This is a genomic window from Streptomyces sp. YJ-C3, from assembly GCF_053891275.1.
In genome coordinates, this window is sequence record NZ_CM132685.1 from 8446550 (window position 1) to 8559390 (window position 112841).

Annotated in this window: 103 protein-coding genes and 1 riboswitch (2 of these 104 running past the window's edge); of the genes, 60 read left to right on the top strand and 43 right to left on the bottom strand. The window is 72.6% G+C overall.

All coding sequences use genetic code 11. The features are described 5' to 3' along the window. On the bottom strand, positions 1 to 982 hold the 5' portion of the coding sequence (locus ACVHNB_RS38250) for a YncE family protein (protein ID WP_428953999.1). The gene continues 23 nt to the left of window position 1, outside the view; the window shows 982 of its 1005 coding nt (coding positions 1-982); its start codon is at positions 980 to 982; its stop codon lies beyond the left edge, outside the window. Positions 983 to 1050: 68 nt separating this feature from the next. Between ACVHNB_RS38250 and ACVHNB_RS38255 the strand changes: the two genes are divergently transcribed. After that, positions 1051 to 1719 carry a GDSL-type esterase/lipase family protein gene (locus ACVHNB_RS38255; protein ID WP_428953998.1) on the top strand — a complete coding sequence of 223 codons (669 nt, stop codon included), beginning with the start codon at positions 1051 to 1053 and terminating at the stop codon, positions 1717 to 1719. On the opposite strand, the gene ACVHNB_RS38260 is transcribed toward ACVHNB_RS38255, so the two are convergent. Beyond that, entirely contained in the window at positions 1700 to 2593 is an 894-nt protein-coding gene (locus ACVHNB_RS38260) for an MBL fold metallo-hydrolase (RefSeq protein WP_456226937.1), read from the bottom strand. The genes ACVHNB_RS38255 and ACVHNB_RS38260 overlap by 20 nt on opposite strands. Positions 2594 to 2708: 115 nt before the next feature. On the opposite strand from ACVHNB_RS38260, the gene ACVHNB_RS38265 reads away from it, so the two are divergent. From ACVHNB_RS38265 to ACVHNB_RS38275, 3 genes are all read left to right on the top strand, one after another. Continuing rightward, the gene (locus ACVHNB_RS38265; RefSeq protein WP_428953996.1) at positions 2709 to 3641 is read left to right on the top strand and encodes an AraC family transcriptional regulator; all 933 of its coding nucleotides are present in this window, start codon (positions 2709 to 2711) and stop codon (positions 3639 to 3641) included. Positions 3642 to 3729: 88 nt separating this feature from the next. Next, a complete protein-coding gene (locus tag ACVHNB_RS38270) occupies positions 3730 to 4308 on the top strand; it encodes a Uma2 family endonuclease (RefSeq protein WP_456226938.1) in 579 nt (192 codons plus the stop codon). Between the two features lie 46 nt (positions 4309 to 4354). Next, a complete protein-coding gene (locus ACVHNB_RS38275; RefSeq protein WP_428953994.1) occupies positions 4355 to 5344 on the top strand; it encodes an aldo/keto reductase in 990 nt (329 codons plus the stop codon). A gap of 132 nt (positions 5345 to 5476) precedes the next feature. Here the strand turns inward: ACVHNB_RS38275 and thpR are convergent, their stop codons facing one another. The 3 genes from thpR to ACVHNB_RS38290 form a co-directional block, all read right to left on the bottom strand. After that, positions 5477 to 6034 (bottom strand): RNA 2',3'-cyclic phosphodiesterase, encoded by a 558-nt coding sequence (gene thpR, locus ACVHNB_RS38280; protein ID WP_428953993.1) that lies wholly within the window; start codon positions 6032 to 6034, stop codon positions 5477 to 5479. A gap of 70 nt (positions 6035 to 6104) precedes the next feature. Further along, positions 6105 to 7454, bottom strand: a complete 1350-nt coding sequence (locus ACVHNB_RS38285; RefSeq protein WP_428953992.1) for an MFS transporter — start codon at positions 7452 to 7454, stop codon at positions 6105 to 6107. Between the two features lie 43 nt (positions 7455 to 7497). Then, positions 7498 to 7935, bottom strand: a complete 438-nt coding sequence (locus ACVHNB_RS38290) for a MarR family winged helix-turn-helix transcriptional regulator (RefSeq protein ID WP_428953991.1) — start codon at positions 7933 to 7935, stop codon at positions 7498 to 7500. Positions 7936 to 8089: 154 nt separating this feature from the next. Between ACVHNB_RS38290 and ACVHNB_RS38295 the strand changes: the two genes are divergently transcribed. Continuing rightward, positions 8090 to 8272 (top strand): ribbon-helix-helix protein, CopG family, encoded by a 183-nt coding sequence (locus ACVHNB_RS38295; protein WP_428953990.1) that lies wholly within the window; start codon positions 8090 to 8092, stop codon positions 8270 to 8272. Between the two features lie 19 nt (positions 8273 to 8291). On the opposite strand, the gene ACVHNB_RS38300 is transcribed toward ACVHNB_RS38295, so the two are convergent. Continuing rightward, the gene (locus tag ACVHNB_RS38300; protein ID WP_428953989.1) at positions 8292 to 9740 is read right to left on the bottom strand and encodes an NCS2 family permease; all 1449 of its coding nucleotides are present in this window, start codon (positions 9738 to 9740) and stop codon (positions 8292 to 8294) included. A gap of 255 nt (positions 9741 to 9995) precedes the next feature. On the opposite strand from ACVHNB_RS38300, the gene ACVHNB_RS38305 reads away from it, so the two are divergent. Further along, positions 9996 to 10259 (top strand): DUF2530 domain-containing protein, encoded by a 264-nt coding sequence (locus ACVHNB_RS38305; protein WP_428953988.1) that lies wholly within the window; start codon positions 9996 to 9998, stop codon positions 10257 to 10259. Positions 10260 to 10360: 101 nt separating this feature from the next. Then, positions 10361 to 12760 (top strand): HAD-IC family P-type ATPase, encoded by a 2400-nt coding sequence (locus ACVHNB_RS38310; RefSeq protein ID WP_456226939.1) that lies wholly within the window; start codon positions 10361 to 10363, stop codon positions 12758 to 12760. A gap of 7 nt (positions 12761 to 12767) precedes the next feature. On the opposite strand, the gene ACVHNB_RS38315 is transcribed toward ACVHNB_RS38310, so the two are convergent. The 4 genes from ACVHNB_RS38315 to ACVHNB_RS38330 all read right to left on the bottom strand — a co-directional run bounded on the left by ACVHNB_RS38315 (position 12768) and on the right by ACVHNB_RS38330 (position 18817). Then, positions 12768 to 13130, bottom strand: a complete 363-nt coding sequence (locus tag ACVHNB_RS38315; protein ID WP_428953986.1) for a magnesium transporter CorA family protein — start codon at positions 13128 to 13130, stop codon at positions 12768 to 12770. A gap of 389 nt (positions 13131 to 13519) precedes the next feature. Further along, entirely contained in the window at positions 13520 to 14410 is an 891-nt protein-coding gene (locus tag ACVHNB_RS38320) for a DUF5707 domain-containing protein (RefSeq protein ID WP_428953985.1), read from the bottom strand. A gap of 161 nt (positions 14411 to 14571) precedes the next feature. Beyond that, positions 14572 to 17667 carry a sacsin N-terminal ATP-binding-like domain-containing protein gene (locus tag ACVHNB_RS38325; protein ID WP_456228996.1) on the bottom strand — a complete coding sequence of 1032 codons (3096 nt, stop codon included), beginning with the start codon at positions 17665 to 17667 and terminating at the stop codon, positions 14572 to 14574. 223 nt (positions 17668 to 17890) lie between these two features. Then, entirely contained in the window at positions 17891 to 18817 is a 927-nt protein-coding gene (locus tag ACVHNB_RS38330; protein WP_456226940.1) for a DUF3027 domain-containing protein, read from the bottom strand. 380 nt (positions 18818 to 19197) lie between these two features. Here ACVHNB_RS38330 and ACVHNB_RS38335 point away from each other — a divergent pair, with 380 nt between their 5' ends. The 4 genes from ACVHNB_RS38335 to ACVHNB_RS38350 all read left to right on the top strand — a co-directional run bounded on the left by ACVHNB_RS38335 (position 19198) and on the right by ACVHNB_RS38350 (position 22873). Further along, on the top strand, positions 19198 to 20538 hold the full coding sequence (locus tag ACVHNB_RS38335; protein ID WP_428957632.1) for an MFS transporter: 1341 nt from the start codon (positions 19198 to 19200) through the stop codon (positions 20536 to 20538). 345 nt (positions 20539 to 20883) lie between these two features. Continuing rightward, positions 20884 to 21360, top strand: a complete 477-nt coding sequence (locus tag ACVHNB_RS38340; RefSeq protein ID WP_428953983.1) for a DUF2771 domain-containing protein — start codon at positions 20884 to 20886, stop codon at positions 21358 to 21360. Beyond that, positions 21330 to 22022, top strand: coding sequence for a futalosine hydrolase (locus ACVHNB_RS38345; RefSeq protein ID WP_456226941.1), 693 nt, complete (start codon positions 21330 to 21332; stop codon positions 22020 to 22022). The genes ACVHNB_RS38340 and ACVHNB_RS38345 overlap by 31 nt, the downstream gene beginning before the upstream one ends. Beyond that, complete coding sequence (locus ACVHNB_RS38350; RefSeq protein WP_428953981.1) at positions 22019 to 22873, top strand: 1,4-dihydroxy-6-naphthoate synthase; 855 nt, start codon at positions 22019 to 22021, stop codon at positions 22871 to 22873. The genes ACVHNB_RS38345 and ACVHNB_RS38350 overlap by 4 nt, the downstream gene beginning before the upstream one ends. A gap of 12 nt (positions 22874 to 22885) precedes the next feature. On the opposite strand, the gene ACVHNB_RS38355 is transcribed toward ACVHNB_RS38350, so the two are convergent. Further along, complete coding sequence (locus ACVHNB_RS38355) at positions 22886 to 23269, bottom strand: cold-shock protein (RefSeq protein WP_338697769.1); 384 nt, start codon at positions 23267 to 23269, stop codon at positions 22886 to 22888. A gap of 153 nt (positions 23270 to 23422) precedes the next feature. Between ACVHNB_RS38355 and ACVHNB_RS38360 the strand changes: the two genes are divergently transcribed. Next, entirely contained in the window at positions 23423 to 23680 is a 258-nt protein-coding gene (locus tag ACVHNB_RS38360) for a hypothetical protein (protein WP_428953980.1), read from the top strand. On the opposite strand, the gene ACVHNB_RS38365 is transcribed toward ACVHNB_RS38360, so the two are convergent. Continuing rightward, on the bottom strand, positions 23653 to 24318 hold the full coding sequence (locus ACVHNB_RS38365; RefSeq protein ID WP_428953979.1) for an HAD family hydrolase: 666 nt from the start codon (positions 24316 to 24318) through the stop codon (positions 23653 to 23655). The two genes, ACVHNB_RS38360 and ACVHNB_RS38365, sit on opposite strands and share 28 nt — an antisense overlap. Before the next feature lie 74 nt (positions 24319 to 24392). Here ACVHNB_RS38365 and ACVHNB_RS38370 point away from each other — a divergent pair, with 74 nt between their 5' ends. From ACVHNB_RS38370 to ACVHNB_RS38385, 4 genes are all read left to right on the top strand, one after another. Continuing rightward, on the top strand, positions 24393 to 25397 hold the full coding sequence (locus ACVHNB_RS38370; protein ID WP_456226942.1) for a FecCD family ABC transporter permease: 1005 nt from the start codon (positions 24393 to 24395) through the stop codon (positions 25395 to 25397). Beyond that, positions 25394 to 26464, top strand: a complete 1071-nt coding sequence (locus tag ACVHNB_RS38375) for a FecCD family ABC transporter permease (protein ID WP_456226943.1) — start codon at positions 25394 to 25396, stop codon at positions 26462 to 26464. Before ACVHNB_RS38370 ends, ACVHNB_RS38375 begins: the two co-directional genes overlap by 4 nt. Continuing rightward, complete coding sequence (locus ACVHNB_RS38380; RefSeq protein WP_428953976.1) at positions 26461 to 27255, top strand: ABC transporter ATP-binding protein; 795 nt, start codon at positions 26461 to 26463, stop codon at positions 27253 to 27255. Before ACVHNB_RS38375 ends, ACVHNB_RS38380 begins: the two co-directional genes overlap by 4 nt. Positions 27256 to 27577: 322 nt before the next feature. Next, complete coding sequence (locus ACVHNB_RS38385; RefSeq protein WP_456226944.1) at positions 27578 to 28555, top strand: ABC transporter substrate-binding protein; 978 nt, start codon at positions 27578 to 27580, stop codon at positions 28553 to 28555. A gap of 81 nt (positions 28556 to 28636) precedes the next feature. On the opposite strand, the gene ACVHNB_RS38390 is transcribed toward ACVHNB_RS38385, so the two are convergent. Then, positions 28637 to 29710: a hypothetical protein gene (locus ACVHNB_RS38390; RefSeq protein ID WP_428953974.1), complete on the bottom strand. Its 1074-nt coding sequence runs from the start codon at positions 29708 to 29710 to the stop codon at positions 28637 to 28639. A gap of 156 nt (positions 29711 to 29866) precedes the next feature. Here ACVHNB_RS38390 and ACVHNB_RS38395 point away from each other — a divergent pair, with 156 nt between their 5' ends. Continuing rightward, entirely contained in the window at positions 29867 to 32305 is a 2439-nt protein-coding gene (locus ACVHNB_RS38395; RefSeq protein ID WP_456226945.1) for a helicase-associated domain-containing protein, read from the top strand. Positions 32306 to 32408: 103 nt separating this feature from the next. Then, positions 32409 to 34052 carry a DNA repair helicase XPB gene (locus tag ACVHNB_RS38400; protein WP_456226946.1) on the top strand — a complete coding sequence of 548 codons (1644 nt, stop codon included), beginning with the start codon at positions 32409 to 32411 and terminating at the stop codon, positions 34050 to 34052. Here the strand turns inward: ACVHNB_RS38400 and ACVHNB_RS38405 are convergent. Both ACVHNB_RS38405 and ACVHNB_RS38410 read right to left on the bottom strand, forming a co-directional pair. After that, positions 34004 to 35143 (bottom strand): glycosyltransferase 87 family protein, encoded by a 1140-nt coding sequence (locus tag ACVHNB_RS38405; protein ID WP_456226947.1) that lies wholly within the window; start codon positions 35141 to 35143, stop codon positions 34004 to 34006. The two genes, ACVHNB_RS38400 and ACVHNB_RS38405, sit on opposite strands and share 49 nt — an antisense overlap. 93 nt (positions 35144 to 35236) lie before the next feature. Continuing rightward, positions 35237 to 37498, bottom strand: a complete 2262-nt coding sequence (locus ACVHNB_RS38410) for a heavy metal translocating P-type ATPase (protein ID WP_456226948.1) — start codon at positions 37496 to 37498, stop codon at positions 35237 to 35239. A gap of 169 nt (positions 37499 to 37667) precedes the next feature. On the opposite strand from ACVHNB_RS38410, the gene ACVHNB_RS38415 reads away from it, so the two are divergent. Both ACVHNB_RS38415 and ACVHNB_RS38420 read left to right on the top strand, forming a co-directional pair. Further along, positions 37668 to 38531 carry a hypothetical protein gene (locus tag ACVHNB_RS38415; RefSeq protein ID WP_456226949.1) on the top strand — a complete coding sequence of 288 codons (864 nt, stop codon included), beginning with the start codon at positions 37668 to 37670 and terminating at the stop codon, positions 38529 to 38531. A gap of 66 nt (positions 38532 to 38597) precedes the next feature. After that, entirely contained in the window at positions 38598 to 39302 is a 705-nt protein-coding gene (locus ACVHNB_RS38420) for a copper homeostasis protein CutC (RefSeq protein WP_428953968.1), read from the top strand. A 68-nt stretch (positions 39303 to 39370) separates the two neighbouring features. On the opposite strand, the gene ACVHNB_RS38425 is transcribed toward ACVHNB_RS38420, so the two are convergent. Further along, on the bottom strand, positions 39371 to 40081 hold the full coding sequence (locus ACVHNB_RS38425; RefSeq protein WP_456226950.1) for a MerR family DNA-binding transcriptional regulator: 711 nt from the start codon (positions 40079 to 40081) through the stop codon (positions 39371 to 39373). Between the two features lie 7 nt (positions 40082 to 40088). Further along, positions 40089 to 42065, bottom strand: coding sequence for a HelD family protein (locus tag ACVHNB_RS38430; protein WP_456228997.1), 1977 nt, complete (start codon positions 42063 to 42065; stop codon positions 40089 to 40091). A gap of 365 nt (positions 42066 to 42430) precedes the next feature. On the opposite strand from ACVHNB_RS38430, the gene ACVHNB_RS38435 reads away from it, so the two are divergent. After that, a complete protein-coding gene (locus tag ACVHNB_RS38435; protein WP_428953966.1) occupies positions 42431 to 42619 on the top strand; it encodes a hypothetical protein in 189 nt (62 codons plus the stop codon). A gap of 54 nt (positions 42620 to 42673) precedes the next feature. On the opposite strand, the gene ACVHNB_RS38440 is transcribed toward ACVHNB_RS38435, so the two are convergent. After that, positions 42674 to 43348: a maleylpyruvate isomerase family mycothiol-dependent enzyme gene (locus ACVHNB_RS38440; protein WP_456226951.1), complete on the bottom strand. Its 675-nt coding sequence runs from the start codon at positions 43346 to 43348 to the stop codon at positions 42674 to 42676. A gap of 30 nt (positions 43349 to 43378) precedes the next feature. On the opposite strand from ACVHNB_RS38440, the gene ACVHNB_RS38445 reads away from it, so the two are divergent. Beyond that, entirely contained in the window at positions 43379 to 44032 is a 654-nt protein-coding gene (locus tag ACVHNB_RS38445; RefSeq protein ID WP_428953964.1) for an HD domain-containing protein, read from the top strand. An 86-nt stretch (positions 44033 to 44118) separates the two neighbouring features. Then, complete coding sequence (locus ACVHNB_RS38450) at positions 44119 to 45357, top strand: Cmx/CmrA family chloramphenicol efflux MFS transporter (RefSeq protein ID WP_456228998.1); 1239 nt, start codon at positions 44119 to 44121, stop codon at positions 45355 to 45357. On the opposite strand, the gene ACVHNB_RS38455 is transcribed toward ACVHNB_RS38450, so the two are convergent. After that, positions 45314 to 45580 (bottom strand): DUF4031 domain-containing protein, encoded by a 267-nt coding sequence (locus tag ACVHNB_RS38455; RefSeq protein WP_456226952.1) that lies wholly within the window; start codon positions 45578 to 45580, stop codon positions 45314 to 45316. The genes ACVHNB_RS38450 and ACVHNB_RS38455 overlap by 44 nt on opposite strands. Beyond that, positions 45577 to 45957, bottom strand: coding sequence for a hypothetical protein (locus tag ACVHNB_RS38460; RefSeq protein ID WP_456226953.1), 381 nt, complete (start codon positions 45955 to 45957; stop codon positions 45577 to 45579). The genes ACVHNB_RS38455 and ACVHNB_RS38460 overlap by 4 nt, the downstream gene beginning before the upstream one ends. 109 nt (positions 45958 to 46066) lie before the next feature. Between ACVHNB_RS38460 and ACVHNB_RS38465 the strand changes: the two genes are divergently transcribed. The 3 genes from ACVHNB_RS38465 to ACVHNB_RS38475 all read left to right on the top strand — a co-directional run bounded on the left by ACVHNB_RS38465 (position 46067) and on the right by ACVHNB_RS38475 (position 49828). After that, positions 46067 to 46996 (top strand): MurR/RpiR family transcriptional regulator, encoded by a 930-nt coding sequence (locus ACVHNB_RS38465; RefSeq protein WP_428953959.1) that lies wholly within the window; start codon positions 46067 to 46069, stop codon positions 46994 to 46996. Positions 46997 to 47288: 292 nt separating this feature from the next. Further along, positions 47289 to 48266, top strand: a complete 978-nt coding sequence (murQ, locus tag ACVHNB_RS38470) for an N-acetylmuramic acid 6-phosphate etherase (protein ID WP_428953958.1) — start codon at positions 47289 to 47291, stop codon at positions 48264 to 48266. A gap of 47 nt (positions 48267 to 48313) precedes the next feature. After that, positions 48314 to 49828 (top strand): PTS transporter subunit EIIC, encoded by a 1515-nt coding sequence (locus ACVHNB_RS38475; RefSeq protein WP_456226954.1) that lies wholly within the window; start codon positions 48314 to 48316, stop codon positions 49826 to 49828. Between the two features lie 89 nt (positions 49829 to 49917). Here the strand turns inward: ACVHNB_RS38475 and ACVHNB_RS38480 are convergent, their stop codons facing one another. Next, on the bottom strand, positions 49918 to 50967 hold the full coding sequence (locus ACVHNB_RS38480) for a hypothetical protein (RefSeq protein ID WP_428953956.1): 1050 nt from the start codon (positions 50965 to 50967) through the stop codon (positions 49918 to 49920). A 64-nt stretch (positions 50968 to 51031) separates the two neighbouring features. On the opposite strand from ACVHNB_RS38480, the gene ACVHNB_RS38485 reads away from it, so the two are divergent. Then, positions 51032 to 51208, top strand: a complete 177-nt coding sequence (locus ACVHNB_RS38485) for a hypothetical protein (RefSeq protein ID WP_456226955.1) — start codon at positions 51032 to 51034, stop codon at positions 51206 to 51208. Positions 51209 to 51344: 136 nt separating this feature from the next. After that, positions 51345 to 51632: a hypothetical protein gene (locus tag ACVHNB_RS38490; RefSeq protein WP_428953954.1), complete on the top strand. Its 288-nt coding sequence runs from the start codon at positions 51345 to 51347 to the stop codon at positions 51630 to 51632. Here ACVHNB_RS38490 and ACVHNB_RS38495 read toward each other — a convergent pair. The 5 genes from ACVHNB_RS38495 to thrC all read right to left on the bottom strand — a co-directional run bounded on the left by ACVHNB_RS38495 (position 51611) and on the right by thrC (position 56720). Continuing rightward, entirely contained in the window at positions 51611 to 52345 is a 735-nt protein-coding gene (locus ACVHNB_RS38495) for a DUF6215 domain-containing protein (protein ID WP_428953953.1), read from the bottom strand. The genes ACVHNB_RS38490 and ACVHNB_RS38495 overlap by 22 nt on opposite strands. Before the next feature lie 189 nt (positions 52346 to 52534). Further along, the gene (groL, locus tag ACVHNB_RS38500) at positions 52535 to 54160 is read right to left on the bottom strand and encodes a chaperonin GroEL (RefSeq protein WP_428953952.1); all 1626 of its coding nucleotides are present in this window, start codon (positions 54158 to 54160) and stop codon (positions 52535 to 52537) included. Positions 54161 to 54468: 308 nt separating this feature from the next. After that, positions 54469 to 54675 (bottom strand): cold-shock protein, encoded by a 207-nt coding sequence (locus tag ACVHNB_RS38505; protein ID WP_005486335.1) that lies wholly within the window; start codon positions 54673 to 54675, stop codon positions 54469 to 54471. Positions 54676 to 55107: 432 nt separating this feature from the next. Continuing rightward, the gene (locus ACVHNB_RS38510) at positions 55108 to 55383 is read right to left on the bottom strand and encodes a MoaD/ThiS family protein (protein WP_428953951.1); all 276 of its coding nucleotides are present in this window, start codon (positions 55381 to 55383) and stop codon (positions 55108 to 55110) included. Positions 55384 to 55421: 38 nt separating this feature from the next. Next, entirely contained in the window at positions 55422 to 56720 is a 1299-nt protein-coding gene (gene thrC, locus ACVHNB_RS38515) for a threonine synthase (RefSeq protein WP_456226956.1), read from the bottom strand. Positions 56721 to 56738: 18 nt separating this feature from the next. Then, a riboswitch (SAM riboswitch) is annotated at positions 56739 to 56894 on the bottom strand. Positions 56895 to 57073: 179 nt separating this feature from the next. Here thrC and ACVHNB_RS38520 point away from each other — a divergent pair. The 3 genes from ACVHNB_RS38520 to ACVHNB_RS38530 all read left to right on the top strand — a co-directional run bounded on the left by ACVHNB_RS38520 (position 57074) and on the right by ACVHNB_RS38530 (position 61658). Beyond that, a complete protein-coding gene (locus ACVHNB_RS38520; RefSeq protein WP_428953949.1) occupies positions 57074 to 58021 on the top strand; it encodes a glucosyl-3-phosphoglycerate synthase in 948 nt (315 codons plus the stop codon). Between the two features lie 38 nt (positions 58022 to 58059). Beyond that, positions 58060 to 60186, top strand: a complete 2127-nt coding sequence (locus ACVHNB_RS38525) for a DUF7927 domain-containing protein (protein ID WP_456226957.1) — start codon at positions 58060 to 58062, stop codon at positions 60184 to 60186. Between the two features lie 89 nt (positions 60187 to 60275). Continuing rightward, a complete protein-coding gene (locus ACVHNB_RS38530) occupies positions 60276 to 61658 on the top strand; it encodes an alpha,alpha-trehalose-phosphate synthase (UDP-forming) (RefSeq protein WP_428953947.1) in 1383 nt (460 codons plus the stop codon). A 58-nt stretch (positions 61659 to 61716) separates the two neighbouring features. Here ACVHNB_RS38530 and otsB read toward each other — a convergent pair whose 3' ends face one another. Genes otsB through ACVHNB_RS38545 form a run of 3 tightly spaced genes read right to left on the bottom strand, consistent with a single transcriptional unit; the run spans position 61717 to position 64138 of the window. Then, positions 61717 to 62571, bottom strand: a complete 855-nt coding sequence (otsB, locus tag ACVHNB_RS38535; RefSeq protein WP_428953946.1) for a trehalose-phosphatase — start codon at positions 62569 to 62571, stop codon at positions 61717 to 61719. A 54-nt stretch (positions 62572 to 62625) separates the two neighbouring features. Then, entirely contained in the window at positions 62626 to 62862 is a 237-nt protein-coding gene (locus tag ACVHNB_RS38540) for a DUF3263 domain-containing protein (RefSeq protein ID WP_428953945.1), read from the bottom strand. A 10-nt stretch (positions 62863 to 62872) separates the two neighbouring features. Continuing rightward, positions 62873 to 64138: an ABC transporter substrate-binding protein gene (locus tag ACVHNB_RS38545; protein ID WP_456228999.1), complete on the bottom strand. Its 1266-nt coding sequence runs from the start codon at positions 64136 to 64138 to the stop codon at positions 62873 to 62875. Positions 64139 to 64317: 179 nt separating this feature from the next. Here ACVHNB_RS38545 and ACVHNB_RS38550 point away from each other — a divergent pair, with 179 nt between their 5' ends. The 3 genes from ACVHNB_RS38550 to ACVHNB_RS38560 all read left to right on the top strand — a co-directional run bounded on the left by ACVHNB_RS38550 (position 64318) and on the right by ACVHNB_RS38560 (position 67508). Continuing rightward, entirely contained in the window at positions 64318 to 65286 is a 969-nt protein-coding gene (locus tag ACVHNB_RS38550) for an ROK family protein (protein ID WP_428953944.1), read from the top strand. After that, positions 65286 to 66431, top strand: coding sequence for an N-acetylglucosamine-6-phosphate deacetylase (gene nagA / locus ACVHNB_RS38555; protein WP_428953943.1), 1146 nt, complete (start codon positions 65286 to 65288; stop codon positions 66429 to 66431). The genes ACVHNB_RS38550 and nagA overlap by 1 nt, the downstream gene beginning before the upstream one ends. A 126-nt stretch (positions 66432 to 66557) precedes the next feature. Beyond that, positions 66558 to 67508 carry a 1-phosphofructokinase family hexose kinase gene (locus ACVHNB_RS38560; protein ID WP_456226958.1) on the top strand — a complete coding sequence of 317 codons (951 nt, stop codon included), beginning with the start codon at positions 66558 to 66560 and terminating at the stop codon, positions 67506 to 67508. Positions 67509 to 67533: 25 nt separating this feature from the next. Here ACVHNB_RS38560 and ACVHNB_RS38565 read toward each other — a convergent pair whose 3' ends face one another. Together ACVHNB_RS38565 and cdgB are read right to left on the bottom strand one after the other, a co-directional pair. Next, positions 67534 to 68493 carry a carbohydrate-binding protein gene (locus tag ACVHNB_RS38565; RefSeq protein ID WP_428953941.1) on the bottom strand — a complete coding sequence of 320 codons (960 nt, stop codon included), beginning with the start codon at positions 68491 to 68493 and terminating at the stop codon, positions 67534 to 67536. A 112-nt stretch (positions 68494 to 68605) separates the two neighbouring features. Then, positions 68606 to 70312, bottom strand: a complete 1707-nt coding sequence (gene cdgB / locus ACVHNB_RS38570; RefSeq protein ID WP_428953940.1) for a diguanylate cyclase CdgB — start codon at positions 70310 to 70312, stop codon at positions 68606 to 68608. A 347-nt stretch (positions 70313 to 70659) separates the two neighbouring features. Between cdgB and ACVHNB_RS38575 the strand changes: the two genes are divergently transcribed. Beyond that, complete coding sequence (locus ACVHNB_RS38575) at positions 70660 to 71253, top strand: flavin reductase family protein (RefSeq protein WP_428953939.1); 594 nt, start codon at positions 70660 to 70662, stop codon at positions 71251 to 71253. Positions 71254 to 71421: 168 nt separating this feature from the next. On the opposite strand, the gene arfB is transcribed toward ACVHNB_RS38575, so the two are convergent. Beyond that, the gene (gene arfB, locus ACVHNB_RS38580) at positions 71422 to 71847 is read right to left on the bottom strand and encodes an alternative ribosome rescue aminoacyl-tRNA hydrolase ArfB (RefSeq protein ID WP_428953938.1); all 426 of its coding nucleotides are present in this window, start codon (positions 71845 to 71847) and stop codon (positions 71422 to 71424) included. Positions 71848 to 72007: 160 nt separating this feature from the next. On the opposite strand from arfB, the gene ACVHNB_RS38585 reads away from it, so the two are divergent. The 3 genes from ACVHNB_RS38585 (at position 72008) to ACVHNB_RS38595 (ending at position 74638) form a co-directional block, all read left to right on the top strand. Next, positions 72008 to 72583 carry a TerD family protein gene (locus tag ACVHNB_RS38585; protein WP_428953937.1) on the top strand — a complete coding sequence of 192 codons (576 nt, stop codon included), beginning with the start codon at positions 72008 to 72010 and terminating at the stop codon, positions 72581 to 72583. 228 nt (positions 72584 to 72811) lie between these two features. Then, a complete protein-coding gene (locus ACVHNB_RS38590) occupies positions 72812 to 74083 on the top strand; it encodes a hypothetical protein (protein ID WP_456226959.1) in 1272 nt (423 codons plus the stop codon). Positions 74084 to 74119: 36 nt separating this feature from the next. Then, a complete protein-coding gene (locus ACVHNB_RS38595) occupies positions 74120 to 74638 on the top strand; it encodes a GNAT family N-acetyltransferase (protein WP_428953935.1) in 519 nt (172 codons plus the stop codon). A gap of 6 nt (positions 74639 to 74644) precedes the next feature. On the opposite strand, the gene ACVHNB_RS38600 is transcribed toward ACVHNB_RS38595, so the two are convergent. The 4 genes from ACVHNB_RS38600 to ACVHNB_RS38615 all read right to left on the bottom strand — a co-directional run bounded on the left by ACVHNB_RS38600 (position 74645) and on the right by ACVHNB_RS38615 (position 78520). Beyond that, positions 74645 to 76045: a M1 family metallopeptidase gene (locus tag ACVHNB_RS38600; RefSeq protein ID WP_456226960.1), complete on the bottom strand. Its 1401-nt coding sequence runs from the start codon at positions 76043 to 76045 to the stop codon at positions 74645 to 74647. 71 nt (positions 76046 to 76116) lie between these two features. After that, positions 76117 to 77244: a hypothetical protein gene (locus ACVHNB_RS38605; RefSeq protein WP_456226961.1), complete on the bottom strand. Its 1128-nt coding sequence runs from the start codon at positions 77242 to 77244 to the stop codon at positions 76117 to 76119. Further along, the gene (locus ACVHNB_RS38610) at positions 77241 to 77837 is read right to left on the bottom strand and encodes an ankyrin repeat domain-containing protein (RefSeq protein ID WP_456226962.1); all 597 of its coding nucleotides are present in this window, start codon (positions 77835 to 77837) and stop codon (positions 77241 to 77243) included. Before ACVHNB_RS38610 ends, ACVHNB_RS38605 begins: the two co-directional genes overlap by 4 nt. Positions 77838 to 77977: 140 nt before the next feature. Beyond that, positions 77978 to 78520 (bottom strand): GlcG/HbpS family heme-binding protein, encoded by a 543-nt coding sequence (locus ACVHNB_RS38615; RefSeq protein ID WP_428953931.1) that lies wholly within the window; start codon positions 78518 to 78520, stop codon positions 77978 to 77980. 227 nt (positions 78521 to 78747) lie between these two features. Here ACVHNB_RS38615 and ACVHNB_RS38620 point away from each other — a divergent pair, with 227 nt between their 5' ends. From ACVHNB_RS38620 to ACVHNB_RS38630, 3 genes are all read left to right on the top strand, one after another. Further along, the gene (locus tag ACVHNB_RS38620) at positions 78748 to 80073 is read left to right on the top strand and encodes a sensor histidine kinase (protein ID WP_428953930.1); all 1326 of its coding nucleotides are present in this window, start codon (positions 78748 to 78750) and stop codon (positions 80071 to 80073) included. Continuing rightward, positions 80070 to 80717, top strand: coding sequence for a response regulator (locus ACVHNB_RS38625; RefSeq protein WP_428953929.1), 648 nt, complete (start codon positions 80070 to 80072; stop codon positions 80715 to 80717). Before ACVHNB_RS38620 ends, ACVHNB_RS38625 begins: the two co-directional genes overlap by 4 nt. Before the next feature lie 68 nt (positions 80718 to 80785). Continuing rightward, positions 80786 to 81295 carry a hypothetical protein gene (locus ACVHNB_RS38630; RefSeq protein WP_428957628.1) on the top strand — a complete coding sequence of 170 codons (510 nt, stop codon included), beginning with the start codon at positions 80786 to 80788 and terminating at the stop codon, positions 81293 to 81295. A 26-nt stretch (positions 81296 to 81321) separates the two neighbouring features. On the opposite strand, the gene ACVHNB_RS38635 is transcribed toward ACVHNB_RS38630, so the two are convergent. Continuing rightward, positions 81322 to 82002: a pentapeptide repeat-containing protein gene (locus ACVHNB_RS38635; RefSeq protein WP_428953928.1), complete on the bottom strand. Its 681-nt coding sequence runs from the start codon at positions 82000 to 82002 to the stop codon at positions 81322 to 81324. A gap of 126 nt (positions 82003 to 82128) precedes the next feature. Here ACVHNB_RS38635 and ACVHNB_RS38640 point away from each other — a divergent pair, with 126 nt between their 5' ends. After that, complete coding sequence (locus ACVHNB_RS38640; RefSeq protein ID WP_456226963.1) at positions 82129 to 83139, top strand: zinc-binding dehydrogenase; 1011 nt, start codon at positions 82129 to 82131, stop codon at positions 83137 to 83139. A 3-nt stretch (positions 83140 to 83142) separates the two neighbouring features. Here ACVHNB_RS38640 and ACVHNB_RS38645 read toward each other — a convergent pair whose 3' ends face one another. The 4 genes from ACVHNB_RS38645 to ACVHNB_RS38660 all read right to left on the bottom strand — a co-directional run bounded on the left by ACVHNB_RS38645 (position 83143) and on the right by ACVHNB_RS38660 (position 86633). After that, positions 83143 to 84975: an AfsR/SARP family transcriptional regulator gene (locus tag ACVHNB_RS38645; protein ID WP_428953926.1), complete on the bottom strand. Its 1833-nt coding sequence runs from the start codon at positions 84973 to 84975 to the stop codon at positions 83143 to 83145. Between the two features lie 35 nt (positions 84976 to 85010). Further along, positions 85011 to 85949 (bottom strand): hypothetical protein, encoded by a 939-nt coding sequence (locus ACVHNB_RS38650; protein ID WP_456226964.1) that lies wholly within the window; start codon positions 85947 to 85949, stop codon positions 85011 to 85013. A 32-nt stretch (positions 85950 to 85981) separates the two neighbouring features. Then, on the bottom strand, positions 85982 to 86161 hold the full coding sequence (locus ACVHNB_RS38655; RefSeq protein WP_456226965.1) for a hypothetical protein: 180 nt from the start codon (positions 86159 to 86161) through the stop codon (positions 85982 to 85984). 178 nt (positions 86162 to 86339) lie between these two features. Next, positions 86340 to 86633, bottom strand: a complete 294-nt coding sequence (locus ACVHNB_RS38660; RefSeq protein WP_456226966.1) for a hypothetical protein — start codon at positions 86631 to 86633, stop codon at positions 86340 to 86342. Between the two features lie 187 nt (positions 86634 to 86820). Between ACVHNB_RS38660 and ACVHNB_RS38665 the strand changes: the two genes are divergently transcribed. The 16 genes from ACVHNB_RS38665 to gntA all read left to right on the top strand — a co-directional run bounded on the left by ACVHNB_RS38665 (position 86821) and on the right by gntA (position 109598). Continuing rightward, on the top strand, positions 86821 to 87768 hold the full coding sequence (locus tag ACVHNB_RS38665; protein ID WP_428953922.1) for a helix-turn-helix transcriptional regulator: 948 nt from the start codon (positions 86821 to 86823) through the stop codon (positions 87766 to 87768). Positions 87769 to 87898: 130 nt separating this feature from the next. After that, positions 87899 to 88915: a 2,3-diaminopropionate biosynthesis protein SbnA gene (gene sbnA, locus ACVHNB_RS38670; protein ID WP_428953921.1), complete on the top strand. Its 1017-nt coding sequence runs from the start codon at positions 87899 to 87901 to the stop codon at positions 88913 to 88915. A gap of 38 nt (positions 88916 to 88953) precedes the next feature. Beyond that, on the top strand, positions 88954 to 89949 hold the full coding sequence (sbnB, locus tag ACVHNB_RS38675) for a 2,3-diaminopropionate biosynthesis protein SbnB (RefSeq protein ID WP_428957627.1): 996 nt from the start codon (positions 88954 to 88956) through the stop codon (positions 89947 to 89949). A 3-nt stretch (positions 89950 to 89952) separates the two neighbouring features. After that, on the top strand, positions 89953 to 90162 hold the full coding sequence (locus ACVHNB_RS38680; protein ID WP_428953920.1) for an MbtH family protein: 210 nt from the start codon (positions 89953 to 89955) through the stop codon (positions 90160 to 90162). Continuing rightward, positions 90120 to 90896: a thioesterase II family protein gene (locus tag ACVHNB_RS38685; RefSeq protein ID WP_456226967.1), complete on the top strand. Its 777-nt coding sequence runs from the start codon at positions 90120 to 90122 to the stop codon at positions 90894 to 90896. The genes ACVHNB_RS38680 and ACVHNB_RS38685 overlap by 43 nt, the downstream gene beginning before the upstream one ends. 14 nt (positions 90897 to 90910) lie before the next feature. Further along, complete coding sequence (locus ACVHNB_RS38690; protein WP_456226968.1) at positions 90911 to 95845, top strand: amino acid adenylation domain-containing protein; 4935 nt, start codon at positions 90911 to 90913, stop codon at positions 95843 to 95845. After that, positions 95842 to 97101 (top strand): ATP-grasp domain-containing protein, encoded by a 1260-nt coding sequence (locus ACVHNB_RS38695; RefSeq protein WP_456226969.1) that lies wholly within the window; start codon positions 95842 to 95844, stop codon positions 97099 to 97101. The genes ACVHNB_RS38690 and ACVHNB_RS38695 overlap by 4 nt, the downstream gene beginning before the upstream one ends. A gap of 4 nt (positions 97102 to 97105) precedes the next feature. Beyond that, positions 97106 to 98104 (top strand): AurF N-oxygenase family protein, encoded by a 999-nt coding sequence (locus tag ACVHNB_RS38700; protein ID WP_428953916.1) that lies wholly within the window; start codon positions 97106 to 97108, stop codon positions 98102 to 98104. Between the two features lie 3 nt (positions 98105 to 98107). After that, on the top strand, positions 98108 to 99328 hold the full coding sequence (locus tag ACVHNB_RS38705; protein WP_428953915.1) for an MFS transporter: 1221 nt from the start codon (positions 98108 to 98110) through the stop codon (positions 99326 to 99328). Beyond that, positions 99325 to 100554, top strand: coding sequence for an ATP-grasp domain-containing protein (locus tag ACVHNB_RS38710; protein WP_428953914.1), 1230 nt, complete (start codon positions 99325 to 99327; stop codon positions 100552 to 100554). The genes ACVHNB_RS38705 and ACVHNB_RS38710 overlap by 4 nt, the downstream gene beginning before the upstream one ends. A 162-nt stretch (positions 100555 to 100716) precedes the next feature. Then, positions 100717 to 103377 carry an aldehyde dehydrogenase family protein gene (locus ACVHNB_RS38715; RefSeq protein ID WP_428953913.1) on the top strand — a complete coding sequence of 887 codons (2661 nt, stop codon included), beginning with the start codon at positions 100717 to 100719 and terminating at the stop codon, positions 103375 to 103377. Then, the gene (locus ACVHNB_RS38720; RefSeq protein ID WP_456226970.1) at positions 103374 to 105086 is read left to right on the top strand and encodes a thiamine pyrophosphate-binding protein; all 1713 of its coding nucleotides are present in this window, start codon (positions 103374 to 103376) and stop codon (positions 105084 to 105086) included. Before ACVHNB_RS38715 ends, ACVHNB_RS38720 begins: the two co-directional genes overlap by 4 nt. A 2-nt stretch (positions 105087 to 105088) precedes the next feature. Then, positions 105089 to 106345 (top strand): beta-ketoacyl-ACP synthase II, encoded by a 1257-nt coding sequence (gene fabF, locus ACVHNB_RS38725; protein ID WP_456226971.1) that lies wholly within the window; start codon positions 105089 to 105091, stop codon positions 106343 to 106345. Then, positions 106335 to 107681, top strand: a complete 1347-nt coding sequence (locus ACVHNB_RS38730; RefSeq protein WP_456226972.1) for a condensation domain-containing protein — start codon at positions 106335 to 106337, stop codon at positions 107679 to 107681. The genes fabF and ACVHNB_RS38730 overlap by 11 nt, the downstream gene beginning before the upstream one ends. Then, positions 107678 to 108484, top strand: a complete 807-nt coding sequence (fabI, locus tag ACVHNB_RS38735; protein WP_428953909.1) for an enoyl-ACP reductase FabI — start codon at positions 107678 to 107680, stop codon at positions 108482 to 108484. Before ACVHNB_RS38730 ends, fabI begins: the two co-directional genes overlap by 4 nt. Continuing rightward, positions 108465 to 109598, top strand: a complete 1134-nt coding sequence (gene gntA / locus ACVHNB_RS38740; protein WP_456226973.1) for a guanitoxin biosynthesis heme-dependent pre-guanitoxin N-hydroxylase GntA — start codon at positions 108465 to 108467, stop codon at positions 109596 to 109598. Before fabI ends, gntA begins: the two co-directional genes overlap by 20 nt. Here gntA and ACVHNB_RS38745 read toward each other — a convergent pair. Beyond that, positions 109595 to 110485: an aminoglycoside phosphotransferase family protein gene (locus ACVHNB_RS38745; RefSeq protein ID WP_456226974.1), complete on the bottom strand. Its 891-nt coding sequence runs from the start codon at positions 110483 to 110485 to the stop codon at positions 109595 to 109597. The two genes, gntA and ACVHNB_RS38745, sit on opposite strands and share 4 nt — an antisense overlap. A 33-nt stretch (positions 110486 to 110518) precedes the next feature. On the opposite strand from ACVHNB_RS38745, the gene ACVHNB_RS38750 reads away from it, so the two are divergent. Beyond that, positions 110519 to 111181, top strand: coding sequence for a rhomboid-like protein (locus ACVHNB_RS38750; protein ID WP_428953906.1), 663 nt, complete (start codon positions 110519 to 110521; stop codon positions 111179 to 111181). Here the strand turns inward: ACVHNB_RS38750 and ACVHNB_RS38755 are convergent. Beyond that, positions 111159 to 111887: a DsbA family protein gene (locus tag ACVHNB_RS38755; RefSeq protein WP_428953905.1), complete on the bottom strand. Its 729-nt coding sequence runs from the start codon at positions 111885 to 111887 to the stop codon at positions 111159 to 111161. The two genes, ACVHNB_RS38750 and ACVHNB_RS38755, sit on opposite strands and share 23 nt — an antisense overlap. 143 nt (positions 111888 to 112030) lie before the next feature. On the opposite strand from ACVHNB_RS38755, the gene ACVHNB_RS38760 reads away from it, so the two are divergent. Beyond that, positions 112031 to 112841: the 5' portion of an NAD(P)/FAD-dependent oxidoreductase gene (locus ACVHNB_RS38760; protein WP_428953904.1), read on the top strand. Its footprint extends 611 nt past the window's final position; 811 of the gene's 1422 nt are visible here — the first part of the coding sequence; the start codon lies at positions 112031 to 112033; the stop codon falls past the right edge of the window.

The following is a 112841-nucleotide window of genomic DNA, read 5'->3' on the forward strand; positions in this document are numbered from 1 at the left end:
GCAGCCGCCCGATCCCCAGTACGGCGATGAGCACGACGGCGGCCCCGACGGCCCCGGCCTTGCCGGTGAACCCGCCGTCACCGTCGTCACCGGCCGAACTCGCCCCCGAGCCGCCGGAGTCGCCGCCCCCGTCCGCGCCCTCGACCTCCACGGGCTCCACGGAGCTGCCGCGCCCCTCGCTGCCGTAGAGGAGGGTCTTCCCGTCCAGGGTGTACGTCACCGACTCGCCCTGCGCCTGCATCGGCACGCTCAACTGGCCCTGCCGCTCGGGCTTCCCGTCGTTCCAGGAGTACGCGATGCCGCCGAAGTAGCCGCGCAGCGCGAGCTGTTTCCCGTCGGGCGAGAACGCGCCGTCGGTCACCCACAGGTCGATGTCGGCGACGCGCTTGAAGACGTTCGTGGCGGAGGAGTCCAGCGGGTCGGGGCCCTCGTACAGGCCGCCGCCGTCCTCGCCCTTCTCGACGATGTACACGCGGCCGGTCTTCGGGTGGACCATCATCGCCTCGGCGTTGCGCGGCCCGTCCGCGTACTTCACCACGTACTGCGTCGCGCGCACGGTCTGGTCGCGCAGTTCCTTCGGCTCGGGCAGCTTGTAGATCCACACGTGGTCCCACTTGCCGCCGAGGTTGTCCCCGATGTCCGCGACGTAGAGGTCTCCGTCGGGCCCGACGGAGATCGCCTCGACGTCGCGCGGGGCGCCGACCCCGGTGAGGGTGAGGGTGGCGACGGTCTTCCCGGTCCGCCCGTCGACCGCGAACAGGTACGCCCCGTCGTCGCTGTCGTTGTGCGTCCAGTAGACGCCGGGGTGGGCACGGGAGGCCGCGAGGCCACTGGACTCGGTGATCCGGGGGTCCTGGAGGGTGAACCCGTCGGAGCCGGCCGGCCGCGCGTCGGCGAGGGCGGGACCGGCCGCCGGCCCGAACAGCAGCACGGCGGCGGCCGCGACCCCACCCACACGCGACGACGCCTTGTACGAACGCATGCCCCCAGCTTGCCAGGCGTGTTCGGTCTCACACGCACGCGGCCACGGCGATCGACGATGATGAGCGGATGCTCAGGTTCATGTTCGTCGGCGACTCGATGACGATCGGCAGCGCGGGCGAGCACACCTGGCGCCACCGCATCTGGCGGCACCTGTGCGCCACCGGCACCGACTGCACCGTCGTCGGCCCCCGCACCGCCCTGCACGGCGGCACCCACGACTACGCGGATCCGGACTTCCCGCAGCACCACCTCGCGGGCTGGGGAGAGGGCTGGCAGCACATGGCACCGGCGATCGCGGCCGCGGTCACCGAGTCCCGGGCCGACGTCCTCCTGGTCTCCCTCGGCCTGATCGACCTGGGCTTCTACACGAACGCCGAGCAGACGGCGCACAACGTACGCCGCTTCGTCGCCGAGGCCCGCTCGGCGAACCCGGCCCTGCGCATGGTCGCGCTCCCCGTGATCCCGAACATCCGCGCCGAGTCCGACGCCCCCTTCGCGGCGCAGGTGGCCCACTTCAACACCCTGCTGGCGAAGGCGGTCGCGGACCTCGGCGAGCCCCGCTCACCGCTGCTGCTGGCCTCGGTCCCGGAGTCGTACGACATCCACACGGACACCTACGACGGCACGCACCCGAACGCGTCCGGCGAGCACAAGCTCGCCGCGGCGTTCGCGGACGCCCTGCACCAGGCCTGGGGCATCGGGGGCCCGTACCGCCTCACACCCGCCACCGGCTGACCCCGAACCCGCTCCCCTGCCGCCGGATCTCCGCCGCCCCCGGCCCGGGGAAGTGCGCCGGGATCACCAGCTCGTGCTCGTCGGCGGCGCGCTGGAGCACCCGGACGCGGCTGGCGGCCGACGCCGGCCGGTCCACGCACATCGCGCTGCTGCACGTGGGCGCGAGGAACTGGGCCGGGCTGTGCAGCAGGTCGCCCACGAAGACGGCCCGGTCGGTGCCCGACGCCAGACGCAGCACCGACGACCCCGGGGTGTGCCCGGGCGCGGGCTCCAGGACCAGCCGGGAGTCGATGCGGTGCGAGCCCTCCCAGAGCACGGCCTGCCCCGCCTCGACGACCGGCGCGACACTGTCCGCGAACAGGAAGCGGTGGTTGTCGTGCGCCGTGCGCGCCGCGCCGGCCGGGCCGAAGTAGTCGTGGTCGGCGCGGGGCACGAGATACGTGGCGTTCGGGAACGTCGGCACCCAACTGCCGCCCTCGTCACGGGTGTTCCAGCCCACGTGGTCGGCGTGCACATGGGTGTTGACGACGACGTCCACGTCCTCGGGCCGCACGCCCGCCCGGGCCAGCCGGTCCAGGAAGTCCGTGTCGAGCCCGGAGAAGTGCGGTGTGCCGGGCCGCTCGCGGCCGTTGCCGGCACCCGGGTCGACCACGACGGTGCGGCCCCCGCTGCGCAGCACCCACGCCTGTACGGCGGCCAGCACGGCGCCGCTGTCCGGGTCCTGGAAGTCGGGGGCGAGCCACTTCTCGTGGGCGTGCCAGGTGGCCTCGATGCCGGGGAACAGGTCGGCCGGCGCACCGAAGGGGCCGCGCACCTCCACGACCTTGACGATCTCGACGTCGCCGAGCGTGATGCGTTCGAAGTCGGTGTCCATGCCTCCACGCTAGGAACCCGGGACGAGCGTTTCCATGCGCCAGGGGCTCGCTTCGATACGCGATCGGCTCATCCTGCGCGTCACGGTCCGCCGCGATCCGCCTACGCTGGACCGCATGGACGTGGTCAGCGACGCGATCGCCGCCGTGCGGACGGGCAGCCCGTCCGCCAACCGGCTCCGGGTGAGCGGGAGTTGGTGCGTACGCCTGGAGCCGTACGAGGGCGCCGGGTTCCATGTGGCCCTCGCCGGCGGCTGCTGGCTGCTGCCCGACGGCGGGGCGCCGCTCACCCTGCGCCCCGGTGACGCCGTGCTGCTGCCGCACGGCGCGGGCCATGTCCTGGCGGACGCCCCGGCGGACCCGGCCGCGGTCGCCCGCGCCCTGCCCTTCGACGCCCTGCCCGGCATCCCTCCCGACGTCCCGCCGGCGGACAGCGCCGACGCGGTGGAGCTGCTGTGCGGCAAGTACCGCCTCGACCGCAGCCGCACCCACCCGCTCCTCGCCGAGCTGCCGGACGTCGTGCACCTGCCGCACGACGACCACTCACAGCCCGAACTCCGTTCGGCCATCGACCTGTTGAGCCGGGAAGTGGTCACCGCCCGGCCCGGCTCCTGCGCGGCCGTGCCGAGCCTGCTCGACCTGCTCCTCGTCTACATGATCCGCGCCTGGACCGCGGGCCCTGCGGCCGGTTCCGACGCCCGCTGGCCGCACGCCCTCGCCGACCCGGTGGTGACCGAGGCACTGCGCCTGCTGCACGGCGACCCCGCCCACGGCTGGACCGCCGACCGTCTGGCGGCGCGCGCGGGCGTCTCCCGCGCGACGCTCAACCGCCGCTTCACGGCGCTGGTGGGCCGGCCCCCGATGACGTATCTGACGTGGTGGCGGATGACCCGCGCGGCGACCCTCCTGCGCGCCGCCGACACCCCGCTGGACTCCGTCGCCCGCGAGGTCGGCTACGGCTCCCCGTACGCCCTCTCGCACGCGTTCCGCCGGGAGTTCGGGGTGACGCCGGGGCGGTACCGGACGGCTGTTCGGGTTCCGGCGGGCTGAGGGCACAGGCGTGTGACCGGGACACTCTGCGTATCGTTGTACTGCGCGGTCCCCTCCATGCGCGGGGTGGCCGGGGAGGAGCGCCACGATGACCGCCGAGGCAATCGACAGGATCGACATGGCGACGGTGAACGAGCAGATCTTGGACGAGATGTTCGCCCAGATGACCATCCCCGAGGGCTACAAGGCAGAGATCGTCGAGGGGATCGTCTACATGTCGCCGCAGAGGGACACGCGCTGGGAGGTCATCCTGGACATCGTCGAGCAGTTGAGGACCAAGTACCCGCGCAAGCGCGTCAAGTCCGATGTCCGCATCGACTATCCCGGCCACCTCAACGGCTTCGCCACCGACGTGACTCTCGTGTCCGAGTCCGCCGAGAAGAACGCCAAGGGCCTGTGGCTCTGGCAGGACGTCGTCTTCGTCGCCGAGGTCATCTCCAAGGGCACCGGCACCAACGACTACGGCCCCAAGAAGTCCGCCTACGCGACCGCCGAGGTCCCCGTCTACCTGGTCGCCGACCCGTACCAAGGCAAGTGCCACCTCTACGCGCAGCCCAAGGACGGCGACTTCCTCACCGAGACCACGGTCACCTTCGGCACGGAGGTCGACATGACGAACACCCCCGTCGGCCTGACCCTCGGCACCGCCGAGTTCCCCCGCGACTGACGGCCCACTTGCCTAGAGCGCACTCCACGTCATTGGCTGTACAGCCATGAAGTACACGCAGCTCGGACGCACAGGACTCAAGGTCAGCCGGCTCGTCCTCGGCACCATGAACTTCGGTCCGCAGACCGACGAGGCCGCCAGCCACGGCATCATGGACGCGGCGCTGGCCAGCGGCATCAACTACTTCGACACCGCCAACGTGTACGGCTGGGGCGAGAACAAGGGCCGCACCGAGGAGATCATCGGCACCTGGTTCGCCCAGGGCGGCGGCCGCCGCGACAAGACCGTCCTCGCCACCAAGGTCTACGGGAACATGGCGGGCGACGGAGACGTCTGGCCCAACCACGACCGGCTCAGCGCGGTGAACATCCGCCGCGCGGTCGACGCCAGCCTCAAGCGGCTGCAGACCGACTACATCGACATCTACCAGTTCCACCACATCGACCGCCGGACCCCGTTCGAGGAGATCTGGCAGGCGATCGATGTCCTCGTCCAGCAGGGCAAGATCCTGTACGCAGGTTCGTCGAACTTCCCCGGCTACAAGATCGCCCAGGCCAACGAGACGGCGAAGGCGCACGGCCGCGTCGGCCTCGTCAGCGAGCAGTGCCTCTACAACCTCGCCGAGCGCCGCGCCGAGATGGAGGTCATCCCGGCCGCGCAGGACTACGGCCTCGGGGTCATCCCGTGGTCCCCGCTGCACGGCGGGCTGCTCGGCGGCGTCCTCAAGAAGGAGTCCGAGGGCAAGCGCCGCAAGGACGGCCGCAGCGCGAACGCCCTGGAGAACACCAAGGTGCGCGACCAGGTCCAGGCGTACGAGGACCTGCTCGACAAGCACGGCATCGAGCCCGGCGAGGCCGCCCTGGCCTGGCTGCTGACCCGCCCCGGCGTCACGGGCCCGATCGTCGGCCCGCGCACCCAGGAGCAGCTGGACTCGGCGCTGCGCGCGGTCGAGCTGGAGCTGAGCGAAGAGGTCCTGACCGGGCTCGACGAGATCTTCCCGGGTCCGGGTCCGTCCCCGGAGGCCTTCGCCTGGTAGGCGGGCGTACCGCGTGCGCGGCGGCCGTGGGTGCTACTTTCCGACGGCCGCCGCGACAGCCACCACGACGAACATCAGCACCAGCACACCGGCCATGATCCGGTTCCGCGTCTTCGGGTCCACGTACCGAGCCTAACGCGCCCCCGTGAGCTCCCAGCAGCCGACCTTCTCGTACCGCGGCTGCTCCCCCGGCACCCCCGACGTCGGCAGATGGCTGCGGACGAGGGCGAGCTCGCGCACGGTCCAGGGCGTGCCGGCGAAGCCGTCGAGCGCCGCGACGTACGGCCCGAAGTCATGGGCCCGCCTGCTGCGGGCCAGCGTCAGATGCGGCCGGTAGCGGCGGTGCTCCCCCGGCAGCCCGGCCTTCGTGCCCGCCGCCTCGGCCCGCTCGGCCAGCCGCCGCAGCACGGCCACGTCCCCGCGCACCCCCGCCCACAGCGCCCGCCCGCCGAAGTGGCCGCCGCCGCCCAGCGCGAGCCCGAACTCCCCGGTGCGCGCGGCGGCCCGCGCCAGCCGCCGCGCCAGCTCGGGCACGGTCTCCCCGGGCACCTCCCCGTAGAACGCGAGCGTGAGGTGCCAGCCGTCCCGGCCGGTCCAGCGCAGGCCGTCCCGGCCCGCCAACCGGTCCACCGCACGGCCCAGTTCGGCGACGACGGGGTCCGGTGGCAGCACCGCTGCGAAAAGCCTCACGGTTCCAGTCTCGCGTACGGCGAAGGGCCGGACGGGGACACCGTCCGGCCCTTCGCCGTGGAGCTCCGGCTCACGCCACCGCGGCCAGCTGCTGCGGCTCGCGCGGCACGAACTGCAGATGGCGCTCGCCGCGCCGCAGGTCGACCTTGAGGCGCAGGTTCGCCGCGCGGGCCAGCATCAGGCCGACGCCGACCGCCGCCGCGGCGCAGATCACACCGCCGAGCATGAAGCTGACGCGCACCCCGTACTGGTCGGCGAGCCAGCCGAAGAGCGGCCCGCCCAGCGGGGTGCCGCCGGTGAACACCATCATGAACAGCGACATGACGCGGCCGCGCATCTCCGGATCCGTGCCCATCTGGACCGTGGAGTTGGCCGTCACGTTGACCGTGAGGCCGAGGATGCCGAGCAGCACGATCAGCGGGGCGAACGCCCAGACACCCGGCGCCCACGCGGCCAGGATCTCCAGCGCGCCGAAGCCGATCGCCGCGCCGACCAGGACCCTGAGGCGGGTCGAGCGGCGGCGGGCGGCGAGCAGCGCGCCGGCCAGCGAGCCGATCGCCATGAGCGTGTTGAACAGGCCGTACTGGCCGACCCCGCCGTGGAACACGTCGTCGGCGTACGCGCTCAGCCAGATCGGGAAGTTGAAGCCGAACGTGCCGACGAATCCGACGAGCACGATCGGCCAGATCAGCTCGGGGTGCCGCGACACGTACCGCAGTCCTTCGCGCAGCTGTCCCTTGCCGCGCGGGGTGCGCTTGATGTGGTGCAGTTCCTTGGTACGCATCAGCATCAGGCCGGTGAGCGGGGCGAGGAACGACAGGCCGTTGGCGAGGAACGCCCAGCCGGGGCCGACGGCCGCGGTCAGCGCGGAGGCGACGGCGGGGCCGATGAGGCGGGCGGACTGGAAGTTCGCCGAGTTCAGGGACACCGCGTTGCGGACCTGGTCCGGGCCGACCATCTCGGAGACGAACGACTGCCGGGTCGGGTTGTCGACGACGGTGACCAGGCCGGTGAAGAAGGCGGCGACGTAGACGTGCCAGACCTGTACGTGGCCGGAGAGCGTGAGCGCGGCCAGGAACAGGCCCGACAGGCTCATCGCGCCCTGGGTGCAGAAGAGCAGGTTCCGCTTGGCGAAACGGTCGGCGATCACACCGCCGTACAGCCCGAAGAGCAGCATCGGCAGGAACTGCATCGCGGTGGTGACACCGACGGCGGCGGAGGAGCCCGTGATGGACAGGACCAGCCAGTCCTGGGTGATGCGGGCCATCCAGGTGCCGGTGTTGGAGATGACGGCCCCGGTCGCGAAGAGGCGGTAGTTGCGCACCTTCAGGCTCGCGAACATCGAGGTCTTGTGGGGGCGGGCGGGGGTGTCGTGGGCCGTTGGTGCGGGGGCGGAGTCTGCTCCGGATCCCGTACTCAAAGTGGGTTCGCCTCCTCGGCGGTCGTCTGGGTCAGAGGCCTTCTCAGAGATGGGCGAGCTTCTCCAGGACGGGTGCGGCCGCGCGCAGCTTGGCCCACTCGTCCTCGTCGAGACCGACGGCGAGATCGGCCAGCCACGCGTTCCGCTTGCGGCGGGACTCGGCGAGCATGGCCTCGGCCTGCTCGGTCGACGTGACGACCTTCTGCCTGCGGTCCTCGGGGTGAGGCTCCAGCCTGACCAGTCCCTTGGCTTCCAGGAGCGCGACGATGCGGGTCATCGACGGCGGCTGGACGTGCTCCTTGCGGGCCAGCTCGCCCGGGGTCGCCGAGCCGCATCCGGCAAGGGTGCCGAGCACCGACATCTCGGTGGGGCTCAGCGATTCGTCGACCCGCTGGTGCTTGAGTCGGCGCGACAGGCGCATCACGGCGGAGCGCAGAGAGTTCACGGCGGCTACGTCATCGCCATGGGAGAGGTCCGGCATGTTCGTTAGCGTAACTCATTACTGTGTCTAACGACTACTCGATAAGCGCAGGCTGCCCGTGATCCGTGCCACCGAACCGCTTCATCACCCATACGAGTGAGTCGATTCCAGAAAGTGACACGCCGAAGGCCGCCACGCCGCGACCCTGTTCCGTATGGGATCGACTGTGCTCAGCCTGCGGATAGACGGTGAGCTGCTCGACCGGCTCAAGGAGCATGCCGCCAAAAGGGGAATGAGCGTCCAGGACTATGTGGTCCGGACGCTCATTCGAGACGACTTCGACGAACGGTTCGCGACGGCCGTCGAGGAGACGGAGAGGTTCTACGGGGCGGCGTGAGCCGCCCCGCACCACCGGATCACGTCAGGCCGAGCGCCGGCATCAGGTAGTAGAAGGCGAAGACCGCCGCGACCGCGTACATGGCGGCCGGCACCTCCTTGGCCCGGCCCGCGACCACGCGCAGCACGGTGAAGGTGATGAAGCCCATGCCGATGCCGTTCGTGATCGAGTACGTGAACGGCATCATCAGCATCGTCACGAACGCCGGGATGGCGATCGTCCAGTCGTCCCAGTCGATGGCGCGGATGCCGCCCGACAGGATCAGGAAGCCGACCGCGAGCAGCGCGGGGGTGGCCGCCTGGGACGGGACCATCGTGGCGATCGGCGTGAGGAACAGCGCGACCGCGAAGAGGCCGCCGGTGACGACGTTGGCGAGACCGGTGCGGGCGCCCTCGCCGACACCGGCCGTGGACTCCACGAAGCAGGTGGTGGCCGAGGAGGACGAGGCGCCGCCGGCGGCGACGGCGATGCCGTCGATGAACAGGACCTTGTTCATGCCGGGCATCTGACCGTTCTCGTCGGTCAGGTGCGCCTCGTCGCTGATGCCCATGATCGTGCCCATGGCGTCGAAGAAGCACGACAGCAGCACGGTGAAGACGAAGAGGACGCCGGTCAGGATGCCGACCTTCTCGAAGCCGCCGAACAGGCTGACCTCGCCGACCAGGCCGAAGTCCGGGGTGGAGACGGGGTTGCCGGGCCACTTCGGGGTGGTCAGACCCCAGGACGGCACCTTGGCGACGGCGTCGATGATCACCGCGGCGACGGTCATCACGACGATCGAGATCAGGATCGCGCCCGGCACCTTGCGCACGAGCAGCGCCAGGGTCAGCAGCACGCCGAGGACGAAGACCAGGACCGGCCAGCCGTTGAGGTGGCCGTCGGCGCCGAGCTGCAGCGGCACCGTGGTGTGCGCGGCGTCCGGGATGCGCGAGACGAAGCCGGAGTCGACGAGACCGATCAGCATGATGAACAGGCCGATACCGATGGCGATGCCCTTGCGCAGGCCGAGCGGCACGGCGTTCATCACGCGCTCGCGCAGACCGGTGGCGACCAGGAGCATCACCACGAAGCCGGCGAGGACGACCATGCCCATCGCGTCCGGCCACGACATGCGCGGCGCGAGCTGCAGGGCGACGACGGTGTTCACGCCGAGGCCGGCGGCGAGGGCGATCGGCACGTTGCCGATGACACCCATGAGCAGCGTGGTGAAGGCGGCGGTCAGCGCGGTCGCGGTGACCAGCTGGCCGTTGTCGAGCTGGTGCCCGTACATGTCCTTCGCGCTGCCGAGGATGATCGGGTTCAGCACGATGATGTAGGCCATCGCGAAGAACGTGGCGAAGCCGCCACGGATCTCACGGGGGACCGTCGAGCCGCGCTCGGAGATCTTGAAGTACCGGTCGAGGCCGTTCTTCGGGGTCGAGGGCGGCTGATCGTTGGCATCGACCGGGGCGGTGGCCGAAGTGGACATGGATGACCTCAGCGGTATTCAGGAGAGCGGCTTCTGCGGGCAAGAACGTGATCGAGTCTGATCCTCGCGTGATCACCAGCGGGTTTCCCCGATGTTTCCGCTGGTGTTTCGTACGAACAGAAGTAGCCAGACTCAGGCGGTTTCAGTATGAACATATGAGGCCGAAATCGCTATCTCCGCGCGTAGACCCTTGGTGCGCAAGGGGAGTACGGGGTTGCGGGGCCGATCGTTTCCGGCTCCTCGTAAGCTGTGCACATGGCCGCATCTCTTTCGGGATCCCCGAAGCACGAGGCACCGGAACCCCTTGAGGGGCCCGTGGTCGCCACCATCACCGGCGGCACGATCCTGTGGTTCGTCCTCTTCCTCGTCCAGTTGCCGTTCTACGGCTGGTTCGAGGACCGCGGGACGACCTGGTGGGTGTGGACCTGTCTGGCGGGAGCCGGGCTCGGCCTCATCGGGATCTGGTACGTCCGCAAGCGCGACGCGGCGATCAAGCGAGCGGCGGCGAGCGCCCCGTAGGGGACGCCCGTACAACCCTCGGAGCACGGGCCTCCTCCCCTGGTCGGATCTTTCGCCCACCCGACGGGTGAACCCCCCAAATCGCCCGTACTGTCGTTCCCATGACCCATATCGACGCGGGCGCCGAACTGGACCCGGTGCACCCGGTACCGGTGCCGGAACGGGCGACGGGCCTCACCACCTCCCAGGTCGCGGAGCGCGTGAGCCGCGGCGAGGTCAACGACGTACCGGTGCGCAGCTCGCGCTCGCTGACGGAGATCGTCCGCGCCAACGTCTTCACCCGCTTCAACGCGATCATCGGCGTGCTCTGGCTGATCATGCTGTTCGTCGCGCCGATCCAGGACAGCCTCTTCGGCTTCGTGATCCTCGCCAACACCGGCATCGGCATCGTCCAGGAGTGGCGGGCCAAGAAGACCCTGGACTCGCTCGCCGTGATCGGCGAGGCGAAGCCGACGGTGCGGCGCGACGGAGTGGCCGCCGAGATCTCCACCTCCGAGATCGTGCTCGGCGACCTCATCGAGATCGGCCCCGGCGACAAGATCGTGGTGGACGGCGCGTGCGTCGAGGCCGACGGCCTGGAGATCGACGAGTCGCTGCTGACCGGTGAGGCCGACCCGGTCGTGAAGCAGCCCGGCGACGCGGTCATGTCGGGGTCGTTCGTGGTCGCGGGCGGCGGCGCGTTCACCGCGACGAAGGTGGGACGCGAGGCGTACGCGGCCCAGCTCGCCGAGGAGGCCAGCCGGTTCACCCTCGTCCAGTCCGAGCTGCGCTCCGGCATCTCCACCATCCTCAAGTACGTGCAGTGGATGATGATCCCGACCGCGATCGGCCTGGTCATCAGCCAGCTCGTCGTCAAGGAGCACAACTTCAAGGACTCGATCGCGCGCACGGTCGGCGGCATCGTGCCGATGGTCCCCGAAGGGCTGGTCCTGCTCACCTCCGTGGCCTTCGCGATCGGCGTCATCCGGCTCGGCCGCAAGCAGTGCCTCGTCCAGGAACTCCCCGCCATCGAGGGCCTGGCCCGCATCGACACCGTCTGTCTCGACAAGACGGGCACGCTCACCGAGGGCGGCATGGACGTGGCCGAGCTGCGCCCGCTCGGCGGCGCCGACGAGACGTACGTACGCAAGGTCCTCGGCGCCCTCGGCGAGTCCGACCCGCGGCCCAACGCCTCGCTCCAGGCCATCATCGACGCCTACCCGGACAGCGAGGACTGGCGCTGCACGCAGGCGCTGCCGTTCTCCTCGGCCCGCAAGTACAGCGGCGCCGCCTTCAGCGAGGGCGACGGGACGGGCAGCGCGTGGCTGCTCGGCGCGCCCGACGTGCTGCTGCCCGCCGGCGACCCGGCCCTCGCCGAGATCGAGGAGCTCAACCAGCAGGGCCTGCGCGTGCTGCTGCTCGCCCGCGTCACCAGAGACCTGGAGGACCCGCGGGTCAAGGAGGACGCCGGGCCGGCCGCGCTCGTCGTCCTGGAACAGCGCCTTCGCCCCGACGCCGCCGACACCCTGCGCTACTTCGCCGAGCAGGACGTCAAGGCCAAGGTCATCTCCGGCGACAACGCCGTCTCCGTGGGCGCGGTGGCCGGCAAGCTCGGCCTGACCGGCGCGGAGAACACCGTCGACGCCCGGACCCTGCCCACCGACCAGGCGGAGATGGCCGACGCGCTCGACGCGGGCACGGTGTTCGGCCGGGTCACCCCGCAGCAGAAGCGGGACATGGTCGCGGCTCTCCAGTCGCACGGGCACACCGTCGCGATGACGGGCGACGGCGTGAACGACGTGCTCGCGCTCAAGGACGCCGACATCGGCGTCTCGATGGGCTCGGGCTCGGAGGCGACCCGGGCCGTCGCCCAGATCGTGCTGCTCAACAACAGCTTCGCGACGCTGCCCTCGGTCGTCGCGGAGGGCCGCCGCGTCATCGGCAACATCACGCGCGTGGCGACGCTGTTCCTGGTGAAGACCGTCTACTCGGTGCTGCTCGCGCTGCTCGTGGTCTGCTTCCAGGTCGAGTACCCGTTCCTGCCCCGGCACCTGACGCTGCTGTCGACCCTGACGATCGGCATCCCGGCGTTCTTCCTGGCCCTCGCGCCCAACAAGGAGCGGGCCAAGCCGCACTTCGTACGGCGGGTGATGCGGTACGCGATCCCGGGCGGGGTCGTCGCGGGGCTCGCCACGTTCGTGATGTACATGATCGCCCGGCACTTCTACACGGGCTCGGGCTCGCTGGGCGCGGAGACCAGTTCGGCGACGCTGACGCTGTTCCTGATCTCGATGTGGGTGCTCGCCATCGTCGCCCGCCCCTACACGTGGTGGCGGTTGTGCCTGGTGGCGGCGATGGGCCTCGCGTTCCTGCTGGTCCTGGTCGTGCCGTGGCTGCAGGACTTCTTCGCGCTGAAGCTGGTGGGTACCGCCATGCCGTGGACGGCGGTGGGCGTCGCGGCGGTGGCGGCGGTCGTCCTCGAATTCCTGTGGAAGTGGGTCGACCGCCGCTTTCCGGCGTGACCTCGGCTCAGAGCCAGCCCTTCTTGCGGACGAACCCGAAGGTCGCGAGGGCCGTCAGCAGCACCGTGCCGACCAGGATCGGCAGGGCGTAGAAGTTGTCGAAGCCGTACTCGTCGAGGTGGGCGAAGTTGGCTCCGGGGATGGCCGCGAAGGTCGACGGGATGACGAACATCAGCGTCATCGCCGTGAGCCTGCGGTTCTCGACCGTGGACGTCACCTGCTCCTCGGTCAGCGTGTTGAGCCGCTCCATGTCCCGGTTGAAGTCCCGCAGTTCGTCGCGGATCTCGGTGAGCAGGGCGATGGTCTGCGGGGTGCCGGCGGCGCCGTCCAGGGCCCGGTTCAGGTCGCGGGTGCCGGTGTTCGTGGTCATGGGTTCTTCTCTCTTCTGCGGCCGTCTCTGCGCACACGGGCATGACGGAGCGTCACGTACCGGCGGTGAGCGCACACGAGGGTGCGGCGGTCACGGCACGACGCGGGTACGCCTACGGGTGAGGTGACGCGGAGGGGTGTGGGGAAAAGCGCGACGACGTGCGGCTACGGACTCAGATCGAGCCGGAGGTCGAGGCGACGCGGTGCTGCAAAACAGTGCAACTCGGACTGTGGTCCATGGCGGATCGCCTCCTCTCGGCCGGTCGTGCGGCGTTCAGATCGCGCCTCACACGCTAACAGTGGTCCTACGGCCCCCAGGGGGGCGAAAAGTCCCGCGGCCCCGGGACGAAGGTCCCGGGGCCGCGGTCAGGGCGAGCGGAGCGCGTGCGCTCAGTTCACGTCGACGAAGTCGCTGGTCGACGTGACCGCCGGGGTGGTGGAGGTGCCGGCGAACTTGTAGCGGAAGTAGCCGTCCGCGGACGCGGTGACCGTGGTCTTCAGGTTGCCCTTGGAGTCCGAGGTCACCGTCTTGACGTTCGAGTACGTACTGGAGGTCTTCTTGCGGTACTGGAGCGTCACCTTCTGCTGGGTGTAGCCCGCGTACTTGCCGGTGTCCCAGTTGGCGCGGGACAGCAGGCCGGTGACCGTGATGGTCCTGCCCTTCTTGACCGGCTCGGGGGCGGCGTTGGTGGTGAGCTTGGAGTAGCGCTTGGTGCTGTAGGACTTGACCTTCTCGCGGATCGAGTAGTCGTAGTCCTTGGCCTGCACGGCCGCCATGACCTTCCAGGAGCCGGCGTCCGTGTTGTACAGGTCGTACGGGTCGACGGTGAAGCTCAGCGTGCAGGTCGACGTGGTGGAGTTGACCGTCTTGCAGGTGGTGGCGCCGTCGGCCTCGTTCTGCAGGGCACCGGTGTTGGAGGACTCCAGGTCCGTGCCGTGGTACACGAGCGCGTACCCGGAGGTGTTGTTGATGCCGGAGTCGTCCGTGGCGGTGAAGGTCACCTTGAAGTTGGCCTTGGCGGAGACGCCGAGCACGACGTCCGTGCCGCCGTGGACGACGACGTTCGAGATGGCGGTGTCGCCGTACTGGTCGTCGTTGCCGGAGGTGGCGGCGAACGTGGAGGCACGCGAAGCGGCGTGAGCGGCCTTGAAACCGGAGTTCACGTGGTCGGCAGCTGCGGTCAACGAGTTGTTGCCGTCCGCCTGCGCCGGGACGGCGAACGCGGTGAGGGCCAGGGCGCCGGAAACCGTCACGGCGGCCGCGGTGGCACGTATGCGCATGTGTTCCCCATTGGTGGAGAAGGGACCCGCGGTACTGGTGCTGTCACGCGGGCCCAAGTGGTCTAGGGGTCTGTTGACCCGCCAGATAGACCCGTGACCCGCGTGACTGGTTGTACGCCAGGTGAGAATTTTGTGATTGATTGACGAAGATCGGGTGCGGCTCAGTCGAACCAGCGGTCCCGCGCCAACTCCTGGGTACGCGAAGGGTCTTCCAGGAGCGCCGCCACCTCGAACCGCCGCGGCCACTGCCCCGCCGCCCACGCGAGCCCCGCGGCGACCCCCTCCAGCGTCGCCGCGTGCACGGTGCCGTCGGGGCTGCGGCGCCAGTCGACCTCGGTCCCGGCGACGTACAGCTCCTCGTGCTCGACGTACGAGGCCGGGGTCGCGGCCCCGAGCAGCGTGCGCACGGAGTCGGGCACGGGGTGCTCGGCCCCCTCGGAACCGGTGATCTCGGCGTCCACGGCCTCGCTCAGGCGCCGCACCTGGAACAGCTCGGCGAGATGCGCGGCCCCGGACGGTGCGACGGGCAGCAGCGGGCGCCCGGCGGCGAGCGGGATCAGGTCGGGGGCGTCGGCGACGAGGGCGTCCGCCGCGTCCACGACGGTGACCTCGCCGTCGACGACGGCCCGCAGCTCGTCGGGCAGGGTGACCTGTTCGGGGTCGAGCGCGGCCAGCTTGCCGTACAGCGCGTGCAGTTGGGCCGCGCCCACCGGCCGCTCCGGGTCGGCGAGCCGATCCAGGAGCTCGGCGGCGCCGCCGGGCTCGTCGAGCAGCGCGGCCGCCGAGGTCCGCACGCCGAGGGCGCGCAGCACCTGCTCGTCGTCGAACCCGGCGGCGTCGGCGGCCTCGTACAGGCCGACGAGCAGCGGGTCGCCGCCCTCGGCGCGCAGACCGGCCGGCCGGCGGCCGTCCAGGACCGGATTGCCGCGCAGCCACCACGCCGTGTACGGGCGGACGAGCTCGTGGGTGCCGTCGGGCAGCAGGATCCGCACGGGCTGGGTGAGGGCGTCGCGCAGCGGGGGCCGCGAGAGCAGCGCGAGGGCCTGCGGCCACCGCTCCTCGTCCACCAGGTCCAGATCGCGTACGGCGACCAGCTCGGTGGCGACCGGCGGCACCGGGGTGTCGGGCAGCCGGTCCAGGACGTCCTCGCACCACACGTCGACGGCGTCGAGCAGACCCGCGTCGTCGGGCTCGGGGTAGTCGCTGTCGCGCGGGTCGAGTTCGTCGGGGTCGAGGACCACGTCGGTGGCGCGGACCAGGGCGAAGGTCGCGAGCACCCCGCAGGCGGCGAGCGGCTGCTCGCCCCACCGCTCGGCCAGCTCCTCGTCCGCGCAGGGCAGTTCGCCCTCGCGCAGGACGGACGCCAGGGGGCTGCCGGGGAGCACCAGTTCGGCGGCCGGGGCGAGCTCGCCGGTCTCGTCGGGCAGGGCGAGGGCGCCGAGCCACGGTTCGTCGCCGACGTCGAGGTGGGCGTCGCGCACCAGGGTGAGCACGACGTCCGCCAGCTCGTCGGCATCGAGCGTGCCTTCGTCGTCCCAGGCGGGCTCGTCGTCCAGGGACGCGGCGACGGCCGCCCGCAGCTGAGGCGTCGTCAGGACGGCGCGCGGCGTGGCGGGCAGTGCGCCCAGCTTCTCCAGGAGCGGGTGGGCGGCGTCGGCGTGGGCCACCTTGAGGCCGAGCCGGGCGAGGGCGTCGCCGGGCACCGCCGACGCCTCGGCGGCCGGCAGCAGCACCTGGCGCGGCCCGATGACGGTCCGGCCCCCGGCGAGCGGCACGGGCAGCCCGCTGAGCCGGTCGGGGTCGACCCCGGCGAGGGAGTCGTAGAGCCGCCGCCACCAGCCGGGGTCCTTCTCCAGGCCGGCCAGCCGGTCGATCGCCTCGGTCAGCGGGACGCGGGCGACGCCCAGCGTGCGCAGCTCCACGCGCCGTTCCAGCCCGGCGGGCAGCAGGCCGGTCAGCACGTCGGCGAGGACGCGCACGGTGTCGGCCCCGACGCCCTCGACGACCTCGGCGTCCCGCGGCTTGAGGGCGGCGGGCCGGTCGTCGTCATCGGAGGCGGGCGCCAGCGCCGGAGGCAGGAAGGCGGTGCGGGGCAGCCGTTCCAGGATCGCGGCCCGCAGCGCCCCGTCCAGCTCGCTCTTGCCGAGCGGGCCGGGAACGAGGTCGAGGATGCCGGGGCCCACGGGCCGCCAGTCGCCGAGCAGTTCGGTGTACGCGTCGGCGGCGCGCTCGGTGAGGAACCCGGTGAGCGGGCCCGGCGCGACGTGCCGCCGGGCGGTGTCCAGCGGGAACGAGGCGATGAGCAGCGCGGGCACGCCGAGGGCCTCGTCGCTCGGCGTGGGGGCGTGCAGCACGGGCGCGCTGCGCGGACTGCTCGGGGCGCCGTCGTCGTCGACCGGCACGGCCCAGGTGACGGACCAGTGGGGGCGCAGCCGCTCCTCGACGGGCCGGTCGGCGAGCAGGTCGGGGGTGAGGGCGCCGGTCCGGGTGACGGTGCGCCAGCGCAGCTCGGCGGGCTCGCGGGCGTCGTCCGAGATCACCGTGTACGCGTCCGTGGTGCGGCGGCGCAGCACGCGCGTCCCGGCGTCCGTGGTGACCGTGACCTCGGCGAGGCCGGGCAGGGCGAGCAGCAGCGTGTCGTCGACGTCGTCGAGGAGGCGGGCGGCGAGCGCCTCGGCGGCCTGGTCGCGCAGCGGCAGGATGACGACGGTGTCGTACCCGTCGGGCGCCTGGCCCTCGGCCGCGAACGGCAGCCGCAGCAGCGGTACGTGGCCGTCCCGGCGGCGCAGTTCGTCGCCGAGGCCGGGGCTGTGCCGGGCCACCTCGGCGGCGGCGATGCGCGCCTCGCCGAGCGACCAGCGCACGCCGCCGGTCCGCCCGACGACGGCGGGCTCGTCGGACACGGCGAGCACGGCGGCGAACCCGACGCCGAACCGGCCCACGGCGGTGCCGGAGTCCTCCCGCTTGGCGGAGGCCCGCAGGGTGGACAGCGACTCGACACCGGTGGCGTCCAGCGGGGCGCCGGTGTTCGCGGCGGCCAGCACGCCGTCCCGCAGGGTGAGCGCGAGCCGGCCCCCGGCCCCCGCGCGAGCGGCGGCGTCGGCGGCGTTCTGGGCCAGCTCGACGACGAGCCGGTCACGGTAGCCGCCGAGGGCGAGGTCCTCCTCGGCGTTCGCGTCCTCCCGGAACCGGGCCGCGCTCCCGGTCCATGCGTCCAGCACGCCGCGCCGCAGCCTGGCGGTGCCGAACGGGTCCATGCCCTCGGGTGCCGGCCCCACGATCTTGCTGACGCTCACGGGTGTCTCCTCCGGGCGGCTGTTGTCGGTCGGCCCGCACGGTATCGCGGCCACGGATCTGCCTCGCGAGCACCGTCGCCGGGTACGGGTCCGGTGGGGGCTGGCCGCGCGGGGAACTGCGCGAGCGGCCACGACGCAACCGGTACCCGCCTACGAAGCAGTCACCCGGCAGACGAGTGGGCGGCTACGAGTGACCCAGATCGTCCGCGCCCTCGGCCGGGGCAGCCCCGACCGACCCCGCATCCGGCTCCAAGCGGAGCGGAAGCGCATCGACCAGGGTCTCGTCGATCACGGGCGCGGCCGGCCGCGGAGGCTTCGGCATGACCGCGGCCTCCGAATGGCCGCCGCAGCCGTACGACAGGGACACGACCCGCCCGTCGGCCGGCGAGAACTCGTTCGCGCACACGCCGAAGGCCTGGCCGAGGGAGCCGCCGATCGGGGAGAGGAACCCGCACGAGACACAGGTGGCCGGGGCCGCCTGCGCCATCGGGGTCTTCGCGCCGAAGGACTCCTCCCAGCGGTCGGCCGCGACGTGCAGGCCGTAGCGCGACAGGACGCGCGCCCGGCGCATGCCCAGCTCCTCCGCGACCGCCGCGATCGACCCGCGGGACGGCACGACGGGCAGATCGGAGACCGGCCCCTCGGTCACCTCGACGTCCTCGGCCTCGACCAGCTCGGCCATCTCCTCGGAGACCGGCGCGTTCGGCGGCGGCGCGTCCTCGCCGGAGTAGCCCGGCTCCAGACGGAGGTCGTCGGCCTCGGTGGGCAGAAGATCGCCGGGTCCCAGGTCGCCGGGGCGCAGCCGCTCGCTCCACGGCACCCACTCGGGGGCCAGCAGGGCGTCCGGGCCCGGCAGGAGCACCGTCTCGTCGAGGGTGACGTACTTGGCGCGCGAGGCCCGGGCCACGGTCACGGCCCAGCGCCAGCCGCGGTAGCCGAACTCCTTGCACTCGAAGAGGTGCGTGACGACGCGGTCGCCCTCGACCACCGTCTCGACGTGCTCGCCGACCACACCGGGCGCGGCGGCCTCCTCGGCCGCGGTCCGGGCGAGATCGACCGCCTCGGCGCACAGGCGGTCAGGGGTGCGGCTTCGCGTTGTCGCTGCGCTCACAGGTATCGCTTCTCTCCTACGCCGTCTCACGAGTGCGCCATCCTGTGTGCGGGAGCGCGGACGGAGCGGACCGGAGGGCCGCGTCGACGTCCGCACCCGACGTTCCGGGCGCACCTACGCCATCCATTCTGCGGGATGGCCGAGAGGCGCGCGGCCGATAACAACCGCCGCGGGCGCGCTACGCACGCTACCTCGTCCGGCGCCCCGCGCCCACACCGACGTACGAGCCGCACCTGACGCGAAAGCCGACCCGCGTACCCATATCGGCACTAGTACGCCCGTTCAAGGGGCACTATGACTGGGTGGCTACCGCAAGGTCGTCGTCCGGTTCGTCGCGTGCGACGGGAGCGTCGGCGTACGCACAGAGCGGTTCGGGCCCGGTGCGCGGGGCCGTCCGCTCGGTCGGGCGTGCCCTGCACCTGCCGTTCACGGGCACGGCGCGCGGTATCCGAAAAGTGACCCACGCGCACGGCGCGGGCGAGTCGGGCCTCGGAAAACTCATCGAACTCCACGCGGTGAACGGCGCCGGCGACGTCATGATCACCGTCGCCCTCGCCTCGACGGTCTTCTTCTCCGTGCCGACGGACGAGGCGCGCGGGCGGGTCGCCCTGTACCTGGCCATCACGATGGCGCCCTTCACCCTCCTCGCCCCGGTCATCGGCCCGCTCCTGGACCGGCTGCCGCACGGGCGGCGGGCCGCGATGGCCGGTTCGATGCTGGCCCGGGCGCTGCTCGCGCTGGTCCTGTCGGGCGCGGTGGTGAGCGGCGGCATCGAGCTGTACCCGGCCGCGCTCGGCGTCCTCGTCGCCTCCAAGGCGTACGGAGTCGTCCGCTCGGCGGTCGTGCCGCGGCTGCTCCCACCCCGCTTCTCCCTGGTCAAAGCCAATTCCCGGGTCACCCTGGGCGGTCTGCTCGCCACCGGGGCCGCCGCGCCGGTCGGCGCGGGCCTGCAGCTGCTCGGGCCGCGCTGGCCCCTCTACGGCGCCTTCGTGATCTTCATGGCGGGAATGTTCCTGTCGATCTCGCTGCCGCCCAAGGTCGACTCCGCCAAGGGCGAGAGCAAGGCCCTGCTCGCCGCCGACGAGGCGCATCTGCACGGCCCCGTGAAGAAGCAGCGCAGGCCCGGCCTGCGCACCGTGGGCACGGCGGTCACCCACGCCCTCGCCGCGAACGCCACGCTGCGCTGTCTGTCCGGGTTCCTGATCTTCTTCCTGGCGTTCCTGCTGCGGGAGCACCCGCTGACCGGGCAGAGCGCGGCCATGTCGCTCGGCCTGGTGGGCGTGTCGGCCGGGGCGGGGAACGCGCTGGGCACGGCCGTCGGGGCGTGGCTGAAGGCGCGGGCGCCCGAGGTCATCATCGTGACCGTGGTGGCCGTGGTGCTCGGCGCCGCGATCACCTCCGCGATCTTCTTCGGGGCGTTCATGACGGCGTGTCTCGCGGCGGTCGCCGGTTTCGCCCAGGCCCTGGCGAAGCTTTCGCTGGACGCGACGATCCAGCGGGACGTGCCGGAGGCCGTGCGGACGTCCGCGTTCGCCCGCTCGGAGACGCTGTTGCAGATGGCGTGGGTGGTGGGCGGTGCGATCGGGATCGCGCTGCCGTTGAACGGGACGTTGGGGCTTTCGGTGGCGGCGGGCATCGTGGCGGTGGGATGGGCGTCGACGGTGCGGGGTCTTCTCTGGGCCGCGCGTCGAGGGGGGCCCGCGCGCACGCGAGTGGCTTAGCGCCTGCCGGGTCTCCGTGCGGTGCCGGGTGCGGGTCCCGTCGTGGCTGGTCGCGCAGTTCCCCGCGCCCCTGAGATGCGCACTTCGTGCGCCATCTCAGGGCGGAGATGGCGCATCTCCTGATGGAGGCGCGGCGAAGCCGCAGGCCTCAGGGGCGCGGGGAACTGCGCGAGCAACCACCCACTCACCGTCAGCCGCCAACCGGGGACCGGGGACGCGAGGAACCGCGCGAGAAGCCCCGCCGGACCCGTACCCGGCAACGCGAGCGCAGCGCCCCGGCGCCCCGGCCACGCCGACGGACCACCCACCCCGAGACGTACCGGCGGCGCCCGATAGCCTTCGCCCATGACCTCCCAGCGTTTCGTAGTGCGCCACAGGCGCACCGTGGCCGCCGTCGGTGCCGTCGGCGCCGGACTGCTCGTCCTCTCCGCCTGCGACAAGCCGACCCCGCTGGCCACCGTCACGGTGGGCCGCGACACGGTGAACTCCGAGGCCTCCTGCTACAACGACGGCAAGGCGCTCAAGCCGACGTCGCTCGAGGGCTGCCTGAAGGACAAGGACGCCAAGTCCATCAAGGTCGACCCCGACGAGACGGTCCGCATCGGCGTCGACCCGGAGATCGCGGACAAGGGCTGGACGATCCTGATGAACGGTCAGCCGCTGACCGACTCCAGCAAGAAGACGTACCGCACGGTCCCGGGCAGCGTGTTCTTCAACCAGCAGTACGGCGCCACCGGCGGCTCCACCACCGTGACGATCCTGCAGGGCGGCGACTCCAAGGCGTACGGCCTGTGGTCGTTCAAGCTCAAGAAGGACTCCTGACGGACACCGGCACCCGCGTACTGATCGCCACCGCGGTCCCGGCCGAACGGGACGCGGTGGCGCGGGCACTGCCCGCCCACCCGGCGGTCGACGTCGTCGCCGTGGGCGTGGGCCCCGCGGCCGCCGCGGCCGGCACCGCCACGGCCCTCACCAAGGCCGAACTGACCGGCCGCCCGTACACACTGGTCGTCTCCGCCGGCATCGGCGGCGGTTTCGCCACCCCGCCCGGCATGGTCCTGATCGCCGACGCGATCACCGTGGCCGACCTCGGCGCCGAGACCCCCGAGGGCTTCCTGCCGGTCACCGAACTCGGCTTCGGCACCGTCACCCACCGTCCGCCGGCTTCCCTCGTACGAGACCTCGCCGCGGCCACCTCCGCCACCGTCGGCACCGTGCTCACCGTCTCCACGGTGACCGGCACCGCCGACCGCGCCGCGCTGCTCGCCCAGCGCCACCCCGGCGCCGTCGCCGAGGCGATGGAAGGATTCGGGGTCGCCGAGGCCGCCGCCGCGCACGACGTGCCCGTGGCCGAGATACGCGCCGTCTCCAACGCCGTCGGGCCCCGCGACCGCGCCGCCTGGCGCATCGGTGACGCGCTCGCCGCGCTCACCGACGCGTTCAGGAAGTCGGCGCCCGTACTGGAGAGTTGGAAGAACACATGACTGACACGACGCGCATCGCCTTCTCGCCCTGCCCGAACGACACCTTCGTCTTCGACGCCTGGGCCCACGGCCGCGTCCCCGGCGCCCCCGCGCTCGACGTGACCTTCGCGGACATCGACATCACCAACGGCGTCGCCGAGCGCCGCGAGGACGCGTACGACGTCCTCAAGGTCAGCTACGCGGTCCTGCCGTACGTCCTCGACGACTACGCGCTGCTGCCGTGCGGCGGCGCGCTGGGCCGCGGCTGCGGCCCGCTGGTCCTCACCCGGGAGCCGGGCGTGGACCTCTCCGACAAGCGGGTCGCGGTGCCGAGCGAGACCTCGACCGCGTACCTCCTGTTCCGCCTGTGGGCGGCGGACACGGTCCCCGGCGGCGGCGTCGGCGAGATCGTCGTCATGCCGTTCCACGAGATCATGCCCGCGGTGCGCGACGGGAAGATCGACGCCGGGCTCGTCATCCACGAGGCCCGCTTCACGTACCAGAACTACGGCCTGCACAAGCTGGCCGACATGGGCGAGCACTGGGAGGCCACGACCGGCCTGCCGATCCCGCTCGGCGCGATCATCGCGCGGCGCGATCTGGGCGCCGAGAAGCTGACGGCGTACGCGGAGGCCGTCCGCACCTCGGTCCGGATGGCCTGGGACGATCCGGAGGCCTCGCGCCCGTACGTCATGGCGCACGCCCAGGAGATGGACCCGGCCGTCGCCGACCAGCACATCGGGCTGTACGTCAACGAGTTCACCGCCGACCTCGGCGAGGACGGCTACGCGGCGATCCGGGGTCTGCTGACCCGGGCGGCGGCCGAGGGCCTGGTCCCGGCCCTCGCCCCGGACGCCCTCGCCTTCCCGTAGGACGGCGGCGGCTCAGACGTCCAGCTGATCGGCCACCGCGCGCAGCAGACCGGCGATCTTCGCGCCGGCGGCCTTGTCGGGGTAGCGGCCGCGCTCCAGCATCGGCGTGATGTTCTCCAGCAGCGTCGTCAAGTCCTGGACGATGGAAGCCAGTTCGTCCGGCTTGCGGCGCTGCGCCGCGGCGACGGACGGGGTCGGGTCGAGGATCGTGACGGAGAGCGCCTGGTCGCCGCGCTGGCCGGCGACCACCCCGAACTCGACGCGCTGGCCGGGCTTGAGGGCGTCGACACCAGCGGGAAGTACGGAGGAATGCACGAAGACGTCACCGCCGTCGTCGCGGGAGAGGAAGCCGAAGCCCTTCTCGCTGTTGAACCACTTGACCTTGCCGGTAGGCACGTGAAGTCCTCGTCCTCGTCACTGAAAGAAAACGCTCTGGATAGCAGTACAGCGGGTCGTGGTACGACCCGCCGCCCCCAAGACTATGGGTCCCGGGGCCGCTGACAAGACGTCGCCGAATTGTTCCTTCGGGCTGGGAACTACCCTGGCTGGGTGCGCGACAAAACCCAAGTCAATTCCCGGGCGACCGAGGCGGGGCCCGGCGACGGCCTCGTGAAAGCGGGCGGCATCGTCTTCATCGTGGGGGCGATCGCCACCCTCGTCACGGTGGCCCCGCTGTTTCTCGGCACCGACCCGTTCCCGCCGCTCGCCTATGCGGTCTGCATGCTGATGGGCGTCGGTTTTCTGCTGGCCGCGGCCGGCGTGGTCCGCGGCATCTCGGCTCAGCGCCGGGCGGCGCGCTCCACGTAGCTCTCCAGCCAGGCCGGGAACGCGGTCAGGTCCGGCAGCACCACGTCGGCGCCCGCCGCCTTCAGCTCGTCGGCGTCGCAGGGCCCGGTCGTGACGCCGACGGAGAACGCGTCCGCGGTGCGCGCGCCGCGGACGTCGCCGATGTGGTCGCCGACGTAGACGCTCGCGCCGTGCTCGCGCAGCGCCTCCGCCTTGCCCTCGGCCCACAGGTTGCCGACGACGACGTCCGCGTCGATGCCCAGGTGGTCGAGGTGGAGCTTCGCGTTCGGCTCGTACTTGGCGGTGACGACCATCGTGCGGCCGCCCGCGGCGCGCACGGCGGCCATCGCCTCGTGGACGCCCGGCATGGGCAGGGTGGGCTCGATGGCGTATGTGGGATACATCTCACGGTAGAGATCGGCCATCGCCGGGACCCGCTCCGGCGGGCACCAGTTGGCCAGCTCGTCGACGAGCGGCGGCCCCAGACGCGTGACGACCAGATCCGCGTCGACGTACAGGCCGGTCTGCTCGGACAGGGCCACCCAGGTCGCCCGGATACCGGGACGCGAGTCGATCAGCGTCATGTCGAGGTCGAAGCCGACGGTGGGTCCGGTGGGTCCAGGGCGATCGGTGTCTATGAGGGCAGCCATGGGGGCCATTGTGCCCCGGCATACGATGACCCCGCACAGCTCGCACTTAGCCAAGCCTTACCAAGCCCATGCATCGGAGCCCCATGCCTGTCAGACGCCGTGACGTCAGGGTCCTCGCGATCGTGGCCGCGGCCGTGGCGCTGGCCCTCGCGGTGCTGCTCAGCCTTGCGGTGGGCGCACGCGCGATCGCGCCGTCCGCCGTGTTCGACGCCCTGCTGCACGGCGGTCACAGCGACGCCGCCGAGGTGATCCGAGGTCTGCGGCTGCCGCGTACGGTCATCGGCCTGATGGTCGGCGCGGCCCTCGCGCTGGCCGGCACGGTCCTGCAGGGCATCACCCGCAACCCGATCGCCGACCCGGGCATCCTCGGCATCAGCCAGGGCGCGTCGGTCGGCGTGGTCCTCGCCCTCGCGTACCTGGGCATCCACACCCTCACCGGCTACGTGTGGTTCGCGTTCGCCGGGGCGGGCCTCGCCTCGGTCGCCGTCTACGCGATCGCGTCCAGCGGCAGAGGCGGCGCGACCCCCGTGAAGCTGGCCCTGGGCGGCGCCGCGATCAACGCGCTCCTGGTCTCGGTCACGACCGCGATCCTCACCACCAAGGCCTCGGCGCTCGACGAGTTCCGGTTCTGGCAGGTGGGTTCGCTCTCCGGCCGCGACGCGGACCTGGTCGGCCAGGTCTGGCCGTTCCTCCTCGTCGGCACGGTGCTGGTCCTCTCGGTGGCCCGCGGTCTGGACGCGCTGGCGCTCGGCGAGGACGTGGCGAAGGGCCTCGGGCAGCGGGTGGCGACGGTACGGATCGTCGGCGGCCTGGGCGCGACGGTCCTCACCGGGGTCGGCGTCGCCGCGGCCGGCCCGATCGCCTTCATCGGCCTGGCCGTCCCGCACATCGCCCGCGCCCTGGTCGGCTCGGACCACCGCTGGCTGCTGCCGATGGCGGCGCTCACGGGCCCGGTGATGCTGCTGGTCTCCGACACGGTCGGCCGGGTGGTCTTCCCGCCGAGCGAGGTGCCCGCGGGCGTGATGACGGCACTGATCGGCGTCCCGTTCCTCGTCACACTCGTCCGCAGGAAGGCGGTACCCGCATGAGCGCCACACTCACCCGTGTCCGCCCGTCCGGCTACACGCTCGTCCGCGCGGGCCGGGCCCGCTTCCTCCTGCACCGCAGGGCGGCGGCGGTGGCGGCGATCCTGACGATCGCGCTGGCCGCGAGCTGCGTGGCGTACCTGTGCGTGGGCGAGACGTTCACGAGCCCCGCCGAGGTCTTCAAGGTCCTCACGGGGCAGCCGTCGCCGGACGAACTCGTCGTGGGCACCCTCCGGGAGCCCCGCATGGTGGTCGGCCTGCTGGTCGGCGCGGCGTTCGGCGTGGCCGGGGCGCTCATCCAGACGGTGGCGCGCAACCCCCTGGCCAGCCCGGACATCATCGGCATCAGCCAGGGCGCGAGCGCGGTGACGGTGGCGGCGATGACGTTCGGCCTCACCTCGTACACGTTCCTCCCCTACGTCTCCGTGGCCGGCGGAGTCGTCGCCGCGGCCCTGGTCTACGTCTTCGCGTGGCGCGGCGGCCTGCACGCCACCCGCTTCGTCCTGATCGGCATCGGCTTCGCTATCGCCCTGCGCTCGATCACCACGCTGTTCATGACGAAGGGCGACTACCTGGTCGCCCAGCAGGCCCAGATCTGGATGACGGGCTCCCTCAACGGCCGCGGCTGGCCGGAGGCCCAGCCGCTCGCCTGGATCCTGCTGATCCTGGCCCCGTTCGTCGCCTGGGCGGCACGGGCGCAGCGCACGGTCACGATGGACGACGACACGGCGACGGCCCTCGGCATCCGGCTCGGCCGGGTGCGCCTGGGCCTGGTGGCACTCGGCGTGATCCTGGCGTCCGTGGCGACCGGGGCGGCGGGCCCGGTGGACTTCGTGGCGCTCCTTGCCCCCCAGATCGCCCGCCGTCTGACCCGCACGGCACAGATCCCGCTGCTCTGCTCGGCCCTCCTGGGGGCGGTGATCATCGTCGTGGCCGACCTCCTGGCGCGCCGCCTCTTCTCCCCCACGGAACTCCCGGTCGGCGTCCTCACGGCGGCCGTCGGCGCCCCGTACCTGATCTGGCTGATCGTCCGCAGCCGCACCGTCCGCCCTTCCGGAGGCACCGCATGAGCCGGCTCTCGGCCCGCGATCTGACGCTCGCCTACGAGGACCGCACCGTCGTGCACGACCTCGACCTGACGGTGCCCGACGGCCGCGTCACGGTCATCGTCGGCCCGAACGCCTGCGGCAAGTCGACGACCCTCCGGGCCCTCGGCCGCCTCCTCAAGCCGGCCGGCGGCTCGGTCCTCCTGGACGGCAAGGCCCTGACGGACCTGCCCACCAAGAAGATCGCCCAGCAGATCGGCCTGCTCCCCCAGTCGCCCACGGCCCCCGAGGCGATCACGGTCGCCGACCTCGTGTCACGCGGCCGCCAGCCCCACCAGAGCTGGTGGCAGCAGTGGTCGGACGCGGACGAGAAGGCGGTCACCGAGGCGATGCGCCGCACCGACGTCGCGACCCTCGCGGACCGCAACGTGGACGAGCTCTCGGGCGGCCAGCGCCAGCGCGTCTGGATCGCGATGGCCCTCGCCCAGGAGACGGACATCCTCCTCCTCGACGAGCCCACCACCTTCCTGGACATCTCGCACCAGGTCGAAGTCCTCGACCTGGTAAGGCAGTTGAACCACGACAAGGGCCGTACCATCGCCCTCGTCCTGCACGACCTGAACCAGGCGGCCCGCTACGCCGACCACCTGGTCGCCATGAAGGAGGGCCGCATCGTCGCCGAGGGAGCCCCGGCGGAGATCGTCACGGCGGATCTGGTCAAGGAGGTCTTCGGCCTGGACTGCGTAGTGGTCCCCGACCCGGTGACGGGTTCCCCCCTGGTGGTCCCGGGCCGCCCCTGGAGCGCCACGGGTTGAGGGTCAGCCGTTAGGTCGCCCCGCGCTGCACCCCAGCCCCGGGGCTCCGCTCCTCAATCGCCGGAGGGGCTTGATTGGTGCACTCGCGTACGAGACGGGAGGGGCCGGTCTGGGTATGTGCGCGCAGCACAGCTCACGCGGTGACGAAGCGCGAAGCAACCGGCGAGGCCATCAAGATGGCGAGCACGGACATGCCCAGGGCGGCCCCGCACCCACCCACACACCTGTCGGAGACAACGGAAAGCCGCCAACCGAAGCCCAGACGGCCACCCTCCCTTCAAAGCGCACCGCCCACGAACGCCCCCGCACCGAAAGGCAACACATGAGCGCCTCCCTCACCCGCCGCGGCCCCCTCGTAGGCACCCTCGCCCTGGCCCTGACCCTGACAGCGGCCTGCAGCTCCAACGACTCCGGCTCGCCCGATTCCGCCTCCAGCGCCGCAGGCACCGGTACGCACACCGTCAGAACCGCCATGGGCGACGTCAAGGTCAAGAACACCCCGAAGCGCGTGGTCGTCCTCGACACCGCCGAACTCGACTCGGCGATCACCCTCGGCGTCCACCCCGTGGGCGCCACCCGCGCCGGCGCCGAACAGTCCTTCCTCTCCTACCTCCCGAAGCCGCAGACCACCGGCATCACCGAGGTGGGCGAGATCGCGAACGCCAACCTGGAGAAGATCGCGGGCCTCAAGCCCGACCTCATCCTCAGTAACAAGGTCCGCGACGGCGGGCGTTACCAGCAGCTCAGCGCCATCGCCCCCACGGTCCTCACGGAGTCGACCGGCTACCCCTGGAAGCAGAACTTCCTCACCCACGCCGACGCCCTCGGCAAAAAGGCCGAGGCCAGGATCGTGATCAAGAAGTACGAGACGCACGCGGCGGCCGTCACGAAAGCACTCGGCGGAAAGACGAAGGCAGCCGCCACGGACGTGAACGTGGTCCGCTTCGTCGAGGGCGCCGACATCCGCATCTACGGCAAGCAGAACTACATCGGCACGATCCTGGCCGACGTCGGTCTGGGCCGCCCGGCGATCACCGACAAGGCCAAGGACGGGTTCTCGTACGACGTCAGCCCGGAACAGATCGACAAGGCGGACGCGGACGTCATCTTCACGTCGACGTACGGCAATCCGGGCAAGGCGAAGGTCACGCAGACCACGACGAGCGGCCTGTGGCGGGGACTCAGGGCGGTCAGGGACGACAGGGTGTTCCAGGTGGACGACGAGCTGTGGATCCAGGGCATCGGCTACACGGCGGCGAACAAGATCCTGGCGGAACTCCGGTCGGACCTGCCGAACTGACCCCGCACCGGCACCTCTGACCGGCACCTCTGACCGGCGCCCCTAACCGGCACGCGCACCGGCCCCCCGCACCACCGCACCTCACATGCGGCTGCGCTGCGATCGCCACACCAGATACAACGCGGAGGCGATCGCGGCACAGCGCAGCACCCACGGCCAGGTCTCCCCGAGCGCCCCGCTCATCCGCCCGTCGGGAATCGGCGCGCCCCAGCGCCCTTCCGTGCGTCCCCACAGCCAGACGATGCCGCCCACCACGGCGAGGCCCGGCAGACCGAACACGGCCCACTTCTTCTGCCCGATCGTCAGCCGCCGGGACAGATAGACGACGGCCCAGCCGATGAGCAGCGCGAGAACGTTGCCGAGAACGGCACCGGCGACGAGGGCGACGGCGGCGAGGAGCAGCAGGGGGTTGGTCCAGCCCGCGACAGGGGCGACCCGCGGCACGAACCGCCGCGCCCCCCGCCCCCGGCCCGCCTCGGCCTCGGCACCGCTCCCGTCACCCTCCGCGTCTCCCGCGCCCGCACCCGTACCCGCCCCCGCCTCACCAGGACCGGACGGCTTGCGCAGATCGGGCCCCCCGCCCCGCGAAGAGGACCGCGGGGGCGAGCCCGGCGGCGGCTTGAGGATGTCGGGGATCTCCACGCCGCCCACGAACCCCGGCACCGTGTCCGTGTCGGCGAGCGACCCCGCTCCTCCGGCACCGATCCGCCACCAGTCGTCCTCCCCGCCGGACGCCCCGAGTTCATCGGTCCCGGCGAGATGCGGCGGCGACGGCGCGCCGGAGTCGTCGCGGGCGGGCTCGTCACGGGCGGGATCGCGCCGGGGCCGCGGCACGATCCGCCGCAGCCCGCCGCCCTTGGGAGCGCGCTGCTCGGGCAACGGCCGGGTCAGCGGCGCCGCCGGGTCGGCGGCGGCCCCGCCCGCCCCGCCCTCTTGGGCCCCGCTGACTATCCGGTCGGGGCTGCCGAGCCGGTCCAGGATGCGGCGCACGGCGGCCGGGCTGTCGACGGTGACCCGGGCGCGGCGCCGGTCGATCTCGCCGCGCAGCTCCGTCACCAGCCGCATCCGGGTCGCCGACGGCAGCTGCCGCTGCTGGGCCAGGTCTCCGACCCGGCTCAGATAGTCGAAGACGAGCTGATCACTCTCGATCCCCACGAAGTCCCCTCCGGGGTGGCGCAGTTGACACCCCGACGGTACAGCGCCCCGGAGGGGCGCGGGGAACTGCGCGACCAGCCACGACAGAACGTCCACCCGGCAACGCACGGCGGCAGGCAGGACGGAAGCCGGAGAACGCCCGCTACCGTGGGTCAGATGAGCCCCAGCGAGCAGACCCCGGCGGCGGCCACCACGGCCCCCCGTTCCCTGGCGGAAGCCCTCCGCTCCCGGGACGACGCGTCCCTGGCCCGTCTCCTGCGGGCCCGCCCGGATCTGCTCGGCCCGGTTCCGAACGACCTGACCCAGCTGGCCACCCGGGCCGGCACGCGGGCCTCGGTGGTCCGCGCCCTGGACCGCTTGGACCGGTTCACGCAGCAGGTGGCGCAGGCGCTCTCGGTGGCCCCGGAACCGGCGACGTACGCGGCGCTGCTCGGTCTGCTGCCGGGCGAGGAGGCGGAGCGGGCGCTGCCGGGCGCCGTGGCGACGCTGCGCGAGCAGGCCCTGCTGTGGGGCGGGGACGACCAGCTCCGCCTCGTCCGTACGGCCCGCGAGCTGCTGGCGCCGGGACCGCAGCACCCGTCCCCCACGGGGCTGGGCCCGACGGTCGCCGAGGCCACGGCAGGGATCTCGCCGACCCGTCTGCAGGAGATCGTCGCCGCGGCCGGGCTGGCGTCGACGCACGACCCGGTGTCGGCGGTGGCGGCGCTCACGGAGCTGTTCACCACGCCCGCGCGCATGTCGGCGCTCCTCGACGAGGCGCCGGCCGAGTCCATCGACGTACTGAGCCGCCTGGTGTGGGGGCCGCCGTACGGGCAGGTGACGGCCCAGCCGGCGGCGCATCTGCGCTGGCTGCTCGACCGCGGACTGCTGCTGCCGACCGCGCCCGGCACGGTGGTGCTGCCGCGCGAGGCGGCGCTGCACCTGCGCGGCGGCCGGGCGCACCGCGAGCTGGAGCCCGTGGCGCCCGAGGTGCGGGAGAAGGCGCCGCACCGTCCACAGGTTGTGGACGCCGCGGCGGCGGCGCAGGCGTACACGGCGCTCGCGACGGTCGAGGAGCTGCTGAAGGACTGGGACGAGGGCGGGCCCGCGGTGCTGCGGGCGGGCGGCCTGAGCGTGCGGGACCTCAAGCGCACGGCGGCGGCCCTCGACACGACGGAGCCGCAGGCCGCCTTCTGGGTCGAACTCGCCTACGCCGCGGGCCTGCTGGCGTCGGACGGCGAGGCCGACGAGCGGTACGCGGCGACGCCCGCGTACGACGAGTGGCTGGAGCGGCCGCCGGCCGAGCGGTGGACGCGGCTCGCGGCGGCGTGGCTGGCGGCGACGCGCACGGCGGGCGTGGTCGGCGGCCGGGACAGCAAGGACCGGGCGCTGTCGGCGCTGGGCCCGCACCTGGACCGCTCGGCGGCGCCCGAGGTCCGCCACCGGGTCCTGACGCTGCTGTCGGACCTGCCGGAGGGCACGGCGCCCGACCCGGAGTCGGTCGTGGCCCGGCTGACCTGGGAGCGGCCCTCGCCCGCCGCCCGGGACCTGCGCACGCGGCTGGCCCGCTGGACCCTGTCCGAGGCGGAGTCGCTCGGGCTGACGGGCCGCGGGGCGCTGTCGGGGCACGGCCGCGCGCTGCTCACGGTGCAGGACCTGACGCCTGCCGAGCGCGCCGCGGCGACGCTGAAGGCGGAGAAGCTCATCGCCCCGCTGCTGCCGGAACCCCTGGACCACGTCCTGCTCCAGGCGGACCTGACGGCGGTGGCCCCCGGCCCCCTGGAGCGTCCGCTCGCGGACGCCCTGTCGGTGCTGGCCGACGTCGAGTCGAAGGGCGGCGCGACGGTGTACCGGTTCACGCCGGGCTCGGTGCGGCGCGCGCTCGACGCGGGCCGCACCGCGTCCGACCTGCACGCCTTCCTCACCCAGCACTCGCGCACGCCGGTCCCCCAGCCCCTGACCTACCTCATCGACGACGTGGCCCGCCGCCACGGCCATCTGCGGATCGGCGCGGCCTCCGCGTACGTCCGCTGCGACGACGACGCCCTGATGGGCGAGATCCTCGCGGACAGGCGGGCGGCGCCGCTGCGGCTTCGCCGGCTCGCGCCGACGGTCCTCGCGGCCCAGGTGGACCCGGGCACGCTCCTGGAGGGCCTGCGCTCGATGGGGTTCGCGCCGGCCGCGGAGACGCCCGAGGGCGATGTCCTGATCACCCGCGCCCATGCGCACCGCACCCCGCCGCGCACGGCTCCGGAGCCGGTCCCGGACGGGCCGCCGCTGCCCGACGGCACGCTCCTCGACGCCGCGATCCGGGCGATCCGGGCGGGCGACATGGCGGCGACGACCCCGCGCAGAACGGCGCCCGCCCACCCCGGCGGCGGCGAACTGCCCCGCACGGCGGCCGCCGAGACCCTCGCCACGATGCAGGCCGCGGTACTCACCGGCGACACCCTGTGGATCGGTTACGTGAACGCGGAGGGCGCCGCCAGCCAGCGCGTCATCGCCCCCATCCGCGTCGAGGGCGGCTTCGTGACGGCGTACGACCACACGGCCGACGAGGTGCGGACGTATCCGCTGCACCGGGTGACGGGCGTGGCGGAGCTCTCCGAGCAGTAGAGGAGCGGCGGACGCGACCTGAGTCACTCCGCGCACCGCGCGGCATGCGGCACACTGGACGTTTGGCCACACCGGGCCAGGGCCAGCAGAAAGGGTGCCGCGCGTGAACGGTCCACTCATCGTCCAGTCGGACAAGACCCTGCTCCTCGAGGTCGACCACGAGCAGGCCGACGACTGCCGCCGGGCGATCGCGCCGTTCGCCGAGCTGGAGCGGGCGCCGGAGCACATCCACACGTACCGGCTGACGCCGCTGGGCCTGTGGAACGCGCGGGCGGCCGGCCACGACGCGGAGCAGGTCGTGGACGCGCTCGTGCAGTACAGCCGCTACCCGGTGCCGCACGCGCTGCTGGTCGACATCGCCGAGACGATGGACCGCTACGGCCGGCTGACGCTGTCCAAGCACCCGGCGCACGGCCTGGTGCTGACGACCACGGACCGCCCGGTGCTGGAGGAGATCCTGCGCTCCAAGCGGGTGCAGCCGCTGGTCGGCGCCCGGATCGACGCGGACACCGTGGCCGTGCACCCCTCCGAGCGCGGCCAGATCAAGCAGACGCTGCTGAAGCTGGGCTGGCCGGCCGAGGACCTCGCCGGGTACGTCGACGGCGAGGCGCACCCGATCGAGCTGGCGGAGGACGGCTGGTCGCTGCGCCCGTACCAGAAGCAGGCCGTCGAGGGCTTCTGGCACGGCGGGTCCGGCGTCGTCGTGCTCCCCTGCGGCGCGGGCAAGACGCTCGTCGGCGCGGGCGCGATGGCACAGGCCAAGGCCACCACGCTGATCCTCGTCACGAACACGGTGTCGGCCCGGCAGTGGAAGCACGAGCTGGTGAAGCGGACGTCGCTGACCGAGGACGAGATCGGCGAGTACAGCGGTACGAAGAAGGAGATCCGCCCGGTCACCATCGCCACGTACCAGGTGCTGACGACGAAGCGGAAGGGTGTCTACCCGCACCTGGAGCTGTTCGACTCCCGGGACTGGGGCCTCGTCGTCTACGACGAGGTGCACCTGCTGCCCGCGCCGGTCTTCAAGTTCACCGCCGACCTGCAGGCGCGCCGCCGTCTCGGCCTGACCGCGACCCTGGTCCGGGAGGACGGCCGTGAGTCGGACGTCTTCTCGCTCATCGGCCCCAAGCGGTTCGACGCGCCGTGGAAGGAGATCGAGGCGCAGGGGTACATCGCCCCGGCGGACTGTGTCGAGGTCCGGGTCAATCTCACCGACTCCGAGCGGCTCGCGTACGCCACCGCCGAGGCCGAGGAGAAGTACCGCTTCTGCGCGACGACGGCGACGAAGCGCAAGGTCACCGAGGCGCTGGTGAAGAAGCACGCGGGTGAGCAGACCCTCGTCATCGGCCAGTACATCGACCAGCTCGACGAGCTGGGCGCCCATCTGGACGCCCCGGTCATCAAGGGCGAGACGACGAACGCGGTGCGCGAGAAGCTGTTCGACCAGTTCCGGGAGGGCGAGCTCTCCGTCCTCGTCGTGTCGAAGGTCGCGAACTTCTCCATCGACCTGCCGGAGGCGACGGTCGCCATCCAGGTCTCGGGCACGTTCGGCTCGCGGCAGGAGGAGGCGCAGCGCCTCGGCCGTGTCCTGCGCCCGAAGGCGGACGGGCACGAGGCCCGCTTCTACTCGGTCGTCGCCCGCGACACGATCGACCAGGACTTCGCGGCGCACCGCCAGCGGTTCCTGGCCGAGCAGGGCTACGCGTACCGGATCGTGGACGCGGACGAGCTGCTCGCCGAGGGCTGACGCAGCGCCACGCCGACGAGAGCCAGGCCGAGCAGCGGGTACGGGGACGCCAACGGCTGCTGCCACCAGGCGAGTTGCAGGTCCAGGTCGCCCTGGTGGGGCAGCAGCCACATGGTGCGGGCGGTGAAGAGCAGCGCGACGGCCGCGGTCGTACGTCGATGGCCCGCCGCCCACGTCAGCGCCAGCAGCGGGACGCACCACACCCAGTGGTGGGACCAGCTGATGGGTGAGACGAGGAGCGCGGTGAACGCGGTGAGGGCGATGCCGTGCGCCTCGGTGCGGGCGCGCGCGGCCGCGTACAGTCCGGCCAGCGCGACGACGGCCGCGGGGACGGCCCACAGCGCGCCGGGTTCGGTGGTGTGCAGCGCGCGGTCGATCAGGCCCTGCAGCGACTGGTTGTCGACGATCCACGCCTTGCCGACGCGCCCGGTCTCGTAGAGCCGCCGCGTCCAGAACTCCCAGCTGGCGTACGGGAGTACGAGCGCGCCCAGCGCCACGGTGCCGGCGCAGCCCGCCGCCGCGCAGGCCGCTTCGCGGCGGCGGCCGGTCAGCAGCAGGTACACGATGAAGACGGCCGGGGTGAGCTTGATGCCGGTCGCGATGCCGAGCGCGACGCCCTTGCCGCGGGCGCCGCTGCGCCGGGTCAGGTCCCACAGGACGAGGCACGCCAGGGCGAGGTTGATCTGCCCGAACAGGACGGTCTGGAAGACGGGTTCGAGCCAGAGCGCTCCGCTGGTGAGCAGGGCGGTCCCGGCCCGCGTCGTCTTCAGGCCCGCCAGGCGGCAGGAGAGGTGGACCAGGACGGCGATGAGCCCGAGGTTGCCGAGGAGGAAGGCGGCCTTGAGGGCGGGCAGGGGGAGCCAGGTGGCCGGGATGAAGAGGAGTGCGGCGAACGGGGGGTAGGTGGCGGGGAGTTGCCACGCCGTGACCGTGAACCCGTAGAGGTCGCGCCCGCCGTCCGCCGCGGCGGCGCCCTCGGCCCGGTAGACGAGGACGTCGGACATGGGGGCGTGCTGGGCGGCGCAGAGGGTGAGCAGGGCGATGACGGAGAGGCCGAGCAGAAGGGGGGCGGCGACTTTGCGCAAGCTCATGATCACGGTGAGCAACCATAAGTCAAGCCCCTCCGGCTGCTGAGGAGCGGGGTCCGGGCAGAACCCCGCGTCCTCGGCGCCGTTGCCGCTGGACTAGAAGCCCGCCCGGAAGCGGCGCAGGCGGAGACTGTTGCCGACCACGAACACCGACGAGAAGGCCATCGCCGCGCCCGCGATCATCGGGTTCAACAGCCCCGCCGCGGCGAGCGGGAGCGCCGCCACGTTGTAGGCGAACGCCCAGAACAGGTTGGACCGGATCGTGCCGAGCGTCCGGCGCGACAACCGGATCGCGTCGGCCGCCGACCGCAGGTCACCGCGGACGAGGGTGAGGTCACCGGCCTCGATCGCCGCATCCGTCCCCGTCCCCATCGCCAGCCCCAGATCGGCCTGCGCCAGCGCCGCCGCGTCGTTGACGCCGTCGCCGACCATGGCGACCGAACGCCCCTCGCCCTGGAGGCGCTTGACGACGTCGACCTTGTCCTGGGGCAGCACCTCGGCGACGACGTCGTCCGGCGCGATACCGACCTCCGCCGCGACGGAGCGGGCCACCGCCTCGTTGTCCCCGGTCAGCAGCACCGGGCGCAGGCCGAGCGCACGCAGCCGGCGGACCGCGTCGGGGCTGGTCTCCTTCACGGCGTCGGCGACCTCCAGGACGGCGCGGGCCTCGCCGTCCCAGGCCACGGCGATCGCCGTACGCCCGGCGGCCTCGGCCGCGGACTTGGCGCGGGCCAGCCCGGCGGGCAGGCGGATCTCCCAGTCGGCGAGCAGCTGTTCGCGGCCGGCCAGGACGGCGTGGCCGTCGACGATGCCCTGGACGCCGAGTCCGGGGATGTTCGTGAAGTCCTCGGGGGCGGGGAGCTCGCCCACCCGGGCCGCCGCACCGGCGGCCACGGCCTGTGCGATCGGGTGCTCGGAGGCATGCTCCAACGCGCCTGCCAGGCGCAGCACTTCGGCCTCCGAGGTGCCCTGCGCCGGGTGCGTGGCGAGGAGTGTCATCCGCCCTGTGGTCACGGTGCCGGTCTTGTCGAGGACGATCGTGTCGACCGCGCGGGTGCCCTCCAGGACCTCGGGGCCCTTGATGAGGATGCCGAGCTGGGCACCGCGGCCGGTGCCGACCATGAGCGCGGTGGGCGTCGCCAGGCCGAGCGCGCACGGGCAGGCGATGATCAGCACGGCGACGGCGGCGGTGAACGCGGCCGTCCAGCCCGCGCCGTTGCCGAGCCAGAAGCCGAGCGTGGCGACGGCCAGGGCGATGACGACCGGTACGAACACGGCGGAGATCCGGTCCGCGAGCCGCTGGGCCGCGGCCTTGCCGTTCTGCGCGTCCTCGACGAGCTTCGCCATCCGGGCGAGCTGGGTGTCGGCGCCGACCCGGGTGGCCTCGACGACGAGCCGCCCGCCGACGTTCAGCGTGGCCCCGGTGACGGTGTCGCCGACCGCGACCTCGACCGGCACGGACTCGCCGGTGAGCATGGAGGCGTCCACGGCGGACGACCCCTCGACGACCGCGCCGTCGGTGGCGATCTTCTCCCCCGGGCGGACGAGGAAGCGGTCGCCGGTCCTCAACTCGCTCACGGGGACGGTCTCTTCGCGGCGCCCGTCGCCCCGGAGGACGGTGACGTCCTTGGCGCCGAGCTCGAGCAGCGCCTTGAGCGCGGCGCCCGCCTTCCGCTTGGAGCGGGCCTCGAAGTAGCGGCCCGCGAGGATGAAGGCGGTGACGCCCGCCGCGGCCTCCAGATAGATGTTCCCGGCGCCGTCGCCGCGGGTGATGGTCAGCTCGAAGGGGTGCGTCATGCCGGGCTCGCCGGCCGTGCCGAAGAACAGCGCCCACAGCGACCACAGGAACGCCGCCGACGTACCGACCGAGATCAGGGTGTCCATCGTCGCGGCGCCGTGCCGCGCGTTCGTGACGGCCGCCTTGTGGAAGGGCCAGGCCGCGTACGTCACGACGGGCGCGGCCAGCGTGAGCGAGAGCCACTGCCAGTACGTGAACTGGAGGGCCGGGATCATCGCCATCGCGACGACGGGCGCGGCGAGGACGACCGCGGTGATCAGGCGCTGGCGCAGGGGACGCAGTTCGTCGCCGGCGCCGCCGTCGCCTTCGGGCGTGTCCTCCCGGGCGGGCGCGGGCTCCTGCGCCGTGTAACCGGTGGCCTCGACGGTCGCGATCAGGTCCGCGACCCCGACCCCTTGCGCGTACGAGACCTTCGCCTTCTCGGTCGCGTAGTTGACGGTCGCCTCGACGCCGTCCATCCGGTTCAGCTTCTTCTCGATGCGGGCGGCGCACGAGGCGCAGGTCATGCCGCCGATGGCGAGCTCCACCTGCGCGGGTGGGGCGACGGTCTGCGCCGGCATGGTGCCTCCTGAGTGACGGGTACCCGGGGCGGGTACCCCGTGATGTGATCCAGTTATACCCCTGGGGGGTATCAATCGCAAGGGCGGCAAAGACTTGACTTGATACCCCCCAGGGGTATCGTCGTGATGGCGGGAACGACGACCGCCCCGCCGACCCGAGGAGCCCGCCATGCACGCAGGACTGAAGATCGCCGCCTTCGCCGCCGCGGCCGCCGCCACGTTCGGGACCGCGTACGGGGTGGGTGCCGGGGTGGACCCCGTCGTCGCCGGGACCGAGAAGCGGCCGGCCGCACACGACGAGCACGGCGACGCCTCCGCCGCCCCGGCCGCGGACACCACCCCCGGCGGGCTCCAGGTCTCCGAGCGCGGCTACACGCTCGACCTGGAGCGGGACCGGCTCCGGGACCGGACCGGCGAGCTGCGCTTCACCATCCGTGAGGACAGCACCGGCAAGCCCGTGACCTCGTACAAGAAGGAGCACGGCAAGGAGCTGCACCTGATCGTCGCCTCGCGCGACCTGACCGCGTACCGGCATCTGCATCCGGTCCGCGGCGCCGACGGCACCTGGTCGACGCCCGTCTCGCTGCCGAAGGCGGGCGACTACCGGGTCTTCGCCGACTTCACGCCGCGCGGCGAGCAGGAGGGGCTCACGCTCGGCGCGGGCCTCGGGGTCGCCGGGCGGTACGCGCCGGCCCCGCTGCCCGGGCACGCGGAGACGGCACGGGTGGACGGCTACGAGGTCCGGGTCGAGGGCGGGCTGCGGCCGGGCGCGGCGAGCGAGCTGACCCTGAGCGTCCGCAGGAACGGCCGGCCGGTCACCGATCTGGAGCCGTACCTCGGCGCGTACGGGCACTTGGTCGCGCTGCGCTCCGGCGATCTCGCGTACCTTCACGTTCACCCGCACGACGGCAGGCCGGGGCCGGAGGTTTCCTTCACCGCGACGGCGCCGAGCGCGGGGACGTACCGGCTCTTCCTGGACTTCAAGCACGACGGGGTGGTCAGGACGGCTGCGTTCACGGTGCACGCGGCGTAGGCTGGGCAGGACATTGGACTAGACCTATCGCCGGGGCCCCGGGTAGGTCGTCGCGACAGGAGCCTCATGAGCAAGCGTGCAGTCCTGGAGGTGATCGCCCTCGACACCGTGGACGCGATCGCCGCTCAGGCCGGGGGTGCGGACCGCCTGGAGCTGGTCACCGACATGGCGGCGGACGGGCTGACGCCGTCGGTGGAGACGTTCGCGGCGATCCGCGCCGCCGTGGGGATCCGGCTGCGCGTGATGCTCCGCCTCGCGGACGGCTTCTCGGCGGGCGACTCCGCGCAGGTGGACGCTCTGGTGGCGGCCGCGCGGGAGCTGCGGGCCGCGGGTGCGGACGAGTTCGTGCTCGGGTTCCTGGACGAGCACGGCGGGCCGGACCTCGCCGCCGTCGAGCGGCTCGTGGCGGAGCTGGACGGATGCCGGTGGACGTTCCACCGGGCCGTCGACCGGGCCGCGGACCGGGACGCTCTGCGCAAGCAGCTGGCGGATCTGCCGGGGCTCGACACGTATCTGACGGCGGGCTCCGCGGAGGGGGTCGACGCGGGCCTCGACGTCCTCGTGGCCGAGGCCGCGCGGACGGTGGCCCGGGAGCCGGGGTACGAGCAGCAGATCCTGGTCGGCGGCGGGCTCCGCCTGGAGCATGTGCCGGGGCTGCGGGCCGCCGGGGTCTCGGCGTTCCACATCGGCGGGGCGTCGCGTCCCGACGGGTGGGACGGGCCGGTTTCCGCGGACGCGGTACGGGTGTGGCGCGAGGCCCTGGACGCCTGACGCGTCCGGCACCTCGTTCGTCGGGGCTGCACCCCTGGCGCCGCGCCGGGCGACCCTTGTGAGCTTGGTCAACTCTCCGCTTCTTGCAGTGAGTTGAGGTAGGCGTCCAGGTGGCCCGACGCGTGGAGCATCAGGCGGGTGCGGGTCGTGAGGGTCCGGGATCGGGTGTCCAGGGCCGCGCGGAGCGCCTCGCTGTCGCCGGTCGTGCGCAGCTCGTCGAGGACCGGGGCGATCTGCGCGAACAGATAGTGGCTCGCCCGCAGCGTGTGGACGATGCGGGCGTCGCGGACCTCGGCGGGGCCGAACAGGCGGTACCCGGTGGCGTGCTGACGGCGGGGCCGGAGCAGGCCCGCCGCCTCCCACACACGCAGCGCCGACGTCCGTACGCCGACGAGCCGCGCCACGTCACCGATCCGCAGATCGTCCGGCACGCCGCGGGGTCCGCCGTCGCCCGCCAGCACCGCCAGCGCCTCCCGCGTCGCCGCCAGCGCGCGCCGCTGCTCGTGCGCGGCCGCGTGCGCCGCGTCCACCGCGGCCAGCGCGCCCGGCTCGTCACCGGCCCGCACCGCCCGCATCACGTCCTGCGCGACGGCGCCCCCGTACCCCGCCGCGAGCGCGCGATAGGTGAGCAGGGCCCTGCGGTGCACGTCCCCGAAGACGCGATAGCCGGATTCCGTGCGCGGCACGTCCGGGAGCACGCCCAGGTCCTCGTAATTGCGGATCTGCTGGGTGGAGACACCGGCGAGGCGGGCCAGGTCGACCGTGCGGAGCCGTGCCACGACGTACCTATCGGGCCGACGGCGCGAGCTGCTCCGGCAGCGGTGTCGTATGCACCACCACCAGGCCCGACACCGCCCGGGTCAGCGCGACGTACAGCCGGCGCAGGCCGGTCCGTTCGTCCGGCTCGCCGTTCACCACCGCGGCCGGCTCGTCGAGGACCACGTAGTCGTACTCCAGGCCCTTCGCCAGCGACGCCGGCACCAGGGTGAGCCGCGACTCGGCCGTGGTCTCCTCGCCCGGGGCGAGGTACGTGAGGCCGGCCGCCGTCAGCTGCGCCGCCAGTTCGCCGCACCGCGCGTCCGCCGCGATCAGACCCACCGAGCCCTCGTTCTCCAGCGCCAGCACGCACGCGGCGACGACATCCGCCGGCCTCGACCCGGCCCGCACCTCGAACGCCCCGGGGTTCTCCCGCACGGACCGCACCGGGGCGAGCCCGGGCGCGATGGACGGCAGCAGCCGCGACGCGTACGTGATGACGTCCGTCGGCACGCGGAAACCGGCCGTCAGCTCCTCCACCACGGCGTCCGGCTTGCCGAGATGGGCCAGCGCCTCGTGCCAGCTGCGCGTCGCCCACGGCGTCGTGCCCTGCGCGAGGTCCCCGAGCACGGTCACGGAACCGGTCGTCGCGCGCCGCCCCACCGCCCGGTACTGCATCGGCGACAGGTCCTGCGCCTCGTCGAGGACGACGTGTCCGAGCGAGTGCGTCCGCGCGACGAGATCCGCCGCCTCGTCGATCAGCACGGCGTCCGCGACGGACCACTTGGCCGACTTCACGCTGCGCGCCGGCTTCGCCCACAGCACGGCCTTCTGCTCCTGCTCGTCGAGCAGCCCCTCCGCGTGCTCCGCGAGGAAGTCCGCGTCGGACAGCAGCCGCAGCACCAGCTTGGCCGGGTCGACGGCCGGCCAGACCGCCTTGACCACCGCCTTCACCGCGGCATTGCGCGCGACCGCGTCCTGCACCCGGTCGTCCGGGGCCTCGCCCGCCCGCTCCATCTGGACGAGCACGGCGTGCGCGATGCGCTGCGGCAGGGCGTCGCGCGCGGCCCCGTACCGCATGTCGCGCTCCGTCAACTCCCGCACGATGTCTTCCAGTTCGTACGAGGCGACGCGCCAGCGGCGGGACCCGCGCACCACCACGACGCCCTCCGTCGGCGGGGTGATGTGCGAGCGCAGCGCCCGCCGCACCACCTCGGCCATCCGGGCGTCGCCCTTGACCAGGGCGGCCTCGGCGCTGTCGGTGCCGCGCACCTCCACCAGCGCGACGAGGTCCTCGACCGTCGCCTGCTTGACCTCCAACTCACCGAGCGCGGGCAGCACTTGCTCGATGTAGTGCAGGAACGACTTGTTGGGCCCGATGACGAGCGTGCCCGTGCGGGCGAGCCGCTCGCGGTGCGCGTAGAGGAGGTACGCGACCCGGTGCAGGCCGACGGCGGTCTTCCCGGTGCCGGGCCCGCCCTGCACGCACACCGACCCGGCGAGGCCGCTGCGCACGATCTCGTCCTGCTCGGGCTGGATGGTGGCGACGATGTCGCGCATCGGGCCGACGCGCGGCCGCTCGATCTCCTGCTGGAGCAGCTTGCTGGTCCGCTCGGCCTCGGCCGGGTCGGACAGGTGCTCGTCCTCGTACGCGGTGAGCTCGCCGCCGGTGTAACCGAACCGGCGGCGCAGCGCGACGTCCAGCGGGTCCTTCTTCGAGGCCCGGTAGAAAGGCTGGGACACCGGTGCGCGCCAGTCGATGACCATCGGGTCGCCGTCGGCGTCGTGCACGTGCCGCCGCCCGATGTAGAACCGCTCGCCGTCGGCGCCCTCGGCGAGGTCGACGCCCGGCGCGCGCAGGTAGTCGAGCCGGCCGAAGAACAGCGGCGTGTGGCTGAGGTCGGCGAGCGCCTTGATCCGCTCGTCGATCTGGCGCTGCAGCACCTCGGCGTTGACCCAGTTGGCGGTGACGTCGCGGATGTCGAGCGCCTGCGCGTCCTCGCGCATGGCGCGCAGCGCGGCCCGGGACGAGACGAGGTGTGCGCGCTCGCGGTCGAGCGGTGACGTCGAGGGTGCGGGCGTGGGCGACGTTGACGGGCTCACGGGGTAGTGCCTCCGGCTCCAGGTACGCGTACGCGACGGGGTCCGGCCGGTTTCCGACCGGTCGGCGGCGCTCCGGCTTCAGCGATCACGGCGAAGGGAGGCGGGCAGGACGCGCGAGTGTACGGGACAGACGCGTGCCCGTGCCAACGGATTCTCCGCGCCGGGGGCGCCCACCGGGGACGCCTAAGGGTCGGGGTCCCTCCTGAGTCGTACGCGGATTACTCCCCGGGGCCGATGTGCACGTATCGCCCGAATCGCATCCTGGAGGCATGAGTGCAGCGACCTTCACCCCGGCCCCGTCCGGCGCCACCGCGGCGACCGGAGCGCACCACCCGCACCGCGTCGGGAACGCGGTGCGGATGATCAGAGTCTTCGCCGCGGCGGCGTTCAGCGTCGTCGTGCTGGGCGACACCGACAGCTCTCTGTACCGCGAAGCGGGCGTCGTCACACGTCACTGACCCGGGGCTTTGCCCCGGACCCTGCTCCTCGGGCGCCGGAGGGGCTGGGTCTCCTCACCCGAACAGATTGAGCTCGGCCTCCTCGACCCCGGCCAGCTCGTAGCGCGCCCCCGCCAACGGCCGGCCCGCGTACAACCGCACCAGCGTCGCCGCGTCCCCGATGTACCGCGCGGGCGGCGCCTCGCCTCCCACGGCGCCGAGCACGAGCGGCGTGTCGAGGTCGTCCACGTCGGCGTGGAGCGCGACGTGCTCCCGCTCCCGGCTGATCCGGACCAGCAGGTCCAGCGCCGCCGGCAGCCGGTCTCCCGCGTAGGCCCCGGGCTCACCGAGGGCGTCCCGTACGTCCCCGGCGTGGACCCACTCCCCCAGGGCGACGCCGTCGAGCGCCCCGCCCGCCCCGGCGATGGCGGCGCCCGCCTCGGTCATCCCGCGCTCCAGCTCGTCCAGCACCTCCTCGTGGGACCAGCCCGCCCGCTCGGCGATGTCGCGGTCGTTGCACTCGGGGCTGAACACACCCGGCTCGAAGCGGCCCACCACGACCCGGGTCAGCGCGGCCGAACAGTGCGCGAGGACATGCCGCACGGTCCATCCCGGACATGCGGTCGGCAGGTCGAAATCGGTGTCGGGCCGGCCTCTCAACAGGGGTACCAGGGCGTCCCGTTCAGCCTCCAGGAGCCGCCCAGGCAGCTCGGGGTCGCGTGCGTTGTCCCGTACGGCGTCTGCAGTCATGGCCCCACCGTAGGGGGCTAGGCTCTCGGTATGACGCCGGAGCACGAGGATCCGCAGAACCTGCGCGAGCGCTGGGCCCGCGCCCTGCGGGCGACGACCGAGGCCCCGGGCACCGACCCGTACCCGTACGCGGACAACCTGCTGGCCCGCTGGTCCGAGCCGCAGCGCAAGTACCACACGACCACCCACCTCACGGCGGTCCTCGACCACCTCGACGTACTGGCGGAGCACGCGGCGGATCCGGCGCTGGTACGGCTGGCCGCCTGGTTCCACGACGCCGTGTACCGCCCGGACCGCTCCGAGAACGAGGAGCGCTCCGCGGTGCTGGCCGAGCGCGCCCTGCGCGAGGCGGGACTGCCCGAGGCCCGGGTCGCGGAGGTCGCCCGGCTGGTCCGGCTCACCGTCACCCACGACCCGGCCGACGGCGACACGAACGGCGAGGCCCTGTGCGACGCCGACCTGGCGATCCTGGCCGCGCCGCCGGAGACGTACGCCGCCTACACCAGGGCGGTCCGCGAGGAGTACGCCTTCGTCCCCGACGAGGCGTTCCGCACCGGCCGGGCCGCGGTCCTGCGCCAACTCCTCGAACTGCCCCGGCTGTTCCGCACGCCGTACGGGACGGCGCACTGGGAGTCCGGGGCGCGCGACAACCTCACGACGGAGCTGGCCCTGCTGGCTCCCTGAGAAGAACCTCCGGGAAACGGCGGCCGGGAATGCCACCACCGCAGCCCCGGTTGACCCCTTACATGCCGCCGAATCCCACCACCCGCATGCCCCTCGCCGTCTACATCCTCGGCCTCAGCGTCTTCGCGCTCGGCACGAGCGAGTTCATGCTCTCCGGGCTGCTCCCGGCGGTCGCCGACGACATGGACGTCACGATCCCGCAGGCGGGCCTGCTGATCTCGGCGTTCGCGATCGGCATGGTGGTCGGCGCCCCGCTGCTCGCCGTGGCGACGCTGCGCCTGCCCCGCCGCACCACGCTGATCACCCTCATCTCGCTGTTCGGCCTGGGGCAGGTGGCGGGCGCGCTCGCCCCGTCGTACGCGATCCTGTTCGCCTCGCGGGTCGTCTCGGCGCTCGCCTGCGCCGGTTTCTGGGCGGTGGGCGCGGCGGTCGCCATCGCGATGGTGCCGGTGAACCAGCGGGCCCGCGCGATGGCGGTGATGATCGGCGGCCTGTCGATCGCGAACGTGCTGGGCGTCCCGGCCGGCGCCTTCCTCGGTGACGGGCTCGGCTGGCGCGCGGCGTTCTGGGCGGTGGGCGCGGCCTCGGCGATCGCCCTCGTCGGCATCGTGACGCTCGTCCCGAAGATCCCGCTCCCGGCCGAACGACCGCAGCTGAAGCGCGAGTTGTCGATCTACCGGGACCGTCAGGTGTGGCTGTCCGTCGCCGTCACCGCGCTCGCCGCGGGCGGCGTGTTCTGCGCGTTCAGCTATCTCTCGCCGCTCCTGACGGACGTCGCGGGGCTGCCGGAGGGCTGGGTGCCGCTGGTGCTCGCCCTGTTCGGCATCGGCGCGCTGGTCGGCACGACGGTCGGCGGCCGGATCGCGGACGCGCACCTCTTCGGGGTGCTGCTGACCGGCATCACGGCGTCGACCGTCTTCCTGGCCGCGCTCGCCCTGCTCGGCCACCTGGAGATCGCCGCGGTGGCCCTGTCGTTCCTGCTGGGCCTGTCCGCCTTCTACACGGCCCCGGCACTCAACGCCCGGATGTTCAACGTCGCGGGCGCGGCCCCCACCCTGGCCGGCGCCACCACGACCGCCGCGTTCAACCTCGGCAACACGGGCGGCCCCTGGCTCGGCGGCACGGTCATCGACGCCGGCCTCGGCTACCCGGCCACCGCCTGGGCGGGCGGCGCGATGACGGCGCTGGCGCTGGCGCTGACGGCGGTGTCGCTGCGGCTGCACCGGCGGACGGCGTCGAAGGTGGTGACGGGGTCGTCGGCGGAGGCGGGAGCAACAGCGGTCACGCGGGGCGCCCCTTCGGCCGCCTCAGCCCCGCGTCCGTGATCCTGCGCACGAGTTCCTTCGAGCCGATCTCGACGGCCCCGGCCCGCACCGCGTCCCCGTAGCGATGCGAGGGGATGTCGTAGTGATCGCGCTCGAAGGCGCGCGGCGGCACCCCCAACCCTTCGGCGAACAGGTGGAGTTCGGCGAACGAGACATCGCTGACCAGGTGCGACCACATGCGGCCGTGACCGGGCCAGTTCGGCGGGTCGATATAGACCGTCACCCGGTCACCGTGCCCAGCGACCCCACCGCCGCCACCACGACCCCCGCCTCCGAGCACACCCAGTGCGGGTCGGCGCCCAGCTCCGGCTCGACGTCCAACGCGTGCGGGCCGCCGGTGCCCGCCTCCGGGCCGCACACGGGGCACACCGGCCAGCGTCCGTGCCGCTCCAGGATCCCGTCCTGCACGTCCTGCGCGACGAGCCCGGTGACGAACTCGACGCCCTCCGGCCACTGCTCGACCCACCAGCGGCGCGAGGTGATCGACTCCTCGACGAGCGAGACGACGTCCGCGTCGGCGACGTCGACCGCCTTGAGATCCGCGAGCACGAGCGCGCGGGCCGCGTGCAGGGCCTGCTCCAGGGGGCTGATGGTGTCCATGGATGCCATTGTGCGCCCGGCCGCCGGTTGCGCGTGAGCCGTGTGTGAGCCGCACGACAGAGCCGAAGGACCCTTGACCCGCCACCGTTCCGAAAATATCTTTCAGAACGTGAGCAATGACGTGAAGGAAAGTTTCTCCAGCGACGCGCCGCCGGCCCCCGCGGCCCTCGCGGCCAAGGTGCGCACCCTCGCGCCCTCGATGACCCGCTCCATGCAGCGGGTCGCCGAGGCCGTCGCCGCCGACCCGGCCGGCTGCGCCGCCCTCACGGTCACCGGCCTCGCCGAGCTCACCGGCACGAGCGAGGCGACGGTGGTCCGCACCGCCCGCATCCTCGGCTACCCCGGCTACCGGGACCTGCGCCTCGCGCTCGCCGGGCTCGCCGCCCAGCAGCAGTCGGGCCGCGCCCCCGCCGTCACCGCCGACATCGCCGTCGACGACCCGATCGCCGACGTCGTCGCCAAGCTCGCCTACGACGAACAGCAGACCCTCGCCGACACCGCGGCCGGGCTCGACACCGTGCAGCTCGGCGCCGCCGTGAACGCGCTGGCCGGCGCCCGCCGCGTCGACGTGTACGGCGTCGGCGCCTCCGGCCTCGTCGCCCAGGACCTCGCGCAGAAGCTGCTGCGCATCGGCCAGATCGCCCACGCGCACTCCGACCCGCACCTGGCGATCACGAACGCGGTGACGCTGCGCTCCGGCGACGTCGCCGTCTCCATCACGCACTCCGGCGCCACCGGCGACGTGATCGAGCCGCTGCGGGTCGCCTTCGAGCACGGCGCGACGACCATCGCGATCACCGGCCGCCCCGACGGCCCGGTCTCGCAGTACGCCGACCACATACTGACCACCTCCATCGCCCGCGAGAGCGAGCTGCGCCCGGCCGCGATGTCGTCCCGCACGAGCCAGCTGCTCGTCGTGGACTGCCTGTTCGTGGGTGTCGCGCAGCGCTCGTACGAGACCGCGGCCCCGGCCCTGTCGGCCTCGTACGAGGCGCTCGCGCACCGCCACCGGGCCGCTCCGCGGGGAGCCAGATCATGAACCCGGCGCGCCACTGCCCCGCTCCCTCCCGTCTCCGGTCGGCCACGGCCCGGTGGGGGCCGGCCGCGCAGTTCCCCGCGCCCCTGAGATGCGCACTGCGTGCGCCATCCGAAGGGGCGCGTGAAGCGCGCCCTCGTGGGGCTGCGGCGAAGCCGCACGCTCCAGGGGCGCGGGGAACTGCGCGAGCAACCCCCACCCGCCGCCCGCCGGCGACGAGACAGCACACGGCAGACGCCACCCCGTGAACCGCCACCCGCACCCGCCCCCGCCGCACCGGAAAGAGCCCCCGAACATGACCACCACTGACGCCGCCGACACCACCCCCGCCGCAGAAGGCGACTACAGCGAACTCCGTGCCCAGCTGGCCACCCTCACCACCGAGGCGTTCCGGCCCGAGCTCGCCGAGATCGACCAGCAGTCCACCCTGGAGATCGCGAAGATCATGAACGGCGAGGACGCCTCCGTCCCCACCGCCGTCGCGGCCCAGCTGCCGCGGATCGCCGCCGCGATCGACGGCACCGCCGAGCGCATGGCGCGCGGCGGCCGGCTGATCTACGCGGGCGCCGGCACGGCCGGGCGGCTCGGTGTGCTGGACGCGTCGGAGTGCCCGCCCACCTTCAACACGGACCCGGGCGAGGTCGTCGGCCTGATCGCGGGCGGCCCGTCGGCGATGGTCACCGCGGTCGAGGGCGCCGAGGACTCCAAGGACCTGGCCGCCGAGGACCTGGCCGCGCTGAACCTGACGGAGAACGACGTCGTGGTCGGCATCTCCGCCTCCGGCCGCACCCCGTACGCGATCGGCGCCGTCGAGCACGCGAAGAAGACGTACGGCGCGCTGACCGTCGGCCTGTCCTGCAACGCGGACAGCGCCCTGGCCGCCGCCGCGGACCACGGCATCGAGGTCGTCGTCGGCCCGGAGCTCCTCACCGGCTCCACCCGGCTGAAGGCGGGCACGGCCCAGAAGCTCGTCCTCAACATGCTGTCGACGATCACCATGATCCGGCTCGGCAAGACGTACGGGAACCTCATGGTCGACGTACGCGCGTCGAACGAGAAGCTGCGGGCCCGCTCCCGCCGCATCGTCTCCCTGGCCACCGGCGCCGACGACGACGCCATCGAGGCCGCGCTCGCCGCGACGGACGGCGAGGTGAAGAACGCGATCCTCGTCGTGCTCGGCGAGGTCGACGGGCCGACGGCGGCCCGGCTGCTCGCCGACTCCGACGGCCATCTGCGTGCCGCGCTCGCGGCGGCCGCCCGCACCACCCCCTGACCCCCGTACACCCCCAGCACCACCCGCACAGCAAGGCAGCACGCACCATGGCTGAGAACAAGAACCGCGACGTGGCGGCCTCGATCCTCCCGCTTGTCGGCGGCGCCGCGAACGTCACTTCCGTAGTCCACTGCATGACCCGGCTCCGGCTGGGCCTGGCAGACCGTTCGCTCGTCCAGGACGAGGCGCTGAAGGCACTGCCCGATGTCATGGGCGTGGTCGAGGACGAGACCTACCAGATCGTCCTCGGCCCGGGGAAGGTCGCCCGGGTCACCCCCGAGTTCGAGGCGCTCGTCGAGGAGGGGAAGGCGGCCGCCCCCGAGCCGCACGTGGTCACGGCGGACGAACTGGCCGCCCAGGGCGCCGAGTTGAGGGCGGCGCAGAAGGCGAAGAACGCCACGCCGTTCAAGCTCTTCCTGCGCCGCATCGCCAACATCTTCGTGCCGCTGATCCCGGCCCTGATCGGCTGCGGCATCATCGCCGGCATCAACGGCCTGCTGATCAACCTGGAGTGGCTGCCCGGCATCACCCCGGCCCTCGCCGCGATCGCCTCCGGCTTCATGGCGCTCATCGCCGTCTTCGTCGGCTACAACACGGCGAAGGAGTTCGGCGGCACCCCGATCCTCGGCGGCGCGGTCGCCGCGATCATCGTGTACGCGGGCGTCGCGAACATCTCGGCGTTCGGCCAGAAGCTCTCCCCCGGCCAGGGCGGCGTCCTCGGCGCGCTGGGCGCGGCGGTCCTCGCCGTCTACATCGAGAAGTGGTGCCGCACGTGGGTGCCCGAGGCGATCGACGTCCTGGTCACCCCCACCCTCACGGTCCTGATCTCCGGCCTGGTCACGATCTTCGGCCTGATGTACGTCGCCGGTGAGATCTCCACCGGCATCGGCACGGCGGCCAACTGGCTCCTGGACAACACCGGCGCGTTCGCCGGCCTGGCCCTCGGCGGCCTCTTCCTGCCGCTGGTCATGCTGGGCCTGCACCAGGCCCTCATCCCGATCCACACCACGCTGATCGAGCAGCAGGGCTACACGGTCCTGCTCCCGATCCTGGCGATGGCGGGCGCCGGCCAGGTCGGCTGCGCGATCGCGGTCTTCAAGCGCCTCAAGCACAACAAGTCGATCCGCACCACCATCAAGTCGGCGCTCCCCGCAGGCTTCCTGGGTGTCGGCGAACCCCTCATCTACGGTGTCTCGCTCCCGCTGGGCCGCCCGTTCATCACGGCGTGCGTCGGCGGCGCGGCGGGCGGCGCGTTCATCGGCTTCTTCTCGATGATCGGCGACAAGGTCGGCTCGACGGCCATCGGCCCGTCCGGCTGGGCGCTGTTCCCCCTCCTCGACGGCAACAAGGGTCTGGGCACCACGATCGCCGTCTACGGCGGCGGCCTGCTGGTCGGCTACGTCGTCGGCTTCCTCGCGACGTACTTCTTCGGCTTCAGCAAGCAGATGCTGGTGGAGCTGAACGCGGACTCCCAGGAGACAACCCCGGGCGGGTCCCCGGCGGCCCGCGCCGAGCAGACACCGGCCGGCCCGGCACAGCCGAAGGAACCGGCGAAGATCTGACACCTCGCGTACGAGGAGGGGCGGCATCCCGAGGTCACGGGGTGCCGCCCCTCCTCGTACCCGTCCGCCACCGGGGCCCGGCGGCGGCCTCACACCGCGACGACGGCCCCGTACTCCTTGAACGCCCGCAGGACCAGGGCCAGTTGACGGGGCTCGGCACCGAGCCGTACCTCGCTCCCGTCCGCCCCGTCCGTGAACACGGCGACGTACCAGCCGCGCGACACCGTCTCCCCGTCGCCGGCCCGTACCCGGCGTATCTCCGTCAGCCGCAGCTGCCCGACCGGCACGTCCCGGGCCGCGAACCGGCCCGGCCCGCCGTGCGGCACCACGGCCGCCGGCTGCCCGCCGCCCAGGACGAGGTGCGTGCCGAAACCGTCCGGGTTGTACGCGGTGTCGTCCAGGAAGGCGGCCCGCACGAACACCTCCCGGTCGTCCGGCGGGGGCGGCGCCGCCCCGAAGTCCGCCGGGGCCCACAGCCGCGCCGCCCGCCATATCGGCACGCACAGCGCCCCGGTGACCACGAGACCCACGTACAGGGCGGGCTCCTGCCACAGCGTCGTCGGGCGGAAGTAGCTCAGGGGGATCAGCCAGGCCGCGCTGAGCACCGCCAGCACCACGAACCCCACGGGCGAGGGCCGCACCTCGTCGTGCGGCCGCCGCCGGAACCGGAACCGCAGCGCCGCCACCGCCGCCACGCCCGCCCCGGCGCAGCCGAGCGCCACCACCGCCGCAGCGACCTCGCCGCCGTCCGGCACGGCCAGGTCGGCCGTGTGCCCGGCCCCCGTCACCTGGCGCACCTTCCGCTGCCAGTAGACGAGTTCGACCCGCTGTCCCGGCTGGAAGGCGGCGGCGTCATCGCTGGAGACATTGAGCCGCCCGAACGGCTTGCCGTCCCGGAAGTACAGCCAGCTGTCCCCGCCCGACCTGCTGTGCCCCACCACGGTCCGCCCGACGACGGCGGGCTCCCGGAACCGGCACCCGGCCGACTCCGCGAAGGGCGCACCGGCCCGGCACGGCCCGGCCGCCTTCCAGGCCCGCTCCTCGGCAACCGTCCCCGACACCTTCGTGGCCACCGCCCCCGCAGCGGCCGCCAGCACCACGGCCACCAACAGCAGCCATCCGAATCCCCTCCGCACCACCCGCGCCATCCTGAGCTCCCCCCGCTCCGCTCTTCGCCCGCAACTCCCGTACCAGAATGCCCTCATGGACGATGACCGCGTCTTCATACGCAGCGGTGGGGGCACCAGCCGCTCCGTCCACAACCCGCGCAACCCCATCGGACTGGCCCTGGTCACCGGCTCGCTGCTGGTCGCGGCGCCGACCACTGAGTCACCGCCCGCGGCACCGACACGGGCTTCTGCCTCCACGCCTACGCCCTGAGCAGCCCGAAGACGCGGGGCTACGACGCCCTGGACTTCATCGTCGACGACGGTGTTCTGCCCCACCGCCGGCTGAGCGCCGCCGCCCGCCCCGCGCTCCACATGCGACCGCGCCCGCCCTCCCGCATCCTGGCCCCATGGCTGAGAGCACCCTTTCCAAGATCTCCTGGACCGAGTTCCGCCCCGACCAGCGGCGGCTGGCCACCGGCGCCGCGCTGACCGGCATCGGCATGCTCACCGCCGCCGCGGGCATCGGCGTACTGGTCTACGAGCTGGCGCGCGCGGGCCGCACCTGGACCGGCAGCTGGGACGTCCCGCCCGCCGAGCTGGCGCAGCGCGCGTTCCGGCAGGCCCAGACGGCGGCGACGAGCGCGTCCCGGGCGGGCCGTGACGCGTGGGCCAGTTACGAGGAGGGCGCGTCCTGAGGCAGCGTCGTCCCTGAGTCGAAGCCGGGCACCACCGGGAGCACGTGCTCCGCGACCTCGAGGAGCACGGTCCGGTCCGGGTAGCCGCCGCCGTTGCGCCACACCGCCAGCTCGTAGGAGCCGCCGCGGTTCTTCGGGTCGAGCGCCACGGTGAGCGCCTCGGCCGGTACCCCCTGCGTGCTCTCGGCGTCCGAGCCGTCGAGCCGGAAGCGGATGCCCAGGGTCTGCGTCGAGTAGAAGACCGCGGCGCGGCGCAACACCTTCTGCGCGTGCACGTCACGGCCGAGGAACGCCACGGACTCCGCGTCCACCGGCAGCTTGTCGTACGTCGCCGAGAGCGTCACCGTGTACGTCTCGAACTCGATCCGCGCCGACCGGTACGGGATCTTGCTGCTGCCCGAGCCGATCGACCCGTCGCCGCTGCCGCTCGCGCTCTTGGGGACCTCGCCGGGCGTCCCCAGCCAGGTGGCGAGCTCGCTCTGGTTCAGCGCCTTGCACAGCTGGGCCCCGTACACCCGGCCGGCCGCCTTGTCGCCCTTCTCCGGCGCCCCGCCCGAGCAGGCGGCGGCCTCCGGCGCACCGCCCTGGTCGGACGCCGAGTCCCGCGCGATCGCCCAGAACCCCACGGCGAGCGCCCCCACCAGCGCGACGGCCGAGATGGCCTGCCCCCACGCGTTCATGCTCTTTTCCGGCACACCGTCACTGTCGGCCATGTCCCCCACCTGCCGTGATTGCGCACTACTCCCCAGTACGCGCCCGGGGACAGTAACCCGTGACGATCAAGGGAACAAGAGGATTCCTGTGCGGAACCCGGGAACGGGGAAACGCCCGAGGGCGGCACCCCCTCGTGAAGAGGAGATGCCGCCCTCGGGACGAACAGACCGGCTGAACCGTGAGACGGCTCAGAAGTCCATGTCACCGCCCGGCATGCCGCCCGGAGCGCCCGCGGCAGCGGCCTTCTCCGGCTTGTCGGCGATGACGGCCTCGGTGGTGAGGAACAGCGCGGCGATCGACGCGGCGTTCTGCAGCGCGGAGCGCGTCACCTTCGCCGGGTCGAGGATGCCCTCGGCGATCATGTCGACGTACTCGCCCGTGGCGGCGTTCAGACCGTGGCCGACGGCCAGGTTCCGCACCTTCTCCACGACGACGCCACCCTCAAGGCCACCGTTGACGGCGATCTGCTTGAGCGGGGCCTCCAGGGCGAGCTTCACGGCGTTGGCGCCGGTCGCCTCGTCACCCTCGAGCTCCAGCTTCTCGAAGACCGCGGAGGCCTGCAGCAGGGCCACGCCACCACCGGCGACGATGCCCTCCTCGACGGCCGCCTTCGCGTTGCGAACGGCGTCCTCGATGCGGTGCTTGCGCTCCTTGAGCTCGACCTCGGTCGCGGCACCGGCCTTGATGACCGCAACACCGCCGGCGAGCTTCGCCAGGCGCTCCTGCAGCTTCTCGCGGTCGTAGTCGCTGTCCGAGTTCTCGATCTCGGCACGGATCTGGTTGACGCGGCCCTGGACCTGGTCGCTGTCACCGGAGCCGTCGACGATCGTCGTCTCGTCCTTGGTGATGACGACCTTGCGGGCGCGGCCGAGCAGGTCGAGACCGGCGTTCTCCAGCTTGAGGCCGACCTCCTCGGAGATGACGGTGCCACCGGTGAGGATGGCGATGTCGCCGAGCATGGCCTTGCGGCGGTCACCGAAGCCCGGGGCCTTGACGGCGACGGACTTGAAGGTGCCACGAATCTTGTTGACGACCAGGGTCGACAGGGCCTCGCCCTCGACGTCCTCGGCGATGATCAGCAGCGGCTTGCCGGACTGCATGACCTTCTCGAGCAGCGGAAGGAGGTCCTTCACGTTGCCGATCTTCGAGTTGACGATGAGGATGTACGGGTCGTCGAGCGACGCCTCCATACGCTCCATGTCGGTGGCGAAGTACGCCGAGATGTAGCCCTTGTCGAAGCGCATACCCTCGGTGAGCTCCAGCTCCAGACCGAAGGTCTGGGACTCCTCGACGGTGATGACGCCTTCCTTGCCGACCTTGTCCATGGCCTCGGCGATGAGCTCGCCGATCTGGGTGTCGGCGGCGGAGATGGAGGCCGTGGAAGCGATCTGCTCCTTGGTCTCGACATCCTTGGCCTGCTCAAGGAGAGCGGCGGAGACGGCCTCGACGGCCTTCTCGATGCCCCGCTTGAGGGCCATCGGGTTGGCACCGGCGGCCACGTTGCGCAGACCCTCGCGCACCAGGGCCTGGGCCAGGACGGTCGCGGTCGTCGTGCCGTCACCGGCGACGTCGTCCGTCTTCTTCGCGACCTCCTTGACCAGCTCGGCGCCGATCTTCTCGTACGGGTCCTCGAGCTCGATCTCCTTGGCGATGGACACACCATCGTTGGTGATCGTGGGGGCGCCCCACTTCTTCTCGAGGACGACGTTGCGACCCTTGGGGCCCAGGGTCACCTTGACGGCGTCGGCGAGCTGGTTCATGCCGCGCTCGAGGCCGCGCCGTGCCTCCTCGTCGAACGCGATGATCTTGGCCATGTGAAGTGGTCCTCCCGGACGGGGTGGAAACGCAAACGGACCGTGCTGGTGCCCGCGACGGACGGCCCTTGAGCCTTGTGGTTCCTTGCCCCACCCGGCTCCCGGACCTCACCGACCCGATCCAAGTTCTGTCACTCTCACTCGGAGAGTGCTAACGCCAATGATTAGCACTCGACCCCTGCGAGTGCAAGCGGCTACCACAGATCCCCGACGCCCGCCCCCGGTGCCCGCACAGCACGAAGGGCCCGTACCCCCTGGCGGGGACACGGACCCTTCGCTCGTACGAAGCCTGTCAGTCGTGACGCGCTTCAGCCGGCGGCCAGGCGGACCATGTCGGCCTGCGGCCCCTTCTGGCCCTGCGAGATCTCGAATTCCACTCGCTGACCCTCTTCGAGGGTGCGGTAGCCGTCCATCTGAATCGCGCTGTAGTGGACGAATACATCCGCACCACCGTCGACCGCGATGAAGCCGTACCCCTTCTCCGCGTTGAACCACTTGACGGTGCCCTGAGCCATGCCTAACTCCCCTATTACTGGCCCTTGCGCGAGACCGCACTTCGCGGTCCCGGGTCAGACCTCACTCCCCAAAGGGTTTGGGGGTGTGCGCCGGAACGCGTCGACCGCGGCTGAATGTATCTGCCCAACTGCCGTCTGCAACAGGTCAATCGGACGAGAATTCTGGGCGCCCACGATCGGGGAAACCGGGCCAACTCACCGGATCCCAGGGCAAGTCGGGCCGCACAAATGCCATAAAGAGCTCGAAAGGGCCGGGCACTTTGGCTGCTTCTTGTCGCGGTTCGGGCGAGAACTCATATGCGCCCGTCATGCACCGGGCGGCAGAAGGAAGCGGCTTCCCCAACTGTACCGCGCTCAACCATGCAGAATTGCCCCCTCCGCTTCTCTCGCGGAGGGGGCAATTCACGTAACTCTGCGTGGAACAGGGAAAGATCAGCCGCCGGCGACGGCGGGAATGATCGAGACCCCGGCGCCGTCCGGCGTCGCCGTCTCCAGCCCCTGCTCGAAGCGGACGTCGTCGTCGTTCACGTAGACGTTCACGAAGCGGCGCAGCTTGCCCTGGTCGTCGAGGACGCGGGCGGCGATCCCGGTGTGGTTCTTCTCCAGGTCGGTGATGACATCGGCGAGCGTGGCGCCCTCGGCGCTCACCTCGGCCTGGCCGCCGGTGTAGGTACGGAGAATGGTGGGGATCCGGACGTTGACGCTCATGATGGGTGACTCCCGTTGCTGCTGGGTCGGATGGTGGCTCAGTGGGCGGCGAGACCGGCGTCGCGGAACGCCTCCAGGCTCGGCCGGATCGTCGCGGTCGCCTGCGATGAATCGGCGACGGCGTCGAGCGTCTTGAGCCCGTCACCCGTGTTCAGCACGACCGTGGTCAGGGACGGGTCGATCAGCCCGGCCTCGATGAGCTTCTTGGTGACACCGAGCGTCACGCCGCCCGCCGTCTCCGCGAAGATGCCCTCCGTCTGCGCGAGCAGCTTGATCGCCTCGACGACCTGCTCGTCGTTCACGTCCTCCACGGCACCGCCCGTGCGGCGCGCGATGTCCAGGACGTACGGCCCGTCGGCCGGGTTGCCGATGGCCAGCGACTTGGCGATGGTGTTCGGCTTCTGCGGGCGCACCACGTCGTGGCCGCCCTTGTACGCGACCGAGACCGGGGAGCAGCCCTCGGCCTGGGCGCCGAAGAGCTTGTACGGCTTGTCCTCGACGAGGCCGAGCTTGATCAGCTCCTGCAGCCCCTTGTCGATCTTCGTGAACTGCGAGCCGGACGCGATCGGGATGACCAGCTGGTCGGGCAGCTGCCAGCCGAGCTGCTCGCAGATCTCGTACGCGAGCGTCTTGGAGCCCTCGCCGTAGTACGGGCGCAGGTTCACGTTCACGAAGCCCCAGCCCTCGCCCAGCGGGTCGCCGATGAGCTCGGAGCAGAAACGGTTCACGTCGTCGTAGTTGCCCTCGATGGCGACGAGGTCACCGCCGTAGACACCGGCCATGACGACCTTGCCCTGCTCCAGGTCGTGCGGGATGAACACGCAGGAGCGGAAGCCGGCGCGGGCGGCCGCGGCGCCGACGGCGCCGGCCAGGTTGCCGGTGGAGGAGCAGGACAGTGTGGTGAAGCCGAAGGCGCGGGCGGCCTCGATGGCCTGCGCGACGACCCGGTCCTTGAAGGAGTGCGTGGGGTTGCCGGAGTCGTCCTTGACGAACAACCTGCCCTGCTCGACGCCGAGTTCACGGGCGAGGTTGTCGGCCTTGACCAGCTTGGTCCAGCCCGGGTTCAGGTTCGGCTTCTCGGCGACGTCGGCCGGGACGGGCAGCAGCGGGGCGTAGCGCCAGACGTTGGCCGGGCCCGCCTCGATCTGCTTGCGGAGTGCCTCGGGGTCGCCGACGGGCAGGTCGTACGCGACTTCCAGAGGCCCGAAACACTCGGCGCAGGCGAAGATCGGTCCGAGCGGGAACGTGGTGCCGCACTCGCGGCAGGAGAGGCCGGACGCGGGGCCGAGGTCGACGGTGTTCGCGGCGGTCGTGGTGGCGACAGTCTGTACAGCCATGAGAGGCGAGGCCCTTTCTCCTCATCTTCCTCGCGGCGCATCTCGCCACGAGACGGATTTGGCACCTTCCCTAGCCGGGAGCCTCGCGACGTCGACGATGACAGTCGTACGAGACCGGCTGGAGGGTTGCCGGGGCTTCAACGGGCCGTATCCCTCTGCCCCTCTGGATGAGCGGTATTCGATTGTGTGTCGCGCCCTGATACGCGCTGACACCGGGCGGCGACCCCGACATGCGATGGTCACCGGCCTTGTTCAAGACTGTAACCGACGGCCTGGACCCTTGAGATAGTCGTCCGAACCGCGAGATGGATCACATCGACCGATACCGCCCCGCCGATAAGGAGCCGCAGACCGTGCTGGAAGAAGTCGAGCGCTGGCTTGAGCGGCGCTCCTGGTCCGTGGCCGACCGCTCGTTGCACCAGCTCATCGCCGCGAAGCGCGCGTCCGGCCAGACGGTGAGCGTGGTGCTGCCCGCGCTCGACGAGGAGGAGACGGTCGGGGAGATCGTCGCCGTGATCCGGCGTGAGCTGATGACGGAGGCGGTGCCGCTCGTCGACGAGCTGGTGGTGGTGGACTCCGGGTCCACGGACCGCACCTCCGAGGTCGCCGCGGCGGCCGGGGCCCGCGTCGTGCACCGGGACACGGTCCTGCCGCGGATCCCGGTGCGGCCCGGCAAGGGCGAGGTGCTGTGGCGTTCACTTTTCGTGACGTCCGGCGACATCGTGTGTTTCGTCGACGCGGACCTCAAGGAGTTCTCGGCGGACTTCGTCTCCGGGATCGTCGGGCCGCTGCTGACCGACCCGGGCGTGGCCTTCGTGAAGGCGATGTACGACCGTCCGCTGGGCGGGGCCGCCGGGCAGGGCGGCCGTGTCACGGAGCTGATGGCGCGCCCGATCCTCAATCTGCACTGGCCCCGGCTGGCCGGATTCGTCCAGCCGCTGGGCGGCGAGTACGCGGCCCGCAGGTCGCTGCTGGAGCGGCTGCCGTTCCCCGTCGGGTACGGCGTGGAGCTCGGGCTGCTCGTGGACGCCCTGCACACCGTGGGCCTGGACGCGCTGGCCCAGGTCGACGTGGGGGTGCGCAAGCACCGGCACCAGGACGGGCAGGCGCTCGGGCGGATGGCCGCCGCGATCTACCGCACGGCGCAGCTGCGGCTGGCCCGCGGGCATCTGGTGCGGCCCGTGCTCACCCAGTTCGAGCGCGGGGAGGGCGGCTTCGAGCCGCGGACGTACGAGGTGGACACGGAGGAGCGTCCCCCGATGACCGAAATCAGTGAGTACGCGGAGCGTCGCGTCGCATAGCCACTGAGTGATGATGCTTTTTGCCTACATTGCCGCTTATGTGGCTTAGACACGCAAGAAGCAACCGGCGGCTCACAGGCGCCGCCACCCGCCTCGCCGGGACCCTCGCCGCCACGGCCACGGCCGCCGCGACCCTCGTCGCGGCGGCCGTTCCGGCCTCGGCGGTGGTGGTCGAACCCTTCGCCAAGCGGTACGAGGAAGCCCTCTACGGCGACTTCATCACGCTCGGCAACACCGTGATGCGGTGCCCGACCACGCCCGCGGACGACGCGGCGCGCTGCCGGTCCGCGCAGACGGGCACGAGCACCGAGAACAACAACCAGTTCGACATGCAGTACACGGACACGGCCGGGCTGTCCTCGACGGTCGTCAACTCCTCCACCGGCAAGGTGACGATCCCGCCGGGCGCCACCGTCGCCTACGCCCGCCTCTTCTGGGGCGGCAACGACGGCACGTACAAGCTGGGCCGCAACCAGATCGCGCGCTGCGACACCGCCGGCCCGGCCACCTCCCCGGCCGGTGACCCGCTCACCACGCGGCCCGTGGTGAGGATCGGCGCCGGCGCCGAGACGCCCGTCACCGTGCAGAACGCGGTGCGCACCCCGGCCGAGGTCGGCGGCCCGCACTACTACACCGCCGAGTCCGACATCACCTCGCTGTTCTCCGGCGTCACGACCGGCACCGAGGTGCCGGTCGCGGTCGGCAACGTCTGGGCCCCGACCGGCAAGGGCTGCGTCGGCGGCTGGTCGCTGACCGTCGCCTACAAGTACGACGCACCGAACGCCCAGTACGCGCCCACGCGCCGCAACGTCTACGTGTACGGCGGCCACGTGGTCCAGCAGTCCAAGGACCCCGACACCACGATCGACATCGACGGCTTCTACCGGGCGGGCGGCGGCGACGTGCGCGCCAGCGTCACCGCGTACGAGGGCGACGCGAACGTGGCGGGCGACCAGTTCCTGGTCAACGGGCAGCAGATCGCCGAGGCCGACGGCAGCGGCACCAACAACTTCTTCAACAGCAAGGCCGACGGCTGCGACCAGCCCTGCGACCGCAACAACTTCAGCATCGACGCCAAGGACGTGACGATCCCGTCCAGCGCGCTGCCACCGGGCTCCACCTCGGCCGGCCTGACGTTCCGCACCAAGGGCGACACCTACGTGCCCTCGGCGCTCGCCTTCTCCGTGCCGGTGCCCGACCTGGAGGTCAAGAAGAGCGCCGCGCCGAGCAAGGTCGCGCCGGGCGGCAAGGTGACGTACACGATCACCGCGAAGAACATCGGCGAGGTCGACTACCCGGGCGCCCAGCTCAGCGACGACCTCGGTGACGTGCTGGACGACGCCGACTACAACGGCGACGCCAAGGCCAGCCTGGGTCAGGTCACGTACGCGAGCCCGAAGCTGAACTGGCGCGGCGACGTGCCAGCCGGGCAGACCGCGACGATCACCTACAGCGCCACGCTCCACGACCCGCTCGACGGCGACGGCAAGCTCACCAACAACGTGACCGCCGACACCCCGCGCACCAACTGCGAGGAGGACTCGCAGGACCCGAACTGCGGCTTCACGCCGGTCATCGAGAAGCCGACGCCGCCCACGACGCCCCCGACGACACCGCCGACTCCGCCGGGCCCCACCCCGCACCTGGAGATCGTCAACCGGCCGGCGACCCCGACCGCTCCCCCGTGCGCCACGGTCCGCGACACCATCACCCTGCGCAACAGCAGCGGGACCCCGCGCCGGAACGCCGCGATCTCCTGGCCCACGAAGGGCGCCGTCGGCACCCCGACCGCCTCGGCCGGCACGGTCACCAAGAAGGGCTCGGCCTTCCACTGGACCGGCACCGTGCCCGCCCACGGCAAGGTCGTCATCAAGGAGAACGTCAAGGTCTCCTGCACGCCCGGCGCGGTCACCGTGATCCCGGTGACCGGTGAGGTGCCGAACACCACCTGCTCGGCCCGCGCGCGCGGCGGCGACGACCCGTGCACCGCGGTCATCGTCACCAAGCGGCAGCAGGCCCGGCCGACGCCGCCGCACCCGACCGGCCCCGAGCTGGCCGAGACGGGCGCCGACAGCTCGCAGGCGCTGCTGTACGGAGGGCTCGCCGTCTCGCTGTGCGGGCTCGGCGCGCTGATCCTCGCGGCGGTGCGCGGCCGCAAGGACTGACCTGCCGCTGAGGGCGTTGTATACGGCCGGACCCCTGACGGGGTCCGGCCGTACGTTTGAACGCTTCCGGGCCGGGCTAGCGTGCCCCTATGGCTTCCACTCTTGGTGCTGCTGAGGTTCTCGTCGCGTCCAACCGCGGCCCCGTGTCGTACGCCGTCGGCGACGACGGAACGATCGAGGCGAAGCGCGGCGGGGGCGGTCTGGTGTCCGCGCTCAGCGTCGTCGACGACAAGCTGTGGGTGTGCGCGGCGCTCGGCGACGGCGACCGGGAGGCGGTCCGGCGCGGGGTCGCCGAACCGGGTGTGCGGATGCTGGACATCGACGCCGGCGTGCACGCGGACGCGTACAACGGGATCGCGAACTCGGTGCTGTGGTTCGTGCACCACATGCTCTACCAGACGCCTCTGGAGCCGTCGTTCGGCCCGGAGTTCCGCCGGCAGTGGGCGTCGTACGAGGCGTACAACCGGGCGTTCGCCGAGGCCCTCGCCGAGGAGGCCGCGCCGGGCGCGACGGTGGTCGTGCAGGACTACCACCTGGCACTGGTGCCGGGCATGCTCCGCGAGCTCCGCGACGACCTGCGCATCGGGCACTTCTCGCACACGCCCTGGGCGCCCGTCGACTACTTCCGGATGCTGCCCGACGACATCGCCGAGCAGCTCCTGAACGGGATGCTCGGCGCGGACCGGCTGGCCTTCCTGACCCGGCGCTGGGCGGACGCGTTCACCGAGTGCTGTACGCGGATCCTCGGGGGCACGTCGGGGACGCGGATCGGGGTGCACGGGCTCGGCGCCGACGCCGACTTCCTGCGGGAGCGCGCCCACCGGCCCGATGTCGAGGAGCGGCTCGCCGCGCTGCGGGAGCAGGTGGGCGCGGACCGCAAGGTGATCGTCCGGGTCGACCGGACCGAGCTGTCGAAGAACATCGTGCGCGGGCTGCGCGCCTACGAGCTGCTGCTCGAGACCCGTCCCGAGCTGCGGGAGAAGGTCGTGCACGTCGCGTTCGCGTACCCCTCGCGCCAGGACCTCGCGGTGTACCGCGACTACACGGACGAGGTCTCCCGCGTCGCCGAGTCGATCAACTCCCGCTTCGGCACCGAGGGTTGGACGCCGGTCGTGCTGCACGTCAAGGACGACTTCGCGCGCTCGCTCGCGGCGTACCGGCTCGCGGACGTGGCCCTCGTCAACCCGATCCGCGACGGCATGAACCTCGTCGCGAAGGAGGTACCGGTCGTCTGCGACGACGGTTGCGTGCTGGTGCTGTCCCGGGAGGCGGGGGCGTTCGAGGAACTGGGCGAGGACGCGCTGGTCGTCAACCCGTACGACGTGACCGGGACGTCCGCGGCGCTCGCCGCGGCGCTCGCCATGCCGGAGGGGGAGCGGGCGGAGCGAACGAAACGGCTGGCTGCCGCCGGGACCGCGCTGCCCCCCGGGCAGTGGTTCCTGGATCAGCTGGAGGCGCTGCGTCAGGACTGAGGTTCTGGGCTGTGTCGCCGGGTGCGGGTGAGTGGGGCCGCACCCGGCGACGAGACGGTCACCCGGCGGACGAGGACGCCACGGCCCCGAGCCACCCGAGCAGGCCCACCACCTCAGGCGGGCCGTCGAGCACCAGGTCCGCCCGCTCCGCCAGCTCGGCGATCACCGTGTCCGCCGCCACCAGCACCCCGGGCATCCCGTCGGACCGCAACTTCTCCACCGCCGCGAACGCGGGCAGGTCACCCAGGTCGTCACCCGCGTACAGGACGGACTCCGCGCCGACCTCACGGACGTACTCGGTGAGCGCCGCCCCCTTGTCGACGCCGGGCGGGCGCAGTTCCAGGACCATCCGGCCCGGCTCCACCATCAGCCCGTGCCGCGCGGCGAGCGCGGTCAGCGGTGCGCGCAGGGTCTCGAACGCGCCCTGGGGGTCGCTCGCGCGCCGCGTGTGGACCGCGACGGCCCGGCCCTTCTCCTCGACGTACGTGTCGTGCCACAGCCCGGACTCGGCCAGCACGCCCGGGAGTTCGGAGCGCACCGCGGCGACCCCGGGGTGCGGCGCGGGGGCCCGTACGGTGCCGGTGACCGCGTCCCAGCGCTCGGCGCCGTAGTGCCCGAGGACGACGAGGTGCTCCAGGCCGGGCACCCCCGCGAAGCCGCCGTGCCGGACCGCGACCCCGGCGGGCCGCCCGGTGATGACGGCGACGGAGGCGACCCTGGGCGCCAGCGCGGCGAGGGCCGGTACGGCGTCGGGGTGCGCGCGGGCCTGCTCGGGGTCGGGGACGATCGGGGCCAGGGTCCCGTCGAAGTCGACGGCGACGACCGCCCGGGAGGGCCGGGCGACGATAGCGGCCAGGCCGTCGCGCCCGGCGGAGGTGGTCGGGGTCCAGAGGTCGTCCTGGGGGCTCACCATGCGACCGACCTTAGCCGCGGCACGGCCGTCCTGGGGGCGTGGGGAACCCCGGTCTCACCGCTCCCGGCGCCTGCTGTCGCGGACCCGCCGCAACCGGTTCACGGTCACCGGCGCGTGCTCCAGCGCCCGGGGATCGTCGAGCAGCGCGTTCAGCACCTGGTAGTAGCGCACCGGCGCCAGGTCGAGCTCCTCGCGGATGGCCCGCTCCTTGGCGCCCGGCGACTCCCAGCCGCGCCCTTCGAACGCGAGCACCGCGCGCTCGCGTTCGCCCAGGCCGGGAAGGTCGTCCATGCCCGCCACGCTACTCGGCGGATTCGGCGGCCGCCGCCTGGTTCTGGATCCGGCCGAGCACGGCGCCCGGGCTGGTGTTCGCGGTGAGCGCGGAGCCGATCTGGTCCTTGATGTCGGCGCTGACCGAGGCCCAGGACGTCTTGCCGACCGGGTAGATCTCGGAGTTGGTGAGGCTGGCCAGGAACGGCCAGAGCTTCTTGTCCTCCTGGGCGTCGGACATGGTCTCGGAGGCGCTGTTGGTGACCGGCAGCAGGTCGTACTCGCGGGAGAAGTCCAGGACGTTCTTCTCGCTGTAGACGTAGTTGAGGAACTCGCCGACCTGCTTGCTGTGGCCGTTCTGCTTGAACGCCATCATCCAGTCGGCGACGCCCATCGTGGACCTGGCCGGGCCGTTCGGCCCCGGCAGCTGCACGGTGCCGTAGTCGACGCCCTGCTTCGCGGCCATGCGCATCAGTGTGGGGTGGCCGTTGAGCATGCCGACCTCGCCCTTGGCGAACGCGGCGAAGGCGGTGGCCCGGTTGAGCTTGCCGGGCGCGGTGGGGCCGGTCAGGCCCTTGCCGACGAGGTCGTTCTTCAGCCAGTCGAACGTCGCGACGTTCTGCTTGGAGTCGATGGTGTACGAGCCGACGTCGTCGGTGTAGCCGGCGCCGCCGCTCAGCATCCAGATCATGGTCTCGGCCTGGGCCTCCTCGCGGCCCAGCGGCAGCGCGTACGGGATCTTCACCCCGGCCGCCTTGAGCGCCTTGGCGTCGGCCTCCAGCTGCGCCCAGGTGGTGGGCGGCGTGATGCCGGCGTCCTTGAAGAGCTTCTTGTTGTAGAACAGCAGCCGCGTGGAGGAGGCGAACGGCATGCCGTACTGGGTGCCGTCGACCTTGCCCGCGTCGGCGAGCTGCGACAGGTAGTCGGCCTGGGTGGGCACGTCGAGCAGATCGCCGACCGGGTACAGCTTCCCGGCCGCGGCGTAGTCGGCGTACGCGCCGATCTGTGCCATGTCCGGGGCGTGGCCGGCGTCGACCATGCTCTTGACCTTGGCGTCGACGTCGTTCCACGAGTAGACGTCGACGTCGACCTTGATGTCGGGGTGGTCCTTCTCGAAGGCGGCGGTGAGCTTGTCCCAGTACTTCTGGGAGCTGTTGGCCGACGAGTCGCCGTAGTCGGCGGCGACCAGTTTCAGCGTGACGTCGCCGCCGGAGCCCGTTCCCCCGCAGGCGGTGAGCGTGCCCGCCATGCCCAGCGCGGCCGCTGCCGCTATCAGACCGGTGATGTGCCGCTGCACCGCTGTTCCCACCCTCGTATGTGTGTCACGCGTGACGTCGCGGGTCCCCGGGGATCCCCCGGGGCCGAACCCTAAGGTCTACACCACCTGGATCTCACTTCGGCAACAGGGCGGTATCTGCGCAAGATCCATGCGAGTGGACTAGACCTCTCACGGGTGTACGCGCGAGACTGTTCCCCGTGAGACATGTCATCGCCCTCGACGTGGGCGGCACCGGGATGAAGGCCGCCCTGGTCGGGGCGGACGGCACGCTGCTGCATCAGGCGCGCCGGGCGACGGAGCGCGAGCGGGGGCCCGAGGCGGTCGTCGAGACCATACTCGGCTTCGCCGCCGAGCTGCGCGCGTACGGCGAGAAGCACCTCGGCGAGCCCGCGGTGGCGGCCGGCGTCGCGGTGCCCGGCGTCGTCGACGAGGGAGCCGGCATCGCCCTGTTCGCCGCCAATCTCGGCTGGCGCGACGTGCCGATGCGGGCCCTGCTGAGCGAGCGGCTCGGCGCCATCCCGGTCGCGCTCGGCCACGACGTGCGCACCGGCGGGCTCGGCGAGGGCCGGCTCGGCGCCGGCAAGGACGCCGACCGCTTCCTGTTCATGCCGCTCGGCACCGGTATCGCGGGCGCCATCGGCATCGACGGCCGGATCGAGCCCGGCGCGCACGGCTCGGCCGGCGAGATCGGCCATGTCGTCGTCCGGCCCGGCGGGGTGCCCTGCGGCTGCGGTCAGCGCGGCTGCCTGGAGCGGTACGCCTCGGCGTCCGCCGTCACCCTGGCCTGGCAGGCCGCGAGCGGCGACGAGAAGGCCACCGCGGCGGACTGCGCGCGGGCCGTCGACGCCGGGGACCCGCGGGCGGTGCAGGTCTGGCAGGACGCCGTGGACGCGCTCGCCGACGGACTCGTCATGGCGCTCACTCTGCTGGACCCGCGCACCCTGATCATCGGTGGCGGTCTCGCCGAGGCCGGGGAAACCTTGTTCACACCCCTGCGGGCGGCGGTCGCGGAGCGCGTGACGTTCCAGTCGCTCCCCACGATCGTCCCGGCCGTCCTCGGGGACACCGCCGGATGCCTGGGCGCGGGGCTGCTCGCCTGGGACCTTCTCGCCGCCGAGACCGAAGACAACAAGGACGACCCGACCAACACGGAGGTAACCGCCTGATGGCCACAGCAAAGGTGCTCGCCGGTGCCCAGGTGGTGCTGCCCACCGGGACCGTCCCCGACGGACGCGTCATCGTCGACGGCACGAAGATCGCCGGGAGCGCTCCCGGCGACGCCGGGGTCGTCGACCTCTCCGGCCACTGGGTGGTGCCCGGCTTCGTCGACATGCACAACCACGGCGGCGGCGGCGCGTCCTTCACCTCCGGCACGGTCGACGAGATCCTCAAGGGCATCCACACCCACCGCCTGCACGGCACGACGACGGTCGTCCCGTCGTTCGTGACGGGCGAGACGGACTTCCTCACGCAGCGCGCGGGCCTGCTGTCCGAGCTGGCCGAGCAGGGCGAGATCGCGGGCATCCACTTCGAGGGCCCGTTCATCTCGCCGTGCCGCAAGGGCGCCCACGACGAGACGCTGCTGCGCGACCCGGACCCGGCCGAGGTGCGCAAGCTGGTCGACGCGGCCCGCGGCAGGGCGAAGATGGTCACCCTCGCCACCGAGCTGCCCGGCGGCATCGACTCCGTCCGCATGCTCGCCGAGCAGGGCGTGATCGCCGCGATCGGGCACACCGACGCGACGTACGAGCAGACGGTGGAGGCCATCGACGCGGGCGCCACCGTCGCCACGCACCTCTTCAACGCGATGCCCGCCCTCGGCCACCGCGCGCCCGGCCCGATCGCGGCGCTCCTGGAGGACGAGCGGATCACCGTCGAGCTGATCAACGACGGCACGCATCTGCACCCGGCCGCCCTGGAGCTCGCCTTCCACCACAAGGGCGGCGAGAAGGTCGCCTTCATCACCGACGCGATGGACGCGGCCGGCTTCGGCGACGGCCGCTACATGCTCGGCCCGATGGAGGTCGAGGTGAAGGACAGCGTGGCGCGGCTCGTCGAGGGCGGCTCCATCGCGGGCTCGACGCTGACCCTGGACCGCGCGTTCAAGCGCGCCGCCACCGTCGACCGCCTCCCGGTCGAGGACATCGTCCGGGCGATCTCGGCCAACCCGGCCGCACTCCTCGGAATCTACGACAAGGTGGGCTCCCTGGAGCCCGGCAAGGACGCCGATCTCGTGGTCCTGGACGCGGAGTTCGAGCTCAAGGGCGTCATGCGCAAGGGCGAGTGGCTCGTCGAGCCCGAACTGGGCTGATACGCCCGACAGTTGAAGGGGCGGTTGGTCCGAGGGCTGGGCCAACCGCCTTGACTTTGGCATGATCAGCCCCCGTAACTGAAAGCGTTACTGCACGTACGCGTATCCATCGGGGGGCGAGGTCCTGTGATCCTCACGGTCACCTTGAACACCGCGCTCGACATCACCTATCAGGTCAAGGCGCTGCGCCCGCACGCCTCGCACCGCGTCACCGAGATCACCGAACGCCCCGGCGGGAAGGGGCTGAACGTGGCCCGGGTGCTCGCCGCACTCGGCCACGAGGTGACGGTGACGGGCTTCGCGGGCGGCGCCACGGGACGCACGCTCCAGGACCAGCTGCTCGGCTCCAAGGGCGTGTGTGACGCCCTGGTCCCCGTCAGCGGTTCGACCCGTCGCACGATCGCCGTCGTCGACGCCTCGACCGGCGACACCACCCAGCTCAACGAGCCGGGTCCGCTGATCTCCCCGGCCGAGTGGGCCGCCTTCCAGGAGACGTACGAGCATCTGCTGCGGTCCGCCTCCGCGGTGGCCCTGTGCGGCAGCCTGCCGCCGGGCGTCCCCGTCGGCGCCTACGGGACGCTGGTGCGGGCGGCGCGGGCCGCCTCCGTCCCGGTCCTCCTCGACACCAGCGGCGAACCGCTGCGCCGCGGCATCGCGGCCCGCCCCGACATGGTGAAGCCGAACGCGGACGAGCTGGCCGAACTCACCGGCTCCCACGAGCCGTTGCAGGCCATGAAGGACACCCGCAGGCGCGGCGCGCACGCCGTCGTCGCCTCGCTCGGCGCGAAGGGGCTGTGCGCCCTGACCCCGGACGGCGCCTGGCAGGCCCCCGTCCCCGAGCGACTCGCGGGCAACCCGACGGGCGCGGGCGACTCCGCGGTCGCGGGCCTGCTCTCCGGCCACGTCGAGCACCTGCCCTGGCCCCAGCGCCTGGCCCGCGCGGTCGCGCTGTCGGCGGCGACGGTGGTGGCGCCGGTGGCCGGGGAGTTCGACCGCGGGACGTACGAGTCCCTGGTCGGCAAGGTCGCCGTGGCAGAAAGAAGGGGCGCCGCCCAGGACCTGCCCGGTCCTGGGTGACGCCCCGTCAGGGTCGTGGTGCGGCTCAGCTCTTCTGGCCGTCCTTGCCGGTCAGCCACATCTGGTCGAGGTTCGCGTCGCACTGGTTGCCCTGCTCGCAGGAGACCGTGATCGCGTTCGTCCCCTTGGTGAGCTGGACGATGGCCCAGGTGTTCGTCCAGCCCTTCTCCCAGTCGCCTTCCTTGGCGCCGGCGAAGTTCTTCATGTTCAGCGGCCGGTCCTGCTTGGTGCCGTTGACGTTGATCGTCGCGTCGGAGTCCTTGCCGGGCACGCCGTAGTTCACGTACAGCCGGTAGGAGCCGTCCTTCGGGATGTCGTTGACGGTCCAGGTGACGCTCGCGCCGACCTTGTTGAACCCCGCGATGTACACCCCGCCGGCGGCCTTCGCGCCCTTGACGTCGGACGCGGTGACGGTGCCGCCGGCCAGCTTCAGCGCCTTCGCGTCGGTCTTGGGCAGGTCGAGCGGCTCCGCCGACGCCGACTGCGAGGGCGTCTCGCTGGGCTGCACCGACTGGGAGTCGCCGGACGGCTTGCCGGCCGCGTCGTCGCCCTTGTCGTCGTCCGAGCCGCTGCCCAGCATGGCGACGCCGATGCCGATGACGACGGCCGCGACCACGGCGACCGCGCCGATCAGCAGCGCCTTGGTGTTCGGACCGCGGCCCCGGCCGCCGCCACCGCGCCCGGGCGCCTGCGGCGGACCCGGCTGCGTCGGGGCGCCACCGCCGGGCATCGTCTCGGGTGCCTGGTAGTAGGCGTTCGGCTGGTTGTACGCGGCGGTCTGCTGCTGCGGCGGGACCTGCTGGCCGTACTGGCGCTCGCCGACGGTGCGGACCTGGTTGTACGAGGAGCGGGGATTCGGGTAGCCGTAGCCGCCGCCCCCGCCGCTGGGCGGGGTCGCCCCGGCCGCCTGTCCGTCGGCGTACAGATAGCCGAACGGATCGTCGTCCTCGGGCGTGGTGCTCGCGCCGTTGTTGCCGGGCGCCATCCCTGATCACTCCCTACGCGTGTGCTTACCGAGGCGAGCGTACCCGCTGCGAGTGACCCCAAGGAGTGGCCTTGACCTCACCGAAACCTGCGGACCGGGCCGCCGCGACCCGTCAGCCCGCGCGCCGGTGCTGCTTGGCACGTGATCTTTTCTCCACGTACATCCGCTGGTCAGCGGATTGCAGCACTTCTTCCGCGGTCATGCCGCAGTGGGCCCAGCCGATGCCGAAACTGGCCCCCACGCGCACCGCCCGGCCGTCCACCCGGATCGGCGGAATGATGGCGTTCCGCAGCCGGACCGCGAGGTCCTGTGCATCCGCGCGGCCGAGCCCGTCGGCGAGCACCACGAACTCGTCGCCGCCGAGCCGGGCGACCGTGTCCCCGTCCCGGACGCCGCTGGTCAGACGCCGGGCGACCTCGATGAGGACGGCGTCGCCCGCGTTGTGCCCGAACCGGTCGTTGATCGACTTGAAGCCGTCGAGGTCGCAGAAGAGGACGGCGAGGCCCTTCGTGCCGTCGTCGACGTCCTGCCCGTCCCCCTCGGGCGCGACCACGTGCACATGGTGGTCGAAGCCGTCGAACCCTTCGTACAGGCCGGACTGGTGCGGGACGGCGGCGGCGAAGTCGAAGCCGTGCCCGTTCGTGTCCGAGCCGTGCGCGGCGTGGGCGGCATGGGGGCCGTGGTCCCCGTAGGCCGCGTCGAGCGAGTCGATGGCGCTGGGCCTGCTGTCCTGCGGGCGCCGGCAGAGCCGGGCGGAGAGCCGGGAGCGCAGTTCGGCCGAGTTCGGCAGGCCGGTGAGGGAGTCGTGCGAGGCCCGGTGGGCGAGCTGCAGCTCGCGGCGCTTGCGGTCCTCGATGTCCTCGACGTGGGTGAGCAGGAAACGCGGCCCGTCGGCGGCGTCGGCCACCACGGAGTTGCGCAGCGAGACCCAGACGTACGTGCCGTCGCGCCGCCCGAGCCGCAGCTCCGCGCGGCCGCCCTCCGCGGAGGTGCGCAGCAGGGTGCCTATGTCCTCCGGGTGCACGAGGTCGGAGAACGAGTAGCGGCGCATCGCGGAGGCGGGGCGGCCGAGCAGGCGGCACAGCGCGTCGTTCGTGCGCAGGATCCGGCCGTGCTGGTCGCCGCCCATCTCGGCGATGGCCATGCCGGAGGGCGCGTACTCGAAGGCCTGCCGGAAGCTCTCCTCGCTGGCGCGCAGGGCCTGCTGCTCCCGCTCGAGCCGGACGAGGGCGCGCTGCATGTTGGCCCGCAGCCGGGCGTTGCTGATGGCGATGGCGGCCTGGAAGGCGTACATCTGCAGGGCCTCACGGCCCCAGGCGCCGGGCCTGCGGCCGTTGCGCGGGCGGTCGACCGATATGACGCCGAGCAGCTCACCGCCGGAGGCGCCGGTCGCGTACATGGGGGCGAAGAGGCGGTCGGAGGGGTGCCACTCGTCCTCGAAGCGGGGCGGCGGGCCGTCGGTGAACCACTGCGGCACGTCGTCCTCGTCGAGGACCCAGCCCTCGGTGTACGGGATGAAGCGCAGCTCGCCCCAGTCCTCGCCCATGGCCAGACGGCGGTCCCAGGAGGTGCGGGAGCCGACGCGGCCGGTGATGAGGGCCTCGGCGGCGGAGTTCCCGGCGAAGGCGGCGACGACCAGGTCCCCGTCGGGGCGTACGAGGTTCACGCACGCCAGCTCGTAACCGAGCCCGTTGACGACACCGTCGGCGACCGTCTGCAAAGTGTCGGCCAGGCTTCGGGCGGTGTTCATGTCCGCCATCACCTGGTGCAGCTGACGCAGGGTCGCAAGACGGACGTAGGGCTCCGACTCGGTCTCCATGCTCAGTTCTCCCCGAGACCTCGACAGCACTCCAGAATTCTGATCGGCTCGCTTCGCACGTGCAGGAGCACGTTCATTTCGTAGTGTCGACCGCCACTGAATCACAGCGAGCTGTGCACTCGGTACACAGGGTCAACAAAATATGGCTCCTGTGACTCAAGTCACAGCAGGATATGAAGGGTTGGAGGACGATCCCGGGGGCATTCTGTGCGTTTGCCGAACGCGGGAACCGGGACGGGACGGAGCGAACCGGAGCATATCCGCGCAGCGTCCGCCGAGGGTCCTAGGACCGGTCTCGGCCGTCGGTCCGATGTGGTGCGGCCGAGCACGGGGCTAGCGTCGGAAGCGTGTTGAAAACTCCCCCTGCCACGCCAGCACTCCCCTCCCCGCACGTCCCGTCCGCGACCCCGTCCGCCGGGCATCCTGAGGGGGTGAGCAACGACGAGTTCCGCGCCGCCCTGTCCCGTCTCGCCGCGGGTGTCGTCCTGCTGACCTCGCACGAACCCGCGCTCGACCCCGACGGCCCCGCCGGGGAGGACGCGGGCATGACGGCGACGGCCTTCATGTCGGTCTCGCTGGACCCGCCGCTGGTCCTGGTCTCGCTGCGCAACGGCTCCCGCATGGACGACCTCCTCGACGAGCAGCCCCTGTGGGCGGTGTCGATGCTCTCGGAGTCGCAGAGCCACATCGCCGGGCGCTTCGCCATGAAGGGCCGGATCAGCGACCGGCTGCTGTTCGAGGACATCCCGTACGTACGGGGCGAGCACACGGGCGCTCCGCTGGTGGGCGGGGCGCTGGCGACGCTGGAGTGCCGGACGGAGCGGCGGGTCCCCGCGGGTGACCACACCTTGGTCATCGGCCGGGTCCTCGGCGCGGCCCTGCCGAGCGCGGACGGGGGCCCGCTGACGTATTTCCGGGGGCGGTACCGGGGACTGGGCTGAGCCCCGCCCGTCACCGGGCGCTTTCGTTGACGGGTGCGGGTGAGTGAGACCCCGCCTCCCTGAGATGGCGCACGCAGTGCGCATCTCAGGGAGGCGGGGAACTGCGCGAGAAGCCCCACCGGACGCGCACCCGGCGACGAGACCGGCAAGCGGCACCCCCGTGACCGCCTACCAGTCCCGCGCGGAGCGCCCCCGCTTGGTCTCGGAGCGCGCCTTCTTCTCCCGCAACCGGCGCTCGTTGATCCCGCGGGGCACACGGGTCGGCCGGCGCGGCTTCGGCGGCGGCGCCGAGGCCTCCGCCAGCAGCGCCGCGAGCCGCACCGCCGCCGTCTCCCGGTTGCGCCACTGCGAACGGTGCTCGGAGGCCCGCACGGAGACGACGCCGTCCACCAGGCGGGACGCGAGCCGCTCCAGGGCGCGCGCCTTCCACACCTCGGGCAGCGCCTTCGTGGCGGCCAGGTCGAAGCGGAGCTCCACCTGCGAGTCGCTGGTGTTCACGTGCTGTCCGCCCGGCCCGGACGACCGCGAGAAACGCCACAGGAGCTCGGCCTCCGGAAGGACGACCGAGCCGCGGATGGGATAGGGACCGGACATGTCTCCATGGTCGCGTGCGCGGGCCGCTCCGTCACCCGGTTTTCAGCCGGGTAAAGAAAGTAAAGACACCTGGAACCTCCGGTACCCGCTTCGCGTTCATAGGGGTACGAGTAGCTTCGGCTACGCACGTACGAACTTAACGAGGGAAGGGACTCCCGCAATGGCTGTAAGCCTGTCCAAGGGTGGCAACGTCTCGCTCACCAAGGAGGCTCCGGGCCTGACCGCCGTCACCGTGGGCCTCGGCTGGGACGTCCGCACCACCACCGGCACCGACTTCGACCTCGACGCCTCGGCGATCGCGGTGAACACGCAGGGCAAGGTCTACTCGGACGGCCACTTCGTGTTCTTCAACAACAAGCAGACGCCGGACCAGTCGATCGTGCACACCGGTGACAACCGCACCGGCGAGGGCGCCGGCGACGACGAGGCGATCAACGTGAACCTGGCGGCGCTGCCCGCCGACGTCGACAAGATCGTCTTCCCGGTCTCGATCTACGACGCGGAGAACCGCTCGCAGAACTTCGGCCAGGTGCGCAACGCGTACATCCGCATCGTGAACCAGGCCGGCGGCACCGAGATCGCCCGCTACGACCTCTCCGAGGACGCGGCCACCGAGACGGCGATGGTCTTCGGCGAGCTGTACCGCAACGGGGCGGAGTGGAAGTTCCGCGCCGTGGGCCAGGGTTACGCCTCGGGCCTGGTCGGCATCGCGCAGGACTTCGGCGTGAACGTCTGATCTCGCTGAGCGGCCGAGGGGCGTACCGGCGGACGACGCCGGTGCGCCCCTCGCACTCTTCTCCCACGGGGCCGCCGGTCACGTACGAGCCCCTGGAGAAACCTCACAGGGAAACCATGGGAACCGGGAGCAACTGCCCGCTCTTGCACCGGTTTGTGATCCGCTCCCGGCGCCGGCCGCCGCCGATCACTCCGCCGCGAAGCCGTTCACGACCGTACGATCCCGTCCGTGAATCTGCGCCGCACCCTCTCCCTCGCCGTGGCGACCGCCGCCGCCGTCCCCGCTTTCTGTCTGGCCACCGCCCCGGCCTTCGCCGCCCCGGGCGTGACGGCCGAGGAGTCCGCGCGGCCGACCTACGCCGAGCTGAAGAAGGCCGCCGACGACGCGGACACGGCGTACGAGAAGGCGGCGGCCGACAAGAAGGCCGGCCTGGAGAAGCTGCACGCGCTCTTCGACGCCCTCGACCACGACGACACGAACCCGCTGCGCGCCGCCTTCCTCACCGCGGACAAGGCCGCCACGGCCGCCACGAAGGACCGGGAGAGCGCGGACGCCGCCGTCACCGCGGCCGAGGAGAAGCTCGCGAACGCGGACGAGGCCGGCAAGCCCGCCGCTCAGCAGGAGCTGGAGGCGGCCCGCACCGCCGCCTCGAAGGCCGCCGACGCCGAGCGGGAGGCCAAGGCCGAGCGCAAGAGGACGGCCGACGCGATGGACGACGCGCGCGTCGCGGCGAGCCGTGACTACAACGCCCTGATCAACGCGGAGAAGAAGGCCGCCGAGGAGAAGAAGAACGCCCACGAGGCGCTCGACACCGCCAAGGAGTGCGTGCGCACGGACGATCTGACGGTGCTGGCCGAGGGCCTGCCGCGGAAGGTCGTCGCGGGCACCACGACGGACTTCTCGCTGACCGTCGCCAACGGCACCGACCGCACCCTGACCGTGCGGCCGTTGATGCTGTTCCGGCTGGACGCCACGAACGACCGCCAGCACTTCATGACCGTCAAGTGGTCGCGCGACGGCGCCCCCTGGCAGGAGCTGGAGCAGGACAACGACCACCCGACGACCATCGAGGCGATGAAGCCCGGCTCGTCCGCCGAGGTGCGGCTGCGCCTCACCCTGGCGGAGAAGACCCCGGCCATGAAGGCGTTCGCGCTCGTGGCGGGCGACGCCGCCGACGCGTACAACCCGTGCGTGCTCGGCCCGATGAAGCGGTACGACTTCTCCGTACTGACGGCCGGCAGCGACGCCGGCACCCCGGGCGACGCCGGCCCCGGTGACGTCCCCGACAAGGACCGTCCCGAGCCCGGTCACACCCCGCAGGGCGGCACCTCCGGCGAGCCGGCCGGGTCCACCGGCGGCACCGGCGGTCAGCAGCACGACGGGGATCTGGCCTCCACGGGATCCTCCGGTGCCGTGCCGACGCTGGCGCTCGCCGCCGGCGCCGTGGCACTCGGCGCGGGCGCCGTGGTCGTCGCGCGGCGGCGACGCACCGACGCCTGAGCCGCACCGGGCGTCCGGGGCTCCTACGCTCGCCCCATGATCCTCGAACCGCTCGACCCCGGCCCCGACCACGCGCTGCCCGGCGAGGTGCTCACCGAGGTGACCGAGCTGTACGCCGCCCACCGGGAGTTCTTCGCCCTCAGCGGTGACTTCCCCGACCCGGACGGCATCACCGCGGCGCAGGTCGCGGTCGCGCTCGCCGACGAGCTGGCGCAGCCCGGCGCCGAGGTGCTGCTCGCGCGGGCCGGCGGACGGCTCGCCGGGATCGCCGTGACGCTCGAACGGCACCCCGATCCGGCCGACCCGGACCCGTGGATCGGGCTGCTGATGATCGACCCGGCACGTCAGCGCCGGGGACTGGGGCGGGAGTTGGCGTCGGCGGTCGAGGAGCGGTTCCGGGCCGCCGGGCGGACCGCCGTGCGCCTCGCCGTGCTCGACGCCAACACGCAAGCCCTCGCTTTCTGGACCGCTCTGGGCTACACGGAGATCGACCGCCGGGCGGACATTCAACGCGGGCGTCCCTGCCGGGTGTTGAGGAAGCAGCTCGCACGCTAGGTCCTGTCAGGCGTGGTCCGGCTTCCCGTCGCCGTACAGCCAGACGTCCCAGACGTCCGCGAGCGCCTCGGCCTTGCCCGGGTTCTTCTTCTCGACGTACGCCGTGAAGTCGTCGGTGTCGGCGTTGCCGTACTTGTGGGCGGCGGGCCAGCTCTTCAGCAGGGCGAAGAACGCGGTGTCGCCGACCGTCTCCCGGATCTTGTGCAGGACCATCGCGCCGCGCTGGTAGACGGGCGTGTCCGAGACGTGCGCGGCGCTGGACGGTTTCGCGGGCGGGAAGGACCAGATGTCGGCGCCCGCCGGGCGTTCGTACAGCGCGTCGAAGGTCTGCTGGGCCGTGTCGCCGTCGTGGTCCTCGTCCCACAGCCACTCCGCGTACGTGGCGAAGCCCTCGTTGAGCCACATGTCGCGCCACGACTTCGGTGTGACCGAGTCGCCGTACCACTGGTGGGCCAGCTCGTGGACGAGGGTGCCGAGGTCGGGGGCGCCGGGGAAGACGGGCCGGTTCTGGGTCTCCAGGGCGTACCCGGCGTCGCCGTCCCGGTCGACGATCGCGCCGGTGGAGGAGAACGGGTACGTCCCGAACCGCTTCGTCTCCCAGGTGATCACCTCGGGGAGCCGGGCGAGGACCTTCTCGCTCGCCTCGGCCTCGTACGGGTCGACGGCGGTGTACACCGGCAGCCCGGAGCCGGTCGTGGAGCGGTGCGTCTCGAACCGGCCGACGGCGACGGTCGCCAGGTAGCTCGCCATGGGCTGCGGCACGTGCCAGGCGTAGGTGGTGCGCCGGCCGTCGGCGGACTTCCGCTCGCTCCTCAACTCGCCGTTGGAGACGGCCTGTACGCCCTTGGGGACGGTGACCGTGATGTCGTACGTGGCCTTGTCGGAGGGGTGGTTGTTGCCGGGGAACCAGGCCATGGAGCCGGTGGGTTCGCCGAGGCCGAGCGCGCCGTCGGCGGTGCGCAGCCAGCCCTCCTCGGAGCCGTCCGGGTCGGTGATCGTGACGGGCTCGCCGGAGTAGCGGACGGTGGTGCGGAAGGTGCCGCCCTTGGGCAGTTCGTCGTGCGGGCGCACCGTCAGTTCGTGCCCGGCGCGGCTGCCCACGGCCCGCTTCCCGTCGACGGTGACCCGGTCGACGGTCAGCCCCTTGAGGTCGAGGTTGAACGCGCTGAGGTCCTGGAGCGCCTTCGCCGTGATGTCGGCCCTGCCGGTGAGGCGGCGGGTGTCCGGGTCGTAGGCGAGGGCGAGGGCGTAGTGGGTGACGTCGTAGCCGCCGTTGCCCAGCTTCGGGAAGTACGGGTCGCGCAGGCCCGCGGCGCCCGGGGTGCCGTGGACGCCGCCGGAGCAGGCCGGGAGAGCGGCGAGGGCCAGCAGGAGAGGCAGGACCACGAGGCGGTGGGGGGTGCGCACCTCGTGATCCTATGACCCCTTCCGCCCCGCGGCCGGGACCGCGCCCGGCCCCAGGACCTGTTCCCGGGCCCTCACAGGACGGCGATGCCCAACGGCCTGTCCCCGGCGGCCAGTCGGCGGGTGTCGCCGCTGTCCAGGTCGACGACGGTGAGGCCGTTCCAGTAGCCGTCGCGGGTGAAGCCGCCGGTGACGTAGGCCGTGCGGCCGTCGGCGGAGACGGTGACGTCCTCGTGCGGGCCGTCGAGCGGGATCACCTTCTCCTTGCCGTCCTTCGCGCGGACGGTGAGGGACGGGCCCTCGTCCCTGGACGGGTCGATGGGGCCCGTGCCGACGACGAGGAGGGTGCCGTCGGGGGTGATCGTGGTGCCGTGCTGGTGCGTGTTCGCCGTCATCCGCTCGATCGTCGAGCGGCCGCTGTCCGGGTCGACGACGACGAGCTTCTCGCCCTCGAAGGGGAACAGGAGCTTTCCGTCGGAGGGGCGTACGGCCGCGTAGTGCGGCTTGAGCCAGGAGCCGAGGCCGCCCTCGGTGCCGTACGGGGCGACCTCGATGCGGCGGGTGGCGTCGAGGTCGGCGGGGTCGACGACGGTGACGTCGAACGAGTCGTGGTCGGTGGCGTACACCTGCCCGCCGTCCCGCGAGACGTCGACGTCGAAGGGACGGCGGCCGACGTCGGCGGTGCCGGTCACCTTGAGGCCGCGGGTGTCGACGACCTCCAGCGTGCCGTTGCCGTCGGGCACGTTGACGCCCACGTAGACGTGCTTGCCGTCGGGCGCGAGGGCGATGCCCATGCCGCCGCCGCGGTACTCGCCGTGCGTCGGTTCGCCGAGGTTCGCCGTCTCGTACGGGACGAGGGCGGTGCGCGTACGGCGGTCGGTGTCGACGACGGCGACGCCCTCGGCGGTGGCGACCCAGGCCCGGCCGTCGTCGCCGACGGCGAGACCGTAGGGGGCGGTGCCGACCTTCACCGAGTCGATCGCGCCCTTGTCCGGGTCGATGAAGGTGACGGTGTCGGCGCCGAAGTCGGTGACGAGAAGGGTGCCGTCGGGCGTCCTTCCGCCGGGCTCGGTGCCGGCGGGCTGCCGCTCGGCCGGGGCCGACGGACGCGGACTCGGCTTTTCCTGCGGTGGGTTGTCGCCGGTCGCGGCGCATCCGGCGAGCAGGGCGACGGCCGTCGCGGCCAGGACCAGGCGCCTCATCGTACGGCCCGCAGCAGACCGGCGATCTCCGTGAAACCGCGCCGCTCGGCGTGCTCCAGGGCGGTGACGCCGTCGCCGTCCGGCAGGCCGGGGGTGGCGCCCGCCGTGATCAGCAGCTCCACGATCTCCTGGTGCGCGCGGCCCCCGTCGCCGAGGATCACGGCCTCCAGCAGGGCGGTCCAGCCGAGGCGGTTGACGTGGTCGACGTCGATGTCGGTCTCGCGCAGCAGGGCGCGTACGTAGTCGACGTGGCCGCGTTCGGAGGCGGGGATGAGGGCGATGCCGCCGAACCGGTTGGTCACCTTCAGGTCGGGGCGGGCGGGCAGCAGGGCCCGCATCATCGCGACGCTGCCGGTGACGCCGGTGACCAGCCAGGGGCTGTCGTCGCGGTCGTCCTGGGCGTTCGGGTCGGCCCCCGCCTCGACGAGTGCCTCCGCGGCGGCGACATGGCCGTGCAGGGCCGCGAGGAGGAGGGGGGTGCGGTAGCGGTCGTCGCGGGTCTCGGGGTCGGCGCCTGCGCTCAGCGCGCTGCGGACGGTGTCGGTGTCGCCCTGGGCCGCGGCTTCGAGGAGGGTGCGGTTGTGGGGGTTCATGGCGTGCGGATCCTCGTCTGCCGGGTGCGTTCTGTCTGCCGGGTGCGCGTTGCGTCGTGGCTGGTCGCGCAGGTCCCCGCGCCCCTACTGGGGCACGGGGACCTGCTTACCCGGTACTGGGGGAACCTGCCTACCCGGTACTAGCGCAGCGCGGCCACGCCGGCCTGGGCGAACTTCTCGTCCAGGTCGCCGGAGGGCGTGCCGGCCACGCCGATGCCGGCGATCGGGGCACCCTTGGCGGCCACGGGGGCGCCGCCGCCGAGGAACAGCGTGCCGGGGATGTCCTTCAGCGTCGGGGCCTTCTCCAGGCGCTTGGCCAGCTCGGACGTCGGGGCGTTCCAGGAGACGGCGGTGAACGCCTTCTTCTGGGCGGCCTCGTAGGCCTGCGGGCCCGCGCCGTCGCCGCGCAGCGTCAGGATCGTGTTGCCGTTGCGGTCGACGACGGCGACGGAGACCTTCTGGTTCTCCTTCTTCGCGGCGTCCAGCGCGGCCTCGGCGGCCTTGGTGGCGGACTCCAGCGTCAGGTGCGTGGTCGTCGTGGTGGTGCTGCTCTTGGCGTCCGCGGCGGGGGCGGCGGCCGGGGCGGAGGCGTTCGCGGAGACCGCGCCGAACGTACCGGCGGCGACGGCGGCGATCACGGCGCCGCTGGTGACGATGGTGGAGCGGCGGGAGAGCTTCTTCATGGGGAGACTCCTGAGTTCCTGGGTGAGGGCGGGTCGGCGTGGCCGGTGTTCCTTCCGCTCTCCAGCCTGGGTCCGGAACCGGGGCAGGGCCGTCGGCGTTCCGGCTGCTCGCGGGCTGCCGAGCGGCCGATGCCGGGGTCATCCGATCGGTTGACCCCGGGGGCGCGGGGGCCCGCGACAATGGGAGTGTTTGCCCAGTTCGGAGCCGCGAAGGGAGGTGCGGGACCATGCCGGAGAGCCAGCGGGCGCGGATCGGCCGGACCGACGAAATCTTCGACATCGACGAGAGCTACGACGCGGACACCCGCCGCCTCAGCACCGTCATGCACGCCGCGTTCTTCGTGCTCCTCGCCGTGGCCCTGGCCCGCTTCCTGCTGCGCCACCCCGGCGGCGCCCGCACCCCGTGGATCATCGCGCTGTCCGCCGTACTGGCCCTGGCGTACGTCGCGGGCCTGGTGCGGGGCATCGCGGAGCGGTCCCGGGCGCGGCAGCGGCTCTGGCTGGCCCTGGTGGTCGTCCTGTGGGTGGTGCTGGTCGTGCTGGCGCCGAGCTTCGGCTGGTGCGCGGTGCCCCTCTTCTACACGGGCCTGCGCATGCTGCCGACCCGCGCCGCCCTGGGCCTGGCGGCGTTCCTGACGGTTCTGGTCGTCGCCGCGCAGCTGCGGCTCGCGGGCCGCTGGGACCTGGACCTGGTGCTCGCGCCGCCCGCCGTCACCATGATCGCCACCGCCGTGTTCCTCACGATGGAGCGGCAGGCCGCACGCCAGCGCGCCCTCATCGACGACCTGATCCGCACCCGCCGGGAACTCGCCGCGTCCGAGCGCCGCGAGGGCACGCTCGCCGAACGCCAGCGGCTGTCCATGGAGATCCACGACACCCTCGCGCAGGGCCTGTCCAGCCAGCAGATGCTGCTGCAGGCCGCGGACCGGGTGTGGGAGTCCGACCCGGGCAAGGCCCGCGCGCACGTGCGCACCGCCGGGTCGGTCGCCGAGCACAACCTCACCGAGGCCCGCCGCTTCGTGCACGACCTGGCCCCCGCCGATCTGGCGCTGGGCCTGGCGGAGGCGCTGCGCGCGGTCGCCGCCCGCGAGTCCGGCGACCGCCTCACGGTCCGCGTCCATGTCGACCCCCTCGGCGAGGACGGCCGCGTCCCGCACCTGCCCGACCGGGTCCAGGGCGCCCTGCTGCGCATCGCCCAGGGCGCCCTCGCGAACGTACGGGAGCACTCCGGCGCCGCCACCGCGGCGGTGACGCTCACGCTGCTCGACGATCAGGTGGTGCTGGACGTCGCGGACGACGGCCACGGCTTCGACCCGGCGACGGCGGCTCCGCCGGGGGTGCGGGGGCACGGTCTTCCGGCGATCCGGGCCCGGGTGAGCCAGCTCGGCGGCACCCTGTCCATCGAATCGGCGCCCGGCGAAGGAACGGTGCTCTCGGCGGCGGTCCCGCTGGATGCGGCCCCCCAAGAGGCGCGGGGAACCGCGCGACCGGCCACGACGGACGCGCACGCGGCACACAGCACACACCCGGCAGACGAGGACCCGCGGACATGACCCCGAGCAACGCTTCCAGCCCCGTCAGAATCCTGCTCTGCGACGACCACGTGGTCGTACGCGCGGGACTCCTCGCCCTCCTGGACAGCGCCGAGGACATCGAGGTGGTCGGCGAGGCGGGCACCGGCGAAGAAGCCCTCGCGCTGGCCGCCAAGCTCTCCCCCGACGTCGTCCTGATGGACCTCCAGCTCGGCGCGGGCATCGACGGCGTGGAGACGACCCGCCGTCTCACGTCCGCTCCCGGAGAGACCCCGCACGTCCTGGTCCTCACCACGTACGACACCGACGCCGACATCACCCGTGCCATCGAGGCGGGCGCCACGGGCTATCTCCTCAAGGCCGAGCGCCCGGAGGAACTCTTCGCCGCGATCCACGCCGCCGCCCAGGGCCGCACGGCCCTCTCCGCGCCCGTCGCCAGCCGCGTCATGGCCAATATGCGCAAGCCGCGGCCCAGCCTCACCGGCCGCGAGCGGGACATCCTCGCGCAGCTCGCGCACGGCCTGGGCAACCGGGAGATCGCCAAGGCCCTGTTCATCAGCGAGGCCACGGTCAAGACCCACCTGGGCCGGATCTACGACAAGCTCGGCGTGGACACCCGGGCGGGCGCGGTCGCGGTGGCGAAGGAGCAGCGGCTGCTGCCGTGAGCCGGGACGCCGCCGGTCGCCCGCACCGCGCGTCGCCGGGCCCGCGGGGGCGTGACACCATCCCTTACGTGCTCGACATCGGCTACGCCCTCTCCCGCCGCTTCCCCGACCCGCCGCAGACGGACTACCGCCGCGCGGACGTCCGCGCGCTGCGCCACGACCTGTTCTGCGGCGACGTGTACCTGGCGGACACGAAGGCGGACCGGGAGCTGTCCACAGCCTGGGGATGGGTGCCGGTGCTCGACTTCGCCTGGGCGCTGTGCGACATCGTCGAGCAGGTGGACCGCGACCCGCGCGGCAGCCGCAGCGCCACCCCGCAGTACGCGGAACTGGACTTCACCGAGTCCACCGACCGGATGCTCTTCGAGCGCCGCTTCGGCTGGGTCGACATCGAGGCCGACTGGATGCCGGGCGACGAGCCGCCGCTGACCTTCTCCCACTCCGAACTGCGCCGCGAGGCACGGGACTTCCTGCACGATCTCGTCGCCGACCTCACCGACATGCACGAGGACCTGGCGGACAACCCGGCGATCTGGGACCTCCAGGCCCGCTTCCCCCGCGTCCCCGTCAAGCCCTAGACGCACCGGCCCGGAGCCGTGGAGCCCTACCCCTCCACCCGCACCCCGAGCTGCGCCGCGAACGCCGGGGCCAGGTCGAAGAGCTGGGGCGCGGAGATCACCGCCCCGCCCAGCCGGTCCACGCCCCGCGCGATGCCCAGCTCGGCCGCGCCCCGCAGGTCGACGTCCGCCAGCGTGGCGCCCGTGAGGTCGGCGCCCTTGAGGACGCACCCGGGGAACTCCACCCGCTCCAGGCGGGCGCCCCCGAAGTCCGGCTCCACCAGCACGCACCCGTCGAACACGACGTCCTTCAGCCGCGCCTTGCGCAGGTTCAGATAGTCGATCTTGCCGCCCCGGATCACCACCCGCTCCAGGGCGGCGCCGTGCAGCTGCACCCCGCCGAGCCGCGCGTCCGCCACCTCCACGTCCCGCAGTGTCGCCTCCGCGAGATCCGTGCCGACGCCCCGGATCCCGGTCAGCACCGAGTCCAGGATCCGGGCGCGGTTCAGCGCGGTCCCGTCGAAGCCGCAGCCCTCGATCGCGCAGTCCATGAACCGGGCCCCGATCCCCTCCTGCCCGGCGAAGTCCGCGCCGGCGAACTCCACGCCGTCGTAGTCCCCGTCGGGCTCCAGCCGGCCGCCGTCCGCCCACGGCACCAGCTCGGGCAGCCGCACCTCCGGCCGCCGCGCCCGCTTCACCTTCGCCACTCCGCCACGCCTGTCTGCCATGCCCCCCATGCTGCCCGCCGCCACTGACAATCCCCGGCACCGGACCGCCCTTGACCTCAACCGGACTTGAGGTCGAAGACTGGCGTCCCGGAGCCACTGATCCACGTATCCGACGGGGGAGCGCCCATGCACGCCATCCGACTGCACGCCTTCGGCCCGGCCGAGAACCTCACGTACGAGAAGACCGAGGACCCCGAGCCGGGCCCCGGACAGGTCCGCATCGCGGTCGCGGCCGCGGGCGTGCACCTGCTGGACACCGCGATCCGCAGCGGTGTGCGGGGCCCGCTGCCCCGGCTCCCGGACCTGCCCACGATCCCCGGCCGTGAGGTCGCGGGCACCGTCGAGTCGCTCGGCCCAGGCACCGACCCGTCCTGGCTCGGCAAGCAGGTCGTGGCCCACCTCGGGTTCGCGCCCGGCGGCTACGCCGAACTGGCCGTCACGGACGCCGCCCGCCTGCACGAGATCCCGCCGGGCCTCGACGCCGCCCAGGCCGTCGCCATGATCGGCACGGGCCGCACGGCGCTCGGCATCCTCAACTTCACCGAGGTCACCCCGGAGACGGTCGCGATCGTCCCCGCGGCGGCGGGCGGCATCGGCACGCTCCTCGTCCAGTACGTGAAGCACGCGGGCGGCACGGTCATCGGCCTGGCCGGCGGCCCGGCGAAGGCGGCACAGGCCGCGGCGAACGGCGCGGACCTCGCCCTCGACTACAAGGACGCCAACTGGCCTGACCTGGCACGGGAGTTCCTCGACGCGCGCGGCGAGCGGGCCACCGTTCTCTTCGACGGGGTCGGCGGCCCGGCCGCGCTCGCGGCCCTCGACCTGCTCGGCCCCGGCGGCCACCACGTCGTCTTCGGCTGGTCCGACCAGGGCATCGGCGCCGGCGGCCCGCAGCTCCTGGACGAGACGGAACGGGCCCGCCGCGGCCTCGTCCAGGAAGAGGTCCTCGGCCCGGCGATGATGCGGAAGGCGGGCGGCGACAACCCGATCCGCACCCTGGAACTCGCCGCCCTCGACCTCGCGGGCCGCGGCGTCCTGACCCCGGCCGTGCACCGCTTCCCGCTCGCCGGGGCCGCGGCCGCGCATCACGCGCTGGAGACACGGGGCACGACGGGCAAGGTCGTGCTGGAGCCGTGACCGTCAGGCGGAGCACATGACCGGCGAGCTCCCGTGCCGCGCCGCGAGCGGGCGTACCCCGGGCTCCCACTCGTAGGAGAACCGGCCGTCCACACACGGGGTCCGCGCGCGCAGCAGATAGTTCTCCACCAGCTCCTCCAGCAGGTCCTCGGCCCGCTGTTCGGCGATCCCGAGGGCCGCGGCGGCCAGCACCGGCGTGAGCCGGTCGGGGGCGCCGGGCGACAACAGCGCCTGCGCCAGGGGCCGCGCCTCGGCGGGCAGCGTCGCGAGGGTCCGGTCGAATCCGGCCCGCACGCCCAGCGGATCGCCGTCGGCGCCCGCGGACGCGAGCACCCAGGTGGTGGCCTGCAGGGCTGTCCAGTGCGGGCGGCGGCGCAGCTGCGCGGCCACGGCGAACAGCGCGCCCGGCAGTCCCCGGCACAACCCGGTCAGTCGCCGCAGGCCCTCCGGGTCCATGGTGATCCGGTGGTGGGGCACGGAGGACGTCAGCAGGTGCAGGCAGTCGGCGAACGGCAGTCCGGCCAGCTCGACGTGGACCGCCGACGAGGACACGAACAGCCGGCGGCGGCTGCCGATCACCACCGCGCAGCCGGCGCCGGACGGCAGCAGCGGCAGGAGGTCCTGCGCGTCGCACACGTCGTCGAGCACCACCAGGACGCGCAGGCCGGCGGTCCAGGTGCGGAAGAGCAGGCTCAGATCGGTCGTGCCCAGGCGCACCTGCTCCTCCGTCGCGCCGAGTCCACGCAGGAACGAGCGGAGGATCTCGGCGGGCCGTACCCGCCGGCCGGCGCCGTCCCGGAGGCGGGCGTAGAGCCGTCCGTCCGGGTAGTCGCCGCTCACCTGATGGGCGGCGTGCAGGCACAGCTCGCTCTTGCCCGTGCCGGGGGCACCGCCCACGACCACGATCGGGCGGTCCCCGCGCGCCCGGCCGGCCAGCGCCTCGGTGAGGCGGGCCAGTTGGCCGGCGCGCCCGGTGAGGCGCTCGCGCGGGGCGGGCAGGTGGCAGGGCACCCGGGTGGCGGCGGTCACGGCCGTGCGCCGTCCGGCGGGGCGCAGCAGTGCCTCGTCCGAGGTGAGCACGGCCGTGTGCAGGGCCTGGAGTTCGGGTGAGGGGTCGAGTCCCAGCTCGGTGGCGATCCGCTCACGGGCCCGCTGGTAGACCTGAAGTGCCTCGGCCCGCCGGTCCATGCGGTAGAGCGCTGTCATCAGGTTGCGCTGGGCCCGTTCGTTCGTGGGTTCCCGTGCGGTCAGCGAGGTGAGTTCGCCGAGTACCTCGTGGTGCCGGCCGAGGTGCAGGTCGGATTCGATCCGCAGGTGGTGCGCGCCGGTGCGCAGCTCGTGCAGGCGGACCGCCTCGGCCTGCAGCGTGGCCCCCTTGCGCACGTCCACCAGGGCGTCGTCCCGCCAGAGCTCCAGCGCTGCGGCCGCCGTGTCACGGGCGCCGGCGAAGTTCTCGTCGCGGAACTCCGCACGGGCCCGGTCGAGCAGCGGCTCGCACCGGAAGACGTCCACATGGTCGGCGGGCAGCGTCAGCTGGTAGCCGCCGTCGACCGTGCCCAGCAGCGGCCCGGCCCCCCGTACCGCGCCGCCGCTCCTCGGGTTGCCGAGCGAGAAGCGCTTCCTGAGCTGGTAGACGTACGTCTGCAGCGCGGTGTGGGCGCTGGCCGGCGGGTCGTCGTCCCACAGCTCGTCCATGAGCTGCTCGAAGCGCACCACCCGGCCGGCGTTCAGCACGAGCAGAGCCAGTGTCTGACGTACTTTCTGGGCGGCCGGCGCCAGATCGACGCGTTGATCGTCCTCATAGGCCTGGAGCGGCCCGAGAAGGTTGACTCTCATGAAGCTCCCCCTGACTCACGTTCGTTCGGTCCCCGTCACAGGAGTTCGTCGGCCAGCAGCTGCCAGCTCTTCGCGTACTCCTGTGCCAGCCGGGCCACCGAGTCCTTGCAGTGCGGCGGCAGGCCGGCGGCGATGTCCTCCCGGTGCCGGGCGAGTGCCGCGCCGGCCTCCATCAGACGCAGCAGCGAGCGGCCGGTCTCGGTGAACCGCAGCGCCGGGTCGCGGCGCAGCATGCTGTGCAGCCGCTCCGCGTCCCGCGCCTCCTCCCCCGCCCCGGATCCGTCCGCCGGCCGCCCCCAGGCGTCCCCGCGCGCCATCCTGGCCCGCACCCCCGCGACCGTGCCCGGTGAGACGCCCGCCTGGCGGGCGATCTGCCGCAGCGACGCCTGCGGGTTCTCCCGCAGCAGCGCGGCGGCGCGCTCCCGGCCCGGACCGGGGTCCAGCGGCCGGGCCCGGCCGTCCCGGCCGACCCGTTTGTCGCCGGGCTCGGCGGCGCCGGCCAGCCGGCGCCGGATCGATGCCGTGCGGCTCGGGGACAGCCCGGCCAGTTTCGCCACCGCCCGGTCCGACCACTCGGGCCGGGCGGTGAGGATGTGCTCGGCGGCCGCGCTGCGTTCCCCCGCCGTCAGCGGCAGCCCGTGCGTGACATTGAGCGCGACCGCCAGCAGGCGGGCGTCCTCCGCGCTGCCGTCGAACCAGCGGACGGCGACCGTGGTACGGCCCCGCAGCTGCGCGGCGCGCAACCGGTGGATCCCGTCGACGACCGTCATGGACGCGCGGTGCACCAGCACCGGCGGCAGGGCTTCGCCGGCGTCCGCGAGCGCGCGGGCGTGCTCCGGGTCCTCCGTCGTGCTGCGGGGGGAGTCCCCCACCCGCAGCGCCGAGATCGGGGCCCGCTCCACCGGGGCGGTCTCCAACTCGCCGCGCAGCGCCAGCAGATGCTCCGCGTCCAGTCGCTCGGCCGACACCGTCATCGGGGCCTCCTGCCGGATCCGGTCGCCTCGGCCTACTGCCAGCCCGCGTCGTCCGACTGACGCGGCGCGACGCCGTCCGCCAGGACGTTCGTGCCCGGCGTCTGCCAGCCGGCGTCACGCGTCGACCGCTGCCAGCCCGCGTCGTCCGTGGCCGCGTGGATGTCGCGGATCTGCGACTGGGCGGCGCCTCCCGCCACCGACAGAACCGCCACGGCCGCCACTGCGAATGCTGCAATTCGACGCATCGTCGTCATGTCCCCTCGTGCATGCGCCCCGGTCAGGGGCCTTTCGGTCGCTCGTCGGGCGCCGATCGGCCCGACGACTGGATTCCACACCCGGCCGAGGGGCCTGAGAAGGGGTTTCGGGGTGGTCCCAGCGGCCATGTCCTGATCAGGACAGAGTCGGCGCCGGCTCGGCCCGCAGGAACGGCCACCCGCCGAGCTCCGGCCGGGCGGCGACCGCGCTCCACCAGGCGATGCGCGCGGCCGTGCCGGCGGCCGCGGGCTCCGGGGCGAGCAGGTAGAGGCCGATGACCGGGCCCGCCCCGTCCTCCGTGTGCACGGAGACATGGCGGACCGTGGCGGCGGGGGCGGCGGACCGGACGACGGTCCCGGCCACGTCGGTGCCCGCGGGAAACGGCAGACCGTCCGGATGGGGCCCCAGGTGAATATGAACGAGGTGCATAAGCCGTCTTCGTCGTCCGGCCGGATCAAAGCCCGGCTCGGCAGGGCGATCGGCGTCACATCCCGGACGCAGATCCTTCATGTAAACTCCACAAGCATTTTTTGGAACGGGATTGTGTCCAGGGGGGAGGATCCCTTTGCTTTCTGGACTGGGAATAGACCCGGCTGCCGAGGCCGTCTACCGGACGTTGCTCGAGCAGCCGGACAGCGATGTTTCCGACTGGGCCGACGACCTCGGCCTGACGGAGCGCGAAGCACGGGAGGCACTGGACCGGCTGAGCAAGCTGGCCCTCATCAGACAGTCGTCGGCGCACGAGTCACAGGTGCGCGCGGTGAACCCCCTGCTCGGCCTCGAAGCGCTGCTCGCCCAGCAGCAGGCCGAACTCGCCGCGCACCAGCAGCGGGTGGAGGCGAGTCGCGCGGTGGTCGCCGAGACCATCGCCCAGTTCGCGCACCAATACGCCCCCGGGGCCGGCTCGGGATTCCATTTCCTTTCGGGTGTCGACGCCATCAGGGAACATCTCGAAATCCTGACCGACCGGGTCCAGGAAGAATTCCTCACCTTTGCCCCCGGCGGCCCGCAGACCGCGGAGAACATGGCGGCGTCCCGGCCGCTCAACCTCCGCCTGCTGGGACGTGGCGTACGCATGCGGACGGTGTATCTGGACAGCATTCGCCGTGACGCGGCGACCGTCGCGCACGCCGAATGGCTCGTCTCCCAGGGCGCCCACGTGCGTACCACTCCCACGCTTCCCAATCGTCTGATCCTGATCGACCGGCAGACGGCCCTCATCGCGGCCGACAGCCAGAACACCGGTGCGGGCGCCGTGGTCATCGACAATCCCGGAACAATTGCCCTGATTCACGCATTGTTCGAGACCGTGTGGCAGTCCGGACAGCTCATCGGCACCCGTCCGGAGCGCGTACCCGAGGCGCTCACCACGCACCAGACTGAGGTGCTCCGTCTCATGGCGCAAGGACTGACCGACGACGCCATCGCCCACCATCTCGGCGTCTCGGCCCGCACCGTACGCCGCACGATGGCCCAGCTGCTCACCGTGCTCGACGCCAGAAGCCGCTTCCAAGCAGGTGTGCAGGCGGTGCGGCGCGGCTGTCTGCCCAGCTCCGCCGAGTGACGCCGAGGGGGTGTCCAACCGTCCGCCGTGGACGGTTGGACACCCCCTCGCTTTTCCCGACAGGCCCTTGTCGCACCGCACTTGAGTCGCGGTTGAGCCGCCGCGGCCGGCCCCGTGCCACAGTCGGCCCATGCTTCACAGGCGTGCTGATCAATTTCTGATCGAACGGATAAAGCAAATCCGCCGGGGCCTCACGGGAACCCCGCTGATCCCTCTGGCGGACGAGCAGTGCGACATCGTCGCCAAGCTGGAATTCTGCAATCCTGCCGGAAGTACCAAGGACCGTTCGGCGCTGTGGATTCTGGAACAGGCAATAGGCCGCGGTGAGATAGCGCACGACACCACGGTGGTCGAGTCGTCGTCCGGCAATTTCGCGCTGGCTCTGGCTTTCTACTGCCGCATGCTCGGTATCTCGTTCGTCCCTGTCATCGACCCGAACTGCAACGAGGCCACCGAGGCCCAACTCCGCCTGCTCTGCGAGCGGGTGGAGAAAGTGTCCGTCCGTGATGCGGCGGGTGGATACCTGAAGACCCGGCTGTCCCGGGTCCAGGAACTGCTGGGCGAACTCAACTCGGCCTACTGGCCCAATCAGTACGCCAATCCGGATGCCCGCGACGCGCATTACCGCTTCACCGCGGGCGAGTTGATCGCGCAGGCCGGCCCGCTCGACTACCTCTTCGTCGGCGTGGGCACGGGCGGCACGATCGCCGGGCTCTCCCAGCGGATCAAGGAGGCCTACCCCGGCTGCGTGGTCGTCGCCGTCGACACCGAGGGTTCGGTGATCTTCGGGGGGCCACCGAAGAAGCGGCGGATCCCCGGCATCGGCTCCAGCATCGTGCCGCCGCTGTGCGGCCATGCGCTGATCGACCAGGTCGAGATCGTCTCCGAGGTGCGCGCCGTCGAGGCCTGTGCCGCCCTGGCCGCCAAGTACGGCCTGTACGCGGGCGGTTCGACCGGCAGCGCCTACGCCGCCGTCCAGGACTACTTCGCCCGTCACCGGCCCGGCGCGCACCGCCCCCGGGTCGCCTTCATCGCCGCCGACCGCGGCCATGCCTACGCCCAGACCGTCTACGACCCCACGTGGTTCCAGCAGCTGCGCGCGGAAGCGGTACAGCCCGCCCGCGTCGAAGCCCTGGCCGTCAACTGAAGGAGAAACACCCCGTGTCCACCCTGGCCCCACCGCCCATGACCGTGATCGGCGCGGGCGACATCGCCGCCGAGACGGACCGCAACCGCCCCGAGCTCGTCGAGGTCGTCCGCGCCGCCTACCTCGCGCACGACGCCGGACAGAGCTCGAACCCGCACAGCTCGTTCCTGCGCTTCCCGCACCAGGACCGGTCGCGCATCATCTCTCTGCCCGCCTATCTGGGCGGCGAGTTCGAGGTCGCCGGCAACAAGTGGATCGCCAGCTTCCCGGACAACACGCAGCACGGCATTCCCCGCGCCTCGGCCACCCTGATCCTCAACGACTGCGTGACCGGCTATCCGTTCGCCTGCATGGAGTCCTCGATCGTCTCGGCGACGCGGACCGCGGCCTCCGCCGTGCTCGGCGCCCAGACGCTGCTCGGCGCGCGTCGCGCCCGCCGCGTCGGCATCGTGGGCACGGGGCTGATCGCCCAGCACGTGTGGCGGTTCCTGCGGGATCTCGACTGGGAGATCGACGGCTTCCGGCTCTTCGACCTCGACCCGGCGGCGGCGGGCCGCTTCCGTGCCGTCATGTCCGAGGACACGGACGCCGAGATCGTGGTCGCCGACACGGTGGACGACGCCTTCACGGACTGTGACCTGGTGGTGCTGACCACGGTGGCCGGCGAGCCGCACCTGCACGACCCCCGGCTGCTGGCCCACAACCCGGTGGTGCTGCACCTGTCCCTGCGCGACCTCGCCCCCGAGATGATCCTCGCCGCACAGAACTTCACCGACGACGTCGACCACGCGGTACGCGAGCGCACCTCGCTGCACCTGACCGAACAGCGCACCGGCAACCGGGACTTCATCGACGGCACCCTCGGCGACCTGCTGCGGGGGCGGCTGCGCCGCCACCCCGGGCGTCCGGCGGTCTTCTCGCCGTTCGGGCTCGGCGTGCTGGACCTCGCCGTCGGCAAGTGGGTGCACGACCGGGTCGTCGCCGCCGGCCGGGGCCGCAGCGAGAGCGACTTCTTCACCGGAGTGGGGGTCTGACGCATGAGCACCTCACCCGCCCCGCAGGCCGCGGACGACCGGCACATCGTCGTGGTGAACCACGAGGACCAGTACTCGGTCTGGTTCGCCGGCCGCGAGCTGCCCGCCGGCTGGACCGCCACCGGCGCCCAGGGCACCCGCCAGGAGTGCCTGGACCACATCGAGCAGGTGTGGACCGATCTGACGCCGCGCTCCGTGCGGGCCGCACGATGACGGCCGCCGCCCTCGCACCCGCCTGGCTGCGCGGGCTGGGCAGCCGTGCGCACACCGCGCGCAGCCGCCTGTTCGTCTTCCCGCACGCCGGCGCGGGCGCCTCCGCGTACCGCCTGGCGACGTACCTCCCGGACACCGTCGAGGTCTGCACGGTCCAGCTGCCCGGCCGGGAGAACCGGTTCGCCGAGCCGGCCCTGACGTCCCTGGACGACGCCGTGGCCGCGCTCGCGCCGCTCGTCGCGGACCACACCGGCCTGCCGTACGCCTTCTTCGGGCACAGCATGGGCTCCCTGATCGCCTTCGAGACGGCCCGGCGGCTGCGCGCGCTCGGTGTGCGCCTGCCCGACCGCCTGTTCCTGTCGGGCATGCGCGCCCCCGGCCTGCCGGACCGCGACGTGCGGCACACGCTGCCGGACGACGAGCTGCTCGCCACGGCCGAGTTCGGCGGTGTGGACGCCGAGTTGCAGGAGCTGCTGCTGCCGCTGCTGCGCGCGGACCTGACGCTGTGCGAGACGTACACGCACCGCGACGAGGCACCCCTGGCCTGCCCCCTGACCGTTCTGGCCGGCTCGGACGACGACAGCGTCGACGGGACGGAGCTCGCCCGCTGGCGCGAGCACACCTCGGCCGACTTCGACATGCACCTGTTCCCGGGCGCCCCCCACCTCTACGTGCGCGGCGCGGAACAGCAGCTGGCACAGACGATCACGCGCACCTTCCCCGCACGGGGCTGAGAAAGGATCAGTTCATGGCGCCGACCACCCTGGTCGCACTGTGGGAGCGGCAGGCAGCCGCGACGCCCGACGCGGTCGCCGTCGTCGCGGGGGCACACCACGCCACCTACGCCGACGTGGACCGACGGGCCACGGCACTCGCCGTCGAGCTCCAGGCCCGCGGCATCGGGCCGGAGGGCCTGGTCGGCGTCTGCCTGGGCCGTTCCGTCGAGATGGTCGTGGCCCTGCTCGGCATCCTGAAGTCGGGCGCCGCGTACCTGCCTCTCGACCCGAGCTACCCGGCCGACCGGCTTCGGCACATGACCTCGGACTCGGGGGCCGGGCTGTGGCTGTGCGACGCCGAACACCGCGCTCAGGCCCTGGCGTCCGGCGCGGCCGACGTCCTGCTGGTCGAGGACCTCCCCGCGGAGCCGGCCGCACCGATCGCCCCGGCGGCACGGCCGCACCACCTGGCGTACGTCATCTACACCTCCGGCTCGACCGGCCTGCCCAAGGGCGTCGCCGTCGACCACGCGGCGATCGCCTCGTTCCTGCGGAGCGTGGCCGAGCGCCCCGGTCTCGGCGCGGACGACCGGGTCCTCGCGCTGACCCCGCTGTCGTTCGACATCTCGACGCTGGAACTGTTCCTGCCGCTGACCCGGGGCGCGACGGTCGTGATGGCCCCGCGGGCCGCCAACACCGACCCCGAGCTGCTGACCGCCACCATCGCCGGGGAGCGGGTGAGCGTCGTGCAGGCGACCCCCACCACCTGGCGGATGCTGCTGGCGTCCGGCTGGACGGACGGGCACGGCCGGGTGCTGCTGTCGGGCGGCGAACCGCTCGACCCGCAGCTGGCCCGCGACCTGCTCGCCACGGGCGGCACCCTGTGGAATCTGTACGGGCCGACCGAGGCGACGGTGTGGGCCACCGCTGCCCGGATCGACGCCGTGACCGACCGGGTCACGGTCGGGACGGCTCTGTCCAACACCCGGCTGCACGTCGTCGACGAGGACGGGCGGGAGGCCGGACCGGGCATCACCGGCGAGCTGTGGATCGGCGGCGAGGGCGTGGCACGCGGCTACCTCGGCCGGCCCGCGCTGACCGCCGACCGGTTCGTGCCCGACCCGTTCGGGGACGCCCCCGGGCGCCTGTACCGGACCGGCGACCTCGCACGGTGGTCCGCCGACGGCACCCTGGAGGTGCTCGGGCGCAACGACCACCAGGTCAAGGTGCGCGGCTTCCGCATCGAACTCGGCGAGATCGAGGCCTGTGTGCGCAGCCACCCGCTCGTCGCGGACGCGGTGGTGGTCGTGGACCGCGAGGCCGTCGGCGGCGACCGGCTGGTGGCCTGCCTCGTCCCCGCGCACGACGCGGCGCACGCGGCCGAGGACCTGCCCCGCCAGGTGCGCGACCACCTCGCGCAGCAGCTGCCGGCCCACATGGTGGCCCAGGGCTACGCCGTGCTCGACGCCCTGCCCCGCACCCCCGCGGGCAAGGCCGACCGCGGCGCCGTCTCGCGCATCGCGTACAGCCCGGTCCGGACGGACGAGCCGCGGCCCGGCGACGCGCCCCTGCCGCCGCTCACCGCGGCGGTGTGCCGCGTGTGGGCCGACGTGCTCGGGCTCGACGACGTGTCCCCGTACGACGACTTCTTCGGTCTGGGCGGCCAGTCGCTCACCGCGGTACGGGTCGTGGCCCGGCTGCGCACCGAGCTCGGCGTGCCGGTCGACACCCAGTCGGTCTTCGCGCATCCGACACCCGCCGCGCTGGCCGCCGCGCTGGACGGTCCGGCGCCCTCGGCGACCGCGCCGATCCCCGCGGCGACGACCGCCGCACTCTCCTTCGGCCAGGAGCGGATCTGGTTCTTCGAGCAGCTGAACGAGGGGGTGCCCGCCTACCACCTGCCGGTCGTCCTGGGCCTGCCCGGCGGGCGCGTCGACCTGACGCTGCTGCAGGACTGCCTGTCCGCGCTGGTGCACCGCCACCCCGCGCTGCGCACGGCCCTCGTCGCCGTCGACGGCCGGGTCCGTCCCGAGCCGTGCGAGCCGGGCCCGGTGCCGCTGCGCCGCACCGAGGTCGCCGAGGAGGATCTGGACGCGCTGCTCACCGAGCTGATCCGAGCCCCCTTCGCGCTCGACCGCCCGCCGCTGCTGCGCGCGGACGTGCTGCGCACCCCGGACCGCGACGTCACACTGCTGACCATCCATCACATCGCCTGCGACGGGGCGTCGGTGGACCTGATGGTGCGGGAGCTGGGCGAGCTCTACACGGATCTCGCCGCCGGCCGCCGTCCCGCCCCGGCGCCGCTGCCGGTGACGTACGCCGACTACGCGGCCTGGCAGCGCGGGCGGCTCACCGGCGCCGAGCTGGAGCGGCTGCTCGGCCACTGGCGCACCCGGCTGTCCGGCGTGCCCGCCCTGGAGCTGCCGACCAGCAGGCCCCGGCCGGCCGTCGCGAGCCACCGCGGGCGCCGTGAACTGCTGCGCGTCCCCGCCGGCCTGGCGCACCGGCTGCGCGCGCTGTGCCGGGCGGAGGGCGTCACCCTGTTCATGGGGCTGCTGGCCCCGCTGCAGGTGCTGCTGGGCCGGTACGCCGACGAGAGCGACGTCGCTGTCGGCACCCTGGTCGGCGGCCGCACGCACCCCGAACTCGCGGATGTCGTCGGCTACTTCGTGAACACCGTCGTCCTGCGCACCGATGTGTCCGGCGACCCGACGTGGCGCGAGCTGCTGGGCCGTGTCCGCGAGGTCGCGCGGGAGGCCTACGCGCACCAGGAGCTGCCCTTCGAGAAGCTGGTGGCACAGCTGTGCCCGGAGCGCGACCTGAGCCGCAACCCGCTCTTCCAGGTGCTGTTCGCCCTGCACGAGGAGCCGCCGGGCGGTGCCGTCACCGAGCTGTACGACCGCAAGGAGCTGGAGGGCCGGCTCGGCACCGCCCGCTTCGACCTCGCCTTCGACGTGACGGACCACGCGGCCGGCGCCGGTGACCTCAGCGTCTCCGTCGAGTACGCCACCGATCTGTTCGACGCCGAGTTCGTGCGGGGCCTCGGCCGGCACTTCCTGCGAGTGATCGAGCAGATGGTGTCCGGCGCCACGGCCCGGCTGTCCGAGCTGGAGATCGTCTCGGCCGGTGAGCTGCGCGCGCTCTCGCTGGGCGACCACGCCGAGCCGCTGCCCGAGCCGACCACCCTGGTGCGTCTGTGGGACCGCCAGGTGCGGAGCACCCCGGACGCGGTCTGCGTCGTGGGCGACGGCCGGTCGCTGACGTTCGCCGAGACCGACGCCCGGGCCTCGGCCCTGGCCGGGGAACTGCGGGCCAGGGGCGTCCGCCCGGAGAGCCTGGTCGGCGTCTGCCTGGAGCGCTCGGTGGAGCTGGTGGTCGCCCTGCTGGGGGTCCTGAAGGCCGGCGGCGCCTATGTGCCGCTCGACCCCGGCCACCCGGCGGACCGCCTGCAGTACCTGCTGGCCGACTCGGGCGTCCGGCTGGTCGTCACCGATCCGGAGCACCCCGCCTCGGCCCTGTTCGGCGACGGCGTGCGGCTCGTGGCGGTGGACCAGGAGCCCGGGACGGACCCGGGCCCGGCCGAGGAGGCGCAGTCGCACCACCTCGCCTACGTGATCTACACATCCGGCTCGACGGGCAACCCCAAGGGCGTCGCGATCACCCACGCCAACATCACGGGGTTCCTGGAGTGGAACCAGCGGCTGTGCCGGCTCACCGAGCGGGACCGGGCCCTGCTCAACCACTCGGTGGCGTTCGACAATTCGGTCTGGGAGATCTTCCAGTGCCTGGTGTCCGGCGCCGAGCTGCACCTGGCGGGCCCCACCGCCGCCTACGATCCCGAGGAGTTCCTGCGGGAGGTCGCCGAGCGCGGCATCACCACGCTCAACGCGACCCCTTCGCAGATGCGGATCCTGCTGGACTCCCGCACCGACCCGGCGCCCCGGCTGGCGTCCGTGCGGCTGGTGTTCACCGGCGCGGAGGCGGTGCCGCACGACGTGGCCCGCCGCATCCTGGCCGTCACCGCACCCGGGTGCCGGGTCTTCAACGAGTACGGACCCACCGAGGCGACCGTCACCTCGGCGTTCTGCCCGATCACCGAGGAACTGCTCGACCGGCACGCCCACCGCCCGAGCGTCCCGTTCGGCCGGGCGACCGACAACGCGCACCTGTACGTGCTGGACCCGCAGCTGCGCCCGGTCGCCCCGGGCTGTCGCGGCGAACTGTACGTCGGCGGCAGCGCGGTAGGCCGCGGCTATCTCGGCCGGCCGGCCCGGACTGCCGGGGCGTACCTGCCCGACCCGTACGCCGCGGAACCCGGCGCCCGGATGTACGCCACGGGCGACGTGGTGCGGCTGCTGCCCGACGGCAACCTGGTCTTCCTCGGCCGCAACGACCACCAGGTCAAGGTGCGCGGCTTCCGCATCGAGCTCGGCGAGATCGAGTCGGCGCTCCAGGACCATCCCGCCGTCGCCGACTGCGTGGTGGCCGTGCGCCGCACGCGCACCGGAGTGGACCAGCTGGCGGCCTACCTGATCCCCGAGCATCCCGGCCGCCCGGCCCCGGACCCGGCGGACCTGCGGGCCCACCTCGCAGAGCAACTGCCGCCGTACATGCTGCCGCAGAGCTACACCGCGATCGCGGAGATCCCCCTCACCCCGAACGGCAAGGTCGACCGGGACGCGCTGCCCGACCCCCGCCCGGGGACCGCCCCGGCCCCCGCCGCCCGCCGCGCCGTCACCAAGCAGCAACTGCTGGTGGCCGAGGTCTGGCGGGAGTGCCTCGGCGTCGAGGAGGACTTCGGGCCGCAGGACGACTTCTTCGACGTCGGCGGCACCTCGTTGACCGTCACCGCGGTCGCGGGCCGGCTCGGCGAACGGCTCGGGCGCCGGGTCCCCCCGGTCCTGGTCTTCAAAAACCCCACCGTCGCGGGCCTCGCCGAGGCCCTGGAGGAGGACACACAGCGATGAGCAGCACCGACAGCACGAGCGTCGTCCTCGTCGACGCCTATCCGTCGAGCTACGCGCTGGCACAGGCGTTCATGGACCGCGGCTGCGCCGTCGTCCGCGTACAGAGCACCGCGGAGGTGCCGCAGTGCTACCGCGGCACGTTCGACACCAGCGCCTTCAGCGACGACATCATCCACAGCGGTGTCCTGGCCGACACCGTCGACGCCGTCGCGCGGCACGCGCCCGTCGCCGTCATCGCGGCCGGCGAGTACGGCGTCGAACTGGCCGACCGGCTCAGCGAGGCCCTCGGCGTGCCCACCAACGGCACCGCGCTCTCGCCCGCCCGACGCGACAAGTACCGCATGATCGAGACGGTCAGGGCGGCGGGGCTGCGCGCAGCCCGGCAACGGCTCGTCGAGGACGCCGAGTCGCTGAGGGACTTCCATCACGAGGTCGGCGGCCGGATCGTGGTCAAGCCGCTGCGCAGCGCGGCGAACGACGGGGTGACCGTCTGCGACACCCCCGAGGAGTCGGCGCTCGCGCTGAAGGCGATCCTGGGCGCGACGACCGTGTTCTCGGAGACCAACACCGCGGCCGTGGCCCAGGAGTACCTGGTCGGCGGCGAGTACGTGGTGGACACCGTCAGCCGGGACGGGGCGCACCGGGTCACCGACGTCTGGAAGTACAGCAAGATGTCCGTGCCCGGGGTCCGCGACCGCATCACCGGCGGCCATCTGATACCGCACGACGCGCCCCTGCGCGACCAGCTCACCGCGTACGCGTTCGGCGTCCTCGACGCTCTCGGCATCCGGCACGGCCCCGCGCATCTGGAGATCATCGTCACCGCGGACGGCCCCTGCCTGGTCGAGGTCGGCGCCCGCATCGCCGGCGCCAACACCCCGTACTACGCCGAACTCGGCGCGGGCGAGTCGCAGATCGGCTGGACCCTGGACGCCTATCTGGACCCGGAGCGCTTCCTGGCCGAGCACCGGCGCCCCTACCGGCTGAGCCGCCATGTCTCGGTGTGCTGGCCGACGGCTCCGGCCGGCGGCACCCTGCGTTCCTATCCCCTGCTCGACACGGTCCGCGCCCTGGAGAGCTTCAACAACGTGGAGATGTTCGTCCGGCCCGGCGACACCGTCGTCCAGACCGTCGACGACTCCACGAAGACCCTCGCGGTCGGCTTCGTCCACCCCGTGGCGGAGACCGTCGACCGCGACGTCAACGCCCTGCGCCATCTGGACGGGCCCGGGTTCTACAACTTGCATCGGAACTGACTGAATGAACACGCTGACCAACACCGCCCACCTCGTCGAGATCCCGGGGTTCCCGCCCTACGACCCCACGGACCCGGTGGAGAACGCCGTCATCACGCGCCTGGCGGGCAACTGGCACCGCCGTGCGACCGTCAAGCGTCAAGAGCCCCGGCTCGAGGACCTCTTCGACCCGGACCGCCCGGAGTACCCCGAGCGGATCGTGCCCTTCGCCGGGCACCCCGTCTGGGAGGGGCTGCCGCCCGAGGTGCGCAGCTCGATGCTGACCTGGGCCTGGCTCGCCTACAACCGGCACACCATCATGGCGGAGCAGCGCATCGCCAATCCCGCCTTCGCGTACGTCATCGAGGGCGAGTTCCCGTCCCTGGGCGGGCCGGCCCTGGAGGCATCGCTCGCCCAGGCCATGGTGGACGAGCAGTACCACACGCTGATGCACCTCAACGCCAGCGCGATCGCCCGGCACGAGCGCGGCATCTCGCTGCCCGACACCGTGCTGCCCGCCCCGCACATCGTGCGGCGACACGAGGAACTGCGGGCCGACTGCTCCGAGTCCTGGCAGCGCAAGCTCACCACGCTCGCCTTCGCGACCGTGTCCGAGACGTCGATCAGCGCGTATCTGCATCTGCTCGCCGACGACCCGGACATCCAGGAGATCAACTCGACGACGGTGAAGCTGCACAACCGCGACGAGATCTGCCACTCCTCGATCACCGGTGAACTCGCCAAGACCGTCTACGACTTCCTCGACAAGAAGCAGCGACGGTTCTTCGTCGACACGATGCTCACCGGCCTGGAGGCCTTCGTCGCCAACGACTACCGCACCTGGGAGCACATCCTCGCGCTGCACGGTGTCGCCGGCGCCGACCGCATGATCGACGAGGTCCGGCACGACGCACGGCGCACCAATCTGGTGCGCGACTTCAGCGGACTGCGCGGTCTGCTGTCCGAGATGGACCTGCTGGGCGAGATCGACTGGCCCTGGCAGGACGAGACCGAGGAGCGGTAGCACGTGTTCTCCACCTATCGACAGCTGTTCACCGAGCCGCGCGTCCGTCCCCTCATGGTGATCGGCCTGCTGGCCAAGATGCCGGGACTCGGCATCTCCTCGGTGCTGATCCTGCACACCGTCGGCAACCTGGACCGCGGATTCGCCGCGGGCAGTCTGGTCGCCGCGGTCTGGACGGCGGGTGCCGGTCTCGGCGCGCCCCTTCAGGGCCGCGGACTCGACCGGCACGGCCTGCGCCGGCTGCTCGGCCTGCTGGTCCTCGCGCAGGCCCTGTTCTGGGGGCTCGCCCATCTCCTGCCGTACCCGGCGCTGCTGGTCACGGCCTTCTTCGGCGGGCTGACCACGCTGCCCGCCTTCACCGTGATCCGGCTCGCCCTGGCCGGCCTGGTCACCGAGGAGAACCGGCACACCGCCTACGCGGTCGAGGCGATGACCACCGACATCGCCTACATGGCCGGACCCTCCATCGGCATCCTGCTCGCCTCGATGGCCTCCGCCACGGTGGCGTTCCTCGTGATGGGCGCGCTGCTCTTCCTGGCGGGCTGCGCCTACCTGTGGCTCAACCCGCCGCTGCAGCAGGCCCGTCCCGCCGACGGACCGAAGCCCGCCGCGCGCCACTGGCTGTCGGCCCGCATGGTGTGCGCGCTCGGCGTCACCGTCGCCTCCTCGGTCGCCGTGGTCGGCTTCGAGGTGGCCGCGGTCGGCACGCTCCAGCGGCACGGCCAGCTCGCCTGGAGCTGGCTGCTGCTGGTCCTCGCCGGCGTCGCCTCCGTGGCCGGCGGCTTCCTCTACGGCGCGCTGCGCCGTCCGCCCTCGGTCTTCATGGTGACCGCGGCCCTCGGCCTGCTGTGCCTGCCGATCGGTCTGGCGTCCCAGTGGTACTGGCTGTGCCTGATCGCCGTCCCGGCCAACCTGTTCGTCGCCCCGGCGCTGTCGGCGAGCGCGAGCGCGGTGAGCCGGCTGGCGCCCGACGACAGCAAGGGCGTGGCGATGGGCACCTATGCCAGCGCCCTCCTCATCGGCAACGTGATCGGCTCGCCGCTGGCCGGCACCTTCCTGGACCACGGCGGCCCCGTCGCCGCGTTCACCGCCGTCGGCGTGGCCACCGCCGGTCTCACGGCCCTCGCGTGGCTGTGCGACAGCCGTCTGCACGCCCGGCAGGCCCGGACCGACGCCGCCGCCGTACCGGCCGACACACTCCAGACCTCGGGAGTCCCGCAGTGAAGATCGCGATCATCGACGGTTACTCCACCGGCAGCCTGCTGGTGGACAAGCTCCGGCAGCGGGGCGTGGAGTGCGTGCACCTGCGCAGCCAGGAGATACCCCCGGCCCGGCTGCAGCCGTCCTTCGTCCCCGGCTCCTACACCCACGACCTCGGTCACTTCGCCGACCGGGCCGACGCGGTCCGGGCCCTGAAGGAGGCGCGCGTCGACCGGGTGGTCGCCGGCGCGGAGTGCGGGGTCGTGCTCGCCGACACCCTCGCCCACGAACTGGGCCTGCCCGGGAACGAGTTCACGGGCGTCGAGGCCCGGCGGGACAAGTACGCCATGGCCGAGCGCCTGGCCGCCGCCGGCCTGGCCGCCCCGACGAGCCTGCGCGCCACCGACCCGGAGACGGCCGTCGACTGGGCGCGGGCCGCCGGAACCACCGTCGTCGTCAAGCCCGCCGCCAGCGCCGGCACCGACAACGTGCACATCTGCTCCACCGCCGCCGAGGTGCGCGCCGCGGTCACCGCGGTCCTGTCCGGCGTCGACTACTTCGGCAATCCGAATCCGTCGGCCGTCGTGCAGAAGTACCTGGTCGGCACCGAGTACATCGTGAACACCGTCGCGGTGGACGGCGTACAGAAGGTCTCCGACGTCTGGCTGTCGGAGAAGACCGCGGGCCCCGACGGCGCGCCGCTCTACGACCACCAGCAGCCGTTGCCGATGCACGACCCGCGCGTGCCCGAGCTCGTCGACTACGTGGTGTCCGCCGTCGCCGCCCTGGGCATCACCGACGGCGCCGCGCACAGCGAGGTGATGCTCACCGCCGACGGCCCCGTGCTGATCGAGACGGGCGCGCGGCTCATGGGCGCCGTGCTGCCCGACGTCCTGGAGCGGTACTCCGGCACCTCGCACGTCGAGCTGCTGGCGCTCGCGCTCACCGACCCGGCGGCCTTCCACGCCTTCCGCGATCACGACGTGCGCTGGAGCCGGACCGTACGCAACGTCTGGCTGATCAACGACCGTGCGGGCACCTCCGGCGCCTGGCACGACCGCTTCACCGCCCTGCCGTCCTACGACCGGCTGGTGACGGGCGTCCGCGAAGGCGCCGAGGTGCGGCGCACCGTCGACATGGCCAGCTCACCCGGTTTCGTCTCCCTGGTCGCGGACCGCGCGGCCGACCTCGACCGTGACCAGGCCGCGATCCGCGCCATGGAGGCGGCGGGTCTGTACACGGACCGGTAGCAGGACCGGCCGGAGCCGCGCTGTAAGCCGGCTTGAACCGCGCTTGAGAAGCGCCTCCTACCGTCCCCACTCAGTGACGCCCTCGGCCCGAGGCCGACTGTGGCCGCTCGTTCCCGCCCGAACCCTCTGTGTCCCGGTTCGAAGATTGGATGTGTTTTTCTGGTGCTGATCAGCCGCAACGAAGGCAGCCGCTCGTGGCGCGAGGTCAGGGCGTCCTGCGCCGGCGTCGCCCGTGAGCTGCGGGCCCGCGGAGTCGACGGCTCCCACCGCGTCCTGCTGTCGGCCACGAACTCCACCGCCTCGGTGCTGACCACGTTCGCCCTGATGGAACTGGGCGTCTCCGTCGGCCTCGTGGACCGCGGAGTCACGCCCAACCAGTTCGCCCGCCTGGTCGAGGAGGCGAACGCCGACTTCTTCGTGTCCGACCACGAGGCGGAACAGGCCGCCTTCACCAGGCTCGACGCGACCTGGATCCCCCTGAAGGCGCTGGACGACGCGGCGGCGCACCCCACGGACGAGGTCAGCGAGCTGTCCTTCGACCGCTGGGCCGGGCGCGCCGACGCGCTGATCGTGTGGACGTCCGGCAGCCTCGGCCGCCCCAAGGGCGTGGTCCGCTCCGGCGGTTCGGTGCTGGCCAACGTCCAGCGCACCCAGGACCGCATGCGGTACACCGAGGACGACGTCCTGCTGCCGCTGCTGCCCTTCACCCACCAGTACGGCCTGTCCATCCTGCTGCTGTGGTGGCAGGCGAAGGCCTCCCTGGTGCTGCTGCCGAGCCGGCGCACCGACCTCGCCCTGGAGGCCGTCGTCGACCTGGGCGTCACCGTCGTGGACTCCGTGCCCGCCGTGTACGAGGGCGTGCTGCGGCTGCTGGACCGGGGCCGGACCAGCACCAGCCTGCTGGAGTCGGTGCGCATGTGGTGCGTCGGCGGGGAACCGCTCCAGGACGACCTGCAACGCCGCTTCACCGAGACGCTCGGCAAGCCCCTGCTCGACGGCTACGGCAGCTCCGAGGCCGGCAACATCGCCCTGGCCTCGGCCGACAACCCGTACCACTGCGGCCGCGCGCTCGACGGCATCACCGTGACCGTCGTCGACGACGAGGGCCGCCCGCTGCCCGCCGGAGAGGTCGGCGAGGTCGTCGTCCACACGCCGGACCTGATGGTCGGCATGCTGGAGCCGGGCGGCCGGGTGCGCGAGCACCAGCGCACCGTCCACCGCACCCAGGACCTCGGCCGGCTCGACGAGGACGGGAACCTGCGGGTCCTCGGCCGCAAGGCCGCCGTGCACCGTTTCGGCAACACGCTCTACCCGGACGCCATCACCGCCAAGGCCAGCGAGTGCGGCCGCCCGGTGCGGGTGGTGCCCGTGGAGAACGGCCGCTTCGGCACCGACCTCGTCTTCGTCGTCGCCGACCCGGAGGGGCAGCCGGCCGCCCACTGGCGGCGCGTCTTCGCCGGACTGGTCGCCGAGTACGAACAGCCCAACAAGGTGCTGGTGGTACCCGAGTTCCCCGAGCACACCAACGGCAAGGCCAACCTGACCGCGCTGCGCTACATGGCGCAGGCCGCACTGCGCAAGGGCGCCGAGCAGCCCGGGGAGAAGGCGAAGGAGGCCGCGTCCACCGGCCCGGCGATCCCCTTCGCCGACCGCATCACCGTGCTGCAGGACGTGGCCCGGCTGCTGAGCGAGCGCCGCGCGGAGGTGCTCAACATCCTCACCGAGGTCTCCCACCACCGTACGGCCGCGGACGAGATCGACGCCTCGATCGAGGCCCTGGAGGGTGCTGTCGCCGAGGTGTCCCGGCACAGTCCGCCCGCGGCCCGCCAGATCGCCGTGCTCATGCCGTCGAACATCCCGTTGTACGGCTACATCCTCTACGTCGTCATCCCCAGCCTGTACGGGCAGCGCATCGTCTTCCGGCCCTCGCGGATGATCGACGCGCAGACCCGCGCCCTGCACAAACTGCTCTCCACGGTCCACAGCCTGCCGCTCGAACTCGACGGCAGCGGGCAGCGCGAGTTCCTGGACAACGTCGGCAAGAAGTCCGACGTCCTGGTCTTCACCGGGTCCTACGAGAACGCCGAGCAGATCCGTGAACAGCTGCCCCGCGAGACCGTGTTCTGCTTCTTCGGACAGGGCATCAACCCGTTCGTGGTGGGCACCGACGCCGACCTGAACCGGGCGGTGGACGGTCTGATCCGGGTCCGCATGCTGAACTCCGGGCAGGACTGCTTCGGCCCGGACGTCGCCTTCGTCCACACCTCGGTGAGCGCGCAGTTCTGCAATCTGCTCACCCGCCGCGTCGAGGCCCTGCGCCACGGGAGCCCGCACGACGCCACCGCCGACTACAGCGGCATGTTCTACGAAGAGGCCTTCGACGCCACCCTGAACTACCTGCGCGAGAAGCGGGAGTTCGTCGCCGCCGGCGGCCGGATCGACTTCGTCGACCGCCATGTGCGGCCCACCGTGCTGATCCACCCGACGGACAGCCAGTTCCTGCCCCCGGAGATGTTCGCCCCGGTCTTCAACGTGGTGCCCTTCTCCTCCGCGGAGGAGCTCGCCGAGCTGCTGCGCCACCCGTACTACGCGGAACGCGCCATGGCCGCCTCGGTGTTCGGTTCCCTGCCGGGCATCGTCGAGTCCCTGCGCGAGCGCCACATGGTGAGCGTCGACGAGACGCTGATCGAGATCGAGGACGGCAACAAGCCGTTCGGCGGCCGCGGCATCCGCGCCAACTACGTCTGTGTGGACCGCAAACGGCACGCGGAACCACTGCTGCTGTCGAAGGCCGTCGCCGACCACCTCCCGGGAAAGTCATGAGCACCAGCAACGCACCCACCGCGGCCGCCGCCTGGGCGACCGCCGCATCCGTCCTGACCGCCTCCGGTGTCCGCACCGTCTTCGGCCTGCCCGGCGACGACATGTACGCCCTCCAGGCCGCGCACGACGCCGAGATCCGCTTCGTGCTCTGCCGCGACCAGCGCAACGCCGTGTTCGCCGCGACCGGGTACGCCATCCAGTCCGGCGAACCGGGCGTCGCCGTGGTCGGCAAGGGCCCCGCGGTCACCAACACCGTCACGGGCCTGCTCGAGGCCGCCGCCTCCGCGGCCCCGCTGCTGCTGCTCGCGGGCGGCACCGGCGCGCAGCACCGCGGCAGCGGCGCCTTCCAGGAGCTCGACCAGCTCGCGGTCGTCGCCCCGCTGGTGAAGTACGCGGCCCGCGTCGACCATCCCGACCGGCTGGTGCCGACCTTGCAGCGGGCCCTGCTGATCGCCCGGCACGAGCGCGGCCCGGTCTATGTGGAACTGCCCGAGCAGCTGCTCGCCGAGGCCACCGCCGCGGCCCCCGAGGCCCTGGCCGCGCCGGCCGTCGCGGAGACGGCCCACGAGGTCGCCGCTCCCGTCGGCTCCGCCGCGCTGGACGCCCTGCGCACCGCCCGTCGCCCGGTGCTGGTGGTCGGCGGCGGTATGCGGCACGCCAACACCGACGGTGCGGTGGAGCGGCTGGCCGAGCGGCTCGGCGCCGCGATCGTCAGCACCGCCTCCGGCCGGGGCGCCGTCGACGAGGACCACCCGCACTTCTGCGGTCTGACCGGCCTGTACACCCCCGAGGCGGCGGCCGGGCTGTGGGCCGAGGCCGACTGCGTGGTGGCGCTCGGCAGCCGTCTGGAGGAGACGGCCACCTTCCAGTGGCCACAAGCCGTCGGGCGCGGGATCCCGGTCGTCCAGGTCAACATGGCGGCCGCCGACTTCGCGACCGCGTTCCAGGGCCCGAAGGTGCTGGCCGACGCCGGGCCGACCGTCCGGTCCTGGCTGGACCGGCTGCCCGAGCGGCCGGACGGCGGCCACTGGGCGCGCGCCGTGCACACCGAACTCGGCTCCGGGCACCGCGAGTTGCTGGCCGAACTGGCCGGCTCCCCGCAGCTGCACATCGCCGAGGTGCTGCGCGCCCTCGACGAGGAGCTGCCCGCCGATCGCATCCTGGTGCAGGAGAACGGCCTGCAGGACATGTGGTCGTACCAGTACCCGCTCTACTCCTGTGCGGCGGGCGCCGGATCCGTCGTGCCGTCGGAGCAGACCTCGCTGGGCTTCGGCGCCGCGGCCGCGCTCGGCGTCAAGCTCGCCGCACCCGGGCGGCCGGTCGTCGCCTTCGTCGGCGACGGCGCCTTCGCCATGGCCGGCGCCGACCTGCCCACCGCGGTCGCCCACAGCGGAGGCCTGCTCTACGTCGTGCTGCGCAACGGCGGCTACGGCTGGCTGCAGGTCCAGCTCGACCAGCGGCCGGAGCCGCTCGGCGACCACGCCTTCGTCGACCCCGAGACCGTCCGCGCCGAGGCGCCGGCCCTGCCGGGACTGCATCAGGTGACCGTGCGGGACAAGGCGTCCCTGGCCGGGGACGTGGCACGGGCCTGGGAGAAGTGCGCGGCCGGCGAGGTCGTCGTCCTCAACGTGCCGGTGCGCCTGGCCGACGCGATGTTCGGCGCCGACGTGGCCGGCGGGGACTTCCCCGTACTGCCGGGCGGTGAGTGAGCATGCCCGCCCACCGCAGGGTCGTCATCACCGGCTGGGGTGCCGTCACCCCCCTCGGCCTGAGCGTCGAGGAGACCTGGTCCGCGCTGATCGCCGGACGCAGCGGCATCGCGCCACTCACCGGGGTCGACACGACGGACCTCGCCACCCGCTTCGGCGGCGAGGTCAAGGGCTTCGATCCGTCCCGCCACCTCAAGCCCCCGCAGGCCCGCCGCATGGACCCGTACGCCCAGTACGCCTACGCGGCGGCCGCCGAGGCCGTGCAGCAGGCGCGCCTGGACCTGGACAAGGAGCAGGGGCAGCGCGCCGGGGTGCTGATCGGCAGCGGCTACGGCCCGATGTCCGCGCACGCCCGGCACTTCGCCGGCCTCGACGCCCACGGCCCGCGGCGGGTCAGCCCGTTCGCCCAGATCACCGGCGCCATGGACAGCGCCGCCTGCGAGATCAGCTTCCGGTACGGGATCACCGGCCCGACCCGCGCTCTGAGCACCGCCTGCGCCTCCGGCGCCGACGCCATCGGCGAGGCGGCCCGCTGGATCCGGCACGGCACCGTCGACGTGGCCGTCGCGGGCGGCGCCGAGCACATCCTCACCCGGCTCGACCTGGCCTCCAGCGGCAACGCCCGCGCCCTGTCGACCCGCAACGACGCCCCGCAGGAGGCCTCCCGCCCCTTCGACGCCGACCGGGACGGGTTCGTGATGAGTGCCGGTGCCGGAGTTCTGGTCCTGGAGTCCGAGGAGCGCGCCCTGGCCCGCGGCGCGACGATCCTCGCCGAGGTCGCCGGCTACGCCGCGACCTCCGACGCCCACCACTGGACCGCTCCCCACCCCGAGGGCCGTGGCGCCCGGACGGCGATGACCGCCGCTCTCGCCGACGCCGGCCTGACCCCCGCCGACGTCGACTACGTCAACGCCCACGGCACCTCCACCCAGGCCAACGACGCCGGTGAGACAGCGGCGATCCGGGCCGTCCTCGGCGAGCACGCCGAGCGGATCCCGATCAGCTCCACGAAGTCGATGACCGGGCACATGATCGGGGCCGCGGGCGCCGTCGAGGCCATCGTCGCCGGCCTCGCCGTCCGGCACGGAGTGGTGCCGCCGACGGTCAACTGCCACCGTCCCGTCGACCCGGACCTGAACTTCGTCCCGCACACCGCGCAGAAGCACCGCGTCGACGTGGCGATGAGCAACTCCTTCGGTTTCGGCGGGCACAACGCCGTTCTCGTCCTGCGTGCCTGGGAGGCCCACAGTGAGCACTGACGACACGACGCTGCCCGCCTACGGAATGCCGTTGCGCGCGCTGGCCAACGGCGAGGTGGACGCCGACGGCCATCTGCGCCGCAACCCCGCCGAGCTGCCGTGGAACCTGTTCCGCGTGCAGGGCCCGCTCGACGCCGGCCGCCTCGCCACGGCGGTCGAGCAGGTCACTCTCGCCACGGACGTCCTGCACCTGCGGCTGCGCTCCACTCCGGGCGGGCCGCGGCTGGTGCGCCGGGCGCCCGCCGCCCTGAAACTGGAGACCGTCGAGGTGACGGCCGCCGTGACCGACGGACGGCTCAGCGCGGAGGCGGCCGCCGTCCTCGCGCCGGTCTTCTTCGACAAGCCCGACCTGCGCCACGACCCCGTCGGCCGGATCCTCCTCGTGCGGGGTGACGACGGCGAGCAGCTGCTCGCGTTCGCCTTCGACCACTCCGTCCTGGACGGCTGGGCCCTCGGTCTGCTCACCCGGGCCGTCGCCACCGCCTACCGCAGCGGCGGCCACAGCCCGCGCGGGCGCGGCTTCGCCGACTTCGTGACCGGCCTGCCCGACGAGCGGACCCGCGAGGAGAGCCTGGCCCGCTGGCAGGACCTGCTCGCCCCCCACCCGCTGCCCGACCCGCCGCTGGGGCTGCCCGGCGCCGCCCAGGAGCCGCCCGCGTCCTACGTGAGCGACGGCCACTTCGACGGGCCGCTGCCCGAGCGGCTGGCCGCCGACCTGACCGCGGCCGCCGCCGGCACCGGACTGAGCCGCGCCGAGCTGCTGTTCGCCGCGACCGCCCTGGCCGCCGAGCTGTGGGCCGCGGGACCGCAGCCGCTGCTCAGCCTCCGGCACGGGCACACCCGCCCGGAGGACGTGCTGGTCATCGGCCCTCTCGTCGAACCCTGCGTCCTGCTGCCGCCGGACCCCGCGCCCCCGACCGTCGGAGCCTGGCTGGCCGCGCACAGCCGGACCAACGCCGCGCTGCCGCCCACGTACGGCCGCTCGATCCGTGAGGTCGCCCCGCTCGCGCCCCGCAACATCGGCGTGAACGTGCTGCCGCCCGCGCGGCCGCTGCCCCTCGGGCCCGGCGCCAGGGCGACGACCGCCTCGCGCACGTTCCTCGCCCCGCTGTGGCCGGACCAGCCGCCCGCCGAACCGTCGACCGCGGCGATCTGGCTGAACTACTACATGGACCGCCCGGACCGCGTCGAGGTGACGCTCAGCCACGACACACGCGTCGTACCGAGCCCCGGGCCGCTCCTCGACACCGTCCTCGCCGTGGTCGCCGCCGCCGCGCACGAACCGGACCTGCCCGTGGCGGATCTGCGCGCCCGCGCCGGGGACGGTGCCCCGTGACGGGCCTGCTGGCCGGCCGGACGATCCTGGTCACCGGCGTCCTCACCGACCGCTCCATCGCCTTCCACGTGGCACGGGCCGCGCAGGAGCAGGGCGCACGGGTCGTGCTGACCGGATACGGCCGCGTCTCCCTGGTCGAGCGCATCGCCCGCCGGCTGCCGGAGCCCGCCCCGGTGATCGAGCTGGACGTCACCGACGACAGGCAGCTGGCCACGCTCGCGGATCGGCTGCGCGCCCATACCGACCGCATCGACGGCGTCCTGCACGCCGTGGCCTTCGCACCGCCCGGCGCGCTCGGCGGCGGCTTCCTGACCGCTCCCCGGCAGGACGCGGCCCGCGCCTTCGACGTCTCCGCGCTCTCCCTCCAGGCGCTGACCCGCGCGCTGCTCCCGCTCATGGCGCCGGGCGCGTCGGTGGTCGGCCTGGACTTCGACGCCCGTCAGGTGTGGGCGGGCTACGACTGGATGGGCGTGGCCAAGGCGGGGCTGGAGGCCTGCGCCCGGTATCTCGCCGCCTACCTCGGCGAGCAGGGGATCCGGGTCAATCTCGTCGCGGCCGGGCCGCTGCGCACCCTCGCCGGACGGGCCACCTACGACGAGGCCACCGATCCGGCCGAGGCCGAGGCCGACTGGGACAGGCGGGCGCCGCTGGGCTGGCGGTCCGACGACTGCACGCCGGTGGCGAAGGCCTGTGTGGCCCTCCTGTCGGACTGGTTCCCGGCCACCACCGGGGAGATCCTGCACGTCGACGGCGGGGCGCACGCCATCGGGGACGGAGGGGTCCGTGCACGACACGCACGCTGAAGTCCCGTCCTCCGTAGGCCCGTTCGAGGTCACCGCCGAGGCGATCGCCGAGTTCGCCGACGCGATCGGCGACCCGCACCCCGCGTACCGCAGCGCGGCGGCGGCCCAGGCGCTGGGCCACCCCGGCGTGATCGCCCCGCCCACCTTCACCGTGCGGCTGGCGGCCGGAGCCGAAGCGGCCGTGCTCGCCCGGCGCCCGCTCGGCCACGACTACACGTCGGCCCTCCACCTCGCGCAGGACTACCGTCACGACCGCCCCGTCCGCGGCGGTGACGTCCTCACCGCCCACGGCAGGCTCGTCGAGGCGCGGCAGGCGATGGGCGGCGCCCTGGCGACGGTGGAGGTGGAGATCCGCGACGTGGACGGCACCCGCGTCACGACGTCCACCGCCCGGATCCTCTCCCGCGAACCGCTGCCCGCGCCGACGCCCTACGAGGAACTCGCCGAGCTGATCGGGCGGGACGACTTCGTCTGCCTGGGCGGCAAGGCGGCCCTGCGCCGTGGGGCGGTCTCCCACCGTCACTGCGGCGCTCTGGGCACCTCGGCGGGCGTCCGCGACACTCTGGACGCACTGAGCGGGTTCCTGGAGTCGTTCGCACCGGACGGGCGGCGCCTCGCCTCCTTCGTAGCCACCTTCGACCCGCTGCCGGACACCACGGAGCACACCTTCGAAGCGGCCGTATGGCGTCATCTTCAGGCCCTGCACGACGCGGACGGCCCCCACTCGTGGAGCGAGCACTACGACGCCGACCCCGCCTCCCCCCGTTTCGCCTTCTCCGTGGGCGGCCACCCCCTCTTCGTGGTGGGCCTGCACCCCGGTGCGTCCCGCCCGAGCCGCCGCTCCGCCCGGCCGGCCCTGGTGTTCAACTCGCATCTGCAGTTCAACGCCATGGGGCGCACCTTCTTCCGGATGCGCAAGAAGATCAGGGAGCGTGACCTGGCCCTGCACGGCTCGGTCAACCCGAGCCTGCTCACGTACCGGGACGAGGCACGGCACTACAGCGGGCGGCTGACCGAACCGGAGTGGACCTGCCCCTTCAGCGGACAGCCCGAGGAGCGCGGCCAGTTCCAGGAACGCCGCCCGTCCCCGGAGCCGGCCCCCGGCGCCGGCTAGATCCCCCGCCCCAGCAGCCGCCCCGCGATCTCCATCCCGTCGGCCGAGATCTCCCGCCCGTCCTCGACGTCCCACAGCGCGTTCTGCAGCACCCGCCCCAGCGTCCACGCCCGGGCCCGCTCCCGGTCCAGGCCCAGCACCTGCGTCATCGCGTCGAACCGCCACCGCACCTCGTCCGCATCGAAGCGGTTGTCGAGCGCGGGCCACAGGTCGAAGCCCGGGTCCCCGGCCAGCGGCTTCGGGTCGATGGCGAGCCACGGCTCCCGCTCGCTCGCCAGCACGTTCTCGAAGTGCAGGTCCCAGTGCAGCAGCCGGTCCCCGGCCTCGTCCGCGACCTCGCGCACCGCCGCCGCGCAGGACGCCACGATCCCCCGCCGCACCGGATCGGCGATCCTCGGCAGCGCCCCCGGCACGTCCGCCAGCATCCGCGCCGCGATGTCCGCCAGGGTGCGCATCCCCTGCGGCGCGGGCCCGGCCGTGAGCCGTGCGAGCAGCTCGGCGATGACGAGGACGGCCTTGCGGGAGTCCTCCACGACGCTCAGCATCCGCCCGGAGTCGAGCCGTTCGAGCAGCATCGTGCCGGTCCCGGCGTCATGGTCGAGGAGCCGGACCGCGCCGTCCCCGCCCCACTCACGCAGCGCGACCGGCTCGCCCTCGGTCTCCTCGTCGAGGACCTGGAACTTCACCGCCGCGGGCACCCCGTCCGACCGCCGCACCACGGGCAGCACCAGCGCGGCCATCCCGTGCATGGCGGCGCCGTCGACCCGCAGGTCCCACCGCTCGACGAACTCCTCGATCCGGGCGGGCAGCGCCGCGATGAACGCGCGGCCGGCCTCCCCCGCGTACTCGTACTGCGACTCCACCAATCCGTCCGGAATGTCGATCACGTGCGCGACCCTACCGGCGTGCCTGAATCGACCATGCGTCATTTTTTCCGCCGCGCGGGCTCGTCCGTGTGGTCGTACCTGCGCAGCGCCCCCGGCACGTACCTCTGGCTGGCGGCGCTCTTCGTCACGACGGTCGCCGTGCACCACATGAGCCCGGAGTTCGAGCAGGACTTCCTGCGCCAGCGCTCCACGAACCTGCACGAACTGTCGAAGAACCCGATCCGGGTCCTGGTCTCCTCGGCGTTCTGGATCGACGGCAGCAGCTGGTGGCCGTACGCCGTGCTCTACACGGTCTTCCACGCGCAGGCGGAGCGCTGGCTCGGCACGGCCCGCTGGCTCGCGGTCGCCGCGGCCGCGCACACCCTCGCGACGCTGATCAGCGAGGGCGCCCTGCTGTGGGCGGTCCGGCACGGCCACGCGCCCACGTCCTCGGTGAACACCCTTGACGTCGGGGTGAGTTACGCGCTGGCGGGCGTCGTCGCGGTCCTCACGTACCGCATCGCGTCGCCCTGGCGGTACGCGTATCTGGCGGTGGTCCTCGTCGTCTACGGCGCTCCGCTCGTCACGGGCCGCACGTTCACCGACCTGGGCCACTTCACGTCGGTCCTGATCGGCCTGGCCTGCTACCCGCTGACGCGGGGCCGCGGCGAACCCTGGAACCCGCTGCGCCCGGCTAGGAGATCCCGGCCCGCTTGAGCACGGCCGCGAACGACGCCCGGTCGTACATCGCGTCCTCGCCGCCCCCGGCCTTCTTCCCGTCGATCGTCACGGCCGGCGTGCCCTGCACCCCGTCGTCGCGGAAGGCCCGCATCGCGTCGCCGACCCACTTCTCGTACGACCCGTCGCGCACGGCCTTGTCGAAGGCGGCGCCGCGCAGCCCGTCCACGGTGCCCGCGATCTTCAGCAGAAAGCCGTCCGTGTAGGCGTCGTCGGACTCGTCCTCGGGCTGGTTGGCGAAGACGGCGGCATGGAACTCGGCGAACCTGCCCGCGTCCACGGAGGCGCGCAGCGCGTTCGCCGCCTTCACCGAGCCCGAACCGCCCAGGTTCTTGTCGAGGAACGACGCGATCGTGTACTCGATCTTCACGTCACCGTCGGCCACCGGTCTCACCAGCGCCCGCGCGCCGCCCTCCTCGAACTTCTTGCAGAAAGGGCAGCGCGCGTCCTCGTACACCTTGACCGTGTGCGGCGCGTCCGCGTCGCCGACCGTGATGACGGCCCCGTCCGCGCGCGCGGGCAGCCCGGCGAGCCCGGCGGAGTCGTCGACGGCCCGCACCTCGGTGACCGTCTGCCGCGCCGGGCCCGAGGAAGAGCTGCCGCCGCCCGACGCGCAGGCCGCGAGCCCGGACCCGAGCCCCACCACGACCGCAGCCGTCACCGCACCCCGCACCGCGAGCCTCATACCAAATCCTCCTGAACCAGCCGGATCCGTCCAACCTACGCACGGCTCCGCCCGCGTCGGCCCGCCGAACGGCCCGACCCCGCGGGACCAACGCCCTCTCCCCCCTGCCGCGAACCCCGCCCCACGCAGTAACGTCCACCGCCATGAGCAGCGCGAACAGCATCAGCGGCGGGGGCGGCCCGGCCAACGGCGGCATATCGTTCTGGTACGCGGACGACGGCATCCCCCTCGCCCGCGAGCCCCTGTCGGGCGACGCGAGCGCCGACGTCGTCATCGTCGGCGGCGGCTACACGGGGCTGTGGACGGCGTACTACCTCAAGAAGGCCGCCCCCTTCCTCCGCATCACGGTCCTGGAGCAGAAGTTCTGCGGCTACGGCGCCTCCGGCCGCAACGGCGGCTGGCTCTACAACGGCATCGCGGGCCGCGACCGCTACGCCGCCCTGCACGGCCACGAGGCGGCGGCCCGCCTCCAGCAGGCGATGAACGACACGGTGACCGAGGTCATCGACGTGGCGAAGGCCGAATCCATCGACGCGGACATCCATCACGGCGGCGTCCTCGAAGTCGCTTACACACCGGCCCAGTTGGCCCGCCTCAAGGCCTTCCACGCCACGGAGCTCTCTTACGGCGAGAAGGACCGCACCCTGCACGGCGCCCGCGAGACGGCGGACCGGATCCGGGTGGCGGGCGCGGTCGGCTCCACCTGGACCCCGCACGGCGCGCGCCTGCACCCGGTGAAGCTCCTCAAGGGCCTGGCGCGGGCGGTCGAGGACCTCGGCGTGACGATCCACGAGTCGACGCCGGTCACCGAGATCAAGCCGAAGCACGCGGTCACCCCCTACGGCACGGTCCGCGCGCCGTACGTCCTGCGCTGCACGGAGGGCTTCACCGCCTCCCTCAAGGGCCAGCGCCGCACCTGGCTCCCGATGAACTCCTCGATGATCGCCACGGAGC

Coding starts and splice junctions, on each gene's coding strand:
- ACVHNB_RS38610 (WP_456226962.1), bottom strand. CDS start 77,837: ATGAACCCCCACAACCGCACCCTCCTCGAAGCCGCGGCCCAGGGCGAC.
- ACVHNB_RS38475 (WP_456226954.1), top strand. CDS start 48,314: ATGGCTGAGAACAAGAACCGCGACGTGGCGGCCTCGATCCTCCCGCTT.
- ACVHNB_RS38565 (WP_428953941.1), bottom strand. CDS start 68,493: ATGGCGCCCGGCAACAACGGCGCGAGCACCACGCCCGAGGACGACGAT.
- ACVHNB_RS38525 (WP_456226957.1), top strand. CDS start 58,060: ATGTGGCTTAGACACGCAAGAAGCAACCGGCGGCTCACAGGCGCCGCC.
- ACVHNB_RS38320 (WP_428953985.1), bottom strand. CDS start 14,410: ATGCGCATACGTGCCACCGCGGCCGCCGTGACGGTTTCCGGCGCCCTG.
- ACVHNB_RS38640 (WP_456226963.1), top strand. CDS start 82,129: ATGCACGCCATCCGACTGCACGCCTTCGGCCCGGCCGAGAACCTCACG.
- ACVHNB_RS38720 (WP_456226970.1), top strand. CDS start 103,374: ATGAGCACCAGCAACGCACCCACCGCGGCCGCCGCCTGGGCGACCGCC.
- ACVHNB_RS38440 (WP_456226951.1), bottom strand. CDS start 43,348: ATGACTGCAGACGCCGTACGGGACAACGCACGCGACCCCGAGCTGCCT.
- ACVHNB_RS38615 (WP_428953931.1), bottom strand. CDS start 78,520: ATGAAGAAGCTCTCCCGCCGCTCCACCATCGTCACCAGCGGCGCCGTG.
- ACVHNB_RS38695 (WP_456226969.1), top strand. CDS start 95,842: ATGAGCAGCACCGACAGCACGAGCGTCGTCCTCGTCGACGCCTATCCG.
- ACVHNB_RS38405 (WP_456226947.1), bottom strand. CDS start 35,143: ATGAGCTTGCGCAAAGTCGCCGCCCCCCTTCTGCTCGGCCTCTCCGTC.
- ACVHNB_RS38315 (WP_428953986.1), bottom strand. CDS start 13,130: ATGACCACGAACACCGGCACCCGCGACCTGAACCGGGCCCTGGACGGC.
- fabF (WP_456226971.1), top strand. CDS start 105,089: ATGCCCGCCCACCGCAGGGTCGTCATCACCGGCTGGGGTGCCGTCACC.
- ACVHNB_RS38420 (WP_428953968.1), top strand. CDS start 38,598: ATGAGCAAGCGTGCAGTCCTGGAGGTGATCGCCCTCGACACCGTGGAC.
- ACVHNB_RS38430 (WP_456228997.1), bottom strand. CDS start 42,065: ATGCGCGAGGACGCGCAGGCGCTCGACATCCGCGACGTCACCGCCAAC.
- ACVHNB_RS38680 (WP_428953920.1), top strand. CDS start 89,953: ATGAGCACCTCACCCGCCCCGCAGGCCGCGGACGACCGGCACATCGTC.
- ACVHNB_RS38410 (WP_456226948.1), bottom strand. CDS start 37,498: ATGCCGGCGCAGACCGTCGCCCCACCCGCGCAGGTGGAGCTCGCCATC.
- arfB (WP_428953938.1), bottom strand. CDS start 71,847: ATGTCCGGTCCCTATCCCATCCGCGGCTCGGTCGTCCTTCCGGAGGCC.
- ACVHNB_RS38700 (WP_428953916.1), top strand. CDS start 97,106: ATGAACACGCTGACCAACACCGCCCACCTCGTCGAGATCCCGGGGTTC.
- ACVHNB_RS38275 (WP_428953994.1), top strand. CDS start 4,355: ATGAAGTACACGCAGCTCGGACGCACAGGACTCAAGGTCAGCCGGCTC.
- ACVHNB_RS38750 (WP_428953906.1), top strand. CDS start 110,519: ATGCGTCATTTTTTCCGCCGCGCGGGCTCGTCCGTGTGGTCGTACCTG.
- ACVHNB_RS38340 (WP_428953983.1), top strand. CDS start 20,884: ATGACCTCCCAGCGTTTCGTAGTGCGCCACAGGCGCACCGTGGCCGCC.
- ACVHNB_RS38690 (WP_456226968.1), top strand. CDS start 90,911: ATGGCGCCGACCACCCTGGTCGCACTGTGGGAGCGGCAGGCAGCCGCG.
- ACVHNB_RS38510 (WP_428953951.1), bottom strand. CDS start 55,383: ATGAGCGTCAACGTCCGGATCCCCACCATTCTCCGTACCTACACCGGC.
- ACVHNB_RS38365 (WP_428953979.1), bottom strand. CDS start 24,318: ATGGCCCCCATGGCTGCCCTCATAGACACCGATCGCCCTGGACCCACC.
- ACVHNB_RS38265 (WP_428953996.1), top strand. CDS start 2,709: ATGGACGTGGTCAGCGACGCGATCGCCGCCGTGCGGACGGGCAGCCCG.
- sbnA (WP_428953921.1), top strand. CDS start 87,899: ATGCTTCACAGGCGTGCTGATCAATTTCTGATCGAACGGATAAAGCAA.
- sbnB (WP_428957627.1), top strand. CDS start 88,954: ATGACCGTGATCGGCGCGGGCGACATCGCCGCCGAGACGGACCGCAAC.
- ACVHNB_RS38435 (WP_428953966.1), top strand. CDS start 42,431: ATGAGTGCAGCGACCTTCACCCCGGCCCCGTCCGGCGCCACCGCGGCG.
- ACVHNB_RS38585 (WP_428953937.1), top strand. CDS start 72,008: ATGGCTGTAAGCCTGTCCAAGGGTGGCAACGTCTCGCTCACCAAGGAG.
- otsB (WP_428953946.1), bottom strand. CDS start 62,571: ATGGTGAGCCCCCAGGACGACCTCTGGACCCCGACCACCTCCGCCGGG.
- ACVHNB_RS38595 (WP_428953935.1), top strand. CDS start 74,120: ATGATCCTCGAACCGCTCGACCCCGGCCCCGACCACGCGCTGCCCGGC.
- ACVHNB_RS38290 (WP_428953991.1), bottom strand. CDS start 7,935: ATGCCGGACCTCTCCCATGGCGATGACGTAGCCGCCGTGAACTCTCTG.
- ACVHNB_RS38625 (WP_428953929.1), top strand. CDS start 80,070: ATGACCCCGAGCAACGCTTCCAGCCCCGTCAGAATCCTGCTCTGCGAC.
- ACVHNB_RS38650 (WP_456226964.1), bottom strand. CDS start 85,949: ATGACGGTGTCGGCCGAGCGACTGGACGCGGAGCATCTGCTGGCGCTG.
- ACVHNB_RS38350 (WP_428953981.1), top strand. CDS start 22,019: ATGACTGACACGACGCGCATCGCCTTCTCGCCCTGCCCGAACGACACC.
- nagA (WP_428953943.1), top strand. CDS start 65,286: ATGGCCACAGCAAAGGTGCTCGCCGGTGCCCAGGTGGTGCTGCCCACC.
- thrC (WP_456226956.1), bottom strand. CDS start 56,720: ATGGCTGTACAGACTGTCGCCACCACGACCGCCGCGAACACCGTCGAC.
- ACVHNB_RS38260 (WP_456226937.1), bottom strand. CDS start 2,593: ATGGACACCGACTTCGAACGCATCACGCTCGGCGACGTCGAGATCGTC.
- ACVHNB_RS38660 (WP_456226966.1), bottom strand. CDS start 86,633: ATGCACCTCGTTCATATTCACCTGGGGCCCCATCCGGACGGTCTGCCG.
- ACVHNB_RS38530 (WP_428953947.1), top strand. CDS start 60,276: ATGGCTTCCACTCTTGGTGCTGCTGAGGTTCTCGTCGCGTCCAACCGC.
- ACVHNB_RS38645 (WP_428953926.1), bottom strand. CDS start 84,975: ATGAGAGTCAACCTTCTCGGGCCGCTCCAGGCCTATGAGGACGATCAA.
- ACVHNB_RS38635 (WP_428953928.1), bottom strand. CDS start 82,002: ATGGCAGACAGGCGTGGCGGAGTGGCGAAGGTGAAGCGGGCGCGGCGG.
- ACVHNB_RS38620 (WP_428953930.1), top strand. CDS start 78,748: ATGCCGGAGAGCCAGCGGGCGCGGATCGGCCGGACCGACGAAATCTTC.
- groL (WP_428953952.1), bottom strand. CDS start 54,160: ATGGCCAAGATCATCGCGTTCGACGAGGAGGCACGGCGCGGCCTCGAG.
- ACVHNB_RS38755 (WP_428953905.1), bottom strand. CDS start 111,887: ATGAGGCTCGCGGTGCGGGGTGCGGTGACGGCTGCGGTCGTGGTGGGG.
- ACVHNB_RS38395 (WP_456226945.1), top strand. CDS start 29,867: ATGAGCCCCAGCGAGCAGACCCCGGCGGCGGCCACCACGGCCCCCCGT.
- murQ (WP_428953958.1), top strand. CDS start 47,289: ATGACCACCACTGACGCCGCCGACACCACCCCCGCCGCAGAAGGCGAC.
- ACVHNB_RS38490 (WP_428953954.1), top strand. CDS start 51,345: ATGGCTGAGAGCACCCTTTCCAAGATCTCCTGGACCGAGTTCCGCCCC.
- ACVHNB_RS38605 (WP_456226961.1), bottom strand. CDS start 77,244: ATGAGGCGCCTGGTCCTGGCCGCGACGGCCGTCGCCCTGCTCGCCGGA.
- ACVHNB_RS38460 (WP_456226953.1), bottom strand. CDS start 45,957: ATGGACACCATCAGCCCCCTGGAGCAGGCCCTGCACGCGGCCCGCGCG.
- ACVHNB_RS38445 (WP_428953964.1), top strand. CDS start 43,379: ATGACGCCGGAGCACGAGGATCCGCAGAACCTGCGCGAGCGCTGGGCC.
- cdgB (WP_428953940.1), bottom strand. CDS start 70,312: ATGGAGACCGAGTCGGAGCCCTACGTCCGTCTTGCGACCCTGCGTCAG.
- ACVHNB_RS38540 (WP_428953945.1), bottom strand. CDS start 62,862: ATGGACGACCTTCCCGGCCTGGGCGAACGCGAGCGCGCGGTGCTCGCG.
- ACVHNB_RS38370 (WP_456226942.1), top strand. CDS start 24,393: ATGCCTGTCAGACGCCGTGACGTCAGGGTCCTCGCGATCGTGGCCGCG.
- ACVHNB_RS38300 (WP_428953989.1), bottom strand. CDS start 9,740: ATGTCCACTTCGGCCACCGCCCCGGTCGATGCCAACGATCAGCCGCCC.
- ACVHNB_RS38305 (WP_428953988.1), top strand. CDS start 9,996: ATGGCCGCATCTCTTTCGGGATCCCCGAAGCACGAGGCACCGGAACCC.
- ACVHNB_RS38325 (WP_456228996.1), bottom strand. CDS start 17,667: ATGGACCCGTTCGGCACCGCCAGGCTGCGGCGCGGCGTGCTGGACGCA.
- ACVHNB_RS38295 (WP_428953990.1), top strand. CDS start 8,090: ATGGGATCGACTGTGCTCAGCCTGCGGATAGACGGTGAGCTGCTCGAC.
- ACVHNB_RS38375 (WP_456226943.1), top strand. CDS start 25,394: ATGAGCGCCACACTCACCCGTGTCCGCCCGTCCGGCTACACGCTCGTC.
- ACVHNB_RS38380 (WP_428953976.1), top strand. CDS start 26,461: ATGAGCCGGCTCTCGGCCCGCGATCTGACGCTCGCCTACGAGGACCGC.
- ACVHNB_RS38270 (WP_456226938.1), top strand. CDS start 3,730: ATGACCGCCGAGGCAATCGACAGGATCGACATGGCGACGGTGAACGAG.
- ACVHNB_RS38255 (WP_428953998.1), top strand. CDS start 1,051: ATGCTCAGGTTCATGTTCGTCGGCGACTCGATGACGATCGGCAGCGCG.
- ACVHNB_RS38415 (WP_456226949.1), top strand. CDS start 37,668: ATGCACGCAGGACTGAAGATCGCCGCCTTCGCCGCCGCGGCCGCCGCC.
- ACVHNB_RS38385 (WP_456226944.1), top strand. CDS start 27,578: ATGAGCGCCTCCCTCACCCGCCGCGGCCCCCTCGTAGGCACCCTCGCC.
- ACVHNB_RS38495 (WP_428953953.1), bottom strand. CDS start 52,345: ATGGCCGACAGTGACGGTGTGCCGGAAAAGAGCATGAACGCGTGGGGG.
- ACVHNB_RS38450 (WP_456228998.1), top strand. CDS start 44,119: ATGCCCCTCGCCGTCTACATCCTCGGCCTCAGCGTCTTCGCGCTCGGC.
- ACVHNB_RS38310 (WP_456226939.1), top strand. CDS start 10,361: ATGACCCATATCGACGCGGGCGCCGAACTGGACCCGGTGCACCCGGTA.
- ACVHNB_RS38505 (WP_005486335.1), bottom strand. CDS start 54,675: ATGGCTCAGGGCACCGTCAAGTGGTTCAACGCGGAGAAGGGGTACGGC.
- ACVHNB_RS38485 (WP_456226955.1), top strand. CDS start 51,032: ATGGACGATGACCGCGTCTTCATACGCAGCGGTGGGGGCACCAGCCGC.